General features: G+C 41.9%; 116 protein-coding genes, 4 tRNA genes, 3 rRNA genes and 7 pseudogenes. 70 read left to right on the top strand and 60 right to left on the bottom strand.

Annotated features, from left to right (window positions below; all coding sequences use genetic code 11):
* Positions 1-610: 610 nt before the first annotated feature.
* Positions 611-1297: a polysaccharide deacetylase family protein gene (locus SYN7509_RS0209980; RefSeq protein ID WP_009630126.1), complete on the bottom strand. Its 687-nt coding sequence runs from the start codon at positions 1295-1297 to the stop codon at positions 611-613.
* Positions 1298-1356: 59 nt separating this feature from the next.
* Between SYN7509_RS0209980 and SYN7509_RS0209985 the strand changes: the two genes are divergently transcribed.
* Together SYN7509_RS0209985 and SYN7509_RS0209990 are read left to right on the top strand one after the other, a co-directional pair.
* Complete coding sequence (locus tag SYN7509_RS0209985) at positions 1357-1884, top strand: hypothetical protein (RefSeq protein WP_009630127.1); 528 nt, start codon at positions 1357-1359, stop codon at positions 1882-1884.
* Positions 1885-1908: 24 nt separating this feature from the next.
* On the top strand, positions 1909-2799 hold the full coding sequence (locus SYN7509_RS0209990) for an alpha/beta fold hydrolase (protein WP_009630128.1): 891 nt from the start codon (positions 1909-1911) through the stop codon (positions 2797-2799).
* Between the two features lie 3 nt (positions 2800-2802).
* Here SYN7509_RS0209990 and SYN7509_RS0209995 read toward each other — a convergent pair whose 3' ends face one another.
* A complete protein-coding gene (locus tag SYN7509_RS0209995) occupies positions 2803-3342 on the bottom strand; it encodes a DUF4330 domain-containing protein (protein WP_009630129.1) in 540 nt (179 codons plus the stop codon).
* 230 nt (positions 3343-3572) lie between these two features.
* Between SYN7509_RS0209995 and SYN7509_RS0210000 the strand changes: the two genes are divergently transcribed.
* Complete coding sequence (locus tag SYN7509_RS0210000) at positions 3573-4361, top strand: M48 family metallopeptidase (RefSeq protein WP_227501489.1); 789 nt, start codon at positions 3573-3575, stop codon at positions 4359-4361.
* 283 nt (positions 4362-4644) lie between these two features.
* On the opposite strand, the gene SYN7509_RS30450 is transcribed toward SYN7509_RS0210000, so the two are convergent.
* Positions 4645-5055, bottom strand: coding sequence for a COG3415 family protein (locus SYN7509_RS30450; RefSeq protein ID WP_192819855.1), 411 nt, complete (start codon positions 5053-5055; stop codon positions 4645-4647).
* A complete protein-coding gene (locus SYN7509_RS31695) occupies positions 5003-5113 on the bottom strand; it encodes a hypothetical protein (RefSeq protein WP_148297968.1) in 111 nt (36 codons plus the stop codon). The genes SYN7509_RS30450 and SYN7509_RS31695 overlap by 53 nt, the downstream gene beginning before the upstream one ends.
* A gap of 526 nt (positions 5114-5639) precedes the next feature.
* On the opposite strand from SYN7509_RS31695, the gene SYN7509_RS0210010 reads away from it, so the two are divergent.
* Entirely contained in the window at positions 5640-6983 is a 1344-nt protein-coding gene (locus tag SYN7509_RS0210010) for a ferredoxin reductase family protein (RefSeq protein WP_028954229.1), read from the top strand.
* A 13-nt stretch (positions 6984-6996) separates the two neighbouring features.
* Positions 6997-7140 (top strand): hypothetical protein, encoded by a 144-nt coding sequence (locus tag SYN7509_RS30455; RefSeq protein WP_009631803.1) that lies wholly within the window; start codon positions 6997-6999, stop codon positions 7138-7140.
* 108 nt (positions 7141-7248) lie between these two features.
* On the opposite strand, the gene SYN7509_RS0210015 is transcribed toward SYN7509_RS30455, so the two are convergent.
* From SYN7509_RS0210015 to SYN7509_RS0210025, 3 genes are all read right to left on the bottom strand, one after another.
* Positions 7249-7677: an NUDIX hydrolase gene (locus SYN7509_RS0210015; RefSeq protein ID WP_009631802.1), complete on the bottom strand. Its 429-nt coding sequence runs from the start codon at positions 7675-7677 to the stop codon at positions 7249-7251.
* A gap of 2 nt (positions 7678-7679) precedes the next feature.
* A complete protein-coding gene (locus SYN7509_RS0210020) occupies positions 7680-8138 on the bottom strand; it encodes a DUF3531 family protein (protein WP_009631801.1) in 459 nt (152 codons plus the stop codon).
* 74 nt (positions 8139-8212) lie between these two features.
* Positions 8213-9115 carry a Sll0314/Alr1548 family TPR repeat-containing protein gene (locus tag SYN7509_RS0210025; RefSeq protein WP_009631800.1) on the bottom strand — a complete coding sequence of 301 codons (903 nt, stop codon included), beginning with the start codon at positions 9113-9115 and terminating at the stop codon, positions 8213-8215.
* Between the two features lie 126 nt (positions 9116-9241).
* Here SYN7509_RS0210025 and SYN7509_RS0210030 point away from each other — a divergent pair, with 126 nt between their 5' ends.
* On the top strand, positions 9242-9895 hold the full coding sequence (locus SYN7509_RS0210030) for an ABC transporter ATP-binding protein (protein WP_009631799.1): 654 nt from the start codon (positions 9242-9244) through the stop codon (positions 9893-9895).
* Positions 9888-10556, top strand: a complete 669-nt coding sequence (gene rsmG / locus SYN7509_RS0210035; RefSeq protein WP_009631798.1) for a 16S rRNA (guanine(527)-N(7))-methyltransferase RsmG — start codon at positions 9888-9890, stop codon at positions 10554-10556. The genes SYN7509_RS0210030 and rsmG overlap by 8 nt, the downstream gene beginning before the upstream one ends.
* Here the strand turns inward: rsmG and SYN7509_RS0210040 are convergent.
* Positions 10548-11522 carry a GntR family transcriptional regulator gene (locus SYN7509_RS0210040; protein WP_009631797.1) on the bottom strand — a complete coding sequence of 325 codons (975 nt, stop codon included), beginning with the start codon at positions 11520-11522 and terminating at the stop codon, positions 10548-10550. The two genes, rsmG and SYN7509_RS0210040, sit on opposite strands and share 9 nt — an antisense overlap.
* Before the next feature lie 346 nt (positions 11523-11868).
* Here SYN7509_RS0210040 and SYN7509_RS0210050 point away from each other — a divergent pair, with 346 nt between their 5' ends.
* Complete coding sequence (locus SYN7509_RS0210050) at positions 11869-12768, top strand: S1 RNA-binding domain-containing protein (RefSeq protein WP_009631796.1); 900 nt, start codon at positions 11869-11871, stop codon at positions 12766-12768.
* A 39-nt stretch (positions 12769-12807) separates the two neighbouring features.
* Here the strand turns inward: SYN7509_RS0210050 and SYN7509_RS0210055 are convergent, their stop codons facing one another.
* Entirely contained in the window at positions 12808-14148 is a 1341-nt protein-coding gene (locus SYN7509_RS0210055; protein WP_009631795.1) for a Mur ligase family protein, read from the bottom strand.
* Between the two features lie 114 nt (positions 14149-14262).
* Here SYN7509_RS0210055 and SYN7509_RS0210060 point away from each other — a divergent pair, with 114 nt between their 5' ends.
* The 4 genes from SYN7509_RS0210060 (at position 14263) to SYN7509_RS0210075 (ending at position 18691) form a co-directional block, all read left to right on the top strand.
* Positions 14263-15267 carry an alpha/beta hydrolase gene (locus SYN7509_RS0210060; RefSeq protein ID WP_009631794.1) on the top strand — a complete coding sequence of 335 codons (1005 nt, stop codon included), beginning with the start codon at positions 14263-14265 and terminating at the stop codon, positions 15265-15267.
* 23 nt (positions 15268-15290) lie between these two features.
* Complete coding sequence (locus SYN7509_RS0210065; RefSeq protein WP_009631793.1) at positions 15291-16289, top strand: zinc-dependent alcohol dehydrogenase family protein; 999 nt, start codon at positions 15291-15293, stop codon at positions 16287-16289.
* Entirely contained in the window at positions 16280-18436 is a 2157-nt protein-coding gene (locus SYN7509_RS0210070) for a helix-hairpin-helix domain-containing protein (protein WP_009631792.1), read from the top strand. Before SYN7509_RS0210065 ends, SYN7509_RS0210070 begins: the two co-directional genes overlap by 10 nt.
* Before the next feature lie 75 nt (positions 18437-18511).
* A complete protein-coding gene (locus SYN7509_RS0210075; protein ID WP_009631791.1) occupies positions 18512-18691 on the top strand; it encodes a hypothetical protein in 180 nt (59 codons plus the stop codon).
* A 252-nt stretch (positions 18692-18943) separates the two neighbouring features.
* On the opposite strand, the gene SYN7509_RS0210085 is transcribed toward SYN7509_RS0210075, so the two are convergent.
* The 3 genes from SYN7509_RS0210085 to ilvN all read right to left on the bottom strand — a co-directional run bounded on the left by SYN7509_RS0210085 (position 18944) and on the right by ilvN (position 20466).
* Positions 18944-19213 carry a hypothetical protein gene (locus tag SYN7509_RS0210085; protein ID WP_009631790.1) on the bottom strand — a complete coding sequence of 90 codons (270 nt, stop codon included), beginning with the start codon at positions 19211-19213 and terminating at the stop codon, positions 18944-18946.
* 112 nt (positions 19214-19325) lie between these two features.
* Positions 19326-19910 (bottom strand): Uma2 family endonuclease, encoded by a 585-nt coding sequence (locus tag SYN7509_RS0210090; protein ID WP_009631789.1) that lies wholly within the window; start codon positions 19908-19910, stop codon positions 19326-19328.
* A 37-nt stretch (positions 19911-19947) separates the two neighbouring features.
* Entirely contained in the window at positions 19948-20466 is a 519-nt protein-coding gene (ilvN, locus tag SYN7509_RS0210095) for an acetolactate synthase small subunit (protein ID WP_009631788.1), read from the bottom strand.
* A 195-nt stretch (positions 20467-20661) separates the two neighbouring features.
* Here ilvN and SYN7509_RS0210100 point away from each other — a divergent pair, with 195 nt between their 5' ends.
* The 9 genes from SYN7509_RS0210100 to SYN7509_RS0210140 all read left to right on the top strand — a co-directional run bounded on the left by SYN7509_RS0210100 (position 20662) and on the right by SYN7509_RS0210140 (position 30643).
* Positions 20662-21018, top strand: a complete 357-nt coding sequence (locus SYN7509_RS0210100; RefSeq protein ID WP_009631787.1) for a BON domain-containing protein — start codon at positions 20662-20664, stop codon at positions 21016-21018.
* A gap of 298 nt (positions 21019-21316) precedes the next feature.
* A complete protein-coding gene (locus SYN7509_RS0210105; protein ID WP_009631786.1) occupies positions 21317-27010 on the top strand; it encodes an alpha-2-macroglobulin family protein in 5694 nt (1897 codons plus the stop codon).
* 1 nt (position 27011) lies between these two features.
* Positions 27012-27212 (top strand): hypothetical protein, encoded by a 201-nt coding sequence (locus SYN7509_RS0210110; RefSeq protein ID WP_009631785.1) that lies wholly within the window; start codon positions 27012-27014, stop codon positions 27210-27212.
* Positions 27209-27775: a Uma2 family endonuclease gene (locus SYN7509_RS0210115; RefSeq protein WP_009631784.1), complete on the top strand. Its 567-nt coding sequence runs from the start codon at positions 27209-27211 to the stop codon at positions 27773-27775. The genes SYN7509_RS0210110 and SYN7509_RS0210115 overlap by 4 nt, the downstream gene beginning before the upstream one ends.
* 143 nt (positions 27776-27918) lie before the next feature.
* Positions 27919-28212 carry a contact-dependent growth inhibition system immunity protein gene (locus SYN7509_RS0210120; RefSeq protein WP_009631783.1) on the top strand — a complete coding sequence of 98 codons (294 nt, stop codon included), beginning with the start codon at positions 27919-27921 and terminating at the stop codon, positions 28210-28212.
* A gap of 150 nt (positions 28213-28362) precedes the next feature.
* Positions 28363-28647 (top strand): hypothetical protein, encoded by a 285-nt coding sequence (locus SYN7509_RS0210125; RefSeq protein WP_009631782.1) that lies wholly within the window; start codon positions 28363-28365, stop codon positions 28645-28647.
* Between the two features lie 6 nt (positions 28648-28653).
* Entirely contained in the window at positions 28654-28950 is a 297-nt protein-coding gene (locus SYN7509_RS0210130) for a type II toxin-antitoxin system RelE/ParE family toxin (protein WP_009631781.1), read from the top strand.
* Positions 28951-29239: 289 nt separating this feature from the next.
* Positions 29240-29833, top strand: coding sequence for a MarC family protein (locus SYN7509_RS0210135; protein WP_009631780.1), 594 nt, complete (start codon positions 29240-29242; stop codon positions 29831-29833).
* A gap of 84 nt (positions 29834-29917) precedes the next feature.
* Positions 29918-30643 carry a hypothetical protein gene (locus SYN7509_RS0210140; RefSeq protein WP_009631779.1) on the top strand — a complete coding sequence of 242 codons (726 nt, stop codon included), beginning with the start codon at positions 29918-29920 and terminating at the stop codon, positions 30641-30643.
* Positions 30644-30694: 51 nt separating this feature from the next.
* On the opposite strand, the gene SYN7509_RS0210145 is transcribed toward SYN7509_RS0210140, so the two are convergent.
* Positions 30695-32953, bottom strand: a complete 2259-nt coding sequence (locus tag SYN7509_RS0210145; RefSeq protein WP_009631778.1) for a transglutaminase TgpA family protein — start codon at positions 32951-32953, stop codon at positions 30695-30697.
* An 84-nt stretch (positions 32954-33037) separates the two neighbouring features.
* Between SYN7509_RS0210145 and SYN7509_RS0210150 the strand changes: the two genes are divergently transcribed.
* Complete coding sequence (locus SYN7509_RS0210150) at positions 33038-33484, top strand: hypothetical protein (protein ID WP_009631777.1); 447 nt, start codon at positions 33038-33040, stop codon at positions 33482-33484.
* An 18-nt stretch (positions 33485-33502) separates the two neighbouring features.
* Here the strand turns inward: SYN7509_RS0210150 and sds are convergent, their stop codons facing one another.
* The 4 genes from sds to SYN7509_RS0210175 form a co-directional block, all read right to left on the bottom strand.
* Positions 33503-34474, bottom strand: a complete 972-nt coding sequence (sds, locus tag SYN7509_RS0210155; protein WP_009631776.1) for a solanesyl diphosphate synthase — start codon at positions 34472-34474, stop codon at positions 33503-33505.
* A gap of 1025 nt (positions 34475-35499) precedes the next feature.
* On the bottom strand, positions 35500-36342 hold the full coding sequence (gene murI, locus SYN7509_RS0210165; RefSeq protein WP_009631775.1) for a glutamate racemase: 843 nt from the start codon (positions 36340-36342) through the stop codon (positions 35500-35502).
* A gap of 26 nt (positions 36343-36368) precedes the next feature.
* Positions 36369-38270 carry an N-acetylmuramoyl-L-alanine amidase gene (locus SYN7509_RS0210170; protein ID WP_009631774.1) on the bottom strand — a complete coding sequence of 634 codons (1902 nt, stop codon included), beginning with the start codon at positions 38268-38270 and terminating at the stop codon, positions 36369-36371.
* A 310-nt stretch (positions 38271-38580) separates the two neighbouring features.
* Positions 38581-40029 carry a cation:proton antiporter gene (locus tag SYN7509_RS0210175; RefSeq protein ID WP_009631773.1) on the bottom strand — a complete coding sequence of 483 codons (1449 nt, stop codon included), beginning with the start codon at positions 40027-40029 and terminating at the stop codon, positions 38581-38583.
* Between the two features lie 144 nt (positions 40030-40173).
* On the opposite strand from SYN7509_RS0210175, the gene SYN7509_RS0210180 reads away from it, so the two are divergent.
* Positions 40174-40959, top strand: a complete 786-nt coding sequence (locus tag SYN7509_RS0210180; RefSeq protein WP_009631772.1) for an SIMPL domain-containing protein — start codon at positions 40174-40176, stop codon at positions 40957-40959.
* Positions 40960-40996: 37 nt separating this feature from the next.
* Here SYN7509_RS0210180 and SYN7509_RS0210185 read toward each other — a convergent pair whose 3' ends face one another.
* From SYN7509_RS0210185 to atpD, 3 genes are all read right to left on the bottom strand, one after another.
* Positions 40997-41359 carry a single-stranded DNA-binding protein gene (locus SYN7509_RS0210185; protein WP_009631771.1) on the bottom strand — a complete coding sequence of 121 codons (363 nt, stop codon included), beginning with the start codon at positions 41357-41359 and terminating at the stop codon, positions 40997-40999.
* A 217-nt stretch (positions 41360-41576) separates the two neighbouring features.
* Positions 41577-41990 (bottom strand): ATP synthase F1 subunit epsilon, encoded by a 414-nt coding sequence (gene atpC / locus SYN7509_RS0210190; RefSeq protein ID WP_009631770.1) that lies wholly within the window; start codon positions 41988-41990, stop codon positions 41577-41579.
* A 72-nt stretch (positions 41991-42062) separates the two neighbouring features.
* A complete protein-coding gene (gene atpD / locus SYN7509_RS0210195) occupies positions 42063-43511 on the bottom strand; it encodes a F0F1 ATP synthase subunit beta (RefSeq protein ID WP_009631769.1) in 1449 nt (482 codons plus the stop codon).
* Positions 43512-43747: 236 nt separating this feature from the next.
* On the opposite strand from atpD, the gene SYN7509_RS0210200 reads away from it, so the two are divergent.
* Positions 43748-44386 (top strand): DUF3318 domain-containing protein, encoded by a 639-nt coding sequence (locus SYN7509_RS0210200; protein WP_009631768.1) that lies wholly within the window; start codon positions 43748-43750, stop codon positions 44384-44386.
* Positions 44387-44530: 144 nt separating this feature from the next.
* Here the strand turns inward: SYN7509_RS0210200 and SYN7509_RS31700 are convergent.
* The 4 genes and pseudogenes from SYN7509_RS31700 to SYN7509_RS31705 form a co-directional block, all read right to left on the bottom strand.
* Positions 44531-44659, bottom strand: a pseudogene (locus SYN7509_RS31700) (hypothetical protein); the annotation flags it as partial.
* 18 nt (positions 44660-44677) lie between these two features.
* Positions 44678-46153 carry an ankyrin repeat domain-containing protein gene (locus tag SYN7509_RS25580; RefSeq protein ID WP_028954231.1) on the bottom strand — a complete coding sequence of 492 codons (1476 nt, stop codon included), beginning with the start codon at positions 46151-46153 and terminating at the stop codon, positions 44678-44680.
* A gap of 34 nt (positions 46154-46187) precedes the next feature.
* The gene (locus tag SYN7509_RS0210210; RefSeq protein WP_028954232.1) at positions 46188-46412 is read right to left on the bottom strand and encodes a WD40 repeat domain-containing protein; all 225 of its coding nucleotides are present in this window, start codon (positions 46410-46412) and stop codon (positions 46188-46190) included.
* Positions 46413-46418: 6 nt separating this feature from the next.
* A pseudogene (locus SYN7509_RS31705) lies at positions 46419-46493 on the bottom strand (hypothetical protein); the annotation flags it as partial.
* Positions 46494-46752: 259 nt separating this feature from the next.
* Here SYN7509_RS31705 and SYN7509_RS30975 point away from each other — a divergent pair.
* From SYN7509_RS30975 to SYN7509_RS29645, 3 genes and pseudogenes are all read left to right on the top strand, one after another.
* Positions 46753-47064: a Protein tyrosine kinase gene (locus SYN7509_RS30975; protein ID WP_009631766.1), complete on the top strand. Its 312-nt coding sequence runs from the start codon at positions 46753-46755 to the stop codon at positions 47062-47064.
* Positions 47065-47079: 15 nt separating this feature from the next.
* Positions 47080-47472 (top strand): annotated as a pseudogene (locus tag SYN7509_RS30980) (serine/threonine protein kinase); the annotation flags it as partial.
* Between the two features lie 9 nt (positions 47473-47481).
* Positions 47482-47889, top strand: coding sequence for a hypothetical protein (locus tag SYN7509_RS29645; protein ID WP_009631764.1), 408 nt, complete (start codon positions 47482-47484; stop codon positions 47887-47889).
* A 147-nt stretch (positions 47890-48036) separates the two neighbouring features.
* On the opposite strand, the gene SYN7509_RS0210230 is transcribed toward SYN7509_RS29645, so the two are convergent.
* A complete protein-coding gene (locus tag SYN7509_RS0210230) occupies positions 48037-50196 on the bottom strand; it encodes a hypothetical protein (protein WP_009631763.1) in 2160 nt (719 codons plus the stop codon).
* An 85-nt stretch (positions 50197-50281) separates the two neighbouring features.
* Here SYN7509_RS0210230 and SYN7509_RS0210235 point away from each other — a divergent pair, with 85 nt between their 5' ends.
* Positions 50282-51625, top strand: coding sequence for a proton extrusion protein PcxA (locus SYN7509_RS0210235; protein WP_009631762.1), 1344 nt, complete (start codon positions 50282-50284; stop codon positions 51623-51625).
* A gap of 10 nt (positions 51626-51635) precedes the next feature.
* Here the strand turns inward: SYN7509_RS0210235 and SYN7509_RS27570 are convergent, their stop codons facing one another.
* Positions 51636-52268, bottom strand: coding sequence for a hypothetical protein (locus tag SYN7509_RS27570; protein ID WP_009631761.1), 633 nt, complete (start codon positions 52266-52268; stop codon positions 51636-51638).
* Positions 52269-52440: 172 nt separating this feature from the next.
* On the opposite strand from SYN7509_RS27570, the gene cobU reads away from it, so the two are divergent.
* A complete protein-coding gene (cobU, locus tag SYN7509_RS0210245) occupies positions 52441-52980 on the top strand; it encodes a bifunctional adenosylcobinamide kinase/adenosylcobinamide-phosphate guanylyltransferase (protein WP_009631760.1) in 540 nt (179 codons plus the stop codon).
* Positions 52981-52990: 10 nt separating this feature from the next.
* Here the strand turns inward: cobU and SYN7509_RS0210250 are convergent, their stop codons facing one another.
* Positions 52991-53917 carry a cobalamin-binding protein gene (locus SYN7509_RS0210250; protein WP_009631759.1) on the bottom strand — a complete coding sequence of 309 codons (927 nt, stop codon included), beginning with the start codon at positions 53915-53917 and terminating at the stop codon, positions 52991-52993.
* A 516-nt stretch (positions 53918-54433) separates the two neighbouring features.
* Between SYN7509_RS0210250 and SYN7509_RS29160 the strand changes: the two genes are divergently transcribed.
* Complete coding sequence (locus SYN7509_RS29160; RefSeq protein WP_009631758.1) at positions 54434-57253, top strand: PAS domain S-box protein; 2820 nt, start codon at positions 54434-54436, stop codon at positions 57251-57253.
* Here SYN7509_RS29160 and SYN7509_RS0210260 read toward each other — a convergent pair.
* Positions 57228-59675 (bottom strand): glycosyltransferase family 39 protein, encoded by a 2448-nt coding sequence (locus SYN7509_RS0210260; RefSeq protein ID WP_009631757.1) that lies wholly within the window; start codon positions 59673-59675, stop codon positions 57228-57230. The two genes, SYN7509_RS29160 and SYN7509_RS0210260, sit on opposite strands and share 26 nt — an antisense overlap.
* A complete protein-coding gene (locus SYN7509_RS30985; RefSeq protein ID WP_084610651.1) occupies positions 59665-59880 on the bottom strand; it encodes a PDDEXK-like family protein in 216 nt (71 codons plus the stop codon). The genes SYN7509_RS0210260 and SYN7509_RS30985 overlap by 11 nt, the downstream gene beginning before the upstream one ends.
* Positions 59881-59913: 33 nt before the next feature.
* Here SYN7509_RS30985 and SYN7509_RS0210265 point away from each other — a divergent pair, with 33 nt between their 5' ends.
* From SYN7509_RS0210265 to SYN7509_RS25615, 6 genes are read left to right on the top strand one after another with little or no spacing between them, the layout of a single operon-like run.
* Complete coding sequence (locus SYN7509_RS0210265; protein ID WP_009631756.1) at positions 59914-60615, top strand: DUF433 domain-containing protein; 702 nt, start codon at positions 59914-59916, stop codon at positions 60613-60615.
* Positions 60602-60838 (top strand): PIN-like domain-containing protein, encoded by a 237-nt coding sequence (locus tag SYN7509_RS25600; RefSeq protein ID WP_051482568.1) that lies wholly within the window; start codon positions 60602-60604, stop codon positions 60836-60838. The genes SYN7509_RS0210265 and SYN7509_RS25600 overlap by 14 nt, the downstream gene beginning before the upstream one ends.
* 50 nt (positions 60839-60888) lie before the next feature.
* On the top strand, positions 60889-61239 hold the full coding sequence (locus SYN7509_RS25605; protein ID WP_009630203.1) for a transposase: 351 nt from the start codon (positions 60889-60891) through the stop codon (positions 61237-61239).
* Positions 61193-61393 carry a hypothetical protein gene (locus tag SYN7509_RS30665; protein ID WP_009630204.1) on the top strand — a complete coding sequence of 67 codons (201 nt, stop codon included), beginning with the start codon at positions 61193-61195 and terminating at the stop codon, positions 61391-61393. Before SYN7509_RS25605 ends, SYN7509_RS30665 begins: the two co-directional genes overlap by 47 nt.
* Positions 61368-61712 (top strand): transposase, encoded by a 345-nt coding sequence (locus tag SYN7509_RS25610; protein ID WP_038020903.1) that lies wholly within the window; start codon positions 61368-61370, stop codon positions 61710-61712. Before SYN7509_RS30665 ends, SYN7509_RS25610 begins: the two co-directional genes overlap by 26 nt.
* Before the next feature lie 41 nt (positions 61713-61753).
* Positions 61754-61948 carry a hypothetical protein gene (locus tag SYN7509_RS25615; RefSeq protein ID WP_051482569.1) on the top strand — a complete coding sequence of 65 codons (195 nt, stop codon included), beginning with the start codon at positions 61754-61756 and terminating at the stop codon, positions 61946-61948.
* Between the two features lie 124 nt (positions 61949-62072).
* Here the strand turns inward: SYN7509_RS25615 and SYN7509_RS0210290 are convergent.
* The 5 genes from SYN7509_RS0210290 to yqeK form a co-directional block, all read right to left on the bottom strand.
* Positions 62073-62146 (bottom strand) — tRNA-Met (locus SYN7509_RS0210290).
* Positions 62147-62185: 39 nt separating this feature from the next.
* On the bottom strand, positions 62186-63139 hold the full coding sequence (locus tag SYN7509_RS0210295) for an asparaginase (protein ID WP_009630607.1): 954 nt from the start codon (positions 63137-63139) through the stop codon (positions 62186-62188).
* A 42-nt stretch (positions 63140-63181) separates the two neighbouring features.
* Complete coding sequence (locus SYN7509_RS0210300; protein ID WP_009630608.1) at positions 63182-63682, bottom strand: CGLD27 family protein; 501 nt, start codon at positions 63680-63682, stop codon at positions 63182-63184.
* Positions 63679-64140 (bottom strand): ribosome silencing factor, encoded by a 462-nt coding sequence (rsfS, locus tag SYN7509_RS0210305; RefSeq protein WP_009630609.1) that lies wholly within the window; start codon positions 64138-64140, stop codon positions 63679-63681. The genes SYN7509_RS0210300 and rsfS overlap by 4 nt, the downstream gene beginning before the upstream one ends.
* 75 nt (positions 64141-64215) lie before the next feature.
* Positions 64216-64854, bottom strand: coding sequence for a bis(5'-nucleosyl)-tetraphosphatase (symmetrical) YqeK (yqeK, locus tag SYN7509_RS0210310; protein WP_009630610.1), 639 nt, complete (start codon positions 64852-64854; stop codon positions 64216-64218).
* Between the two features lie 35 nt (positions 64855-64889).
* Here yqeK and SYN7509_RS0210315 point away from each other — a divergent pair, with 35 nt between their 5' ends.
* The 6 genes from SYN7509_RS0210315 to coaE all read left to right on the top strand — a co-directional run bounded on the left by SYN7509_RS0210315 (position 64890) and on the right by coaE (position 69529).
* A complete protein-coding gene (locus tag SYN7509_RS0210315) occupies positions 64890-65660 on the top strand; it encodes a 7-carboxy-7-deazaguanine synthase QueE (RefSeq protein ID WP_009630611.1) in 771 nt (256 codons plus the stop codon).
* Between the two features lie 190 nt (positions 65661-65850).
* Positions 65851-66129: a hypothetical protein gene (locus SYN7509_RS27580; protein ID WP_148297970.1), complete on the top strand. Its 279-nt coding sequence runs from the start codon at positions 65851-65853 to the stop codon at positions 66127-66129.
* Entirely contained in the window at positions 66110-66244 is a 135-nt protein-coding gene (locus tag SYN7509_RS31290) for a hypothetical protein (protein WP_255327298.1), read from the top strand. The genes SYN7509_RS27580 and SYN7509_RS31290 overlap by 20 nt, the downstream gene beginning before the upstream one ends.
* 82 nt (positions 66245-66326) lie before the next feature.
* Positions 66327-67418: a threonine synthase gene (gene thrC, locus SYN7509_RS0210325; protein WP_038020906.1), complete on the top strand. Its 1092-nt coding sequence runs from the start codon at positions 66327-66329 to the stop codon at positions 67416-67418.
* A 10-nt stretch (positions 67419-67428) separates the two neighbouring features.
* The gene (gene cobA / locus SYN7509_RS0210330) at positions 67429-68925 is read left to right on the top strand and encodes a uroporphyrinogen-III C-methyltransferase (protein WP_009630614.1); all 1497 of its coding nucleotides are present in this window, start codon (positions 67429-67431) and stop codon (positions 68923-68925) included.
* The gene (gene coaE, locus SYN7509_RS0210335; protein WP_009630615.1) at positions 68915-69529 is read left to right on the top strand and encodes a dephospho-CoA kinase; all 615 of its coding nucleotides are present in this window, start codon (positions 68915-68917) and stop codon (positions 69527-69529) included. The genes cobA and coaE overlap by 11 nt, the downstream gene beginning before the upstream one ends.
* Here coaE and SYN7509_RS0210340 read toward each other — a convergent pair.
* The gene (locus tag SYN7509_RS0210340) at positions 69501-70901 is read right to left on the bottom strand and encodes a TldD/PmbA family protein (protein ID WP_009630616.1); all 1401 of its coding nucleotides are present in this window, start codon (positions 70899-70901) and stop codon (positions 69501-69503) included. The two genes, coaE and SYN7509_RS0210340, sit on opposite strands and share 29 nt — an antisense overlap.
* A gap of 145 nt (positions 70902-71046) precedes the next feature.
* Between SYN7509_RS0210340 and SYN7509_RS0210345 the strand changes: the two genes are divergently transcribed.
* Together SYN7509_RS0210345 and SYN7509_RS0210350 are read left to right on the top strand one after the other, a co-directional pair.
* Positions 71047-72663 (top strand): DUF2079 domain-containing protein, encoded by a 1617-nt coding sequence (locus SYN7509_RS0210345; RefSeq protein WP_009630617.1) that lies wholly within the window; start codon positions 71047-71049, stop codon positions 72661-72663.
* A gap of 113 nt (positions 72664-72776) precedes the next feature.
* Entirely contained in the window at positions 72777-73964 is a 1188-nt protein-coding gene (locus tag SYN7509_RS0210350; RefSeq protein WP_009630618.1) for a glycosyltransferase family 4 protein, read from the top strand.
* A 3-nt stretch (positions 73965-73967) separates the two neighbouring features.
* Here SYN7509_RS0210350 and SYN7509_RS0210355 read toward each other — a convergent pair whose 3' ends face one another.
* The gene (locus SYN7509_RS0210355; protein ID WP_009630619.1) at positions 73968-75134 is read right to left on the bottom strand and encodes a cysteine desulfurase family protein; all 1167 of its coding nucleotides are present in this window, start codon (positions 75132-75134) and stop codon (positions 73968-73970) included.
* Positions 75135-75328: 194 nt separating this feature from the next.
* Here SYN7509_RS0210355 and SYN7509_RS0210360 point away from each other — a divergent pair, with 194 nt between their 5' ends.
* On the top strand, positions 75329-75733 hold the full coding sequence (locus SYN7509_RS0210360) for a response regulator (RefSeq protein WP_009630620.1): 405 nt from the start codon (positions 75329-75331) through the stop codon (positions 75731-75733).
* An 87-nt stretch (positions 75734-75820) separates the two neighbouring features.
* On the opposite strand, the gene SYN7509_RS0210365 is transcribed toward SYN7509_RS0210360, so the two are convergent.
* Together SYN7509_RS0210365 and SYN7509_RS0210370 are read right to left on the bottom strand one after the other, a co-directional pair.
* Complete coding sequence (locus SYN7509_RS0210365) at positions 75821-76000, bottom strand: hypothetical protein (RefSeq protein ID WP_009630621.1); 180 nt, start codon at positions 75998-76000, stop codon at positions 75821-75823.
* Between the two features lie 113 nt (positions 76001-76113).
* Positions 76114-77331 (bottom strand): CCA tRNA nucleotidyltransferase, encoded by a 1218-nt coding sequence (locus SYN7509_RS0210370; protein ID WP_009630622.1) that lies wholly within the window; start codon positions 77329-77331, stop codon positions 76114-76116.
* A gap of 144 nt (positions 77332-77475) precedes the next feature.
* Here SYN7509_RS0210370 and SYN7509_RS0210375 point away from each other — a divergent pair, with 144 nt between their 5' ends.
* The 3 genes from SYN7509_RS0210375 (at position 77476) to SYN7509_RS29650 (ending at position 78787) form a co-directional block, all read left to right on the top strand.
* On the top strand, positions 77476-77724 hold the full coding sequence (locus SYN7509_RS0210375) for a Ycf34 family protein (RefSeq protein ID WP_009630623.1): 249 nt from the start codon (positions 77476-77478) through the stop codon (positions 77722-77724).
* Complete coding sequence (tsaB, locus tag SYN7509_RS0210380) at positions 77721-78311, top strand: tRNA (adenosine(37)-N6)-threonylcarbamoyltransferase complex dimerization subunit type 1 TsaB (RefSeq protein ID WP_009630624.1); 591 nt, start codon at positions 77721-77723, stop codon at positions 78309-78311. The genes SYN7509_RS0210375 and tsaB overlap by 4 nt, the downstream gene beginning before the upstream one ends.
* Before the next feature lie 275 nt (positions 78312-78586).
* Positions 78587-78787: a hypothetical protein gene (locus SYN7509_RS29650; RefSeq protein ID WP_148297974.1), complete on the top strand. Its 201-nt coding sequence runs from the start codon at positions 78587-78589 to the stop codon at positions 78785-78787.
* Between the two features lie 156 nt (positions 78788-78943).
* Here the strand turns inward: SYN7509_RS29650 and SYN7509_RS0210385 are convergent, their stop codons facing one another.
* The 6 genes and pseudogenes from SYN7509_RS0210385 to SYN7509_RS0210415 all read right to left on the bottom strand — a co-directional run bounded on the left by SYN7509_RS0210385 (position 78944) and on the right by SYN7509_RS0210415 (position 81351).
* The gene (locus SYN7509_RS0210385; protein ID WP_009630432.1) at positions 78944-79195 is read right to left on the bottom strand and encodes a BrnA antitoxin family protein; all 252 of its coding nucleotides are present in this window, start codon (positions 79193-79195) and stop codon (positions 78944-78946) included.
* Positions 79179-79424: pseudogene (locus SYN7509_RS31710) on the bottom strand (BrnT family toxin); the annotation flags it as partial. The gene SYN7509_RS0210385 and the pseudogene SYN7509_RS31710, both read right to left, overlap by 17 nt.
* A gap of 338 nt (positions 79425-79762) precedes the next feature.
* Positions 79763-80095, bottom strand: a complete 333-nt coding sequence (locus SYN7509_RS0210395; RefSeq protein WP_009630430.1) for a DUF5615 family PIN-like protein — start codon at positions 80093-80095, stop codon at positions 79763-79765.
* A complete protein-coding gene (locus SYN7509_RS0210400; RefSeq protein WP_009630429.1) occupies positions 80092-80316 on the bottom strand; it encodes a DUF433 domain-containing protein in 225 nt (74 codons plus the stop codon). Before SYN7509_RS0210400 ends, SYN7509_RS0210395 begins: the two co-directional genes overlap by 4 nt.
* A 460-nt stretch (positions 80317-80776) precedes the next feature.
* Positions 80777-81106 carry a type II toxin-antitoxin system PemK/MazF family toxin gene (locus SYN7509_RS0210410; RefSeq protein WP_009630428.1) on the bottom strand — a complete coding sequence of 110 codons (330 nt, stop codon included), beginning with the start codon at positions 81104-81106 and terminating at the stop codon, positions 80777-80779.
* Positions 81094-81351 (bottom strand): AbrB/MazE/SpoVT family DNA-binding domain-containing protein, encoded by a 258-nt coding sequence (locus tag SYN7509_RS0210415; protein ID WP_009630427.1) that lies wholly within the window; start codon positions 81349-81351, stop codon positions 81094-81096. Before SYN7509_RS0210415 ends, SYN7509_RS0210410 begins: the two co-directional genes overlap by 13 nt.
* A 121-nt stretch (positions 81352-81472) precedes the next feature.
* Between SYN7509_RS0210415 and SYN7509_RS29655 the strand changes: the two genes are divergently transcribed.
* The gene (locus SYN7509_RS29655) at positions 81473-81691 is read left to right on the top strand and encodes a hypothetical protein (protein WP_148297976.1); all 219 of its coding nucleotides are present in this window, start codon (positions 81473-81475) and stop codon (positions 81689-81691) included.
* A gap of 127 nt (positions 81692-81818) precedes the next feature.
* Here the strand turns inward: SYN7509_RS29655 and SYN7509_RS0210425 are convergent, their stop codons facing one another.
* The 3 genes from SYN7509_RS0210425 to SYN7509_RS0210435 all read right to left on the bottom strand — a co-directional run bounded on the left by SYN7509_RS0210425 (position 81819) and on the right by SYN7509_RS0210435 (position 83585).
* Entirely contained in the window at positions 81819-82313 is a 495-nt protein-coding gene (locus SYN7509_RS0210425; RefSeq protein ID WP_009630426.1) for a GNAT family N-acetyltransferase, read from the bottom strand.
* 138 nt (positions 82314-82451) lie between these two features.
* Complete coding sequence (locus SYN7509_RS0210430; RefSeq protein WP_009630425.1) at positions 82452-83060, bottom strand: HAD family hydrolase; 609 nt, start codon at positions 83058-83060, stop codon at positions 82452-82454.
* A gap of 111 nt (positions 83061-83171) precedes the next feature.
* Positions 83172-83585 carry a YybH family protein gene (locus SYN7509_RS0210435; protein ID WP_009630424.1) on the bottom strand — a complete coding sequence of 138 codons (414 nt, stop codon included), beginning with the start codon at positions 83583-83585 and terminating at the stop codon, positions 83172-83174.
* Between the two features lie 355 nt (positions 83586-83940).
* On the opposite strand from SYN7509_RS0210435, the gene SYN7509_RS0210440 reads away from it, so the two are divergent.
* From SYN7509_RS0210440 to SYN7509_RS0210450, 3 genes are all read left to right on the top strand, one after another.
* Positions 83941-86697 (top strand): M16 family metallopeptidase, encoded by a 2757-nt coding sequence (locus tag SYN7509_RS0210440; protein ID WP_028954235.1) that lies wholly within the window; start codon positions 83941-83943, stop codon positions 86695-86697.
* A 128-nt stretch (positions 86698-86825) separates the two neighbouring features.
* On the top strand, positions 86826-87653 hold the full coding sequence (map, locus tag SYN7509_RS0210445) for a type I methionyl aminopeptidase (protein WP_009630422.1): 828 nt from the start codon (positions 86826-86828) through the stop codon (positions 87651-87653).
* Between the two features lie 186 nt (positions 87654-87839).
* On the top strand, positions 87840-88613 hold the full coding sequence (locus SYN7509_RS0210450) for a pentapeptide repeat-containing protein (RefSeq protein ID WP_009630421.1): 774 nt from the start codon (positions 87840-87842) through the stop codon (positions 88611-88613).
* 124 nt (positions 88614-88737) lie between these two features.
* Here SYN7509_RS0210450 and SYN7509_RS0210455 read toward each other — a convergent pair whose 3' ends face one another.
* Positions 88738-89262, bottom strand: coding sequence for an FKBP-type peptidyl-prolyl cis-trans isomerase (locus SYN7509_RS0210455; protein ID WP_009630420.1), 525 nt, complete (start codon positions 89260-89262; stop codon positions 88738-88740).
* Between the two features lie 84 nt (positions 89263-89346).
* A complete protein-coding gene (locus SYN7509_RS0210460; protein ID WP_009630419.1) occupies positions 89347-89670 on the bottom strand; it encodes a phasin family protein in 324 nt (107 codons plus the stop codon).
* A 181-nt stretch (positions 89671-89851) separates the two neighbouring features.
* Here SYN7509_RS0210460 and cpdA point away from each other — a divergent pair, with 181 nt between their 5' ends.
* Entirely contained in the window at positions 89852-90619 is a 768-nt protein-coding gene (gene cpdA, locus SYN7509_RS0210465; protein ID WP_009630418.1) for a 3',5'-cyclic-AMP phosphodiesterase, read from the top strand.
* A gap of 143 nt (positions 90620-90762) precedes the next feature.
* A complete protein-coding gene (locus SYN7509_RS31715; RefSeq protein WP_369792309.1) occupies positions 90763-90933 on the top strand; it encodes a hypothetical protein in 171 nt (56 codons plus the stop codon).
* Positions 90934-91013: 80 nt separating this feature from the next.
* Here SYN7509_RS31715 and SYN7509_RS0210470 read toward each other — a convergent pair whose 3' ends face one another.
* Positions 91014-91397 carry a hypothetical protein gene (locus SYN7509_RS0210470; protein ID WP_009630416.1) on the bottom strand — a complete coding sequence of 128 codons (384 nt, stop codon included), beginning with the start codon at positions 91395-91397 and terminating at the stop codon, positions 91014-91016.
* A gap of 124 nt (positions 91398-91521) precedes the next feature.
* Positions 91522-91899, bottom strand: a complete 378-nt coding sequence (locus SYN7509_RS0210475) for a hypothetical protein (RefSeq protein WP_192819836.1) — start codon at positions 91897-91899, stop codon at positions 91522-91524.
* A gap of 107 nt (positions 91900-92006) precedes the next feature.
* On the opposite strand from SYN7509_RS0210475, the gene SYN7509_RS0210480 reads away from it, so the two are divergent.
* Positions 92007-93191 (top strand): RNA-guided endonuclease InsQ/TnpB family protein, encoded by a 1185-nt coding sequence (locus tag SYN7509_RS0210480; protein ID WP_028954175.1) that lies wholly within the window; start codon positions 92007-92009, stop codon positions 93189-93191.
* Between the two features lie 83 nt (positions 93192-93274).
* Here the strand turns inward: SYN7509_RS0210480 and SYN7509_RS0210485 are convergent, their stop codons facing one another.
* Positions 93275-93526, bottom strand: a complete 252-nt coding sequence (locus tag SYN7509_RS0210485; RefSeq protein ID WP_009630256.1) for a hypothetical protein — start codon at positions 93524-93526, stop codon at positions 93275-93277.
* Positions 93527-93644: 118 nt separating this feature from the next.
* Positions 93645-95261 carry a mechanosensitive ion channel family protein gene (locus SYN7509_RS0210490; RefSeq protein WP_009630255.1) on the bottom strand — a complete coding sequence of 539 codons (1617 nt, stop codon included), beginning with the start codon at positions 95259-95261 and terminating at the stop codon, positions 93645-93647.
* A gap of 111 nt (positions 95262-95372) precedes the next feature.
* Here SYN7509_RS0210490 and ahcY point away from each other — a divergent pair, with 111 nt between their 5' ends.
* From ahcY to SYN7509_RS0210510, 4 genes are all read left to right on the top strand, one after another.
* Positions 95373-96650 carry an adenosylhomocysteinase gene (gene ahcY / locus SYN7509_RS0210495; protein WP_009630254.1) on the top strand — a complete coding sequence of 426 codons (1278 nt, stop codon included), beginning with the start codon at positions 95373-95375 and terminating at the stop codon, positions 96648-96650.
* 40 nt (positions 96651-96690) lie between these two features.
* Positions 96691-97335: a DedA family protein gene (locus tag SYN7509_RS0210500; RefSeq protein WP_009630253.1), complete on the top strand. Its 645-nt coding sequence runs from the start codon at positions 96691-96693 to the stop codon at positions 97333-97335.
* Positions 97336-97412: 77 nt separating this feature from the next.
* The gene (locus SYN7509_RS0210505) at positions 97413-99140 is read left to right on the top strand and encodes an ABC transporter ATP-binding protein (protein ID WP_009630252.1); all 1728 of its coding nucleotides are present in this window, start codon (positions 97413-97415) and stop codon (positions 99138-99140) included.
* 140 nt (positions 99141-99280) lie between these two features.
* On the top strand, positions 99281-99643 hold the full coding sequence (locus tag SYN7509_RS0210510; protein WP_009630251.1) for a hypothetical protein: 363 nt from the start codon (positions 99281-99283) through the stop codon (positions 99641-99643).
* A 36-nt stretch (positions 99644-99679) separates the two neighbouring features.
* On the opposite strand, the gene SYN7509_RS0210515 is transcribed toward SYN7509_RS0210510, so the two are convergent.
* The 5 genes from SYN7509_RS0210515 to glyQ form a co-directional block, all read right to left on the bottom strand.
* Positions 99680-99766: transfer RNA gene (locus tag SYN7509_RS0210515), tRNA-Ser, on the bottom strand.
* A 41-nt stretch (positions 99767-99807) separates the two neighbouring features.
* Positions 99808-102039 carry a ComEC/Rec2 family competence protein gene (locus tag SYN7509_RS0210520; protein ID WP_009630250.1) on the bottom strand — a complete coding sequence of 744 codons (2232 nt, stop codon included), beginning with the start codon at positions 102037-102039 and terminating at the stop codon, positions 99808-99810.
* Between the two features lie 13 nt (positions 102040-102052).
* Entirely contained in the window at positions 102053-102286 is a 234-nt protein-coding gene (locus SYN7509_RS25630; protein ID WP_009630249.1) for an OST-HTH/LOTUS domain-containing protein, read from the bottom strand.
* Positions 102287-102451: 165 nt separating this feature from the next.
* Positions 102452-103042 carry an NYN domain-containing protein gene (locus SYN7509_RS25635; protein WP_009629878.1) on the bottom strand — a complete coding sequence of 197 codons (591 nt, stop codon included), beginning with the start codon at positions 103040-103042 and terminating at the stop codon, positions 102452-102454.
* 51 nt (positions 103043-103093) lie between these two features.
* A complete protein-coding gene (gene glyQ / locus SYN7509_RS0210530) occupies positions 103094-103966 on the bottom strand; it encodes a glycine--tRNA ligase subunit alpha (protein ID WP_009629877.1) in 873 nt (290 codons plus the stop codon).
* Positions 103967-104277: 311 nt separating this feature from the next.
* On the opposite strand from glyQ, the gene SYN7509_RS0210535 reads away from it, so the two are divergent.
* From SYN7509_RS0210535 to rrf, 5 genes are all read left to right on the top strand, one after another.
* A 16S ribosomal RNA gene (locus SYN7509_RS0210535) occupies positions 104278-105767 on the top strand.
* A 106-nt stretch (positions 105768-105873) separates the two neighbouring features.
* Positions 105874-105947: transfer RNA gene (locus tag SYN7509_RS0210540), tRNA-Ile, on the top strand.
* Between the two features lie 43 nt (positions 105948-105990).
* A tRNA-Ala gene (locus SYN7509_RS0210545) sits at positions 105991-106063 on the top strand.
* 162 nt (positions 106064-106225) lie between these two features.
* Positions 106226-109116, top strand: a 23S ribosomal RNA gene (locus tag SYN7509_RS0210550).
* A 73-nt stretch (positions 109117-109189) separates the two neighbouring features.
* Positions 109190-109307, top strand: a 5S ribosomal RNA gene (gene rrf / locus SYN7509_RS0210555).
* The 16S, 23S and 5S rRNA genes sit together here with 2 tRNA genes alongside, the layout of an rRNA operon.
* Positions 109308-109415: 108 nt before the next feature.
* Here the strand turns inward: rrf and SYN7509_RS0210560 are convergent.
* A complete protein-coding gene (locus tag SYN7509_RS0210560) occupies positions 109416-109694 on the bottom strand; it encodes a hypothetical protein (protein ID WP_028954237.1) in 279 nt (92 codons plus the stop codon).
* Positions 109695-109718: 24 nt separating this feature from the next.
* Here SYN7509_RS0210560 and SYN7509_RS31905 point away from each other — a divergent pair.
* The 4 genes and pseudogenes from SYN7509_RS31905 to SYN7509_RS25645 all read left to right on the top strand — a co-directional run.
* A pseudogene (locus tag SYN7509_RS31905) lies at positions 109719-110546 on the top strand (IS982 family transposase); the annotation flags it as partial.
* A 71-nt stretch (positions 110547-110617) separates the two neighbouring features.
* Positions 110618-110971, top strand: a complete 354-nt coding sequence (locus SYN7509_RS0210570) for a helix-turn-helix domain-containing protein (protein ID WP_009631412.1) — start codon at positions 110618-110620, stop codon at positions 110969-110971.
* 60 nt (positions 110972-111031) lie between these two features.
* Positions 111032-111118, top strand: a pseudogene (locus SYN7509_RS31720) (hypothetical protein); the annotation flags it as partial.
* Between the two features lie 173 nt (positions 111119-111291).
* A pseudogene (locus SYN7509_RS25645) lies at positions 111292-111690 on the top strand (transposase); the annotation flags it as partial.
* On the opposite strand, the gene SYN7509_RS28445 reads toward SYN7509_RS25645, so the two are convergent.
* Positions 111687-111956, bottom strand: a complete 270-nt coding sequence (locus SYN7509_RS28445) for a hypothetical protein (RefSeq protein ID WP_009631340.1) — start codon at positions 111954-111956, stop codon at positions 111687-111689. The pseudogene SYN7509_RS25645 and the gene SYN7509_RS28445 sit on opposite strands and share 4 nt — an antisense overlap.
* 164 nt (positions 111957-112120) lie before the next feature.
* Between SYN7509_RS28445 and SYN7509_RS29670 the strand changes: the two genes are divergently transcribed.
* Both SYN7509_RS29670 and SYN7509_RS27595 read left to right on the top strand, forming a co-directional pair.
* Positions 112121-112345, top strand: a complete 225-nt coding sequence (locus SYN7509_RS29670; RefSeq protein ID WP_227501551.1) for a site-specific integrase — start codon at positions 112121-112123, stop codon at positions 112343-112345.
* A 90-nt stretch (positions 112346-112435) separates the two neighbouring features.
* Complete coding sequence (locus SYN7509_RS27595) at positions 112436-112858, top strand: tyrosine-type recombinase/integrase (protein WP_051482573.1); 423 nt, start codon at positions 112436-112438, stop codon at positions 112856-112858.
* The last annotated feature ends 100 nt before the right edge of the window (positions 112859-112958 follow it).

The following is a 112958-nucleotide window of genomic DNA, read 5'->3' on the forward strand; positions in this document are numbered from 1 at the left end:
ATTAGTGCTGGGAGTTGCTAAGACCCCTCCGATTGTAGCCTGTTTCACAGAAATTGCCTGCCTTTAATGTTTGAATTGTAAAATCTACAGTGGTGATTAGTTAAATTGTTGGTTTTGAGCGCAAGGTAATACCTGGAGGCAATTAAATAAATAGCTCCAAATGTTTTAGTTGCTCCCCCACTTTCCCCTACTTGTTTAATATTTTAAACTTGCTTGGCTTAATTGCCATCAATTCCCGGTTTTTGAGTGGAATAGTTAGCATTTGTTGTTCGCTCAGGCATAGATTTTTTCAGTCATCAAGCTTGATATTTTCTACCTTAATTGGGTTTCAGATAATTTGCCAGTGAGCAAAAAGCGCCGTAAACAGTGGTATAAATTACCTCAAATTCAAGGTCAGAGGTTTTGTACCATTGCTCCTTAACACTAACTTTGGGGTTAACCTAAACTTAAAACTTTTGGTCTTTGTCTAAGTTAACTGACGCTTGCTCAAATTTCAACCTCAGAGAACTTGACAAATCGCCGAAGTTCTCTCGCTATTGTAGTGAATAAATATCTAGAATTACAAACCAAATAAAAATAATTTGTATCTTTGAACGTCAAGGGCAACAAATTATGGTTGTAGATAGCTGGGGTGGGAATGCCAAAAGTTATCAATATTAACAAACTTATAGCCGAGTTGTAGAAGTTGTGGAATCAAAATTTGGGTAATTTCTGCCACATCAGAGCCGCCACAAGCGCCATCATGTAAAACAATAGTAGAACCGTTCTGTACTTGTTCCAGAACTCTTTGTACGACAAGATTAATTCCCGGTCGTACCCAATCTTCAGGGACTACACTCCACATTACCGAACGGTATTGCCATTGAGTTAATAATTCTAGAGTTTGGGGAGTAAATAAACCGTTGGGAGGGCGAACATTGCGGAGCTTTGTGCCATTTATACCGCAAGCTGCTGAAATCGCACTTTGAGTTGATTCTAAGCTTTGTCGCAACTGCGTAGTGGTAAGAAGCGGAAAAGAGCGATGATCGTAGCCATGCAAACCAATCGAATGTCCGAAGTCGCAAACTGATTTGGCAACCGTGGGGTAACGATGGACGCAAGCACCCAACAAAAAAAAACTAGCTGGGATAGCGTAATCATCCAAAACCTTGAGCAATTGGGGCGTATAAACTGGATGAGGTCCATCGTCAAACGTTAAAGCAATTTCTTTTGTATGAGCATTCCCCGACCAAAGACAGTCAGGGAAAGTAGGTTGTAAAATGCGGTAAAGAACAGGAAAAAATGGAGCCAGTTGCATTTTGATATTTTTTACAGACAGAAATTAACTACAAATTTTAACTTTAGCAATTATTTTAGATGAGTTACGAAGTCGCCAAAAGGGGAAAATCAATAGTTTTTTGCAGTTGGTTGAGTACAATTTTCCTCGTCAGTTGCTCTACAGTAACTACTACCGAATACGAAGCCACAGCCCGGACTACTTATACTTGGCAAGTTGAGTATTTTGTCAACCAAAGTAACGATAATTTAACACGGTTTGAACCTTTTGCTTCTACATCTTTGGTCAATCGCAACGGGATCAAGCCAGAAAATGCTGTAACAGGCCCTGACGATAAAGGCTTGTGGTGGGCGGCTTTACCGCCAAGACCTACGGTAGACGAAATTGAGCAACGGCAAAAACCATCTCAAAAACCTAGCAGTCCGCAACTGATTAGGTCTGTAGATTATCGGCTAAGTTATACCGTAGGAAACAAAGTGCAAATCTTGCCTACAAATTATCAAGTTTACCGCCAAGTAGTTAAGGCTTACCCGCAAAAATCACCTTTACAATTAACTTTAGGAGTGAACGATAACACTGTAGAAAAAGCTCAATTAAGCTCTGAGTAATTAGTTTAATATTAAGGTGCGTCAATGTTTCAGCCGCTAGGATTTGAGCAAAATTCTGTACTAACTTCTTTAGGCAGAATGGCATACTATGCCAACACTGGGATACCTTGGATCTGTCACCCATCGGCGGAAACTTTAGTATTTTTGCACGGCTTTGGTGGTGGATCTTCGGCTTACGAATGGTCTAAAGTTTATCCAGCTTTTGCCAGTGAGTACAAAATTATCGCGCCGGATTTGATTGGTTGGGGCAATTCCGAGCATCCTGAACGCAATTATCAAATTGACGATTATCTAACTACCATTGGCGAATTTTTAGCCCAAGTTTCGAGCATTCCTGTAACCGTAGTAGCTTCATCGTTGACCGCAGCTTTGACAATTAGAGTTGCGATCGCCCGTCCTGAGTTATTTAAGTCATTAATTCTGACTACTCCGGCGGGACTTTCGGACTTTGGCGCTGATTACTCGCGCAGTTTCTTTGCTCAGTTAATTAGTACGCCAATTCTCGACCGCCTACTTTATAGCGCGGGTGTTGCTACAAGTAACGGCATCCGTAGCTTTTTAGAACAACGGCAATTTGCTTGTTCTAACCGAGTTTACGAGGAAATTGTCGATGCTTACCTAGAATCAGCCAAACAACCCAACGCCGAATATGCGGCGCTGTCTTTTGTGCGCGGCGACTTGTGTTTCGATTTATCTACTTATATTTCACAGCTAACTATTCCTACAGCCATTATTTGGGGGAAAAAGTCTCAATTTACAGAATCCCAAATAGGTGAGCGTTTTGCTACCATCAATCCCCAAGCAATTAAAATTTTTCAGCAAATAGAGGATGTAGGGCTTACACCTCAACTTGAATTACCCGCCGTTACAATTGGTTTAATCCGCCGATTTTTAACTTTATTAGCAGAGAGCTAGTTATTAAACTTTGCCGTCTATGATGCGGACATCGATGACCGTAGCATTGAAGTTGTAATTAAAACCTTCAAGTTCAATGGGATTACCAATTTTTATCTTACTATTACTGATTACCGGCCCATCGGGTCTAATTGTTGCCTTACCTTTTAAGGTTAAAAGCATATCGGTACTATATTGATTTGGTCTAGGATCTGTGTACTCTTTCAAAGAGCCATCAGGTTGAGCTACTAATATCGTTCTGGGTAACTCCTGAATAGACTTAATTTCTAGGTTTCCATGGGGTTGATTGCGGATAACAATGTTGGTTTTGCCGCCTTTAGTAAATCCATTGGTAAATAGTTGTTCTGGATCTTTGATATTCAACCCCCGCACTACTAAATCTACTTCGACAGGTTTAGTAGATTCGTTCACTTGAGCCACCGAACCCGAAGTGCCAGGATATAAAAAGATACCGATTAAAACTAAGACAATTACTAAAACAGCACCCAAATCGAGCAAATTTATTTTGCCAAATAAACGACCTTGAGAATCCAAAATAGCCATGTAAATTTTTTTAAATAACAGCAACAACGATTCGATCTGGTGTCAGCTTATCATAGCTGGGACAAGGAGAAAACGTCGGTTGAAGGTGGAGCTTTGGCTAAAAAACTATGATTAATTGCAACAAATACCTGTTCGTACCGTCTATTTATAGATATGTCCTCCTTTCATAATTCTGTTGTATGTTGAAGTTTTTTTCTTTATCTGGTCGTTCGCGACGCTGGTTTTACCCAATGGTATCTGTGTTTATTGCCTTGGGTATTACTGTAAGCTCAGTTTTGCCATCTCAAGCCATTTCTGTATTCGATTTGCTGCGCCAGGGAGTGCAGATATTTCAGTTATCAAACATTTCCGATCGCCAAGAGGTGCAACTTGGTACGCAAATTGACCAGCAGCTAAAGCGCGAGGTGCGGATTTATCGAAATCAAGACATAACTTCTTATGTAGAGCAAATTGGTAGACGACTAGCGAGGGCAAGCGATCGCCCCAATCTACCCTATACTTTCCAAGTAGTAGACGATAAGGGCGTTAATGCTTTTGCAACGGCGGGTGGTTTTGTTTATGTCAATACAGGTTTGCTAAGAATGGCAGACAATGAAGCAGAACTTGCTAGTGTAATGGCGCACGAAATCGGGCATATCACAGGTAAGCATTTAGTCGAGCAAATGCGGGAAAGTGCTTTAGCTCAAGGTGTCTCGCAAGCGGCGGGTTTAGATCGTAACGCGGCGGTGCAAATTGGGGTAGATTTGGCGCTGCGTCGTCCTAATAGTCGTAAAGATGAATTAGAAGCCGATCAAGTAGGACTAAGAAATTTAAGACGAGCGGGTTATGCTGAGTCGGGGATGGTTTCGTTTATGAAAAAGCTGCTCCGCTCTGGTTCTACGCCTACGTTTTTGAGTACACACCCAGCCACGCGCGATCGCATTGCGGCTTTAGAACGCGCGATTGATCCCCAAAGAGCAAATGTAGGTATTGGTTTAAATAGCAATGCTTACAAGTCTCAAATTCGCGCTCTAAGTTAAGGTGATTTTTATAGGTGCAAGCTAGATAAGCCTGCACCATTTTTTTTGTTCTGTTGTCAAACTTTTTACCTAATATTAGAGGTTGGGTTTTCGCCTTTGTAAGAGTTTGGTGGTGGAAATTTAATCTTAGAATCGCTGCTGATCTAGGACTGAACGCGTTGCCTAAACAGTAATATGTAAAGTATCAGACTGTAATTAGCCTACTTTGATTTTAGCGATGCAGATTGAAAATTTTGCCATGGCGATCGCACTTTACCTCATACCAATTCTTTATAAAGCTGCGCTAAATAAAGCTTCGAGAATGAAGTCGTAAGAAGTTAGAGAAGCAATAGTTTCTGGTGTAATTGTTCCTAACACCTGAGTCAACTTCTGCCGCAGTTGAGTTAGATTCTGGGTGTTGTTTTAAACTTCGAGGGCGAGGAACTTTGAGTTTGGCTCTTAGGGAGTAACAAACAAGTTGATAGACTGTTTTATATGCAATGACTAATCCTAACTCCTTTTGAATCCATTGTTGGATTTGACCATAGCTCTCAAACCCTTCCACCTCCTGCAATCGTTGTTTGAGACGTTCCCAGGCTAACCCGCGAACGATTCCCACTTTCCCCGGTGGCGACAAGACTTCCAACAAACTTTTTAGCCCATCATCTTTGTATTTTCGAGCGCCATCGAGTAATCGTTGCTTGATCTCTCCCAAGCAATGAAGCTAGTTCTTTTCTACTGCTTACTTGTCCGCTTTTGAGCAAGTAGAGCATTTGTAATCTGTCCTTACTACTTGCTGTCCGAACCTATTTGAGATTTTTCTCTAACTTTTCTCGGCTTTCAGCTATCTCTACTTGGAATGGACGACCCATAACTTTTATCCTTCTCCACCTACTTATTCCCTTTTAGCGCATCTTTATACAGAATTCGTATAAGTAATTGGTAGATATCTAGAGTTATACGTGCAAAGTTAAAATTTTATAAAAAATACAAGTTAAATTTACTAATAATTCAGTATTTTCACTGATACAACCTATGTTTTATTGTCTTATATAACTAAATTTCAGTAGTTGACTGGTGGCAAAATCGAGCTTGCCAACATATTATGATGTTACAAATTTTGCCAACAACCCTCTGTAGAACTACAGATACAAGAAATTAAATGACCGAATAACTTTACAATCGCAAGCATTTTAGAGCGAGTCAAAAAGTTAAGCTTGCTAAACCAAGAAAGGACTCAGGAAAGAAGATTCTTTGCTAGAGATCCTATTAGTGAGTGCATCAACCATTAAAGAAAAAATGAGAAGCTTATTAGTAAGAAATCCTATTGCCATAGGAGTATTCTGGGTAATTGTATATTTGGTAATTGTTCTGTTACCACTATTGATTTTACTTTTATACCCCCCCGCAGCTAACGTAGGACGGGGTTTTTGGCTAGACTTTTCTGTTGCTCTCGGTTTCATCGGCTTGGCAATGATGGCAATGCAATTTGCTTTGACGGCTAGAATTCGCCTCATTGAAGCTTCCTATGGGATTGACTTGATTTTACAGTTTCACCGCTATACCTCAGTAGTTGCCTTTTTATTTATCTTGGTTCACCCAATAATTTTATTTATTGATAATCCAAAAACTTTGCAACTATTAAATTTTTTTCACGCTCCTTGGCGAGCTAGAGCGGCAGTTATTGCTACTTTGGCACTGATATTAATGGTAGTGACTTCCATCGGACGCAAACGCCTGAAAATTCCCTACGAGCCTTGGTGCATGGCTCATGGCATCTTAGCGACGGTTTCTGTGGGCTTTGGTTTAAGTCATGCCCTGGGTGTGGGTCACTATTTAGGACTATTTTGGGAGCGAACTGTATGGATTGGGATAGTTCTCATCACCTTGTGGCTGCTGGTGTACGTCAGGCTGGTTAAGCCCTTGTTTATGCTCAGAAAACCTTACTTAGTAGAAGCCGTAATTCCCCAACGAGGCGATGTTTGGAATTTAGTTTTACAACCTAGAGGTCATGTTGGGATACATTTCCAACCCGGTCAATTTGCTTGGATTACACTGCAAATTTCTCCATTCCGCATGAGAGAACATCCTTTTTCCATAGTTTCTAGTGCGGAACGACCCGAACGAATAGAATTTGGGATTAAAGCTGTAGGAGATTTCACCAAAACAATCAAAGATGTTGCACCAGGTACTAAAGCCTTCGTAGACGGGCCTTATGGAGTTTTTATGACAGACCGCTATGAAGATTCAGCAGGATTTGTTTTTATTGCTGGAGGTATTGGTATTACGCCAATTTTGAGTATGTTGGTTACTTTGGCGGATCGTCATGACGAACGCCCGCTCCACTTAATTTATGGGAGTAAAACATGGGGAAACATCACCTATCGACAAGAATTATCAGCGCTCACCGATAAATTAGACCTAACAATTGTCTATGTTTTGCGAAATCCACCCAAGGATTGGTCGGGAGAGACTGGCTACATCGATAAGCAGCTACTGCAAAGATATTTACCTAAACGTCCAGCAACCCGTAATTATTTTATTTGCGCTGTCCCTAAAATGATGGATCAAATAGAACTCGCTTTACATGAGTCGGGAGTACCCGTTACTCACGTCCACTTAGAACACTTCAATCTTGTATAACCAGGTTAATATTATGCGATACAGTATTATGCTTCAGTCAGTAGTAACAATTACCTTGATTTTTCTAAGTAGTGCGGCGATGTTTGCTTGGTTGCAATGTCGTCCAGGAACAGAGGGAATAGTGATGAATAAAGTTTCTTTTCGATCTAACTATTAATTAGTTGGATTAACTTTGTCAAACCCATTACAGCGTCTAATTACAAAAAACTTGCGCTTTATAATAAACAGTAGTTGCGATCGCCATAAAGTGCGATCGCATTTATTTTTAGATAAACTCTAAAAATGGTTCTGGGACTAATAATAGTTCCCCCAATTTAAACCGAGAAACATCTACCCATAGAGCGGTTTTTTGCCGCTTACCTTCGGCAAAAACTAAGCTTTCCAACTCGTAAAACTTAGAATCAACAAAATCGCCCTGATAAACCTGTAGTAGTTCGTGACCTTGTTTACCATTAAAAGTAAATAGGTTTTCTAAGCATCCTAAGTAAGAAATATTGGTTAATTGCGCTTGAATTTCCTCTTGAAATTCTCGCTTTAGAGCTTCAAGACTGGTTTCGCCAAAATCTACCCCACCACCCATGGCGCGGTAAAAAGTTTGCTGTTTGACTGGATCGTAGCCTTGGGAAATAAAAATGCGATTGTCTTTTTTAATCAATCCCAAAGCCAAAACTCGAATTTGTCCTTCAACGTGCATACTTAGTTGTTGTAATCGTAAATAGATTCTGGGCGGCTTTCGCTATCTTCTACCGTCCAATCAGCATTTTCACCGCCAATATACAATTGCTCCATCGGTAGATATTCTCGATCTAGTTGAGTTAGGCAATTAATCAAAATATCGAGAGCGATCGCGTCACTTGTCCCCAAATCAAACCAGCACCGCGCCCAAGTCCCTTGATACTCAAAAGCTCCCATATTGTGCATCAATGACATTAAGCTATCATCCGCCCGACGATCGTCATAGTTCATGTAGCTAATATCTAGTCCTTCATCTTGAACTTGGAGATTTTCAGCGTTAAATGCTCCGAGTTTGCCAAGATAAAACCAAGAATTAAAGGCTTCTTCTAAATATTTTTTTTCCATTTCCGAGGGAACGGTACTAAATTCTACCCAGATCCACAAGTCAAAAGGATTAAATTCTCGAAACTGTATTTGCATTTTGGGGAATGGGTAATTGGTAAGAAAATTATCACACTACTTTCAGTAATGCCGAAAAATTTTAGTTGTTCTACTTATCTAGGGTTAGTTAGGCGACTAACAGCTTTGCCGCGTTCGCGTTCAATTTGTTTAACTAAGTTAGGGAGAAGTTGAGCTTTTTTAGCGATCACTTTATCAAAGTTTTGCAATGACTCTTTCAGTATTGATACATTATTTTGTGCTTTGCTTTGCTCGGCAAGAATTTGGGCTTTGAGATAAAACAATTCTGGGTTATTGGGCGTTGCTTCTATGGCTCGATTTACTGCTGCTAATGCGTCGCTGTACTGCTCCAAATCTCGGTAGCCAATTGCTAAACCGCGATCGGCTAAATACTTAGGTGCAGCTAATTTTTCTAAGCGCTCTATTGCTTGATCGGGACTAGAAAAAGGCAAGTTGACCGCTAACATTAAATCCATATAACCGCGTATCAAATTGATCTCAGGATCGTTCGCCGAAACTGATTGTGCTTTGTCTAAGTATTCGTACACTAAGCGCAATTTGGTTAAGGCTTCGGGAGCGCCCTTAACTGTACCATCACGAGCTAAAACCGATGCGCCTTGAAAAAAATAACCTACCGCCGTATACAAGTTTCCCCGCAAGGGATCAGTACTAATTAATTGTTTAGCCGTTTCTAAGGTTTTATTACCGTACAAATTAAACGAAGTTAAATCTTTATTTGAACCATAAGCTAAAGATGCTTGCATGGCGTAGGCTAAAGGCTCGTTTGGTTCGCTGGTTTCAGCTTGTTTAAGATAATCTTGGGCGGCGGTGTAATTACCATCTTGAAATACAGCTTTAAAAGCCGCTTCAGTGCGATCGCCGATCGGATGGCGGTTTGCTGTCCGAAAAGGATCGGCAGCCCAAGTGGGGTTACTTAGGAGGCTAAGGGTGAGTGCGGCGGTGGGCGCGATCGCTGCCAAAAATTGATACTTTTTCATCTGCAAAATTTTTTTTAAGGTCACTGTCTACTAATTTAAGAGGTCTAGGACAACAAAACTGCGACTAGAAAGCGCGGAAGTAGCGTTTATTCGCCACAATTGATTTATAGCTAATTTTTTATCTAAATGCTTTATCTCAAAAATTTGACCTATCACCCACCAGCTAGTCCTACAGCTATTTTAAAAGCGGTTAACTTGGAACTTGCACCAAAACAACTAGGATTAGTCGTAGGGGCGAGTGGTTCGGGCAAAAGTACCTTACTAGAAATTTTGGCGGGGCTAGTTGAAACTACATCAGGTAATATTTTGTGGCGCGAACAAGAATTAATTGCCGAACAGTTGCAACAGTTGGCTGGCTTGGTATTTCAGTTTCCCGAACGCCATTTTTGCGGGAGTACAATTTTAGAGGAGTTGCGTTTAGGACATCCAGAATTAGGAACTGAGCGAGTCCAGCAGGCTTTACAAGCAGTGGGGTTAGAGGCATTGTCTATTCATACCTCACCCCAGGCTTTGAGCGGCGGTCAGCAGCGCCGTTTAGCTTTGGCTGTACAATTAATCCGTCAGCCCCCTTTGTTACTGTTAGATGAGCCGACAGCAGGCTTAGATTGGTCGATGCGTCGGCAATTGGTGGGTTTGCTGGCAAAACTCAAACAAGATTGGACGTTATTAATTGTGACTCACGATGCTGGGGATTTATTGGCAATTAGCGATCGCACTTGGAACTTAGATCACGGTGAGTTGCGTACTCTATCTGCCGTTGGCGGCAAGCAAAATGTCTAGTTTATTACCAGAAATGAGCGATTTATGGCTTAAAACCATAAATTGGCAACCAAACGAGCTACAGCAATCCCAGTTTCAACAGCTTTACGAACTGGTAATTGAAGGCAACAGTCAATTTAACTTAACGCGAATTACCGAGCCAACAGAATTTTGGGAAAAACACTTATGGGATTCGTTGCGGGGAGTTGTGCCATTTCTGACGCTTGAAAAGCAAAAAATAATTGATATTGGTACGGGTGCAGGGTTTCCCGGCTTGCCAATGGCGATTTCTTTTCCAGAAACTGCGATAACTTTAGTTGATTCTACCCGTAAAAAAATTACTTTTATAGATGGGTTGCTGGAGGAATTAAATATTTCCAATGCTTTAGCAGTCACTTCTAGAGCCGAAGCTTTGAACAAACTTCCCCAGTATAAAAACGTTTACGATTTGGCTACAGTTCGGGCTGTTGGTTCGGCGGCCATTTGTGCGGAATATGCTTTACCCTTGGTTAAACCGGGAGGAATGGCGGTACTTTATCGGGGGAATTGGACGGAAGCAGAGCAAGAGGATTTAGTTAAGGCGATCGCACTTTTAAATGGAGAAATTGCGACGATAGAGAGTTTTACAACGCCCATTAGTCAAAGCATCCGCCACTGCATTTATTTAAAGAAGCTATCCTAAACCAAGTTCGCGTTTGAGCAAATCAATGGACTTTGTACCGACAAAGTTTTCGCAACAAATTAGCTGGGGGGGACGAATGATGTCTTCTCTAACAGCTTGGACTGCGGACTTGAGCGTGGCGAAACTAGGGCGATCGCAAATAATGACTTGAGCGCTTTTGACAATCGCATTTAGCTTGTAAGCGTCGCCTACTTGGGCTGTAAGTACCAGCAATTCACTCCCGCGCAAACTATGAATAATCACCTCCGCCGAGCGTAGCAATCCCGAACTAAGGCTAACAACGCCTACACAGCTATCTTTGGCAAGTTTTTTGAGAAGTTTGATTTCTTGTTCGTAGTCATAAATATCAATGGGAATAACGCGCACAGATTTCAGCGCCGCGATTTCTTCAGCTTGTCCGATAAAATACCTAGTCGTTACAACTGTACCTGCAAGCTCTACTAAATTAGTTAGTTCTTCTAAAGATACTAACTGTACGGGTATTTTTAAAGATTGTTCCAATTCTTCCACAATCAATTTACCTGCACCAATATCATCGCTTGGCACTGTAACTATAACCTGGGCAATCGATCTCAATCGCCAATCAATTTCGGCGGAAAATAGTTCCCGTGCTTGGTTTAGAGAACAACCTTGCTGCAAGAGTTGGTCTAAACACAGTTGCACAATTTTATCGGCTTGGGGATATTGCTCAAGGAGAGGAATTAGGGAGGGGTTGCGCTGGATAGTTTGAGCGCGGACGTAAATACCTGAACCAGCGACACTTTCAACTAACCCATCTTCTTCAAGATGGCGATACACCTTGCTGATTGTATTGCGATGTAGACCTGTTTGCATTGCCAAAGCTCTTGTACTAGGTAAGCGATGACCAGGGGAAAATTGCCTTGAAGCGATCGCATAGCGAATTTGATTCAACAATTGAGTTGAGGAGGGAATTTCGCTATCGGGCTGAATCTGAAATTGAACCATGTTTTGATCGAGGTATAAACCGATTGCACAATCGGGATAAATCAGTAGGGAACAAGAAATTTTTACAGCTTTTGTTAACGTTTTAGAACAACTTGCGGATTGAGGCTGATGTTGCTTATCTTACAGGCGATCGCTCTCACCGGTGAAAGTGCATTGGATTATTTCGCGCGCGATCGCCTTTGCTACAGTTTTTTTGGGCGACCCACAGGTTAGTTATACTAAAAGCGGATGCTTGACAGCACTTGTCAAAGAGTTGTTTCAACAGCATTTGCCCTACTAAGTTTTTGCGCTTAAATATAAGATCGGCAAATCAATTTCTGCCCTTACTGCCCCACGAGCTAATGTTATGAATTCTAAATCAAAATCTACGACCGCCAACGAATCAGCATTTTCAATGGATGATTTTGCTAAAGCCCTGGAACAACAGGATTTTCAGTTTCAAAATGGGCAAACTATTAAGGGCAAAGTGTTTCAGTATGAAAATAATGGCGCTTATGTAGATATTGGGGGTAAGTCGGCGGCTTTTATTCCTACAGAAGAAGTTTCTTTGCGCCCGGTAACAGATTTGAGTGAATCTTTGCCATTGCAGGAAGAATTAGAGTTTGTAATTATCAAGGAGCAAGACGCGGACGGTCAAGTTACTGTTTCTCGCCGCCAGCTAGAAGTTCAGCAAATTTGGCAACGTTTAACAGATATGCAAGAAAATAGCCAAACTTTGCAAGTGCGGGTAACCGGCGTAAATAAAGGCGGCGTGACGGTGGATGTGCAGGGAGTGCGGGGGTTTATTCCGCGATCGCACCTTTTGGAGCGCGATAATTTAGACAGCTTAAAAGGTCAAACTTTGAGCGCTAGTTTTTTAGAAGTCGATCTTAGTAACAACAAACTTGTACTTTCTAATCGCTTGGCTACTCGTTCTGCTAGTTTCAGTCAGCTAGAAATTGGTCAATTGGTAGAAGGGAAAATTACTGGCATTAAACCTTTTGGAATGTTTGTCGATTTGCAAGGGGTAAGCGGTTTGTTGCATATCAAGCAAATTAGCCAGAAATTTATTGAGTCTTTGACAACATTGTTTCAACCAGGACAAATAATTAAAGCCGTAATTATCGATCTTGACGAAGCCAAAGGGCGAATTTCTTTATCTACTAGAGTATTAGAAAGTTATCCCGGCGAGATGGTAGAAAAAATGGATGAAGTAATGGCAAAGGCGGAAGAACGCGCAAGTAAAGCCACCCCTGTAGCTGAATAGATTTAACGGAGTCATCGCTAAACTTTTAGCGATGATGTGTTAAAGAATTTTTCGTCCAGTCAATACTTCTCGCACTTCTAACATGGCGGAATAAGTAGGTAATATGTGCAAAGTTTCGTCGGCGGGAGTGTTTTCTAAAGCGATCGCAATTGCAGCTTTTAAATCTTCCTCAATAATTAGCTGTACGTTACCGTTCTCAATTTCTGGCTGACTGTAGCGTAAACGCAATGCCATATCGTAAACGCGATCGCCACTAATTACCAAAATACCGCCTTTTTCAACCAATGTTTCGGTGTCTACATCCCAAATCCAAGATACGTCTGTACCATCGGGAGTGCGATCGTTTAGGACTAATAGCTTAGTTTTTCCCCCAGCTTGGATGACGGCGCGGATAGTTTCATTCATCCCTACGGGGTTTTTGGATAACAAAATTAATACCCGCTTACCCTCAACTTCTAACACCTCAGCGCGTCCAAAAGCGGCTTGAAAGTTAGTAATACTCTCCGCGATCGTTGCCTCCTCTACCCCTAATTCCTGGGCGGCGAGAACAGCAGCAACGGTATTGTATTTGTTATATACGCCAATCAATATTTGCTGCCATTGGCTACTATCTATATCTAATTTTGGTTTGATAAAGTCGCAACTAGGGCATTGATAATCGCCTAAGTGAGACAAATAAACTCCAGCATAGTTGAGTAAATGACCGCATTTAGGGCAGTATATAGAGTCTACAGCGTGGGGAATTTCGTCTAAATACTCTTTTGGTTCATTTAAGCCAAAATATCGTACTTTCTGGGGCAATTGTTGACCCATAGAGGCAAGAGTAGGATCGTCTGCATTGGCAATTATTACGGTTTGTGAAGGTAAAAGTGCGATCGCCTCTCCCCATCGTTTGCTAATTGTATCTACTTCTCCGTACCGATCTAGCTGATCTCGAAATAGATTCAAACACATAATTAGACGCGGTTGAATTGGCTGCAATACTCGACGCAATATGTTTTCGTCTACTTCCAAAATTGCGAAGTCTGCGTTTAAAGTCCCTAGGAGGTTGGTATCTTCTAGTAGCGCCGTCATTAGACCATTTTCTAGGTTTGCACCCGCCGTATTGTGGGTAACTTTCCAGCCTTGGCGCTCTAACATAGTCTTTAGCAGCAAAGATGTGGTAGTTTTGCCGTTTGTACCTGCAACTAAAATTACGCCTTGTTTTACCTGACAACTTAGAAGCTGTAAAAGCCTGGGTTGTATGCGCCGCGAGATTTCCCCTGGTAATACACTAGCCGCGCCTAAACGGAAAAGTCGCACGCCAAAGGTTACGGTTTTGGCTATGGATACTGCAAGCCCTAGTTTTAGCCTATCTACCAGTTTAATTTTTTTGCCCACTACTCATACCTTTACTTTTGGCTTGCACTCATATATACCGCAAAGTTTCTAGTCTCGCAAAACTTCCGCTTCGTCAAAGTGTTATTTTATTGCACGTAGGTACTAATTTAATTTATGCAAGCATTACAATCTTGGACAAACCATTATCAAGACTTATTTGATAATGACGCAATTCGAGCCGGGAATTATCCCGAAATTATGTATCATGGGAAACCTAAGCAAAATGCGATCGTTTTGGTGCATGGTTTAACCGATTCGCCTTATTTTATGAAAGCGATCGCCAAAAGGTTTTATGCTATGGGCTTTAATGTTCTGTTACCTTTGCTACCTGGGCATGGTTTAAAAATTCCCGATAGTCAAATAGATACAGTAACATTTTCCCAATGGCTTGACGAAGTAAATTTTGCCATTGATTGTGCTACAGGTTTGGGTGAGCAAATTTCTATTGGTGGTTTGTCGGCGGGAGCAAATCTTGCTACTTATAAAGCTATTACAGATTCACAACATATAAACGGCGCATTGTTTTTGTTTGCGGGCGCTTTAGATATTCACGATCCGATTGAAAATGTTTTAAGATTTGATGGGTTTTTAAAGGTTGCTTCTTATATTCAAGTCAATAGAAATAGAGATGTAATCGATTTGCTTAAAGATGCTTTTAATAAAGAAGATGCTATTAAAAAAGAGCATAAAAAAGTCAAAGTTCCTCCAAACTTACAAAGGCAATCTAAAGATATTTGGGCAATTGGCGATAATCCTTATCGTTATGTAGAAATGACGTTAAATGGTGCGGGACAATTAGCCGATTTAATTAAACAAACTGAGGATTTGTATAAAGATAAAGCCAAGTACAGCGATATTATTCAGCCTGTGTTTGCGGCTCATTCGGAGGCAGATATAGCCGCAGGTATAGCAGAAATTGAACTATTAATTAAAAATCATCCTTGTACGGGTGAAAAAACAGAATTTTTCCGCATTGAAAAAAACTTAAATGTTTCTCATCCAAGTATTGTGTTAGAAAAAGACATTGAAGCTGATAATAAGGTTTTAGAAAAAAGTAATCCCGTTTTCAACGAAATGATGGATTGTGTAGAAGCTTTTGTAAATAAGCATTTGAAATAAATATTACCAAAACTAGAAAACAAATGAAAGTAATTTTAATGACCGCAACAGGAAACCCGGAAGTTTTAAAAGTTGGAGAATTACCAGAACCAGTTATAGAAAAACCTACAGAAATGTTAGTGCGTCTTAAAGCGGCGGGGGTAAATCCTGTAGATACAAAATTGCGGAGTAAAGGAACTTTTTATCCAGAAAATCAGCAGGCTATTTTAGGTTGCGATGGTGCGGGAATAATCGAAGCTATTGGTACAAATGTCACCAAGTTTAAAGTAGGAGATGAAGTTTATTTTTGTGATGGTGGATTGGGAGGTAAACGCGGCAATTATGCTCAAAAAACGGTAGTAGATGAAAAGTTTGTAGCACGTAAACCTAAGTCAATTTCTTTCACTGAAGCGGCGGCGGCTCCTTTAGTATTAATTACAGCCTGGGAAGCTTTGTGCGATCGCGCTTTATTGCAATTAGACCAAAAAGTATTAATCCATGCTGGTGCGGGGGGTGTTGGTCATGTAGCGATTCAATTGGCCAAGCTACATAAAGCTAAAGTATGTACGACGGTGGGAGATGAAGAAAAAGCTAGTTTTACTCAGCAATTGGGCGCAGATAAGACTATTTTGTACAAAGAAACCGATTTTATCCAAGCTACTCTAGATTGGACAGACGGATTGGGGGTAGATATTGGGTTTGATACGGTGGGAGGAGAAATTTTTGGACGTACTTTCGCCGCTACAAAAATCTATGGGGATGTGGTGACAATATTAGACGCTGATGCTAGTACCGATTGGAAAACAGCGCGATCGCGCAACCTGAGAATTAGCTACGAATTGATGCTAATACCAATGTTACAAGGGCTAGTAGCGGCGCAACAACACCAAGCAGATATTTTGAGTCAGTGTGCAGATTTGATGGATGCAGGAAAGCTCAAAATCCATGTAAGCAAGGTGTTTCCGCTATCCCAAGCCGTTGCAGCGCATCGGTTGTTAGAAACGGGATCTGTTACTGGAAAAATTGTCTTGCAATGCGATTAATCAAGCAAGTAGCGATCGCACTATTAATCCTATTACTAATATTACCTCAACCAGTATGGGCAGCTTTGGCGCAATTAGATAGAACAGTTTTAACTTTAGAATTGCTAAGTGCGCGAGTAAAAACCCCTGTATTAAGCGGTGGTATCCTCACCATTGATTTACAGCACTTTATTATCGATTTACGCCCGGAAAATGCTGGTTTTCGCGCCAATTTTGAGCAAATTTTACAAGCAGGGTTGCAAAGAGCGGGATCTAGTCCTTTGGGTTTAGATTTGAGTTATTCTCTGATTCAAGGGGATTTTGTGGGGACTAATTTGGGATTAAAGTCGCCCTTATACGGACAAGCTTTAGCGCCAATATTTACACCTATTGAACAAACACAATTGCAACGCGATCGCCGTCGTTACGCTCAATTAAGTCAACTCTCTATGTCTTTATTGGGTTCAAAAACCGCTACACCTGCCCAAATTAGCGTATTTCGTGGCGGTTTGAAGCTAGTACAAACTCGTTTTAGTGGTGAGGCAAATTTTACTAATACCTTTTTTCTTCAACCAGTGGATGCTTCGGGAGCGATATTTGCCCAAAACGCCAATTGGACGGAAACGCGATTTAGTCGCAATGTCAGCTTTGCAGGGGCGAGTTTTCGCAAACAAGGAATTTTTCGGGGGAGTATTTTCTTTGCTGCGGCGGGTTTTAATCAAGCTCAATTTCAAGAAACGGCGATTTTTAGCGGTGCTACTTTTGAAGATACGGGCAATTTCAATCAAGCAAGTTTTAATGGACAGGCTAGATTTAACCGGATGCAGTGGCGGGGAAATGCCGATTTTTCTCAAGTTAGCTTTGCAAATCGAGCCTTATTTACAAAAAATCGCTTCTATAAATCTTTGTTTCTTACTGAAGCAACTTTTAATCAAGCTGTCTCTTTTCGAGAAACGCAATTTGATCGCGCGGTAAACTTACGCGGTGCGAGTATCCTTAATCAAGCAGATTTTAGCGATGCAGCTTTTGCCAATTCTTCTGCTTATTTAAACGTATCCGATCTTAGTTTTGACGCAGAAGCCGCCAAAATCCTCGGAAATCCGGGACAAATTGGCAGCGCGATTCAAGTACCAATATTGCAAGGTAACGAAAATGTATTGCGAAATCTAATTCAAAACTTTCGGCAATTGCAGCAAATAGGCGATGCTAATCAGTTAGATTACACCACTCAAAAACTGCGCCGCGATGAATTATTGCAGAGATTGTCGGGGATTAATATTAATACAGCAAGTTCTGACACCTTGATAAAACTAGGGTTTTCGCCTGTTCAAGTACAGGCAATTTCTCAATATCGTTTAAGTCAACCTTTCCGCAATCTAAGCGAAGTTTTGAGCTTAGACCAAATTGATCTCAATACTTATATTAAAGTACGCGATCGCCTGGTAGCAACTTCTCCCATTTCCTCGGCGGAATGGATATTATTAGCTTGGCAATGGTTGGCTTTAGGTTTATTGCTGCTACTTAGCCGTTATGGTACGAGTTTTTGGTTAGTGTTTGGGGTGGGAACAATTGCGATCGCGCAATTTGGGTTAATATTTTGGCTAATTGATCGTTGGCGACGACTGCAACCCCAAAAGATTTTACCCACAGTTTACGAAACTAGCTGCGTACTCAGCAGTTTTTGCTTATTAGTGCTGTTTGGATTAATTGCTATTTTTCGCACCTCCACCCAACCATTTTTAACTTTAGCCTGTGTAGAAGCGATCGTTCTACCAATTCCGTTAGTTTTAGTTGCTAGACTCTACCAAAAAGGACGCTATCACGACTTGATGAATAGCAGTTATTTTGTCGAAGATGGCAGTATGCGGCAATTAAGATTATTAATTGGTAGATTGCCAGTAATGCCGCGCTTTCCGCTATTTCGAGAACGTTATATGCCTGTATTGTGGGAAAATCGCTGGAATTGGTTAAATTACTACGATTTTAGTTTAAATAACTTGCTGAAATTAGGTTTTAATGATATCCGTTTGCGAGATGAACATTTACCAGGAATTGTCACGACTCTTGCTTGGTATCAATGGGTGATTGGTTTGCTTTATTTAACGTTGCTGCTATGGACTTTATCGCGCACAATTCCAGGGTTAAATTTGCTGATTTATCTTAAATAAGTTGATGCAACATACAAGTTGCCTGGAGACACGGGATAATAATAGTACGTAAGTTTAAAAGAGATTAGCTGAGAAATGGAATTAACAGAAATTGAAACCAGTTTGAGATTAATCTTACAAATATGCGAGAAAAATACTACAGACATTTCTAAGCTAATTCGCACTATAGACAGAATTGCTCAAATTCAACTAGCGCAGTCGAGAGATATCGCGCACCTTACAGATTACATTGAGCGCGAAAGTAATGAAGGTTAGTTAGCATGGATTATTGAATTGAAGCCAGAAATAAAAGCCTGATTGCTGACTTTGGCGATCGCTCAAAGCGTTTCTGTAGAAAATTTGCCAGAAATGCTAATTGAAAACTGCCTTGTGTGGTTGAACCAACAACAAGCGCGATCGCCTACCAGATCCCAAAAATAAACTAGCTGTAATTGAAGCATTGGGAAAAAGCCCTTCATTAGCTCAAGCGCCTTCCCTGTCAGAAAATGCGATCGCGCGTGAAAGCATTTACAGCCGATACACTTTTTTATCTACAAATTCAACACACAAAACTAATTCACCTTCTAGCGCCTGAATGAGAGTTTTAAGCGTGTGATTCTTGCAGGTTTCGGGATGCTCTATAGCCTTATTAACGGTACTAAGATACCTATTACCAATGTCTCGCTCAGTCTTTCTATTATCAGGATCAATAATTTTTCCGTAGGCGATCGCTAGATGATAGGGCGATATTTCTAATTCTTCCATTCGCCCCTTAATAATTTCTTTCAGCTCCTTCATAATTGTTACCGTTACTCTGTATCTTCATTATGCTACAGATTGCCCAATGAATTATTTGATACTAACAGAGAGATTTTAAAAATACTCTCTTAGCTTTTTCTCCTAAGCCTTTCTATGCTGACAAAACCTGCGCTGCTGTCAAGGTAAGCACTGAGAAAGCCCGTGAGATAATCCGTTCGCTACTTCTATATTCAGTTAAGTTATAACGTCCATCATTTAATAATAAAACTGAAACTAATTTATCGCGTCCGTCTACAATCCAATACTCAGGAATACCTAGACGCTGGTACTCATCCACCTTAGTTACATAGTCATCTTCACTGTTGGTTGATACCACTTCTACTACTAAAATAGGTGGGATAAGTAGCACTGCTGCGGTTGTTCTATTCGCTTTAAGGGATAACCAAGCTTCGGATGTTGTCACGCAAATATCAGGAGTACGCGAATAGTCTCTACCTGTTACCGACGATTTGCCGATGTAGACTCCAACTTTATCTGATGCTTTCATCGAGAGATTATTTCTATAGATTTCGGCTCTAAATATCTCTAAAAGCAAATCAATTTTATCGGCGTGGTCAGCACTTGGCAATGGAACCACTACAATAGCCCCATCAACAAGCTCGTAACGGTTATCTGTCCCGTCATCATAGGTAAGGTAATTTTCTATAGTTAAGTTGACAGTAGAAGTTTGGGGCATTTCTATAGCTCCATTAAAGCGATCGCACTTTCTATATTTACACCTTAGCTTGCAAAGACTTCAGCAACTCTGTATTTACTCCCGATTCGCGGGTAAGAGCAATTTTTCCAGTCCGGGCAATTTCTTGTAACCCAAACTTTTCTAGTACTTGCACGATCGCTACCATTTTACCGGGATCGCCCACTACTTCCAATGTTAGCGAGTCTTCGGCTACATCTACTACTCGCGCCCGAAATATTTGCGCTAATCCCACAATTTCCGAACGGTTGGCGCTACTGGCGTTTACTTTCAATAGCATCAATTCTCGCTCTACACAAGGAATCTCGGTAATATCTTGGACTTTTATCACGTTTACGAGCTTGTATAGTTGTTTTGTCAACTGCTCAATAATCTGCTCGTCACCGGGTACAACCATTGTAATTCGAGACATTCCCCCTTGTTCGGCGGCTCCTACGGCTAGGCTTTCGATATTGAAACCACGACGGGCAAATAAACCAGCAATGCGGGAAAGAACCCCGGATTCATCTTCTACTAAAACTGATAATGTGTGTTTCACGGCTATTAAGGCTTGATGGATGGGCGAGCGCGTACCGCTAACTTCTGTTCAAGCAGCACCGTTTTAGCACTTTATTCTAGCTCGATTGCGCCACAAACAGCAGAAAAAATAAAGCTTATCTCTTGATAGATAGATGTAGAAACAGCATAAATTATGCTTATTTAAAGTTGTGTATATAAAAGAGAACAAATAACTATGGGTTGGTTAAAACGCTTGTTTGGCATGGAAAAGCCGCAAAATGCTCCGTCTTATGCTCCACAACAACAATCTGCGCCTCAAGCTCAAGCTGCGCCTACAGAATCTATTCCTCCTGAACGCATGGGACTTAGCGGGGAATATGACCAAAGTGGACTAGCCAAGCGTGTAGCTTTGGAGTTTGATGAGGAGCCAGATTTAGACGATATTGATACTATCTATGTTGCTCAAACTGGCAGTGTTGTTGTTTTGAAAGGTAAAGCACCCAATCAACAAATTCTCAATAAAATGGTTTCTGTGGCTCAAAGGGTTAATGGTGCAACAGAAGTAAATAGCGAGCAAGTAGAAATAGCTTAACTTCTGCACCAGAAGTCCTGCTTACAACGTTACTGCACATTTTTGGTATAGCCATCCTGTTTGAGTTATGAACTATGGATAGCTCCCAACCCCCAATTGGAGGTGACGCAGAAGTATTGTCCCCAAAAAATGGGGGTTAGGGAGCAAAACTGTCTCGTTTTCAAGGGCTGATTTAGGATTACTTTGTACTCCCAGAATTTCATTTTATTCTCATGCTTAATTAAGGAACTTTGCGATCGCACCAATTAGTCTATTTGTAGGCTTTAATCGATTAGGTGTGTGGTAACAGAGAAGAATTATGCGAGCTATTTTTAAACGTGGGATACAGGTCTTATTAGCGGTTTTTATCCTGCTAGGAGTAGCAAGCTGTAATGTTGCTAATCTCTCTGGAAACGAGCCTTTACCAATGGTTTCGGCTTTACCATCGCCTCAATTACCAGACTGGATTGAACAAATTAGTCCGGTGGGAGAAAGTGAAGTGCGAAGTCAAATTCGCATTAGATTTAAAGATGCTTTAATTCCTGTTGAAAGTATTGATAGTCCCAATCAGCAGCAAATTTTAGAGAAAATCGCAATTTTTCCACCTTTAAAGGGGCAATTTCGTTTTCTTACTCCTCGGCTGGTTGGTTTTCAATCCGAATCGGCGCTTCCCAAAGCTACGCGAGTACAGGTAACTCTTAAAGCGGGACTTGCAGACTTAAAAAATCACCGTTTAGAACAAGATTTAGCCTGGACTTTTAATACAGAAGCAATTAAATTAACTAATTTACCGGGAATGACGGAAAGTGGCGAAGTTGAACCCATTGATATCAAACCCAATCTAAAACTTACCTCAAATGTAGAATTAGATATTAATAGTCTCAAAGAGCGTCTAAAGCTGATTAATGAAGGGGGAAAAGAAAATATTTCCTTTGACGTTACTTTGGATGAGCAGGATAAATCTGCATATATCGAACCAGAAAATAAATTTGATCCCTCTACTCGCAATTGGATTTATAGCTTAAAACCTCGCCAAACTCTCACTAAAGCGACGACTTATCGCTGGGAAGCAGCTTCGGGTTTGCGTCCGTTAAATGGCAATTTACCTAGTACAATGCCTTTTACAAGTAAGGTTGTAACCTACGCACCGCTTACTTTTGAGAAGCTTAATTTTATTGGACAACCGGATTCTGGCGGTACTTCTGGACGTTTTACGACGGGTAGCGCTCAGTTGCAATTTAATAATCCTTTAGTAGCATCATCTAGTGAAGATATTAGCGTTACTCCCGCACCGAAGAAAACTCCGCGATTAGTACAAGTTTATGAAAACGATCGGATTGTCAACCTTAATCCTTATGCAATAGAACCTGAAACTACTTATACAATTACTCTTGGCGCTAATGTTAAAGATACTTTTGGGCAAACTTTAGGTAAACCCGTAACAGTAAAATATCAAACGGGAGATTTAGCAGGAGATATCTGGATTCCCTCCGACTTAAATATTTTTCCCTCTGGTAAGGATTTACAACTAAATATCTCGACAATCAATCTGCCAGAATCAAGATACAAAGCGGCTTATCAAGTAGTGCAACCTACGGATTTAGTTTATGCTGATTCTGCTTACCCACAAGGGGAAGGTAAGGATTTACTCCCAACTCCTGATAATTGGCAGAGTTTTAAAGTATCTGGTAAGAAAAATCAATATAAGGACATTGCTGTACCTTTAAAAGAAAAACTCAGCGCAGCTACGGGAATGTTGGCTTATGGAGTGCAAGCACGAACTAATAGCTATCAGGATGTTGGTAAGCAAAAATGGCGTGACTCTACTAATTATGGATTGGTACAGTTAACTAATTTAGGAGTTTTTGCCCAGTGGTTTCCCGATTCTGGGATAGTACGAGTACATCACCTTAGCGATGGTGCGGTAGTTAGCGATGCAAGTGTAGAGATTTATCAATCTAAGTTAGAAGCAAAATCTAGAACTTTACCTCAACCTTGTGCGATCGCTCAAACCGACATAACAGGTACAGTATTATTCAATCGCCAAGCTTTACAGCAATGTTACACCAGTTCTGAAGACGCGCCCAAGTTACTAGCGATCATACGGGAATCAAATGACTGGGCTTTTGCTCGTTCTTCTGAGTATAGCGGTGCTTACGACTTTGGTATAGATGCAGGTTGGGATAGTGGTAAACCCCAATCTAGAGGGATAGTTTTTTCTGATAGACAGTTGTACCAACCCGGCGAAAAAGCTTGGTTTACGGGGATGGCGTACCATTTACAAAATGGCGCACTAAGACAAGATAAAAATACTGTTTATAAAGTAACGCTAGAAGATCCTGAAGGTAAGAAGACAGATTTGGGTAGTCAGACAACTAACGAATTTGGGACATTTTCTTTAGAATATGCGATCGCACCTAACAAAGCTTTGGGTTACTATAATATTCAAGCAAAATCCAGCAACGGAGCGGAAATAACCGGAGATTTTCGGATTGCTCAGTTTAAACCGCCGAATTTTAAAGTTGATCTCACTCTAGATAAAGATTTCGTTGCTATTGGCGAAAAAGTAACCGCAAATGCTAGTAGTAGTTACTTATTTGGTTCTCCCGTAGAAGGAGGAAAAGTTCAATATTACGTCACTCGTCAGCAAACAGATTTTACACCCCAAAAGTGGGATAAATTCTCTTTTGGGCGCAAGTGGTTTTGGCCCGAAGAAGCGCCAGAAATTACAACTGATGTATTGCAATCAGAGCAAATACTTGATAACGCAGGTAAAAGCAGCCAAATTGTCCCCGTCGCTAAAGATGTACCTTATCCGATGAGTTACAGGGTAGACGCGCAAGTTACAGATGTTTCTAATCTATCGGTAGCTAATTCAAAGACTTTTACTGTATTACCGAGCGAAGCCTTGATTGGTTTGCAGAGTAATTTTGTCACTGATGCGGGTAAAACATTACCTGTACAAGTAATTGTCACCGATAACGCCGGAAATGCGATCGCTGGAAAATCTGTAAGTTTGGAATTGCAACAAATTATCTATAGCAGCGTGACTCAAGTTATAGAAGGCAGCCAAACCCCTAAAAATCAAGTAGAGTACAAAACTGTAGAAAAAACCAAAATAACCTCAGCACAGACCCCGCAAACCGTCTCTCTAACGCCTTCTGAATCTGGCTCTTATCGTATTCAAGCTAATTTTGCGGATGCCAAAAATGATGTCACTGCAACAGATACGCAGATATGGGCGGCGGGAAATAGTCCGGTAGACTGGGGGAATAAATATCGCAATAATCGCTTAGAACTGCGTTTAGATAAGGAAACCTACAAACCTGGAGAAACTGCAACAGTTTTAATCCAATCTCCTTACCCAGAAGGAGAGTTGCATTTTGCCATTATTCGCCACAATTTTATTGAGCGTCGTATAGTTCCTGTTATTGGCGCTGCACCACAAATTCAGTTTCAAGTTACCGCAGATATGCTCCCTAATGCAGCAGTGGAGGCGGTTTTAGTCCGTCAAGGCGAACCGTTGGCGCAAGTAGAACCAGGGAAATTAGATAAATTAGTTAGAGTTGGGTTTGCACCGTTTAAAACTAATTTGGATGATAAATATTTAAACGTGCAAGCAAAGGCTACTAATCAAAGCTTACAACCAGGCGCAGAACAAACCCTACAGTTAGAAATGATGGATAGGGAAAATAAACCTATCCAAGGACAATTTACTGTCATGGTGGTAAACGAAGCTGTATTGCAACTAAGCGGCTATAGAGTACCCGATTTAGTATCAACAGTATATGCAGAGCAACCAATTTCTACCAGATTTGCCGATAATCGCCCAGATGTAGTCTTACAACCGCTTTCTTCACCCTTACAAAAAGGTTGGGGTTATGGCGGTGGTTTATCGAATAGTGCTGCAAGCACACGCATTAGAGAGAATTTTCAAGCTTTAGCTTACTACAACGGCTCAGTTTTAACCGATGCAGAAGGAAAAGCTAATATAACTTTTAAATTGCCAGATAATTTGACCACTTGGCGAGTAATGGTAGTTGCTACCGATGGAAATCTGAATTTTGGCAACGGTGAGACAACATTTATAACTACCAAACCTTTGCTAACTAATCCAGTATTACCGCAATTTGTGCGCCCAGGAGATCGCTTTGAGGGTGGTTTATCAGTTACAAACAATACAGGACAATCTGCAAACCTAGCTATAAAAGGCAATCTTTCCGGGGGAGTTGGATTTGCAAACAATTCTGGTAGCCAAAATATTGCATCAGAAACAGGTACTCGCGCTTACCGTTTCCCAATGGTGGCAAATACCACAGGTAATACTCAAGTCCAATTTACAACGCAACTAAATAATGAAACTGATGCTTTTAACGTTCCTTTAGATGTCAGACAGCTAAAAGTAACAGAACAAGTTGTAGAAACTGGAGTAACCGATAAACAAGTCAAGATTCCGCTAAACATAGCCAAAAATGTTGTCAACGACACGGGAGGCTTAGAAATTTCGGTTGCAAGTACGCTAATTGCTCAAATAACCGCTCCCGCAAAACAAGTTTTAGGTGATGACGAGTTACCATTTTTAGAACCTGCGGCAAGTAAACTTGCGATCGCATCTAACTTGACATACTTAAGCCAAACTTACAACCAAAAACTTGCAGACTTCAATCCCCAACAGCAAGCAAGCCAAGCATTAGCAAGATTACAAACTCTCCAAAAACCCGACGGTGGTTTTGCTTCTTTTCCCAATCAAGAACTTTCCGATCCTTTTGTTTCAGCTTACGCGGCGCAAAGTTTGGCGCAAGCTATAGAAGTTGGAATACCAGTAAATTCAGCAATGGTTAGCCGTTTAGAGAGTTATTTAGCTAAACTCCTCGCTAATCCTAGTCAATACGATTATTGCAAACAACAATTATGTAAAAATCAGTTGCGTCTAGAAGCCTTGATAGCTTTAGGAAACAAACGCACAGACTTTTTAGCAGATATCTACGAATATAGAAGCAATTTTGATTATGTTACCCAAATCAAACTAGCACGTTATCTTTCGCAGTTTCCCCAATGGCAAGAAGAATTTAAAGTATTCTTTGACCAACTCCAAGAAACTGTTTCCCAAACCGGACGCAACGCCACCGTTAATTTACCGCCTAATTGGAAGTGGCTAAATTCGCCTACCACCGCTCAAGCTCAAGTATTACGCCTATTTGTTGCTCAAAAAAGCTCTCCAGAGGTGCTAGATCGAGTATTACAGGGACTTTTGAGCCTGCGACGAGGGGGAACTTGGTCAACGACTTACGACAACGCCGAGGCTCTAACAGCACTGGTAGAATACAGCCAAATTCAACCCCAACCCCAAAACTTGAAAGCTACGGTACAACTAGCAAACAAGCAATTAGGACAAGCGCAACTCACAAAAGATCGCCTTAGCTTAAACGTGCAAGTCCCAATAGCTAAATTACCGCGCGGAAAACAAGACCTAATTCTCAAAAAATCCGGTAAAGGCTTATTACATTACTTAGTTGCTTACCGCTATCGCCTCCAAGGAAATCAAAGCGGCGCTTTAAATGGTTTGCGCGTAGTGCGAGAAATACGCGCCGCTAATAATAACCAAATACTACGCCGCTTTGGACTATACGATACTAAAGAGCCGCTAAAAGTCAGCACCGGACAAGTGTTTGATATTGGCTTAGAAATTACTACCGACCATCCGGTAAATAATATAGTGATAACTGACCCCATTCCCGCAGGATTTGAGGCGGTAGATACAAGCTTTCAAACAGCAACTCCTTACTTTCAAGCGGGACAAGATAGTTGGGAAATTGACTATAAAAATATTTATAGCGATCGCATTGTGGCTTATAGCAACTCTTACAACGCTGGAGTGTATACCCTGCATTACTTAGTCCGCTCGGTTACTCCTGGTACATTCCTTTATCCCGGCGCAGAAGTACATTTACAATACGCACCAGAAGAATTTGGGCGATCGGCTGATTCTACCTTACAAATAGTGAGTAATTAATATGACAAAACCATTAATGCCAAGTCCATCTGTCGATCCACGCCTTTTAAGTAACTTGCGTCGCGCACGTTTAGAATTTGAGGAGTTAGGATTGCAACTAGAGAAAGTGATAGCTAGATTTGATGAGGAGATTCGTAAGCAAAAGTTAAAACGAATCCAAAAATCTTTAAGTCTTCTTGACGAAAAACGCGATCGCCTATGACTACTGCAATAGATCGATTACTTACTTTAGACGAGTTTTTAGAATTGCCTGAAACTAAGCCAGAGTTCGAGTTTATTGCCGGACGCATTTACCAAAAACCTATGCCTCAAGGCAAACATTCAAGGCTGCAACTCAAACTTTGCACTGCTATAAATCAAGTAACGGAAGAACAGCAAATTGCTCTAGCTTTTCCCAAATTGCGGTGTACTTTTGCAAGTCGCTCTATTGTACCCGATGTAACCGTATTTTCTCGGCAACGAATACCCTTTGACGCTGATGGAGAAATTGGAAATGTGTTTAAAATCTATCCAGATTGGACGATAGAAATTCTTTCACCCGACCAAAACGCCACTAAAGTTATTGGTAATATACTGCACTGTCTAAAACATGGCACTCAATTAGGATGGTTTATAGATCCTAGTGCAAAAATTGTCATAGTATTTCTCCCTAATCAGCAGCCTGTAGAGCTTACAGGACAAGATATACTACCTGTACCAAAGTTTCTAGACTTGCAATTAACTGTTGCTCAAATATTTGGTTGGCTTAAAGTTGGAAAGAATTAAAACGGCAGGTTGGGCTTTTATTTTGAATGCTCTACTTGTATCAGAATTTTCGTGAATTTGTATCAGCCTGAAAATAGAGTGCCGGAAATTATATTACTCTGCAACAATCTCCTTCTGCCTATCCCACACTGTAATACGTGAGTATGAATATTAAAGATCAGTATCCTAATTTAACAAACTTCTTTGAAGCTTACATCCACGAAGCTGATCTTGATGGCTTTGCTAGTGATGAGGAGGTAGCACAACAATATGCTGTTACAGAGTCTTCATTCGCACGTTCTAGGGTTATTGAACAAGGGCGAGCTTTATTACTAGAGTCTTCATTTCCATGGGAACAGATTGGTGACAAAACAAATCGGGACTTTCAGGATGAACAAAATACTCGACAGTGGCTTCAGAAACTGATAGAGATAATTGTATCTGGAGCGGCGATCTGAGCCTGGTAGGTGTTCAATTAGTTAAATTAGTAAGATTACCCATTGCTCTAGGCTGGATTGAAGGACCAAACCGCAGTCTTGATTGAGTTATAAAACTAAGTACAACTTACTCTTCGTCTACAATAATAGAATCCGTTAAAAATTTTTATTGTGGGCCAAACTACTGCTCCAATCAACACCAGATTGATTGACTCCCTTGCTCAGATCATTCTTTCTCTTACCGACGATGAAAGGCAAGTCTTAGTACAAAAAATTCAATCTCCATTGTTGTCCTGTGAGGAAATACAAAGAAAACGGGAAGCTTTACAAAAAGATATTGTTATAGGAGTAGAACAACTCAAAAATGGCGAATATGTTGAGTATAATGACTCATCACTGCCCAGTTTGCTTGAAACTATTAAAATGCGTGGTAAGCAAAGACTTCAGTTAGAGTAATCAAGAGTGAATCACTTTCGTTTATCGCGACAGGCAGAGCGAGACTTAGAAGATATTTGGGTTTACTTAACACAGCAAGACGAAATATTAGTAGACAAGCAAATTGCCCAGATTTTGGATAAATTGCCTATGCTATCTCAATTTCCGAATATGGGCAAGCAGCGCGAAGATATACTGGTAGGACTTAGGAGTTTTCCTGTTAAGCCATACGTTATTTTCTATAAAAAAATTTCGGATGGCATTGAAGTTGTTAGAGTTCTACACCAAGCTAGAGATATTATTGACGCTAATTTTTCACAGTAATGGGCTAAGAACATCACTGTGAAGTTATCTGTTTAATAGCTTACTTATGACTAAAATACGCTTCAGTTAACTAATAAGTCTTTTGTACTTAGGTCTAATAGCGCGATCGCTTTTCTCCCCAGTCAGCAGCCTGTAGAGCTTACAGGACAAGATATACTACCTGTACCAAAGTTTCTAGACTTGCAATTAACTGTTGCTCAAATATTTGGCTGGCTTAAACCTGTAAAAAACTAAAAGTTCAAATAAAATTCACGCTAAGGTTATTACAGACCTTTTTCCCCGCAGCCTAGTGAATTTTACTGTCTTATTCAAAGCGTTTATTGCTGTATTTGTGATTGCTGATGCCTTGGGAAATGCACCCCTATTTCTTGTACTTACTAAAGGTATGGAAATAGAACAAAGAAATAAAGTAGTTGATAAAGCTAGTGTAGTTGCAACGGCGGTATTACTTGCATTTGCCTTTGCTGGACAAGCTATCTTAGATTACTTGAATATCAGCATCGGATCGCTAGAAGTGGCTGGAGGCTTGCTGTTGCTGTTAATTGCTTTGCAAATGCTCAATGGAGAAATAGATACTCCCATTGTCGAGAAAGAGCGCGATGTCGCCATTACTCCCCTGGCTTTTCCGTTACTAGCTGGGCCAGGTACACTAACTACTGTTATGCTGCTGATGTCGCGATCGCCTGAAGCGCGTCTGAGTGTAGTAATTGGGATTGTCGCGGCGATGGTAGTAACATGGTTTATTGTCCGCCAAGCAAGCCGCATTGATAGATTTATTGGTGCAGAAGGCGCAGTAATCATTACTCAACTACTAGGTTTCTTATTAGCGGCTTTGGCGGTGGAAATTGGTAGCTCTGGGATAAAAGAACTATTTTCGCTATGAACCAGTGGATATTTACCTTAAGGATGAGGAAGGCAACAATTAGGCTTTCTATGCTGATTAATGTAATAAATCTATTAACTGAAAATGGCTGGCAAAGCAGACTCTAAGCAAGATACATCTAAAACCAAGTCTCAAGAGACGACAGATACTCCAAACCTAGATTCGCTGCTTGAACTATTACAAGGCGATTTAAGCTCTATAGACGCGACGGCGGGTTTAGAGGCGGTGGACGAGTGGTATAGCCTTTTACACAAGTCTAAAGATAAAGACAGTAAAGAGCTTGCTGATAGTCTTAAAGAATTGAAGCAATTACTTAAAGGTGGTAAAGCATCAGGACATGAAATTGGGGAAGCCTTAATTCATGTAGGCGATCGCACAATGGATATTGCCTCTGATAGTGACAACGAAGTAAAAGCAATTTTGCAAAAACTTGGCAAACACCTAACCAAAGTTGGCAACTCTTTAGGCAAAGCTGAAGACCAAGAAAACATCGACAGCATCAATACTTTAACAGAGTCTCTAGACGAATTGAAATCGGTCGAGATGGACGCAGCAACCGCCGCCATCGATCATTGGTACGGCATTTTGCACAAATCCGACGATAAGCATTCTCAAAAAATTGCCGACAATCTCAAAAAACTTAAGCAATCGCTCAAGCCTAGCAAAGGCAAGAAGACCGATTTAGGTGAAGTTTTGGCTGAACTAGGCGAACAAACTATAGAAGCGGCTGCCGAAGCTCCTAGAGGCATTAAAGGCGCGGTACAACGTTTAGGTAAGCGGTTAAATAAAATTAGCAAGGCGATCGAGTAACTCTATTATCTAAAACGATGATCTCTGTAGGGAGCGCAATGCTTTGCGCCCCTACTTACGTTTACCTCGAAATTCTTTGGCTTTAACAGTTTGCCATCTCTGCAATAAGTAAGCCAAATTCGGCGCTTGACTACCATAACGCCAACCACTGTAAGCTTGACAAATCTCCTCAATTACTTGCGCTGTACTAGAAGCATGACGCTGATAAGAGCTTTGAGCGTATTCTAACGGTGTTTGCGATGAGTGCTTAAAGTCTCCTTTATTAGCCGTCCAAGCCAGCATTTGTTGATAAAGTCTTTCCATTGGTGGCAATTTAGCCAACTTACGATGGTTAAGCCACTTTTTTAGCTGTCCAAACATCAGCCAACCAATAAAACCTAATCCTGTAGCAATAATTAACCCCGTTAACGTCCCTAGCCAACCTTGAGCAAATAATCCAATAAACCAGGCGATCGCATTTCCCAACCATAAAAATACATTATTTAGCAATCCGGTAACAGGAGAAGGCAACCATCCCGCTATCCACTGCCAAAATTTGCGTAAAACCCCAAAAGTCTGCGACTCTTCAACAGATGGGGGAATCAAAGGATGACCGGGAATTGGATCGAAAGTAAACCAACCATAACCAGGGAAATAAACCTCGCTCATTGCGTAAGCGTCGGTATTGTGAACTACATACAATCCTGTAAACGGGTTGAATTGTCCCGGACTAAAGCCTACTACCAGCCGGGATGGAATACCAATCGATCGCAACATCATCGTTAAAGTTGTCGAAAACTGATCGGGATAGCCACCAAGATTTTTAAATAAAAATGCTTCTACTAAGTCCTCATCTTTAGCTAATAAAGGCAAACCAAAAGGATTATTGGGAATGGTGTAGCGTTGCTTGAGATACTGGGCTAGATAAAGAGTTTTTTCGTAAGCAGACGTTAAAGGCTTGTTTGATTTAGCTACTCTTTCTTGATTATATTTACTTAAAATTTCTTCCGTGCGATCGCGCACTTTAACCTTAATTTCTGGGGGAATTTGCAGATAATAATCTTGAATATTTCGCGGATACTTGTCGCCAGCAAGTTGTAAAGCAGCGCGATCACGGTAAGGTACTTCAGAAATGACCGTATAACTCATATCTTCCCCCAACCCGACAGGACTTCGCAAACCCCCTTCTAAATCCACAGCAATTTCCGTCGTCGGAAAGTAAACCTGTTTGGGATAAGCCATTGCTGGGATTAAATTCGGCAATTGTGAGACTACGGTGTAAGTCTGCACCACTTCTTGAGTTTTGCCAAGGATTCGAGGTAAAGGTATAGATAATTGGTAAGACCAATTAGAGCGTAAAATCTTTTGTACTTGATCGTTACGGGAAATTTCCCAACCTTTCCCCGTATATTTGTCAAAAGCCAGCACTCGCCAAAACCCTTCCGCTTGACTTCGCACCCGCATTACTATTTTGGATTTTAGTTCTCCGCGCAAATTCTGGTCAATCGTACTATTGAAGCCATAATAAAAAGTAGAATCTGCTTTTCCTCCTGACTTCTGCGTTCCTCCAGTCCCCGTCCCCCCGCTTTCTTTTCCCTGCTTCACGTAGCCAGGATTGACAATATTGCGACCGTCAAATTGCCCTTTAAAATTAATAGTTTGACTAACAGGAAACGATCGCAACTGATAGCCGGGAAATCTGGGTAAAAAAGCAAATATTAATAGTCCCAAGCTGAGAATAACTAAAAATAACTTGCCACTACTTTTAATATTAGTTAGTGCTACAGGCTTAATTTTTTGTCTTTCCTCTTTTATTCCCAACCGCGAACGGTAATCTAAAACTAAAGTCGGTAAAGCGATCGCTAAAAATAATCCTAAAATTGGCGCAAAAGCTAAGGTTTGACTAACTGTACCCGCTACACCTAATAAAATTAGTCCAATCACCACAGAGTAACCCAAGTCCTTGCGGCGGGGGACATCAAAGCTATGAAATACTTGAATTTGAATTAAAAATTCTGCTAAAACTAACCGTGTATCGTTGAGTTGACCCAAAAGTTTGCCAAAAAATACCGCCATTGCTACTAACATGGCGATCGCTATACAAAACTTTAGTCCAATATTGCGACTTCGACGACGATACCAACTCCAGGTTGCCCCCACAATACTTAGAGGTATAGCCCATAAACTACTTTGAGTTCCCCCAGCAATATCAACGGCGACAATTCCGACTATTACCAAGGCTTGGACTAATACCCGCAATAATATTGATTCCTCTACCTCTATAGGTTTGGCGGTAAGTGGTGGAAATTTCCTATTAACAAGCGATCGCATTTTTTAGGACTTAGCTGTGCGCTTTGATGATGGCATACAATTAATGATTTGCCACTAACACCGCTTTTACACCATTGACAGGTTATGAACTTAGACCAACAAATTCAATTACTAATAGATGATGCCCCCAATGATGGCACTATGCCGCGCCTAATTAAAGAAATTGCCCCAGGATTAAAGCAGTTAGCCGCAAAGTTACGTCACGAGCAATACTATATTATTCAAAGCTTAAACTCTGAGTGGTTAGTAACAACTATTACTAATCGCACACTTGAAAAGCGGGTAATCTACGCCTTTCCTACTCTCCAAGATAGTTTCGCCCCCAATAGCGCCGAATTAATTGCTGCACCCATCCCCGTCACGCATATTTTGTTTCAGCTAGTCGCTTTAGAAACTGTTGATAGTATTATCTTTTTAGAAACTCCAGGGGAAGCAAGTACAGGTTATGAAGTTAAGCGTCAAGATATCCAAAAATTAATTCAAGTCCAAATTAAACCAAGTTTTAACCAAATACCCCCCGATATTGCCTAAATTGGTAATACCCTGAGATTAGTACATCCGACTTAAAACATAGTCCGCCATATCGATTAAGGCTTGCTTTGACTGGGATGCAGGTAAATCGGTTAAATGTTCTACTGCCAAATGGGCGTGATGGGCGGCTAAAGTCCGCGCTCTTTCTATCCCATTACTATCACTAATTAAGGCGATCGCATTTTCTAAGTCTCCCGGTTTAGAAAACTGACGCTCAATTAATTCTTCTAAATAAGGCTTTTCTTCTAAAGCGTACAAAGTGGGGGCGGTCAAATTACCACTGCTAATATCGGCTAAAGCAGGTTTACCCAAGGTGCTAGTTGAGCCTGTAAAATCCAAAATATCATCAACTATTTGAAACGCCAGCCCCCAATGACGACCATAACCGTACAAATGCTCGGCGGTTTCTCTTGATACATCGCTCAGTAAACCCGCCGCTTTAGAACTATTGGCAATTAAAGACGCGGTTTTGTAATAACTTTTTTCTAAATAAGCTTCAATAGTTACTCCACAGTCAAACTGCGACATTCCTTGCTGAATTTCCCCGGTGGCAAAATTCATAATGACTTCCGATAGTAGTTTTACTACTTCTAAGTTGTCCAAATTCGCCAAATACCAAGACGATTGAGCAAACAAAAAGTCTCCCGCTAACAAAGCTACACCATTGCCAAACAAGCTATTAATGGTCGGTACGCCGCGCCGCATCTCCGATTCATCTACAACATCATCGTGGACTAAGCTTGCTGTATGAATCATCTCTGTAATCTCAGCTAATCGGCGGTGACGCTCGGTAATTTCGTCGTCTAGCATGGTTGCCCGCGATACCAATAATACAATTGCTGGGCGTACCCGCTTGCCTCCAGCAGCAAATAAGTGTTGCGCGGCTTCAAAAAAAACTGGGTGATGAGTACCGACTAACTTAATTAAATTCTCTGATAGCAAACGCAGGTCTGCTTCCACTGGAGAAAAAAGAGAAGTTGCTGAGGTCATAGATGAGCCGACTCTGAGTTTAGTTACGAAAATTTACATAATTCTATACTTATTTTAAGCTAACCTTCGGCAACGAGACGTTAGATTTAGTACCAATTTTTAGTTAAGGCATAGTCTTGCCCAAGGATCAAGGAAAATTGGCTTAATTTGCGCTTTTTAGGTAAAACAGGCTTTGGGTTTAAAAGAGCGATCGCCTTGGTAATACTTTTAGCTATCCCTCTTCTGTCAGTTTCCAAATAAACCCTTACAGAGAGGTAGTTTCAGCTTTTGAGCTAGAGCTTTTAATTTTATTATTAAAAAATTGACATAACGCTCTCTAGGCAAAGATTTGGTAATTCAGAAATGATTAAAGTTTTCGGAGTCTGACAAAAGAGGGCTATAGTGATCCTTTTTGAGTTATGAAATATGTATAGCCCCCAACCCCCAATTGGAGGTGGCTAAGAGTCTTGTTCCCCCAATTCTGGGGGCTAGGGGGCGAAACCCTCAAAGCTATTTACAACTGATTTAGGATTGCTATATAAAACTCATAATATTTCTGCCTTTTGACAAACAAATTCCCTAAAAAGTTATAATTTTTTATACTAGGCTAAATGAGAAAAATTTAAACATTTACGTCTATCATTTGCTCGAATTACTAAGTTTTTATACTTGCCAAATCACAGTTGTTTACGTTTTAAATTTAAGCTGAAATAACCCAACCAAAAGTTAAATTGTACGGTGATTAAGTACAGTTTACTTAAGATTTCTACTTGTGACTAAAATCAGTTTAGTTGAAAATATTAAGACTTTTTTGCACTGGTACTATTTTTTAACGCTTGCGTTTAAAGTGCTACCTATTTTTGCTTGTTTGGGACTATATGAATTAGGGGAATACACTAATACTAATTCCTTTTTTGGCAACAGGATATTTACTAAGTATCTGTTTATTATTAAGCTTGCTACAACAAGTAAGAAAGTCAGAAGGTAGTAATAGAGGGCAAACAGAAATTTAGAACTTACTTTTACTCTAAAATCGCTGCTTTTAATTAAGTTAAAGATATATTTTCCACAATAGGCATAAAACCCAATAATAACTGAGCAGATTGAGCAAAATTTTGGGGACAACCACTAACATAAAAACGAGTGGGAAGTGTTGGCATATTAGTATTTGTCAAGCCTAATAAATCGAGTTGTTGCGTTGCTGTCGCTACAACCTGAATAGCTGGATCGAGTAACTTAACCGTGGGAGGTAATAGCAAGCGCAGGACAGGCTCTAAATGAGGGTAATGAGTACAGCCGTAAACTAGAGTATCAATTTTTTGCGTTAATAATGGGGCTAAATACTGTTGAGCAATTTGTGCAGTATAAGGATCGAAAACGCGGTTTTGTTCAATTAAAGGCACAAATTCAGGACAAGCAACTTGCCAAACTTGGACGGTAGGATCGATAGCTAGAATTGCTTGCTTATAGGCATTACTAGCAACAGTAGCGGGAGTAGCAATTACCCCAATTCGGCGACCGAGTTTTGCTGCTGCCATTGAACCAGGTAAAATCGTGCCAACAATTGGAATCGGAAACTCTGTTTGCACAGCCCTTAATACTAAAGCAGAACTGGTGTTACACGCCATAATCACCATTTTGGCTTGCTGTTGTAACATCCAACTGATAATTTCCCGCACAAATTGTAAAATTTCATCGCTGGAGCGCGTACCATAAGGCACTCGCGCCGTATCGCCAAAATAAACAATAGATTCATTGGGCAACTGACGCGCGACTTGATTTAGTACCGTTAAACCGCCAACGCCACTGTCAAAGATACCGATACAAGCAGATTGCGCGCCGCCAGGAGTTGCGGTCAAAATGCTAGAAGCAGGAGAAAGTTGAGACACAGGCTAAAAAATTAACTAAGCTGTAATTACGGGTTTTGCTGAACATACTGAAGTATGCCACGAGCGATCGCTTCTGCCATTTGATTTTGATAAGCCGTTGTTCCCAAGCGGGGAGAATCCACTACACCCGTTACAAACCCAACCTCTACTAACACCGATGGCATGGAGCTTTTGCGCAAAACATAGAATCTGGCTTTGCGGACACCGCGATCGCGTACATTGATACTTTTAAGAATACTATTATGAATTGTCCGCGCCAAACGCTGACCGCTATCGTAGTAATAAGTTTCCAAACCATTGATATCCGTGCGATTAGCAGGCATAGAGTTAGCATGAATGCTGACAAATACCGTAGCATTTGCCCGGTCGGCAATGACTGGTCGTGGACCCAAACCGACAAAGTAGTCGCTATCTCGTGTCATTACTACTTGGATGCCTTGCTGCTCCAAAATTGCCGCTATTTTCTTTGATATAGGCAAAATTACATTTTTTTCTTGCAAACCTCTTAGACCAATTGCCCCAGGATCTTTACCTCCATGACCTGGATCGATAACTACAACTATCCGTTTTTGCCCCACACGGCGAGGAGGAGTAGAGCGCGGGGGTGTATTTGGCGGGGGCGTAGTCGGAATAGAAATTACTTCCGATTGGGTTGGCGTTGAGGGGGGAAATAATGCCCCAGTAGAGCGTTGCAATTGCAATGCTAATAACTCTGGAGAAGGTTGATTTAGCTCTCCGACGCGCACTCCTGCGGCTGGCAATACCGAAATTAATACCGTCCGAGGCGTAGGTTGCTGCAAGCGCACTCTTAGCAAAGGACTATTGGTAGTTAAGTTGGGTCCTTTTACCTCCCGCGCCAATTGAGTATCGGCAAGAGTAATGCGATATAGTCCCGAAGAACGATCCCAGCCACTGGTATAGGTCAGGCTTTGATTGGTTTTAATTAATAGTTGGCTGCCATCGCCATTAAATTCTACCGATTCAATAGTTGTTAATCCCGGCGCTGGCTGGGCTGAGGAATTAGTGGTTGCCACCACAACCGGACTATTTCTAACGGCACTAATACCACCCACGGGCAGCACTGTTACACCGCCAAACCGACTAACCGCCGCTTGCCAATCGGGGGCAGATTGATTTACCTGCATCGTCATTCGGACGACTGGAGGAGAAGATTGGACTTGAGAGAGCTTAATATTGCCAATCCCAAACCGATTTATTTTGGTATTGGTAGCCGCTAGGGGAGACAAAGCCGCCCCTTTCAAGTCGAAATCAATTTGGGAGCGATCGCGGCTGCGGCTAACATTAATTGTAGGAGTGCCACCGCCACGAGTACGGACAAATAGACCATCGGCAGTTACTTGAATGTTATGAATTTGAACAATAGCCGTAGAATTAATCGCCGTCCTCCTGCTAGAGGAATTTTTATTTGATTGCGGGTCAGTGGTAACAACTGTAAATATTTTTCTAGAGTTGGAAGTATTTTGTCTAACCGATGGCGGCAATGCTAATGGGCGGGGATTGGGTAACGAAGAAGCAGCTATTTTTTGCGGTGTGGGCAATTGGACTGTCCACTGGCTAGGAGATGAGCCGCGAACTTTGACTTGATTTGGATCTAATTTGTATCCTGGACTTAGTTCTATAGCAATTCGAGTTGTATTTTCGTCAAATTGACCGACTCGAACGCTGCGAACTGCCCCTCGGTATTCTTGTTTGTCCGTAGAACGTTGTAAGGTTGTTCCTGGCAAATCGATTACTAAGCGGGTGGGATTAAAAATTAGCTTGGCTTTAGGTTGAACTCCTCCATCGGTTTTGAAGTGCAACCGATTTTGGTTAGTATCAAAACGCCAAGAACGTAGCTTTGCTGCCTCTGCGCTAGAGGATAATACAAAGACACTTAAAATACTGGGTAGTAGCCAGTGAAATCTCACAGTTGTTTTCTCCTAATTCTCATTCGTTCTAGCCATTTACGCCCTGTAACACCTTGAGTATTGGCTATGTTTTTACATCACCATTTGTTGCAATTTTGGATTAGATGCCGATGATTGAGTATAGCTGAGTATCAGTAGTAAATATCGGCACAGCTACCATAGGGACTTTATAAATGGGTCAATGTACACTAACGTGAGCGATCGCGTATCAAATAAATCCTATCAGCCTCTATTGTGAGCAATTCAAGCTCTCGACTTTTTTAAGCGGACGCAAATCAACCAGTGCTTGTTTCCTGAAAATACTATCAATCTACTCGATTTTTGTCCCAAAAGTTTTGGTGGCAGGATCGGGAGGTGTTTTTAAGCTAGAAATTTCCTCATCTAAGGGATTGGAAGGAAAAACCACTCGCAACAAAGGCGGTGCTAAAAAAGTGGTCAAAATTACCATAACAATAATTGCGGCTTCTAAAGGTTTAGAAAGAGCGCCACTAGCTGAACCTACCCCAGCAAATACTAGCCCTACTTCACCTCTAGGAATCATACCTACACCGATCGCTAAACGATTAATTTGCGGTTTACCAAATACGGCTAATCCCGTAACTAATTTACCAACTATAGCGATCGCCATTAAAAAACTAGCAATAATTAAACCCTCGCGGTTACTGGGTTCAAAGGGATTAAGTACGCTTAAATCAGTTTTAGCGCCGACACTAACAAAGAAAATTGGCACAAATAAGTCAGCAATCGGACGTACTTGATGTTCGAGTTCTTCGCGTTCATCGGTTTCATCAAGGACTAAACCCGCCGCAAAAGCGCCTAAAATTGCTTCTAAATGAATTGCTGCGGCTAAGTAAGACAACAAAAAAGCAAAGATAAAGGCAGGTATAGTTAATCTACCGCGAGTTTTGAGACGCTCGGAAATAGCCACAAAGGACTTATTAAATACTTTTCCTAGCAAAATTGCCCCAAGCAAGAAGCTAGTAGCACTAATAATCAAATAAATGACATTGCTAACATCAACTTCCCCAGTTTTTGCCAAACTAGCCACCACAGCTAAAACAATAATCCCTAGCACATCGTCAATTACCGCCGCTCCTAAAATAATTTGCCCTTCCGTTGAAGTCAGCTTGCCTAATTCTGATAAAACTTTAGAGGTAATACCAATACTTGTAGCCGTCAAAGCCGCGCCCGCAAAAATCGCTGGTATAGCTGCAACGTGAAATAAAGTCATTAAACCGATAGTTCCTGCCGCAAACGGCACAATTACACCCACAAAGGCTACTACTACCGCTTGATAACCAACCGCTAATAGTTCCTTTAAGTTTGATTCCAAGCCAATTTCAAATAGGAGGATAATTACTCCTAACTCTGCCAAAACTGAAATCACCTCACTTTGCCCCTTAAAAGTGGCGGCTACTGCGCTTGGCTCTAAGCCTGCGGTAGTTTGTAGTAAGGTCATAATCAGCGAACTAGAACTATCGCCGCCGCCTTCAGGGAACACCAAAATATCTAAAGCCGAAACACCGATGACCACGCCGCCGACTAATTCTCCGAGGACTGGTGGCAAGCCAAAGCGATTAGATATTTCTCCGCCAATTTTGCTAGCAAGGTAAACGGCAACTAAACTTAGCAATACTCCTGCAAGAATAAGGGGACTACTTTCAGTTTCTGTGGTGGTGGTAAGTACAATCGTCTTGCTCCAAGTGGGAACAAGCGTTAATAGTGGCAAGTCAAACCCAGTAATTGCTTCTATTTCCATTAGCTATCTAAAAATCATCTTTTTTACTGTACAAGAAGATTGCAAGTAAGCCGTATCATCAAGATTAATTGGTGCTACGAGCGATCGCGCGGATTAGAGACAATATTTGGAATGATTGAGAATATTTTGGTAAACTAACAATCCATGAAACTTAAGTTGATAAATAACTCGTCCGTAAAAAAACAAAGCATCAGCAAAAATTTACGCCAAGGTGTTGTATTAATATTTTTAGCTTTTGGTCTACTCAGCGTAACCACCTATAGCTCTTTTGCTCAAGACCGAGGACAAGTACAAAATATGTTAATGCGAACTTTAACCGTTAACGGTCGCGGCACTGAATCAATTCCCACGACCTTGTCAGAGGTACGTTTGGGCGTAGAAGTCCAGGGAAAAACTGCGGCGGCGGCTCAACAGGAAGCAGCTAAACGTTCTAACGCGGTAGTAACTTTACTCAAATCTCGGCAACAAGTTGAGAAGTTAGAAACTGCGGGTATTAGCCTTAATCCCGTTTACAGTTACAACAACAATACGCAAAAATTGACGGGTTATACGGCAACTAATACTGTAAGTTTTCGGATTCCTACCGAAAGTATTGGTAATTTATTAGATGAATCCGTCCAAGCGGGGGCGACTAAAATTGATGGCATTAGTTTTACTGCTACCGATAGCGCCATTTTAGCTGCCGAACAAGCAGCATTGAGAAAAGCTACTCAAAACGCCCAACAGCAAGCTAATTCTGTTTTAGGTGCGCTAAGTTTTACGGCTAAAGAGATTGTCAGCATTCAAATTAATAATGCTTCTCCCCCTCAACCCCAACCTCTAGTGCAGTACGAAGGTGCCGACCGTCTTGCCACTGCTAAGGTTTCTACTCCGGTCATCGGCGGCGAACAAAAGGTAGAAGCTGCCGTTACATTGCAAATTAGTTATTAATTCAGAAGGCAGAAAACTTTGATTTTCTGCCTTTTGTTTACATTGCGCTGCTACTACCGCTAAACGAGTTACCCTCATCTTCGCGTTTAGAACCTAATAGTTCTAGTCTTTCTACTAAAATGACTGGTGAAGAACGATTTGTTCCTGTAGTGCGATCGCTCCAAGTGTCAAACTTTAAAGAACCTTTTACCCCAATTTGCTTACCTTTACGGACATAGTTAGCCGCGACTTCCGCCGTTTTATCCCACATTTCTAAGGTAAACCAGTCGGGTTCGTCGCTATTGCGCGATTGACGATTGACTGCCAGCGTCAATTTACAAACTACTTTACCACTCGTTAAATATTTAACATCTGGATCTTTGCCGACGCGCCCCACCAGATGTACAACGTTAAGACTCATAATTAATTTACAGTACAGGTGTACTCTACAATCGTGCCTCTAATCGCCAAAAATTGCAAATCAAACTTTAAGCAGTTTAAAAATTAACGTGTAGTTTGTTCTTTTTACTTAGGCAACAAAGGATTTTTATGGCGACTAGCATTGCCAAGTTTTACTTATTTAATAAAAAAACCTCTAACAATAGATAGTTAGAGGTTTTTACTTAGACAAACTAATTTTAAACCATGCCACCCGCCGCTTGAAACCGAGCGCGGGCGCGTTTATAAGCTTGATTTGCTTGAATTTGCTCTTGGCGATTAGCATTGGTTGATTGATTCAACTTAGCCTCAGCTTGAGTATAAGCAGTCCGGGCAGTTTCTAAATTAATAGTATCGCCGCGTTCTGCCCCGTTGACGAGAATTGTGACTTCATTATTTTCAACTTCGGCAAAACCACCCATTAAAGCGATCGCAATCCATTCACGATTAGAGTTAGGACGAACCCGCATTACTGCTGTATCTAAGGCAGTTAATAGCGGCGCGTGTCCGCTCAAAATACCCAATTGACCAGTGGTACTAGGCAAAATTACTTCTTCAGCCGTAGCGTCCCAGACGGTCTTATCTGGAGCAACTACACGAACAGTTAATGTCATAAAAAATAGGTTGTTGTAAGGGAGACAAAAAAAGGGAGCTAAGAAAGAATATTTCTCTCTTAGCTGTTACCTTTAGCCTTTAAGTTTTTCAGCTTTAGCGATCGCTTCGTCGATACCGCCGACCATGTAAAAAGCTTGCTCTGGCAGGTCATCTAATTGACCGGATAAAATCATCTCAAAACCTTTAATCGTGTCTTCTAGCTTCACGTACTTGCCGGGAGAACCTGTAAATACTTCAGCTACAAAGAACGGCTGCGATAAGAAACGCTCAATGCGACGCGCTCTACCGACAATTAGGCGATCGTCTTCCGACAATTCATCTAAGCCCAAAATTGCAATAATGTCTTGCAATTCCTTGTAACGCTGTAAAGTTGATTGCACTTTCCGCGCCAAGTTGTAGTGCCTCTCGCCTACTACACTAGCTTGCAACATATTAGACGTAGAATCTAGAGGATCTACGGCGGGGTAGATCCCTTTAGAAGCCAAACCGCGAGAAAGTGCCGTTGTGCCGTCTAAGTGAGCAAAGGTCGTAGCCGGAGCGGGGTCTGTGAAGTCGTCGGCGGGAACGTATACCGCTTGAATTGAAGTAATCGAACCTTCTTTAGTAGAAGTAATCCGCTCTTGCAAGTCACCCATATCTTTAGCCAAAGTTGGCTGGTATCCTACTGCCGAAGGCATACGACCGAGTAGCGCCGATACTTCTGAACCTGCTTGTACAAACCGGAAGATGTTATCAATAAATAGCAATACGTCTTGCTTATTTACATCGCGGAAGTATTCAGCCATTGTTAGACCAGTCAAACCAACCCGCATTCTTGCTCCGGGTGGCTCGTTCATTTGACCGTAAACTAGGGCAATTTTTGACTCGCCGATATTTTTCTCATTAATAACCCCAGACTCTTTCATTTCGTTGTAGAGGTCATTTCCTTCGCGGGTGCGTTCGCCCACACCAGCAAATACCGACACGCCACCATGATTGATAGCGATGTTGTTGATTAATTCCATCATAATGACAGTTTTACCAACACCCGCACCGCCAAATAGACCAATTTTGCCACCGCGACGATAGGGCGCTAGTAAATCTAGTACCTTAATTCCGGTTTCAAAAACTGAAGGCTTGGTTTCTAAATCTGTAAACTTTGGTGCTGGGCGGTGAATAGGAAAAGTAGCTTCATTATTAACTGGGCCCATATTATCTACGGGTTCGCCCAAAACGTTGAAAATTCTGCCTAGAGTAGCCGCACCCACTGGTACAGTAATAGCTGCTCCGGTGTCTTTTACTTCCATCCCGCGAACTAAGCCATCGGTGGTACTCATAGAAACCGCTCGGACTTGGGTATCGCCTAGAAGTTGCTGTACTTCGCAGGTAACAGAAACCTCTTGTCCAGCTTCGTTTTTGCCTTTAATAGTTAAGGCATTATAAATCTGTGGCATTTGACCGTTAGGAAATTTTACATCCACAACGGGTCCGATGATTTGGGTAATGTAGCCGATGTTTGCCTTTTCTGCTGTAGTAACCATGCTTTCGTCTATTTATTAATTTAGCTGTTTCGGCGTTGAAAAATTAAAATTGCCATTGTTCAGATTATCACCCAAAGGGTAACGATTCTAATAGTTTATTATCGCGCGAAGCTGCTCCGCCTTATATATTTTTTCACTGATGATCTAACTTTTGCCCTTTACCATAAAACGAACAGCACGATATACTCCAAAATAAGATATGTAAGCTTATTTGAAATTTTCAGAGAAACGGGTCTATGACATCTTATGCTACCTCGTCAGCCAAGGCTGAAATGAGCGAACTTAGGCGATTGAAGACAATTATGCCGCCAGAATTGCAAAGTTGGGTGAGCGTTGAAGGTACAACAGAAGTAAATCCTCCGCTAATCCGTTCTGAAGAAGTTGGTAGCGACCAAGTAGAAATTCAGATTGACTTGGTAAAATGGGATGCTTTGGCAATGGATCAGCGCAATTTATTATTTTGGCACGAAATATCTCGTGTTCAGAACGACACTATCCCCAAAGACGGCTGGGAAATGGCAGCGTTAGCCATTGGTTTAGGCGGTGCAGTGGGCGAATTATGGGTACAAGACATATTATTGCTAATCCTGGCACTTAGCTTGTGCGGAGTCTCCGGTTATCGTTTGTACGTGAAGAATAACGGCGAAAAGCAGCTAAAAGTAATGACCGATGCGGATGAAAAAGCGATCGCACTTGCTACTCGTTTTGGTTATACTCTCCCCAATGCCTACAAAAGCCTTGGTAGTGCCTTAAAAACTCTCATCGATCAAACTTCTAGTAAAAGCCAACGCACTAAGTACGAGCGCCGCTTGCAAGCATTGAAACGCAGCGCCAACAAAGCTAAAGCTAAAGTCCAATCTGCTCAGGTAGAGTAGATTTAAAAAGTAGAAACGAGGCAAGCAGAAATAAACCTGTAGCCTCTTAAAAACTAATAACGTGAAGTAGCTCCAGCTTGCTTTAAAAGAGCAATAACTTCGTCAAAGGGTTTATTTGGTTCATGCTCTGAGTGTTTGCCCAGTTCAGCATATTCCAGAGGATTGCTTTAATGCAGTATTTCCGTCCCAATGAGCTAAATTTAGGTTTGCACCGCCTTCGATTAGTGCTTGGATAACATCAACACTTGAGCATCTTACCGCATACGTTAAAGCAGTTCTACCTTTAGCATCTTATTTGTCTGCATCTGCTCCTCTTTGAAGCAACAGATGAATCATCGCCGCCCGATTGGTAGCAAAGAACGTACTAGCAGCTTGCATTAGCGGAGATGTATCAGGTAAGCCGTCGTCTGTTTCATCTGGTAAATTGGGATCTGCTCCCGCATCTAATAAAGCCTCGATTACTGGTATGTATCCCCCCTGAATCGCCACCGAAAGCGCTGTGCGACCGCAAGCACTAATGGCATTGACATCTACACCCCCGGCAATTAATTCTTGCACTTGTCTCAACTTCCCGTATAGAGCAGCATCAACAAGTTTTTCAACTGACTTGTTCTGTTCCCTAGCTCTTGTTCTAATTGCGTTTGCTATTTCTTGTTCCCCATCGTGATCGCCAATGGCACGAATTTTATTATTAACTAGAGGATAAAGAAACTCATAAACTTCACGATGACCCGCTTGTGCAGCACGCATTAACGGCGTGTCACCCTGACTCCAAGCACTTGCATTTGCTCCTCGTTCTATAAGAAGTTTTACAATTTCCAAGTGTCCCTCATTGCAAGCATCTATTAGAGCAGTTTGTTTGTCTTCTTCGTGTCCTTCAACTTCAGCACCCGCATCCAGCAGTAGGCGGACAACTTCTAAATGTCCCTTTTCCGCCGCCGTATGCAATGGTAACTCGTCAAATCCTCTATTAACATTTGCTCCGACGGCAATTAGTTGTCTAACAATTTCTACGTTACCTTTACGAGCCGCCATAACTAATACTGGTGTTTCGTGCCAAACGGACGGATTTGGACTTGCACCCGCTTGAAGTAAAGCTTTAACCGTGTTAACATCGCCTGCTAAAACTGCCGCTCCGAGTGGGGTGCTTGCGGAGTCTTCCTCATAGTCTTCATCTTCCTCCTCGTCTTCGTCTTCATCTAATACTGCTTCCTCTGGTTTAGTGTTAGAAAAAGCATCCACTACTGATATCAAGCCGCTATAAAAGTTTTTGGCTTCTTCCGGCGCATCTTCCGTTGCTTGGGCAATAAGTTCGCCCAGATTATTTCCACTAGGTAATCGACTACTGTTAATTTGGGGATTAAAAACCAATGGTTCTTTGTCAGGATTGACTTTACTTCCGGCGGCAATCAATAGGTGAATAATCTCTGAGTTACCGATACTAGAGGCTAAAGTTAGGGGGGTTTGCCCGTCAGAGTTTTTTTGTTCGAGGGAAATTTCTGAGGTTAGCCGTTGCTTCACTTGCTCAACATCAGAGCGCCCAATTGCTGTAAACAGTTCAGATAAGCGATCGCTATTATTCACAATTCTCTCTTTTTTAGCTACTTGTGCCTCAAATAGTATGCCCAAGTTGCGGAGAACCATAACAAGCGATCGCTGCCAAATTTTAATTGTCTTATCTTTACTGCTATTAACTAAAGTATCTCCTGATCGACTGCTAGCAATTGACAGCACCCAATCAGTATGACTAGAAAGTTTGTGTAACAATAAACCTGTTTCTAAAGACCAAATATTGATACATTTACTCCCGCACTAGCAATTTTTTGTCTAAGGTAAAAGCAACCGCTACTACTCTGCCTTTATGTCCTTGGAGAGTATGAATTATTTTGCCCGTTTGTATCTGCCAAACTTTAAATATTTTGTCCCAACTACTACTGGCAATTTGCTTGCCATCTTGACTAAAAACTACAAACCGTACCGAGTCAGAGTGTCTCTTTAAAGTGCGGAGTAATTCACCATTGTGCAAATTACAAATCTTGATTGTGCGATCGCTTCCAGCAGTAGCAAAAGTTTTTTCATCAGGACTTAGCGCCTTTGTAATAGAGATTGGTTTTTAAATTAAATTAAATGTGCTATTTTATACAAAGCTCTATTATTACTTTCAAATTAAGTTAGAGACTTTTAGGAATTGTGGCAAATATTGCCAGCAAAATATATTCTAGTAAATTAATCTATTTGGGTGAAATTTTGATACTTTCTAATTTATGTTGATTCCAACTTAAGGAAACATAATATAGTTTGCAGGAATTTAATAAACAAATAATATATTTGGGTTATTTAACTCTTTTATCAAAGGGAATTGGCAGATGCTAGAAGCAGAAACAGTATTACAAAATCGCTATCAACTCAAACAAAAGTTAGGTGATAATCCTGCTCGTCAAACTTGGTTAGCCCTAGATTCAGAATCACCAGATAATCCCCAAGTTGTAATTAAACTATTAGCTTTTGGCGGACAAATTCAATGGGAAAACCTCAAATTATTTGAACGCGAAGCGCAGGTACTCAAACAACTAAATCATCCTCATATTCCTAAATACAGAAATTACTTTTGCCTAGAGGATCGCGCCTTATGGTTTGCGCTAGTAGAAGACTATATTTCTGGCTCTTCCTTAAAATAACTACTAAATCAAAAGTACAGATTTACAGAAAAACAAGTAACTAAAATAGCCGTCAATATCTTAAATATTTTGGGTTACTTACATCAACTCAACCCGCCAGTATTGCATAGAGATATTAAGCCTAGTAATTTAATTTTGGGTGAAGATGAGCAAGTTTATTTAGTAGATTTTGGTGCAGTACAGGATAGCGCTGTCAAAGAAGGAGGAACGTTTACAGTAGTTGGAACTTATGGCTATACAGCAATTGAACAGTTTGGCGGTAGAGCGGTTACCGCTTCAGATTTATACGCATTGGGAGCAACTTTAATTCATTTATTAACAGGTATTGCTCCGGCGGATTTACCACAAAAAGATTTACGGATTCACTTTAGTGACAAAGTAAGTATTAGCGCCAGTTTCGTATCTTGAATTGAACAATTGACAGAGCCAAGTTTAGAAAGAAGATTTACTGATGTTAACAAAACACTAGATGCTTTGCATAACTATAATAATGAAATTAAAAAAATATTATTAACTAACAAATTTAGATTGGTAGACAACTTTTCTCAAATTAATCGTATTAAATTAACAAAGTCTCCTAACAGACTATCAACCACAATTAAACCCCTTGTAACTGTTCATAATTTTGATAAAAAAATATTTTACAGTTTTATTGTTGCAACCATTATTATCAGATTTAATCCATCATTTGCTTTTGTTTTAGTGATGATATTTTTGTTTTTTACCATAACAGGTCAGATCGACAAGTGGATAGATAGTTCGATGGAACTAAAGATTAATATTGAAAATAGTATTCTGGAAATAGAAAGAAAAATATTTGAATAAATTTACCTAGCCAAACAATACTTGTATCACATATTCAAAAAGTTTCTTTTGTACCTGAAGTAGATGACAAAGTCCACATAAATTTAGCTGATTCTCAACTTAGAATTGCTCAATATTCCTTTGGTGGGACATTGAGCAATTCTGAACTTATTTGGTTAGCTCAAGAGATTCAGGATTGGTTAACGCTTCAGAAACAATGGGAAGGGACGCATTAACCAAGTTTAATAACGGCCCTAATTGCTCTTGTCCGTTTACAGCTAATTCGCTGTGACACAAGTAAACTCGCTCCTCCACGCGCCCTAATAAATCGCGGATAATTCTTTGCAAACGCTCATCGTCAGCCTGTTTTGCTTCCTCTGCTGTCCAAGGACGGGCAAACCGATGTTGTAAAAATAAATTAGCACCAAATAAAGTCGCCGCTCCACCACTCAACCATAAAGGCGAACCCGCATCTAACCAAAATTGCCAACGATGACACTGACGACTAGAACGATATTGAAAGATAGTTGCTAAAGTAATTGCGCGACTTGCTGCACCAATCGGACGCACGGGGTAAGGATTGGCGGTAATAGTTCCCCGCCGGAGCAAGCTAATAAATTGAGCTATGGTGGCATTTGCCGGCGCGTCCCCCGCGTCAATTTGCCTCAACCTCATGTCAACTTCCCAATAGTGTTGCGCCGTCTCTAATAGTTCTCTAAGCGCTGCTACCAGATCGTAAGGAAGATTGCTACCCAGCCATAAAAAGTCTTGAATTGCTCTATCTAATAAAGAAATTGGACTAGGCAAAAGCCGCAGTTCGTACTGAGAGCGTTGTTTTTCTATCCACTCCAATAGCTGCTCGTAGGCATTAGTTGCAGTGTAGCCCAATCTATCCCAGCGATCGTAGGCTGAATGAGGCAGCAAGTTAGGGCGATCGGGGTGGGGTTCAAAACAGGCATCGGCAATTAACCCAGCCCTTACAGGGTCTATTTTGTAGGTGTTTTGAATGGTTAAATCGGGACTAAGAACAACTAACATTTCGGCGATCGCATCTCTATCTACCAATCGCCCTAAACCTGGATAGATTAAGGTTAGTAAGGTTAATAAGCCGCGAATTGCTGGGTAACTGTTTAAAGGACGCTGATCGTTAGTGGGTGCTACCGCAATGCCTTTTTTGCGCAGAATTTCAACTAAACTATAACGGGCGATCGCATCCAATCCAGGAGCAATTATTGCTATTTCTTGCGGCTGTACTGCTCCCGATTCTAAGGCAAGAGCGACTTTTTCTCCCGTTTCTCTAAGCAATTCGGCGCGGGAAGTAGTCGCAATGGTTTGTACTGTACTAGGTACGCTAACAAGCGTTAGTGGTTGGCTAACTGATTGCGTCATCATTGCTGCAACTTCTGTTAGAGTCTTCACTGGTGTTGTGGTTAAGGTTTCTATTTTTTTGCAACGCGAAGCTAAACCCACCAAATACTCTGGATCTGAACCTAAACCTAACCTAATTGCCCCGTCAGGATTATAGCTAAAAGCGCCTACAACTCCTCGATCTAGCAAAAAGTCAAATAAATGCCGCGCAACTCCTGGATAATCATCAACATCATCGGCTAATACATAGCGATAGCGCCGTAATAAGTGCTGTTGGTAATTTGGATCGGGCAATAAGTGTTGGTAATACAATTCTGTAATTATGCCGTAGGTTAATAAACCCCTTTCCCAGCACCAACTACGCCAATTTAGCAAGAATTGAACATAGTCTATTTTTACATCTTCATCTTCTAAACCTTGGGCTAAAACTGTACCAATTTCTTCCGTTGGCGTACCGCTATAAGCTGCTAATTGCAGTAAGTCCAGAATCCGCCGCACCAATCGATACTCGTTTACTCCCGCCGCGCTGATAATTTCTGCTGATAATTTCCATAGTCTAGTTGCTAATTCTTGCTCGGTTTCTGGGCGCAGCCTTACGGGAAATTGCGCTTTAAGATTCAACAACCCAATTAGCAAGGGCCAATATAAAATTACCTCATCTTGAAAAAATCCCAATGGTGTCTTGGCGCGAATAGGATACTTACCTCCAGTAGCGGCGACAATACGCTCTACTAAATCCTGTCGATTGTCGTTATTTGCCGCAAAAACTAATACGGTGGATGTTTGTTGCGGGTTTAACTTTGAAGGAATTTTTAGCTCTTTTGGCTTCTGTCTGCGGTTAGAACCTTGATGAGATTTTTCGCCATCCGCCTCCATCCATAGACAGAATTGCTCCACTAAGCGCGTAGTTTTACCTGTATTACTCGAACCTGCTACCCAAACAGAATCTAATCGTACCAATTCTTACCTCGTAGATTTGCTAAGATCCCTCGTACATTAATGTAATCCTAAAAATTGCCCAAATAAGGCTGGATAATTTTCTGCGATGAAAAAGTCTAGTTTGCTTTCCCATATATCTACCTACTTGCACGCTGCTTATCAACGTTACTTACAGACTACCGAGCGCAGTCTTAACAGAGCTTATGAAGCTGCTTGCTTGATTAAAGCTATAGAAGACGAGTATTTTGACGGCGAGCCAATCCCCGCTCAACACGACTTGTATGGCAGCAGTGTAATGAACTATCTCCACTCTGAACTTAACGAGTTTTTAAAAACTGTTCGCATGAGTCTAACAGAATTTAATGTTAGCCGTTCGTGGTTTAGTAATTTTAGCCAAAAAACCCTAAAATTAGCAAAAAACAATGGTGTGGTTGCAGTCAATAATACTTTTGACATCCCATCTAAAAACTATGCTAACGATGTGTTGGAAAAGCTAAAATTTATTGACCAAATAGTAGGAAAATATTTAGAAGATGAGGTTAAACAACCTATAAATGTCCCTCCTCAGCTTACGAGAATCGAACGAGTCAGCCCTAACAAAATTGCCCAAAAATTACCATTTGTTAAGTTAAATAAGCCCCCAGAAAGCAAGGCGGAAGAAATGAGTGTTTTGCCCCGCTCTATCTTAAGCACTCTCAACCGCCTAAAAGTTGAATTAGATCCAAAATCTGAAGATGAAGTTGTCCAAAAATTTCGCTATTCACAAAAAAGAACTTTTGTATCTATAAGATTAGTTTTACTATTAGTAATAGTTCCTTTCTTAACCTTCCAATTATCAAAACATATAATTGTGAGTCCTATAGTTGCACAGATAAGAAATAGCTCCCAGTCGGAGATATTTATTAATTATGAGATGGAAGAAAGAGCTTTAGAAGAAATGCACAAGTTTGAGGAAAAGCTCAAATTTGAACAACTATTAACTGGTACAGCCGAAGTTTCGCCGCTAGTTTTAGAAGAAAAAATCAAAACAAAAGTAGGTGAGATTGCCCAAATGTACCGCCACGAAAGCACCGATGCCATAGAAAATGTGTTTGCAGATTTGTGTGCTTTAGGAGCTTTTACTTGGCTAATTATTGCCAGTAAACGCGAGATTGCAATTCTTAAAGATTTTATCGATCAAGTAGTATATGGCTTAAGCGATAGTGCTAAAGCATTTATTATTATTTTATTTACGGATATGTTTGTTGGTTTCCATTCACCTCACGGCTGGGAAGTAATTTTATCCGGGGTTTCTCATCATTTAGGGCTACCAGAAAATCATGGTTTTATCTTTTTATTTATTGCTACCTTTCCGGTAATTTTGGACACTATATTTAAGTATTGGATCTTCCGATATTTAAACAGAATTTCTCCTTCCGCCGTCGCCACTTATCGCAATATGAACGAATAGATATTTATAGTTATTTAAGGTGGGTTTCTAAGGCTTGTTTGCGACCGATTAGTTGCAGTAGCTTTTCGTAACGGGCGATCGCAACACTGACACTAGGCAACTGTTCAATAGGACAAGGATAAGACCACTGTTGACCCTTACTTACACCATTTAAACGATAGCAAGAGCGGGGAGCTTCACAAATTACTTTGTCTTTTTCCAAGCTACCCGCCGCTTTTACATACTCTAAAGAAGTTGCAGCGTCATTAATTGGGTACTCATCGTTACTTGGTGTCGAGTCACACGGGTAGGACTCTAGCCAACCATCAACAATTGGCCCTTCGCGATAAAGATTTTCAATTTGCTGAACAACTTGCTGCAACTCCTGCATTAATGTAGGCGGCAAAGATATCTCTAAACTAGGTACTTTTTCTACAGCCTTTTCTTCGCTACTAGAATTAAATGTAGGCAAAGTGGGAGCTTTACGATTGGGTTGTAGAGGTGGAATTGGCTTTGAAATATCTGGTGCAGCTTCGCAAGTCGGCTCTAAAGGGCTTGCAGTGGTATCTTGATTTGAGGTGGTTAAGGTGGGACTTTTAGAAATGTTGGGATTTTGTTCCAATTGTTGCAAAGCTGCCTTAATTTTGTTTAAATCTGCTTTCATAATTTAATCTAGCGATCGCTAAAGCTGACAATTGAGCAGCTATTCATGTTAAGGTCTTGGCTGAATGTCTGCGTTTTAGTTATTCTACTGTGCGGAGTTGGTGCTAATTTTAGCTAAAATCAGCGCATAATTCAAAAATATTGGTAGATTTTGAACTGGCAATAGCAATTCTATGGGCATTGTTCTAGTTACAGGGCCTGCGCGATCGGGAAAAAGTGAATGGGCGGAATCTTTAGCTCTTAACTCCAGCAATTGTGTTATCTATATCGCCACAGCTTTAGTTGATCCGTGCGATCGCGAATGGGTAGAGCGCCTTAGCAAACACCGTCACCGTCGCCCGGAACATTGGTTAACGTGGGAAGCCGAAGGATTGCAACTAATCGATGCGATCGCCCGTTCCCCCGCTTCTAGCTGCCTATTAATTGATTCTATGGGTACGTGGGTAGCTTCTTTGTTAGAAAAAGACGCTGTTCAATGGGAGAAAATTGTGCAAAAGCTACTTATCACTTTGCAGCAATGTCCGCAAGAAATAATTATTGTCGCTGAAGAAACAGGTTGGGGTGTAGTCCCAGCTTATCCTAGCGGCAGAATATTTCGCGATCGCCTAGGTAATTTAGTCAGGCGCACAGGCTCAGTTTCTGAAGTTGTTTACTTAGTCACGGGCGGCTATGCACTCAATCTCACGCTGCTTGGTTCTCCTCTGCCAAAGTAGTCCCCTGTCGCTACATTACATCCCATCCTGAACTTTTATAACCATATTCAAAAATTTCTGGGTGTAAAATTTCTGCCAAAATTTCCACCGAATCTACTAATCTTGGCCCAGGACGGTTAAAGTAAGCATTACCATCAGTAACGTACACTCTCCCACTTTGTACCGCATGAAGATTTTGCCATTCGGGGCGATTTTTTAATAGCATCGCTTCTGCTCTAGTCCGCTCTAAATCAAACCCACAAGGCATAAATATAAATACATCTGGATTTGTTGCGACCAAAGTTTCCCACGTTACCTGGGGTGCATTTTTACCAGCAACACTAAATAAACATTGTCCTCCAGCAAACGTTACTAATTCAGGAACCCAGTTAGCCGCAATCATTAGCGGATCTATCCACTCAATACAAGCAACCGTGGGACGCTCCATTATTGAAAGTTGTTGCGTTTTTTGAGTGCAAATATTTACGCGGGCTTCCAAGTCTTCTACCAATCGCCGAGATTCAACTCCTAATTCATCTGCTACTCGCTCAATATCAGCCCAAAGATCGGTAATTATATTTGGTTGCAAAGAAATAACTTTCGGGTGATTGGCTGTTAAATTTGCCACAGCTTTTTCTACTTCTGCTAGGCTAACAGCACATACGTCGCATTGGTCTTGAGTTATTATGTGAGTTGGTTGCAATTGTTGCAACACGTCCATATTTATTTGATAAATGCTCAGAGCAGATTGCACGATATTTGTAACGTCTTCGTGAATTTTACCACTAGGTTTTTTTGAGTCCAAACGTGCTTTGGTACACACTGGTCGATTTTGAATTTCTGTAGGATAGTCACATTCGTGACTGCGTCCAACAATTGCCTCGGTTAATCCCAGTGCTGCCACAATCTCCGTAGCGCTGGGAAGTAGAGAAACAATTTTTAGGTGTTGGTTATGCATATTTTTTACCTTTTTCTTAGAAAACTTGCTTGAGCTTGCCTAATTAGTTTTTGTGATAGGATTAAATGTTAATTATCATATTAGTGAGTTTTTTAAATAATATTAATCACTCTTTAGTATTAACTTATCTATTTAGTTTGCTTTGTTTTTATTCTAAATAATTTTTCATAACTTTAAGAAAAATACATTATTGCTAATAAAATAATGCGATTTAGTAGACTGTTTTAGCAGACCAAAGTTTAGTAACTTCAAATAAAATATATCTATTGAAGAAAAGTTACTTAAGCATTGTTATTTTTAGTCAAGAGAATATAAAATTTTTGTTATAAATTTGATGTTTAATTAAAAAATACAGTAAAAGCTTAATAATAAAAAAGAGCCAAGAAGCTAGTTTTAGCTAAATTTCAAAAAACTTGAGCTAGATAATTTAAGGCTAATCTAAAAATATTGTGAAAACTAGCAAGTATATTGAACTCCAGCGCGAACTTTATTTAACAAAGGTGAAAGGTATAGAAAGTGACAATACAAGACATCGCCCTTCAACCGCAAATAGAAGAAAAGCTCAAGCTATACAAACAAATTATTACCAATGACGACGATGGAATTGCGATCGTCGATCCACAAGGGTATTACTTAGAACAAAATCCGGCTCATCGCTTACTGTTGGGTTATTCTGACGAAGAACTTAAAGGTAAAAACCCCATAATTCATTTAGGAGAAGTAGAGTTTACGCTGATAATGGCGGCGCTAGAAAAAGGCGATACCTATCGAGCCGAAACCTGTAGTATTGCCAAAAATGGGCTATTAGTAGACATTGATTTATCAGTTTTTTCCGTGCGTGATAGTACAAATCAACTATTGTGTCACGTAATAATTGTCAGAGATATAAGCGATCGCAAGCGCCCTGAAGCAATCCAGAGAAGTTGCGATCGCTTATTAGGGGGAGTAGCCGCAGCAACCAATCATTTACTGACGATTGCAGATTTTCCGACAGCTATTAACCAAGCTTTGGCAACTTTGGGTAAAGCTTGCGGTATCGATCGCGTGTATATTTTTGAGAGTGATGGCGATCGCCTTTCTAACCAAAACTCAATTAACCGAAGTTTTGAGTGGTGTCAGTTTTCGGTGGAATCGCAAATTAATCACATTGAAAGTAAAAACTTACCCCACGCCAGCTTATTTCCCCAGTGGTATGAAACTCTAGCAAGCGGTAAGCCGATTAATAGCTTAGTTCAAAACTTTTCGCCCTGCGTAAGCGAAATATTAGCAACACAAAATATTGTTTCTATACTACTAATCCCAATTTTGATTGCCGATGAATTGTGGGGATTTATTGGGTTTGACGACTGTCATAGAGAAAGATTGTGGACAGCAAACGAACAATCAATATTATCTACAGCCGCAGCTAGTATTGGCAATGTAATTGTTCGCCAACGGGCAATAGACGCATTACATCAAAGCGAACAAAATTATCGCTCCTTAGTAGATAACCTCAAAGAAGTAATTTTTACTACAGACGTAGCAGGTTGTTGGACATTTTTAAATCCAGCTTGGACAGCAATTACAGGTTTTGGAGTAGAAGAAAGTATTGGCAAAAACTTTGTTAGCTACGTTTATCCTAGCGATCGCCAAATTAGTTTAAATTTAATTAATTCGTTAATTGAACTCCAACAAAGTCATTGCCGTTGTCAACTTCGTTATTTAACTATTGATAGCAGTTATTGTTGGGTAGAAATTTATGCCCGCTCCATAATTGATATGGAAGGTAACATTATTGGGATCACAGGTACGCTGAATAATATTACCGAGCAAACATCCGCAGAAGTTGCTTTAAGCAAAAGTGAAGCAAAAAATCGCGCTTTATTAGATGCAATTCCTGACGTAATATTTAGGTTTAGCAGTGACGGTACGATAATAGATTTTAAAGCATCTAAAGATATGAATTTATATGCCCAAACTGGTGAATTTATCGGCAAGAATATTCGGTCAGTATTGCCTATACAATTAGCTCAAGAAACCATATTTTGTATAGAAACAGCTATCATTACCGGAGAAATCCAAGCGATTGAGTATCAATTACTAATTAAGGGTAAAACGTGCGATTATGAAGCCCGGATTGTTGCTATTGGCGATGAAGAAGTTATTAGCATTGTCCGAGATATTACCGACCGCAAACAAATAGAAAGCGCCTTGCTAGAAAGTAAAGAAGCAGCCGTTGCCGGAAGTCGTGCAAAAAGCGAATTTTTAGCAACGATGAGTCACGAATTGCGGACACCCCTCAATGCTATTTTGGGATTATCGCAACTACTACAGCAAGAAATTTTTGGGAAAGTCAATCCCAAACAAAAAGAATATATAGACTGTATACATAGCAGTGGCGAACACCTTTTAGCCTTAATTAATGATATCCTCGATTTATCTAAAGTAGAAGCAGGGAGAGAAGAATTAGCGCACCTACCATTAGATATTAAAGAGTTGAGTGAGGCTTGTTTGTCCTTAATTCGCGATCGCGCCACAGCTAAAGAACTACAAATAATTTATCAAATCGATCCCCAAATATCAAATTGGGTTGGTGACGAGCGGCGCATCAAACAAATGTTGCTAAATCTACTGTCTAATGCCGTTAAATTTACATCTATAGGTACAGTATCTCTACGAGTACAAAAAGTCCGCTCAGGTATAACTTTTACGATCGCAGATACAGGGATTGGAATTGATGAAGCCCAACTCAAGTTTTTGTTTGAACCATTTAAACAACTCGACAGCCGTTTGAATCGACAGTACGAAGGGACAGGTTTAGGGTTAGCATTGACCCGCAAATTAGCCCAGTTGCACGGTGGTGATGTAAAGGTACAGTCAACTTTAGGAAAAGGTAGTCAATTCACCTTATTTTTGCCGAATAAAGTTACAGATTCAGTATTACTTGTCAACGATTTATTTAAAGAACAACAGCAACCTCTAGTCCAAGAACCCAAGCGGATTTTAATTGTAGAAGACGACGAATGTACCGCAATGTTGCTGCAAGATTATCTGGAAGCAATTGGTTATGAAGTTGAGTACACCGCAGAAACCGCCAACTTTTTAGAGCGAGTTCAACACTTTCAACCTCATTTAATATTATTAGATGTCCAACTACGAGATGATGTGACAGGATTAGAATTGCTTAGTTATTTACGGAGTTCTTCAGCTTTGCAAGCAATACCTGTCGTAATGGTAACTGCAATGGCGATGGTAGGCGATCGCGATTTGTGTTTAGAAGCGGGCGCAAATGACTATCTTAGTAAGCCTTTTGGCATTCCTCAACTAGAATCTATTTTAATGCGCTACCTAAATTAGCAGTGTTGGCTTTGTATTGTTGAAAATAGTCCCAAGCGGGAAAAAGTTTTCCTTGCATCAGCGCCGCAATAGTATGAAGGGCATGAAGTTCGGGCAATTTGGAATTGAGAGAAATTGCTTTAAGTACAGCTTTTTCCGCTAAATAGGGTTGAAAGTTGTAGAGACGGACAAACGCCAGATAAGCGTAGGCGTAGGGATTTTGGGAGTCTAAATTTGTTACTTGCTCAAAAGCTGCAATTGCCCCATTTACATCTCTTTTCAAGGCTGCTGCTAAAGCTAAAGCATAAGCCCAATGGGGATCTTTCTGGGGTGATTTTAAGCGATATTGCATAGCTAATATTATTTGCTGCAAGTAGTCTTGAGTAGGATCGTACTGATTAATTCGCGCAACTTCTGCAAACAGATGTTCTAGCGCCGGAGTTCCTTGAGATAATGTCGCCGCCAAGACCTGTAATTGAGTAATTAAATCTAATTCTGGGGCTGCTGTAGGGGCGCTTAGGGGGTTGATTTCTAAGCTTACTGGTAAAGAAGGCAAAAGATAACTTTCGCCTGAATCCTTGTTTAAATAAGTGGCAGTTAAAGTATAGATTCCTGGGGGCGTATTTTTTGGCGGTAACATAGCGCTAGTTTCAGTTACTTTAAAACTGTTATCACTGTCGATCAGGCTATATAAGTTACCCAAACCAATGGCGCGATCATTTAGCCAGCTTATTTGATTAGTATTGATTTGATGCCAATTGAGCAATACTAGCCCCGATTTTAACTTTTTCCAGTCACCACTCCACTGATAAGTTACTGGAATCGTTACACCAGGCGGCGCACTACTAGGTACAGTGACTTGCAACTCTACTTTATCTATTTTTGCTCCCATCGGTTCTACTTTTACTTTTGGTAAGCGGCGATGATAAAGCTGCAAACTACTGTTATCAGGTAAACGCCAGCTTTTTTGTAATTGCAACTCTGGCGAAGTCTCCACTTCTTTTGCTATTAGGGTTTGAGTATCGGAAATTGAACCTTGATCGCCAGTTTTGGTCAAAAACCAGTCAATAGAGCGCCCATCTTGTCTAACTTGGTTTTTTCTAGTTCCTACTTGACGAGCGTAAACTTGAAAATGCTCTAAAGCCCCAAAATAATTAAAGTTATGTTGATTGATTTGGGCAGTAGAAGGCAAAACGCCCACTGTAGAGCGTAAATAAGGTTCTGTTTGCCTGATTTCAGCAATTACCTGACGATGAGGTAAATTAGTCTTAAAATCAGCGTAATGCTGCCCGTAGGGACTCAATACCTCTATCCATTTTCCCCCTAGCGGAAACAAATTAAAAATCATTAATAGCGCCGCCAAGCCCACTGTAACCACACGAATCGGCTTTTGCCAACGCCCGCGCCAGCTCGTCAATCCATAAGCCAAAAACAGCGCCACTACAGGCAAATAAGGCAAAACATAGCGACTATCTTTGTTTACATTTACTGACCACAGAAAATAAGCGCCTACCCAAAAAACCGCCAACCATTTAAAACTATCTTGGGGGGTTTTTCTAAATCGCCATCCCATCAGCAAACCCACTATTGGCACGATTAACAATAGCCACGAAACTTGAATGGGTAAAACTTGCCAGTAATAAGTCCATGCGCCAATTGTATTTAAAGCCGGGTCATTTTCGGCGATCGCACTATCAATTGTTGCCCGTTTACCTGTGGTCAGCACAAATAGCCAATTGACTCGATACCAAGCGCCACAAACTAGAAACGAAACTAGCAACGCTCCAACTAGCTGCAATAATCTACCCCAAAGGCGGCTTTTAATTGTCTCTACTCCCACCCAAATTATTGGGATCAGCAAAAAAAATATTGCTGTCTGTTTTACTAGCAGCGCCACACCCAAAGCAACCCCAAAAGCAGCCCACCACCAATTTTGAGTTTTTCTACCACGCCAAACTGTCAAACACCAATAGCTCAACGTCACCGCCGCCGTTAGCGGAAAATCAAGCAAAAAATCTAATCGCAGTTGATAAAAAGCCGGGAATATTTGACACAATAGCGCCGCCCCTAAGCCAACTTCCACCGAAAATAGCTCCACTCCTAACCCATACACCGCAACGATGAGAATGCCATTAAATAGCACGTTGACAAGCATAGCTTGGTCTTGCCCCGTACCAAAAATCTGTTGAATAGTTGCCGCCGCCATATAAGTAAAGGGGGGGATTTTACTTGAAAGCAGCCAAAAACTCCGCCACCACCGACTATCGAACCATTGAGGATTTTGTAAGGCTTGGTGATAGTTTAATGTTCCTGTTAAGTAATCTGCCTGATCCCAACTAGGGATAGAGCGATCGCATTTCAGCCATAATATATCTACAATGGCGATCACTAACCAAAGAAGCAAAAGTATTCCTAGATGATATTTTTTTATCTTAGTCACCATAAGTAGCATTCAATATACAGTTTCCTTTGCCTGAAAAGTGCGAGCGATCGCAATCTTTCTTTTGTATAGCCCACTGCAATATTAATTCCCAAGCATCACGATAATTTGCAGAACGAGGCTTTATTTGTCGCTTCTGAGCTTCTACCAAATGAATCTCGCTACCATACCCAATAAATATATCTAAATGTCCTGTGAATATAGTCAATAATGAAAATGACTATCTCTGGCAGGCACACTTATGGTCAAACTTTACGGAGAAACTGACCCTAGAAACATCCCCACCTACTCCTTTAGTGATGCTGCCCGTTATTTACGCATTCCAGCAGTCACAATTCGATCTTGGACAGTTGGACGGCGCTATCCAACTTCAAGCGGTTTCAATTTCTCCAAGCCAATAATCGCAATTAAAGAGCTTAAACCAAGTCTTCTTTCCTTTACCAACTTAATTGAAATTCATATTCTTAGAGGAATTCGCAAACACCATAAAATTCAATTAGACAAGGTACGAGCCGCCTTAGATTACATCGATGAGCAATTTCCAGTACCTCACCCTCTAGCTACTGAAAAGTTTCAGACTAATGGCGTTGACCTGTTTATTGAAAAATATGGTTCTCTTATCAACGCTTCTAAGCGCGGACAAACGGAGTTAAAAAATGTTCTTAATGCTCATTTGCAAAGAATTGAGTTAGATGATAGTGGGCTTGCCATTAGACTTTATCCCTTTACTCGCTCTCACGAAGAAGATAATCCTCGCATAGTCGCTATCGATCCCCGAATTGCCTTTGGTCGTCTTGTTATTGCTGGGACAGGAATTTCTACCAGTGTTTTAGCAGAGCGTCATCAAGCAGGAGAGTCAATAAACGAACTGTCTTATGACTACGACTGCGATAGCCTCAAAATTGAGGAAGCTATTCGCTGCGAACTGCGTGCTGCTGCATGACACAACCTCAGTCAATTACCTTTTTCATCGATCGCGATGTCTAGGTAAAAAATTCATTGTAGAAAGGCTCAAGAGTGCAGGCATCAGCATCGAAATTCATGATGACCACTTTGCCCCAGATGCTCAAGACGTAGACTGGATTCCAGAAGTGGGTAAAAAAGGTTGGGTTGTTTTGACGAAGGATGCGAGGATTGGAAGAAATTCATTGAACCTATCCCACTAAGGTTAAAAATGTGATAATGTAGTTCTCAGATTGATTAAGCTACATGGGATATGGCTGGAAAATTTGAGGGATTGAGCGATTTAGAATGGAAACTGTTTGAGGATGTGATGACAGAGAAAGGAGAAAAGCGGGAACGAGGAATGCCCCATGCGCCTTTTCGTCATGTACTGAACACCTTAATGTATGTATTGATTACGGGTTGCCGATGGTGTGATGTGCCGAAGGGAGAAATTTGGGCATCGAAAAGTTCAGCACATCGATGGCTAATGCGTTGGCAAACGGATGGAACGTTGGCACAATTACAAGCACGGATACTAGGAATCGCATCAGAGAAAGGATTAATTAACTGGAACTATGGCGCGGTGGACGGGTCTTTTTCCCCCTGGCAAAGGCGGTGGTGAGGATGTTGCTTATGGTTATAAGGGCAAAGGGATTTTAATTCATACTCTCACTGACGGTAACGGGATGCCGTTGTCTAATACGACTACACCAGCTAATGGTAGTGAACGCCAGCAAGTAATGACGCTAATTGACCGCAACGCCAGTCAAAAATAATCAACCTGGTAGACCCCGTAAACGAGTCAAAGTGCTGGCGGCGGACAAAGGCTATGATTCAAAAGATTTGAGAAAGGCTTTGCGTAAGCGTGGTATTAGACCACAGTTGCCAAAACGAACTCGCAAAACAAAGAAAAATCGGGGTAGACCAATTAAAATCTCAGTCCCTCGCTTTCAAATCGAGCGTTGTTTCGCATGGTTTCAACGGAAATACCGTAGGCTCGTTGTTCGATGGGAGAGAATCTCTGCCTGTTTCAATGCCTTTGTTACTCTTGCAACAATTCACATCTGGATTAACAGAATTCTGTTAGTGGGATAGGTTCATTAGAAAAAATTGCTGTTGTCCGCACTCAGATTAAGATGTTTACCCTTGCCTCCCAAAGCTTATCAGGACAGGACATGGCTGAAATTTTTCTCAAAGCGATTGTACCAATGCAAGAATTTGTTTGGGAGCATTCCGCTCCATTTATTGCCAAAGTCCATAGCGATAACCGCGTCACCCTTTGGAAGGACAATAAGGAGTTATTCGCAGAATTGCAGCGACTTTTAAGCTGACCGCCAAGATAACGGCAAAATGAGACACGTTGTAAAATCAACGTTTCAATCTTATTAATAATATTAATCTCCTTAAAACAAAACCCTGCAACTATAAATTAGTTGCAGGGTTTATTTGTTCTAATGGCGGGAAGTGGATTTGAACCACTGACCTTCGGGTTATGAGCCCGACGAGCTACCAGGCTGCTCTATCCCGCGTCGCCTTTCTTACTATAACACTATTTTTAATAATGGCAACTAAAGAATAGATAATTCGCCAATTACTTCCAAACGCTTGAATTTTCCCAGAGTCATAAAGCTTTCTGTCAAAATTTCTGCCACACTAGGATCGATCCAGCCCATTTGTTGTAATACATGAATAGCAACAGCGTACTTAGCCCGTTTTGCCCCATCCATGACTTTAATTGCTATTCCCATTCCTTCGCCAGTTCTACCAATACACTGCACTCCCTCGGCTCCAGCTTTACTGACAAGTTCTCCCTCCGTTAAACGCATCAGTTCGGTGTCAAATTCCCCTGTTCCCGCTACCATTGTTGGGTGATGAGTCATCGCGCGGACAATTCGCTCCATATCTAAATTTTGCCCCGAAGCCAATTGCGCGTACAAAGCTGCCATTTGCCCCAACTGCAACAAATAGGTTGGCGCTCCACAATCATCGTGAGCGTGAATAAACTCGGCGGCGGGCATTTTTAGTAACTCGGCAACTTTACCAAAAATTAGTTGCTGTACCGGATGATTGTGCTGTAAATAAGTATTTAAAGGCCAATGCCGTTGTTGACATACTGCCAGCATTCCGGCGTGTTTGCCAGAGCAGTTGTATTGTAAGCGGCTGCTTTTACCTTCGGGTATGGGACATTGCAGAATCGAAGCATCAATATCTGAGCGCCACAAAATATTAAAGACTTGGCGCACCTGCTCGATTGTACCTTGGTGGGAACTACAAATAATTGCTAAATCGCGATCGCTCAATTCGTATCGCTCCAAAGTTCCGGTTGCTATGACGCTTAAAGCCTGAAATGGTTTGAGCGCTGAACGCACAAAAGTAGCAGTTTCCGAATTTCCTGCTACTGACAAAACCCTTCCCCGGTCATCACAGACGACCGCTTGGACTTGATGCCTTGATTCAATAATGCCTTCGCGCAGTAACCTGACTTCAAGTTCCGCCGCTTGTGTTCTTTTTCCCCTTGTCATGGGTAAAATGTACCATTTACCAGAGACATTTGGGCTAAATTTTTATAAAAAATTCCAAACTACAGTTCCAACCAATAGCAATAAGACTAAACTTATAAAACTTTGCGCGATTCTTTGTAAAATTGGCTGAATTTGGTAAGTGGCAATTAATAAGTCACGGGATTTAACTTCTTCTGGTTTAGTCCAAGTTTGCCCATCGTACCAGCCGGATTCTTCATAAAATATTGTGGTGGTGGTAAGGCGACTTTTTATATACGACCATCCCAAATACATTCGCACCAATACAAGCAATACGCCTACGCTTGCCCCCGCACTACCGCACAGAATAAATTGTATTATCTGTTTGTGAGGGGCAAAGCTAGCCGCCGCCACTGGGCCGGCGATTATCCATGACAGACCCCAAATCCAAACAAGTTTTGTAATATACTGCTGCCAACTTAGAGTACAAGTTTTAAAAAAACCTGCCGCTTTCAATTCCTCGTACTCATTTAATGGCTGTTGTTCGGTAGGTACAGGGCAAATATAAGGCGAAGACTCAATCATTCTTCTAACTCCCTGGGAGGATTTTCAATGTTATCGGGCAAGTCAACTCTCCGTGCGTGACCCCAAAATGCTTCTAAATTGTAATATTCTCTTTCTTTGGGCATCATGATATGCACCATGACATCGCCGTAGTCTTTTAGTACCCAACTTCCCTCAGCTTGTCCTTCGGTGCGGATGGGGAGGCGGTTTAATTGTTCTTCTACTTGGTCTTCGATGGATTGGGATATCGCTCTTACTTGGGCTTTAGAATAGCCTGTAACTAAAACAAAATAATCAGCTAAAAAAGAGACTTCAGCGACCCCTAACACTATCATATCTGCCGCTTTGCGATCGGCGGCGGCGGCAGCAGCTATTAACGCTAATTCTCGGCTTTCTGCGGGGCTTTGGGCAGCAGGGCGGGTATTTGTAGCAACAAGTGTAGACTGAGATTGTAAATTAATTTGGGAATGATCTGTCATTAAACCTCAAAGGCTGATAGTTTTTAAGTCAAAATAACGAAAAGTTTTTTCTGCATCCTAACAAAAATTAGGCGTTTATGCAGTTGTTGGCGGTGTAGCCAGTTGCTTTTTTTGGGCTTTTTGCAAAAACCAATTACGAGTTGCAATGGTTCGGGGATGGATTAAACAATGAGTTTCAAGGAGAAATTTGAGCGAATAGTCGCAGGTTTGGAATAGCGCTTTATCTAAATTTTGGTAACAAATCTTTCGCAAATGCTCTAATTCTGGAGTGTTACCGCGACCTGGTTCTAAGGTATCTGCCAAAAATACAATACAACTAAGTTCGTTCATCCCAGGTTGACCTAAAGTATGATTTACGATCGCATTTAACACATCGTTATCAGTTACTTTAAAGGTATCTCTAGCCACAATTGCGCTGACATCTGCGTGTAGTAAGTGAGGAGTAGCAGCGCTTACAGGGTCGATTTCTAATCCGGCTATTTGAGCTATTTCTAAAAGCTTTCGCGGCTTAAAGTATTTAGCCAAGTCGTGCAGCAAGCCAGCTAGGGCAGCTTTTTGTTTATCTACTTGGTAATAAGTTGCCAAGTCAATAGCCATTTGTTCTACGGCTAAAATATGCTTGATGCGTGACGGGGGAACGTTATCGGCTAACCAATTTAAAACTTGTTCGCGGTCAATGGTACTAGACTCCAAGCTATGGTTGAGAGGTAACACTATAAAAGTTTTTGTAAGATTTATTTTTATTCTAAATGAGTAATAAAACAGCTAGACTAATCGAAGTTTTTTCCGCTATTCAAGGGGAAGGACTAAATGTTGGTACTCGTCAGATATTTATCAGGTTCGCAATTTGTGATTTGCGATGCAATTACTGCGATAGCGCCCATACTTGGGTAGCACCTTCAGAGTATCGAATAGAGGCGCATCCTGGATTGCGAGACTTTGAAGTATATTCCAATCCTGTACAACTAACGACTTTGCTAGAGTTTGTTAAACGGCAAAATGTTCCACTATTGCACGATAGCATTAGTTTGACTGGGGGCGAACCACTTTTACACGCACCGTTTTTGAAAGAGTTTCTACCAGAAGTGCGAAGCCTAACTAATTTACCAATTTACTTAGAAACTGGCGGACACCGCCCAGAACAACTATTAACAATCTTGCCTTACTTGGATGCGGTGGGGATGGATTTAAAATTGCCTAGTGTAAGCGGTGAAAGTCATTGGCAATCACACGCCCAATTCTTGCAGTATTGTTATGACTCACAAACTGAGGTGTTTGTCAAGATAATTATTTCAAGTCAAACGCAGGTAGAGGAGTTAGAAAAAGCGGCAAATTTAGTCGTGGAAGTTAACCCAGAAATAATTATATATCTGCAACCAGTAACGCCTTTAGAAGTGAGTAAAAAACAGATGTTTGCGCCAACTCCTGAGCAAGTTTTGAGTTGGCAAGCCTTAATGAAAAAGTTGATAAAGCAAGTCCGGGTTGTACCGCAAACTCATAAGATGTTGCAGCAGCTTTAAAAGGGCGATCTCATTTCCTCAAGGGAAATGAGATCGCCGTCCAGGAATGCTTGAGTATCAAGGCTGATAGTATTTGTGGCGTGCAAACAATACTAACGTTTCATGCTTTTTCTTAAAAGCATGATTAAACGATCTCAATAGTTGCTTAGAGCAATTTCATATCAACACGCTGCCAAGTATGCGCCATTTTATGGCTCGAATTGCTCACGAAAGCGGCGGGCTGAAGTATTTAAAAGAGTTTGCCTCTGACGACCAGTACGAAGGAAGACTTGACTTGGGGAATATAAAAACTGGGGATGGTAGGCGCTACAAAGGCGGTGGGGCGCGGCAAGTAACTGGGAGACACAACTATCAAGCATTGTGCAACTACTTAAACAATCCGCGCGTTATGGAGGGTTGTTTAAGTAGTTGCAGCCGTTTTACCCTTCACAGCTTCGGGTTATTGGTGGATGCGAAACTCTATAAATAGCTTGTGCGCTCTTGTCGCAAAAGTTGAGAAAGTAACTCGTCGCGTCAACGGTGGCTATAACGGACTTGCCGATCGCAAAAACTATTATGCGATCGCATCCTCGGTAATCGGCTAATTTCCCTGGGGATTCGCTGTACACTAAAAACAGTAAAAGACATTAGGCTTTTGCCCTATTGCTTATCAATTCCCCCGATCGAATGACGACTTTGAGCCTGCCCCTAACATCTTCTCCTCAATCCTGGTCTGGACTGATTGAAACTTACCGTCCATACCTACCCGTAACCGATAAAACCCCTGTTATTACCTTATTAGAAGGAAACACGCCCTTAATTCCCCTTCCCGCCCTCCAAGATCGCATCGGTAGACAGGTGCGAGTTTGGGCAAAGTATGATGGTTTGAACCCGACCGGAAGCTTCAAAGATCGGGGCATGACTATGGCAATTTCCAAAGCAAAAGAAGCTGGAGCCACTGCCGTAATTTGTGCGAGTACCGGAAACACCTCCGCCGCCGCCGCCGCCTATGCCAAACGAGGGGGAATGCGGGCTTTTGTGCTGATTCCTGAAGGTTATGTTGCTTTGGGGAAGTTGGCGCAAGCATTGCTATACGGAGCAGAAGTATTGGCAATTAAAGGAAACTTTGATCGAGCGCTAGAAATAGTCCGAGATATGGCAACCAATTACCCGGTAACGCTAGTAAATTCGGTTAATCCTTACCGCTTGGAAGGGCAAAAAACCGCCGCTTTTGAGGTGGTGGAAGTTCTAGGGGATGCTCCCGATTGGCTGTGTATTCCGGTGGGAAATGCCGGAAATATTACTGCCTACTGGATGGGATTTTGTGAATATCATTCAGTGGGAAAATCTACTCGCTTACCTCGTATGATGGGCTTTCAAGCGGCGGGCGCATCGCCATTAATTACCGGAAAACCTGTAGCAAATCCCGATACCTTAGCCACAGCAATTAGAATTGGTAATCCCGCTAATTGGCAAAAAGCGATCGCAGTTAAGGAAGCAAGTCAAGGAGAATTTAACGCAGTTACAGACGAGGAGATTTTAGACGCTTACAGGTTATTGGCTTCGGAAGAAGGCATATTTTGCGAACCCGCCAGCGCCGCATCGGTAGCAGGATTGTTGAAGGTTAAGGGCAAAATTCCTACCGGAGCAAAGGTTGTCTGCGTGTTGACGGGAAATGGCTTAAAAGATCCCGATACAGCAATTAAACACAGTCAAAACTCTTTTCAGCAAGGGATTGAGCCAGAAATTCACACCGTTGCTAAAGCGATGGGATTTTAGGTTATTGGCTATGACGGAGGGTAAAGTTTATTTAGTTGGTGCGGGGCCTGGAAATGTTGATTATCTGACAGTGCGATCGCACCAGCTATTGCAACAAGCTCAAGTGCTAATCTACGATGCCTTAGTGGATAGTCAATTGTTGCAACTTGTACCGCCAGAATGTCACAAAATTGATGTCGGTAAACGTGGTGGGAAAAGTAGTACGCCGCAAATAGAGATTAATCAGTTATTGGTAGAGCATTGTCAGCTAGGCAAACAGGTAGTCCGGCTCAAAAGTGGCGATCCATTTATTTTTGGTCGTTGCACTGCCGAAATAACCGCGCTGAAAGCCGCTAATTGCAATTTTGAAGTAGTACCAGGGATATCCTCGGCTTTGGCTGCTCCTTTATTATTAGGCATTCCGCTAACCGATCCGGTTTTGAGTCGCTGTTTTGCGGTATTTACGGCACACGAACCCGACGAATTAGACTGGGAATCCTTGGCACGAATTGATACTTTGGTAGTGTTAATGGGAGGGCAACATTTAGCAGAAATTGTCGCTCAATTAGAACGCCACGGAAAATCGTTGAATACACCAATTGCGATCGCTAGGTGGGTAAGTTCTCCCAAGCAAAGAGTATGGACAAGCGATTTAGCCCATATAGTCGCCCAAACTAAAGAAATTTCTTTAACTCCTGTGGTGATGATTATTGGGGAAGTAGTTAAGTTACGCACCTATCTCCAACCTTCACCGCTTCCCTTAGCTGGAAAAACAATTTTAATCACCCGCGCGATGGGACAATCAAGCGGCTTTAGCAACTTATTACAGCAACAAGGCGCAACGGTAATTGAAATGCCAGCAATAGCAATTGTTCCGCCAACAAATTGGGAAGCTTTAGATCGGGCGATCGCCAATTTGCTAGAATACGATTGGCTGATTCTCACTTCGGCTAATGCTGTGGAGTATTTTTTCGAGCGGTTAGCAAATCAAAATAAAGATGCGCGAGCAATAGCTGGGGTAAAAATTGCTGTAGTTGGCGAAAAAACTGCCCAAAGTTTAAAGCAATACGGTTTAAAACCTGACTTTATCCCACCGGAATTTGTCGCCGATGCGATCGCACGTCATTTCCCAGAATCCCTAAAAGCTAAAAAAGTGCTGTTTCCCAGGGTAGAAAGTGGGGGACGGGAAGTGTTAGTTCAACAATTGAGCGCCAAGGGTGCGGAAGTCGTCGAAGTAGCGGCTTATCAATCAAAGTGTCCAGAAAACTTCGATCCTATTGCGTTAGAAGCCTTGCAAAAGGGCGCGGTAGATGTAATAACCTTTGCTAGTTCAAAAACTGTCAAATACTTTCATCAACTCTTAACGGCGGCTGGAGGGGCTAATTTAGACAGAGTTTGTATTGCGTCTATTGGACCCCAAACTTCAAAAACCTGTCAGCAATTGCTAGAAAAAGTAGATATAGAAGCGACAGAATATACGCTAGAAGGATTAACTAAGGCAATTGTCTACTGGGCAGATGAACAGTAAAAATAATCGCCGTTTAATTGGCTTAACTGGGGGCATTAGCACGGGTAAAAGCACCGTCAGTAAGTATTTAGAGACAAAGTACAAATTACAGATTTTGGATGCGGATATATACGCTAGAGACGCGGTTAAAATTGGCTCTCCGGCAATAAAGGCGATCGCCTCTCGTTATGGTGAAAGTATATTGTTAGCCGATGGTAGTTTAAATCGGCAGCAGTTGGGAAGTATTCTTTTCAAAGATGCTTCCGAGCGTCAGTGGTTGGAAAAACAAATTCATCCTTACGTGCGTAATGCTTTTGAAAAGGAAATCGATAATTCTAACCCAGACATTGTAATCGTTGTACCGTTACTCTTTGAGGCGGGGATGACCGATTTGGTTACAGAAATTTGGGTAGTGTATTGCAACCCCCATCAACAACTAGCAAGATTAATGGAGCGCGAAAGTTTAACGCCAGAAGCCGCTCAATCTAGGATTAACAGCCAAATGCCCCTAAAGGAAAAATGCGATCGCGCTGACCTAATTTTAGACAACTCCTCTAGCCTCGAATCTCTATTTAAGCAAGTAGACATAGCAATGCTTAATCCTCCTCCGCTTCCCCGCCAATGACTACATCCCGAATCCGCAAACTAGGGCTGCCACAACCTACCGGAAGCCCATTTTGTCCGCCTTTGCCACAGCCGCCGGATTCATCCCAATAAAAATCATCTCCTATGTCTTCAATATCTGCCAGCGTTTGAAATACATTCCCCGACAAAGTAACGTCTCTTACAGGCTCTGCTATCTGTCCGTTGCGGATCATCCAAGCTTCCCCAGCGCTGAAGGTAAACATTTCACCATTAGTCATCCCTCCTAACCAATTACTGGCATAAACTCCTTCTTCAATATCACTAAATAAGTCAACAACAGGAGTTTTGCCCCGCTCAATCCAAGTATTGGTCATGCGGACAATGGGCGCATAGTGGTAATTGAGACACCGAGCATTCCCTGTAGGTGCTTCTCCCAACTTCCCCGCCGTCTCCCGCGAATGCAGTCTACCAACTAATACACCGTCTTTGATTAATTGCGTTGTAGTTGCAGGCGTACCTTCATCATCATAATAATAACTACCGCGATGCCCTGGAGGAGCCGCGCCATCAAATATTTGCAGTTCTTTAGGCCCAAAGCGCCGCCCTAAGCTCATAACTTCGAGCAAATCGGGGTTTTCGTAAGCCATATCAGCCTCCGAAAGATGACCAAAAGCCTCATGGACAAATAAGCCCGACAAAATTGGATCGATAACTACAGTATAGGTATTGCCTTTAACCGGAGGCAAAGATAGTGCTGCTACGGCTCTAGTTGCCGCACTCAAAACTTGCGATTCTAAATTAGTCAAGTCTTCGTAAGCCTTGCGAGAACCAATAGTTTCCCGCCCCGTTTGGACGGTATCGCCATTTCGAGCGGTAGCTGCAAAACGCATCTCCATATCTACCCACGATTGCTCGATTAATGTGCCTTCGGAAGTGGCTAAAACGACTCTTTGCACGGTGTCGCCATAGCGGACAGAAGTAGTAGTAATTAAACCGCAACTTTTGAGAATTTCACTATAGAAGTCGCATAGTTGTTTTTTTGCCGCCAAAGAAACATGGCGCGGATCGGTTCCTGTTAACGGGACAAAACAAATATCTTGACAGGGTTCAATTTGGGCAAGTATTGTTTCCGTATCTCCAACAATTCGAGCAGCAGTGACAGCTTCCTCAATTCGAGATTCTATGGTGGATAGTTCATTAAAACTACTCAAACCCCAGCCGCCTTTATAGCAAGCTCGAATTTGTCCGCCAATAGATAAACCTTCGCTGAGGGTTTCTATTTTGTCGCCACGCCGTAAAATATCTATTCCCTCGGCTTCCTCTAAACGAATAGCTAAATAATCTACTTTAGAGCGATAGCGGGCGATTAAGTCGGCAAGCAAGTTTTGGGCATCAACAACCGCGTTCGGCATATAAAAACTGATAAACTGCCTCTATTTTGCAATGAATCTGGTCGCAGTTACTATTAAAAATTCAGGTGTTGTAATTTTCGGCTCATTCTCCTAGGCTGATAAAATTAAACTTGCTTTCTACTTTCATCGGGGCTAGGAGTAATTAATGTTAGGGAAATTGCGGCAACAGCCGAGTTTATGGCTAGTTACCAAAGTAGCAAGTATTTTTTTTGTCTTTTGTCTAATATTTATTCTGCATCGCTACTACACTTTTTACGCTTCTTTCGATCAAGGCATTTTTAATCAAGTATTTTGGAACGGCACTCACGGGCGAATGTTTCAAAGTTCGCTTTCTTCTAGCCTTTCTACCAATGTCGTCCATAATAGCGAAGTTCCAGAGGTGTTTTATCACCGTTTGGGGCAACACTTTACCCCCGCTTTGTTGCTTTGGCTACCGCTTTACGCCTTAATTCCTTCTCCTGCTACTTTATCAGTTTTGCAAGTAATTTTAATTACGGCGGCGGGTTTTGTTCTCTATGCTTTGGCAAGACACTATTTAGAACCGCCGCTTGCGGCGATGATTGCTATTAGCTTTTATGGAGCTAATGCGGTAATTGGGCCTACACTGTCCAATTTTCACGACCTAAGTCAAATTCCCTTATTTGTGTTTAGCTTGCTTTGGGCAATGGAAAAACGCAAGTGGTGGCTATTTTGGCTGCTCATAGTCTTAACCTTAGCCGTGCGTGAAGATAGCGGTGTAGTGCTATTTAGCCTTGGTTTTTACTTAATTGTCAGCAAACGCTATCCCCAAATTGGGTTAATGGTTTGTACTCTCAGTTTGAGTTATATGTTGGTATTGACTAATGCGATCATGCCGTTATTCTCTGATGATATTTCGCGGCGGTTTATGATCGAACGCTTTGGACACTTTACCGACCAAGAGGAAGCCACTACTTTAGATATTATTTGGGCAATTGTCAGTAAACCGTGGCAATTGTTGATGCAGTTATTTTCCCCTTGGGACGACAAAATAAAGTATTTACTCGGTCATTGGTTGCCTTTAGCTTTTATCCCAGCTATTTCGGGCGCAGCTTGGGTAGTGACAGGGTTTCCTTTACTGCAAATATTTTTACAGCAAGGCGAATCAAGGTTAGCCATTACAATTCGCTATGCTTTAACGGTAGTTCCGGGGTTATTTTATGGTGCAATACTTTGGTACGCTCATCACCCTAAACAGTTTAAGCCATCCTTTCAACGCTTTTGGTGTGCTTGCATTTGTTTATCGTTAGTATTTACGCTGACTTCAAACCCTAGTCGGACTTTTTATTTTCTGATTCCCGACTCAATTCAACCTTGGGTACATATTTCCTTACCGCAACAATGGCATCATGTTCGCCAAGCACGGAAACTCCTAGCGCAAATTCCCTCTGGTGCTAGTGTATCTGCAACTACCTATCTTGTCCCTCCGCTTTCTAGCCGCCGCGAAATTGTCAGATTTCCGATGTTGCAATTGCGTAATGATGCCAGGGAAGTTGTAAGTTGTGAGTATGCGATCGCCGACTTGTGGCAATTGCAACAGTATCAAGCAGCTTTTAAGGGCGATCGCCAGTTACTGATAGACAGTGTTAAGCTAATTAATCAAATCGTGGGCGATCGCCAGTACGGGATTATCGATTATACCGAGGGTATAGTATTGCTCCAAAAAGCTGCTTTATCCTCCAATCAAGCAACGGCGGCATGGTTTGCTTATCAAAACCAACTCAAAAAACTTGCCCGATTCTAATCCTAAGTATTAATTAAATCCAAAAAAAAGTTCAGTAATTACACTTGCCGTATTCGCTGTTCGTATAGCTTTAAATCAATATATATTTAGAAATATTTACAGGTTTGTGGTCGATGAAGATTTTGGTACTGACGTGGGAGTTTCCACCGCGAATTGTAGGCGGAATTGCTCGCCACGTAGCCGAGTTATACCCAGAAATTGTTAAATTAGGGCATGAAGTTCACCTCATTACCGTAGAATTTGGCTCTGCGCCAATGTACGAAGTAGTAGACGGCGTGAAGGTGCATCGCGTTGATGTTGCTTTCAGTAATGATTTTTTCCACTGGATAGTCAATTTAAACGACAGCATGGGCAGTCATGGCGCTAAATTGATGTTAGAAGAGGGCGGTTTTGATTTAATCCACGCTCACGACTGGCTAGTGGGAGATGCGGCAATTTCTCTCAAGCAAAACTTTAAAGTTCCTCTAATTGCCACTATTCACGCTACAGAATTTGGTCGCTATAATGGGCTGTACAATGCCGACCATTATTATATTTGTGGCAAAGAAAGGTTACTGGCTTACAATGCTTGGCGGGTAATTGTGTGTACTGACTATATGCGCCGGGAAGTAGAAAGAGCGCTTCACAGTCCTTGGGATAAAGTAGATGTGATTTACAACGGCATTAGAGCCGAGAAGAAACACCATCAAACAGATTTTGACTTCTGGAATTTTCGTCGCCACTTTGCCAACGATCGCGAAAAAATAGTTTACTATGTCGGGCGCATGAGCCATGAAAAAGGTGTTTCAGTCTTAATTAATGCCACCCCCAAAGTTGCCGCCGCTATGGGTGGCTATGTCAAATTTGTCATTATTGGTGGTGGCAATACGGACAACTTAAAACGTCAAGCTTGGGATTTAGGGATTTGGGAGAAGTTTTATTTCACAGGCTTCATGTCTGACGAAACGCTAGACAAGTTTCAAACTGTAGCCGATTGCGCAGTTTTCCCTAGTTTGTACGAACCTTTTGGGATTGTAGCTCTAGAAAGTTTTGCCGCCCGCGTCCCGGTAGTGGTTTCTGATACGGGAGGTTTACCGGAGGTTGTACAGCATACAAAAACAGGTGTAGTCACTTATACAGGCAATGCGGACTCTTTGGCTTGGGGAATTTTGGAAGTATTAAAAAATCCCGGTTACAGGCAATGGTTAGTGGATAACGCCTACCAAGATTTGGCGCGGCGTTTTAGGTGGGAAGACTTGGCACAGCAAACCGTTAGCGTTTACGATCGCGTAGTACAAGAAAAAGCTCAAACTGTTTGGTAACAGCTAGACAAAGGAAGTTTGCCGCCGCAAACTAGCAATAGTAGAGGTGGCGCAAAGTGCTACAAGTTCAATTTCTGAAGCTGTATTAAATCGCCCAATCCCAAACCTCACCGAAGCATAAGCTAGTTTTTCCGAGTGTCCCAAAGCTGTCAAAACATGAGACGGAGCAATAGTTGCACTGGAACACGCAGAACCCGAAGAAACAGCTACAATCGGCTGCAACCCCAACAGCAAAGCTGCTCCATCTACACCTTCTACACTAATATTTAAGTTGCCTGGTAATCGCTTGGTAGGATGACCGTTAAGATGTATTCCCTCTAATTTACTTAGCTGTTGCCATAATTGTTGGCGCAAATTAATTAAACGTTGTGCCTCCATTTCCATTTCTGCTAAAGCAATTTCTACAGCTTTGGCAAAACCAACAATCTGCGGTGGATACAAAGTCCCCGAACGCCTAGAACGCTCGTGTCCGCCTCCGTGTAACTGCGCCGATAGTTGAACTCTAGGGTTGCGCCTACGGACGTACAAAGCACCTATACCTTTAGCACCATAAACCTTATGCGCCGTCATTGATAGCAAGTCAATGTTCATTTCCTCTACATTCAAAGGAATTTTACCAATCGCTTGCGCGGCATCGGTATGAAACAAAACCCCCGCCGCGCGACAGATTGCACCAATTTCTGCCAACGGCTGCAAAACCCCAATCTCATTATTAGCCGCCATTACCGATACTAAAATCGTTTCTGGACGCAAAGCTTGCTGCAAAATATTTAAGTCGATTAATCCGTCTGGCTGGACAGGCAAAATAGTAATTTCAAACCCAAGACTTCGCAAATAATTACAAGGATCTAAAACGGCGCTATGCTCGGTTTGGAGGGTAATAATATGCCGCCCTTTACTAAAATAAGCTTCGGCAATTCCCTTAATTGCTAAATTATTTGCTTCGGTTGCTCCACTTGTAAATACTATTTCTTCTGGAGACGCGCCAATAGCTTCAGCTAAAGTATTTCTTGCCTGTTTGACACCAGCTTCCGCTTCCCAACCGTAAATGTGACCGCTACTTGATGGATTGCCAAAATATTCTGTAAAGTAAGGCAGCATTGCGGCTAATACCCGTTCGTCAACAGGGGTCGTAGCGTGACAATCTAGATAAATAGGACGATTATTCAAAGTTTTTGCTTTATATTAATAAAGTGCGATCGCTTCAAAGCTGTTTAAATTAATTTTTCTTAAGTTATATAACCTAAAGTACATAATTTTAAATGACAGCTAGAGTTTGTTCAACCACTGGATAGATACGATTGAGCCAAGAGTGATTTAGACTATGGAAATAATAAGTAATTAATCAATTTTGACTTATCTGGATGTTAATATTGTCTTGTCGCCCCCGTACCTTGCGCGTTCTTGTAGTTGACGATCATGAGCTAACCCGTTTTAGCCTGAAGCTCGCCCTGAGCGGACAGAAAGATATTGAATTAGTAGGTGTTGCCAGTAACGGACAAGAGGCAATAGAAATGGTAGAACGCTACCACCCTAACGTAATTGTTCTCGATCTACAAATGCCCGTGATGGATGGATGGAGCGCATCTAGTCGAATCAAAATCATAGATCCATCTGCTCAAATTATTGCTTATTCCTCTCTAGAAAATCCTAAGTTTTTAGAAACAACTAACATCAACTGTTTGGATGCTTTTTGTAAAAAAGACACTCCTACTAATGAGCTAATTAAGCTAGTTAGAGAGCTAGGCGAAAAAATAGTAAATTTTTAATAAAGTGCAGCAACCAAAGAATTCACGCTGATAGTTAATCCTTTTAGCCATCAGCGTGCAACTCAACAGGTGAAAAATAAAACTAATTTAATTAGCTTCTTTAGGAAAAGTCCGCTTAAATTCATCAAGCAGATCGTCCATTTCTTCTAAAGCTTGATTAACATCAATTCTTAGGCTGCCCAAATTTGGCTGTTCTAATAAAGTTAGCAATTGTTCGCGCTTAGTTTTAACTAAAGCAACTCTTTCAATCAGGGTTTGGGTATCCATGGTGGTTATTTCCAGTAATTAGTATTCTTATTTTATAAGCTGTTAGCTATTTGCGGTCTACTTAAATAGTATTAGCTAGTCAAATTCGATTTAACCAAGGTTTAAGACAAAATCTATAAATGGGTAAGTAAAATTGCCGCTAACTCTATAGCTTGGGCGGGGGTGGAGATTTGGCCCTCAATTTGGGCGATCGCAATTTCATTTAATAACTCCCCAATAATCGGACTTGGCGGTATGTCTAAAGCTTGCATTAAATCTTTGCCATTAATCAATAATTGTGGATGAGCAACCGGATCGTTGGGCGTAAGATAGCGATTAATTAAAGAGGCAAGGGTGTCTTTTTGCGTCCCCTTTGCCATCGCCAGAACCGCTAAGACTGGAAAAACTACTCCCGCCTGACGAAACAATAAATACTGCTCTTTTAAGCTGAGAGTGTCGGTTTTTGCTGGCAATTGTGGCAATACTTTAAGTGCTGTTGTTACTGCGCGAATTTCTGCACGACTATAAGTTAATTGTTGAAGTTCATTTTCTGCGGATTCAAGACTACTAACTAAACAAGCTAATTTTGCAATTCCCAACCAATTCGTTTTAACTGTATCGCTTAAAGCTTGAAATAAAGGGAGTTGCGGGAAATAGAAAGCGGCGGAATCTACTAGCGCTAGAGTTTCATAACTTTTTTGAGTAGTGTGAGGAAACCAAAGACTAATTAATCCATCTTCCCAAGCACTTTTTAGCCAGGGAGTACCCAGAGAATTATTTAGAAGATAGTTTAGTTCTACTCGTACTCTCTCTGGAGCAATTCTACTTAGTAGCGGCGATAGAGTGCGAATAGCTACTTGAGTTTCCGGTGCGATCGCAAAACCTAGTTGAGCAGCTTGGCGGTATGCTCGTAATAGTCGTAATGGATCGTCTTGTAAATTAGCTATTGATACCATCCGCATGACGCGGTTTTGCAAATCTTTGTAGCCATTTAAAGGATCGATGATTTCTTGAGTATAGGGATTATAAGCGATCGCATTTACCGTAAAATCACGCCGATATAAGTCTTCTTCTAGCGTCTCTCCTTGTTGCTGGGCAAAGTCTACAGTAGCTTGAGTAAATACAACTCTAGCAATTTGGCGATCTCCGTCAAGTAACACAAACCCAGCTTTGTAGTGACTCGCCATTTTTCGCGCTATTTTTACTGCGTCTAGCAGGACAAAATCTAAATCTAGATATTCAGATTCTCTTTTTAGTAAAGCATCTCGTACCGCACCGCCTACTAAATAAGCATTTTGAGGTATCCATGCTAAGTCAAAACACCAAGATTCGGGAGACAATGCAGAAGACATGGGTAATTGGGAATTAGGAATTTTATAAAATCCAACACTCTACAACTGAAATGCTAAGATCCAAGTCAAGCGGGGTTTTGGTTACGTTAAAATCTCGGTTAGGGCTGGAAACAGATTAACAGAAAAATCCTCTGGAGTTGGATTATGTGTATTTGTATAAATTGCCATTATGTAGATCGTTGCATTACCTATAATGCTGTAGAACATCAACACCAACAGCCGCATTTAACAGAATTCCCCGATTTTGAACCAAATGAACCCTCTATAAATGTGAACATTCGCACTACTGACGAGGAAATTCAAATGGAGTGGGATGTTGTCGGTTGCTTAAGCTTTAAGCAAGAAACGGGCAAATGGGCTAAATTACGACCAGGCGAATTAGTACCAACGTGAAATACGGTTTAGCAATTCATACTACAAGTTCAGAACTTGGATTAGCTCTAAGTAACTTTAAAGGTGACTCGCGCTCTTATGTGTGGGCTTTAGGGCGGAATCTTTCTACTCATTTACATTATCATTTAGCGGAATATATCAAGCCGCAAACTTGGACGGATTTAGGATTTATCGCCGTCGCTAAAGGGCCAGGGAGCTTCACTAGCACTCGAATTGGGGTAGTTACAGCGCGGACAATTGCCCAACAGTTAGATATACCTTTGTTTGCCATATCTAGTTTAGAAGCGATCGCACAGGCAGAAAAAGGGATGAAGGCGATCGCCGTTCAAATCCCCGCCCAAACAAATCTTGTATATACAGCTATTTATTCAGGTGCAACAACGCTATTACCGGATAGTTTAATGACGGTGGAAGCTTGGGCAAATACTTTAGAAACTTGGCAAACTCCGTATCAACTAATTAAAGCAGAAGATGGTTTAGGAGCAACAGTTATAAGTGTTTTAGAAATTGCTAATCTAGAATGGCTTAAAGGTGAGCGTCCACATTGGATAGATGCGTTGCCTTTTTATGGACAGTCGCCAGTATAAGAAAACATGAAAGCACCCAAAAACCTTTACATGGGCAGATGTTTGCGGCAAACTGTGTTTTGTTTGATTAATAACCGCTTTCTCTCGGTACAATGCGATCGCGCCCTAACTTTTTGAACTTTGGCGTAGTGCGATGCTCTGCGAGCGCGCTTGCGCTATCGCCATTAACTTCTTTGACATCCTCCCCGGCTTGAAAGCACGGGGATTCCTAAGACTCACGACTTAGGTTTCTGTTTCATAGCAACTGCCTCCACTCCCAAAGGAGATTTGGTCTTATGTTCGCTCCACAGACTTTACGACTGCGTGTCCCGCAGCAACTTGAGAACAAACAAATGTTTATTTACTTCCGTAAGTTTAGGGTTGAACTAACATTGCCCTATCCTCTTTTCCCGGTCTACCGATTTTTCTGCGCCGCCAGTTGTACTGGACTTCGCTCGTTAGGCTGTCTGATCCATGCGTCGCGGGTGGGTCAATGACCATGTATATTCTAGCACATAGATTGGTGATTCGTCATCCATCCCTTCTCCCGTTGTACTACGTCCAACATCATCAGAGATGGAATCCTCGTCACCCTCCTATCCCTCCCATGACTAAAAGTCACGGGTGTCTCGGAGAATGCAATGAAAACTCACTTATCTCGCTGCGCGCAGTTCCTCTTGAATAACTCGGCGTAGTGTTTCTTCGTCTAGGGGCTGTTTTACTTTTTCTAGATACTGCCGCAAAGCCTCATTCATCATAGTTTGATAGCCTTTACCAGCAGAGTCACTCCGTTCTCGGAAAGTTTCTAACACATCGTCATCAATATAAATTGTGATGCGAGTTTTACCTGTTTGGGGAATGATAGCACCCCGTTTGGCTTGGTTAAAATCATATTCCGCTTTCATACTTCTGTCTCTCCAAACGTGTTGCTGAACGGGCCCAAATCAGGCGAACTCGATTCCCTCGATCTGTATAAACCACGACTAGCAAGCGCCAGAGATGATCCATTCCAATCACAACAAATCTTTGTTCTCCTTGAGCCGTTGTATCTTCAAAAGAAAGTGCATTCGGGTCAAATAAAATCGCCTCAGCGTCAGAAAAGCGCACACCGTGCTTTTGCAGATTAACAGCCGCTTTGTTCGGATTCTATTAAACTTCCATACATATATTATATGTACAAAAACAATCTCTGTACTAGATGATTGAGTTTGGTTAGGTGTAACGTTTAAATTGAGTGGTATGTGATACACAGTGCGATAGCGAAGCGCTGCTGCAAGCAGATCGCGCAATAACTTTTTGAAACTTAACCCAGTGCGATCGCGCCCTAAACTTCTCTAAACTCTGGCGAAGTGCGATGCTCTGCGAGCGCGCTTGCGCTATCGCCCGCCAACTGAACCTATAAATATTACAATAGTCTTAATTGTTATTTTGGGATGTGATGTTCATTAGGTTTGTTCTATGGCAACTCCACACTAGGTCAAAACCAAAATACTTTCCGTTTCACTACTTTCAAATTGAGAGATTGTGTCAAAGGTATCTCTCAAAATCTGAACAATTTTTGATGTTGGATTGTTGCCGATGCCAAGATAAATAAACTTAGGTGGATAGCCGTAGAGTAAACTGCGCTGATGAAAGTCAGAATCTTTGGAAACAATCACAAAACCATTCGCCTTTGCATATTCCCAAATCAGTGCATCGTCAGTATTGGTCAGAGCTAACGTTTTGACATGATCGGAATCAGGATACAAATCGACAATCTTGTGAATAATTCGGTCTGACAAGTTTTCATCCAATAGAAGCTTCACAGTGATGCCACAAATAACTTTTTCTCACGGTCAGCCGCAAAAGCAAGACAAGCCTTGATGTCTTCTGAAGTGAGTTCCGAAAAATCTTCCAGAATTTCTGCTTCGGTCATGCCACCTGCTAAATATTCTAAGATGTCATACACAGTAATTCTCATTCCCCGAATACACGGCTTGCCACTGCGCTTTCCAGGCTCAATTGTAATGATGTGTTGGTAGTTCATAAAGTGGCAGGAGGAAGAAATATCTGACTATATTTTACCGGGAAATCTTGCTACCTACAGATACTACTCGGTCATCAGTGCGCAGGAGTTAGCAGCACCTGAAATAGTCTAAAGCTACCCAATCGTCCACCTATTCAAGACCAAGAGACGATCGCCAATAACTTCTTAGGGCTTAACACAGTGCGATAGCGAAGCGCTGCTGCAAGCAGATCGCCTATAACTTTTTGAACTTTGGCGTAGTGCGATGCTCTGCGAGCGCGCTTGCGCTATCGCCCAATAACTTCTCAGGGCTAACAACCAAGCCAACCATCTTTACTTGCCTAATCTCGTCCAAAAGCAGATAATCTCAACGGCGCGATCAGTTTAGTCTGACGAATTGGGCTTCAACAGTTAGTGATACGCTTTGCATCACTGACGATAATATATGCCTTCGTTTCGCTGCAAGCCTTTGTAAGGTAGCTTACTCAGCAAATATCTCAGCCAAGGTGTCAAGAACCGCTTTTTGCTCCTCTTGACTAATCTGTCCGAGCTTTTCAATCAGTCGGGTTTTATCTATTGTGCGGATTTGATCTAGAACAATTTGCCCATCCTTACCCTGAAACTGACAAACAACACGAGTAGGGTATATCTTTCCTTTTGTCGTCATTGGAGCAATTATCACCGTCCCAATATAACGGTTCATCTCGTCTGGTGAAATCACAACCCAGGGTCGTGTCTTCTGAATTTCACTGCCAACAGTGGGGTCAAGATTAACTAGAAAAACATCGAAACGATTGACTACCATTCCCATTCAACTCGATCCCAATCGGTGGTGTTAACTTCATCTAGAAGAACATCATCCTGTTTGTTAGCCATCGCAGCAAAGGCTTCTTCCCATCCAGTTCGTGGCGAAGCTGTGCGAATAGTTAAAAAGTCGCCCTGCACTTCGATTTCAACTTCTGTATGAATACCGCTTTGTTCCAAGAGGAGCTTAGGAATACGAACACCTTGAGAGTTGCCAATTTTAACAATTCGGGTTCTAATAGATGCGCCCATAGTTGGATGATTTTAAAAGCAAAAAGTAATTACATTGTAACTACTGGCAATAAGTTCTTCAAGGGAAGCAGTGCTACAACTTTTATAAACTATGGCATAGTGCGATCGCGCAATTAACTTTTTGAACTTAATACAGTGCGATAGCGAAGCGCTGATGCAAGCAGATCGCGCCTTAACTTCTCTGGACTTTGACACAGTGCGATCGCGCTTTAGCTTTTCTGAACTTAATACAGTGCGATCGCGCAATAACTTCTCTAGACTTTGGCGAAGTGCGATCGTCCCTAACATCTCTGGACTTACCAACGCCGCCAACTATTTTTACTTGCCTAATCTCAGCTAAAAACAGACAATCTTAATGGACTGTTTGATTTATGTATAACGGCATAGTTGAGCGGCAGCAGATAACACTAAACGAAGCGTAAATCTTTTGTTTGTCCGCTCCAACACAGTGTTGGGCGGCTTGGCTGCTACTCTTGCACAGACTCTAAAAACTTCTCCATAAAAATATTGCATGGACTATCGTTGTACCTCTCAATCGGATAAAAACTAAGCCTTCTGTAAAGTTTGAGTGCTTGGGGTTGCCGCTCCTCATTTACGAGGTCAAGCCTCACTTTTTGATAACCGACCTGTCTTGCAAAATCGAAGAGCATTTGAGCCATTTTCCAGCCCCAGCCCTGTCCTCGATACGCTTTGAGAAACCACATCCGTTTAAGTTCACAGATTTCGTCATTGAGTTTTCGGATTCCCCCAGTACCAACAACCCGCTCGTTGTCCACTAGCACCAAAAACATCCCACCGTTGCCAAAATAGTGCGATCGCATCTGCTCAATATCAGACATTGAATCATAACACTTCACATCTTCTTCAGTCAGAATATCTTGCCAAACATCCAGACATACGGAGGTAACAACCTGCTTGGCTTGTTCAATCTGATGCTCTTGAATTGGTCTAATCTCAACCATTGGGATTTCTATAAGTGTCAATACTCCGCAGAATTCAACCTAGCACTCGTTTAATCTTTTTTTACTACCGGGAACTTTAAACCACCGCCCCACCGAAATATAGTGCAGCCCAACGTTGGCTTGCGCTTGAGCGATGGGTTAGGCAGCACTCGATTCATAGCTGGTAAGCCCATCGAGCTTTCTTCCAACGGGAACAAAATTCCAACCAAGTGATTTCGCAGCTACGGCATCCCAGTGTCCATCTCCATAGTAGGTAACTCTGTCATAGACACCATCCAGTTGTCGCAGCGCGTAAAGCATTATTTCCTGCCTCTCGAAATGGTCATCGGACGTAGATAGCGGGACACCTTGTACAGGAAAGCCAGAGATAGATAGTTTTAGTAGCGCCGATTCTTGCCAACCCCCTGTAGCGTAAGCGATTCGATGTCTAGCCGAGTTGTGCAGGCTCTGAACAAACTCCCGTGCGCCCGGTATCTCCGCGAAAGGGCCGTACTCAGAAACATGGAGACGAACACTGGCAACAAAGTGATCTCGCACCGCAGCTACTGTCTCTAGTGTTGCATCAATGGCATTGTCATTCAGTATCTCAGCCAAAATGCCAGTAGCGGTGAATTGGGTATACATCGCCCAGGACGGACGCAAGTTGACATTTCCAAGTACATCACGGACGGCTGCCAAGTACAACGCATCGTCATTCGCGTCGGATTGCAGAAGCGTACCGTCTATATCGAAAATAACAGCTTCCATTATTGTGCCTTTTAACGTTCGTGTTGAGCTATTGCCATTAACGTCTGAAACCACACCAAAAACTTTCTTCAATCCGCTTCAACATGGTTGTTATGCGTGGATTTTGTGCTGTTAGCCACTAGATTTTTGAATTGGCTTAGATATGTGCTGATGTAAAATTTTCCACATTCCGTCTATTTTCTTAAGACAGAAAGTAGCTCGCACCCAATCTTGAAAGGTGAGTCCATCTGGCATTGTGCCACCGCAATAAATAAAGCAATGTGCAAAAGCAAGATCGGTACTGGCTGTTATAGATAAATTCTCCAGATCAAACTGCCCTTCGCTCTGGGTTTCAGGCTGCCAATCATTCCAACTTCGGCGATAAGATTCAGCGCTTTCATATTTCATTGGTGGTAGAACGTCAAAGATCACAAGATCAGGGACATGATTTTTGAGAATTTCGTCTTTACGGTTCTGCTGCGTCGCATTAGCCCAGTCTTCGAGAACCGCGCGAACCTGAGTCTCTGCCGCAATCATTTCACTCATTTCCGTTCATCCTCCATTAATATGGGCTTACCTTAAAGACGCATAACTATTTAGTGTACTGAAATTTTCCGTATAATCTTCTACTTTTAACAACATACATAAGCATTGCGTTCATTTTTGAGTGTGATATACGGAATTTTTCTGTATATCACCCAATAGGGGTGATTAAATAGAATTTTTCCGTATATCTAGCTTAAATGGGGGTATTACACGGAATTTCTCTGTATATTATTTTGGACAATTCACTCAGATATTCAACAGGATTTGTCGCCGCTTTGGGTCGAAACTCCCTGCTTATAGCTAAGATCGGCTTAAGCCCACTGCTAAAGTACCGAAATTTAAAAAGCATTAGTGTATGTTATTTCCATCCAGGCGACATCGTTTGTTATTTATCCTATTTAGCGCTTGCTTGAGTGCAACGCTGTTGTTTAATAACTCTTTTGCTATATCTGCACCATTAACTACTAAAAAACCAATGTCGCTTTCTGTAACTGAAAATGTCCGCAAAACTGTCCTCGAAAATGGGCTTACTGTCCTGACTAAACAAGTTAAAACTGCTCCCGTTGTTAGCGTTCAAGTATGGTATCAAATTGGTTCGCGCGATGAAGCTCCCGGTGTAAACGGCATTGCTCACCAATTAGAACATATGTTGTTTAAAGGTACGAGTAGCCGCCCGATTCAGTTTGGACGCTTGTTTAGTGCTTTGGGTAGCGATTCTAATGCTTTTACTAGCTACGATCAAACCGCTTATTTTGGTACAGTCGAGCGCGGCTTAATGGATAGTCTTTTAGAGCTAGAAGCTGACAGAATGCAGAATGCTCTAATAAATGCCGAGCAATTGACCAGCGAAAAGCGGGTAGTAATTTCTGAGTTGCAGGGATACGAAAATAGCCCCGACTATCGTTTGGGTAGAGCCGTTATGCGTGCCGCCTTACCAAATAGTCCCTATGGATTGACTATCGGCGGCACTAAGGCAGATGTAGAAAAGTTTACGGTTGAACAAGTCAAAAGCTATTACCGCAACTACTACAGCCCTAAAAATGCCACTTTAATTGTTGTGGGAGATTTTGAGCCAGAGGCTACTTTGGCAAAGGTTAAAGAGATTTTTGGCAAAGTACCTAATGCTCAAGAAGAAGTTGTTAAACCCCAAGCTACTGCAACTAAGCCGCAAACCCCGACTAAACAGCCAATTATTTTAAAAGAGCCTGGTGCAGCTTCACTGTTGCAATCTGTATATCCTTTAGTTGATATCAATCATCCCGATGCGCCGGTTTTGGATGTGCTAAATGGGATTTTGACCGAAGGTCGCAATTCTAGACTTTATCAAGCTTTGATTGAGTCGGGTTTAGCTAGTGGTATGAATGGCTACGCGGCTACTTTGGCTGGTGGTGGATGGTACAACTTGGAAATAACCGCCGCACCGGGACAAGAATTAGCAAAAATTGATTCGGTTTTGTTAAATGCGATCGCCCTCCTCACCGAAAAAGGCGTAACCACTGACGAACTAAACCGCGCCAAAACTCAATTACAAGCCTCGGTATTACTCAACAACCGCGATATTGTTTCCCAAGCAATGCAAATTGGCTACGACCAAACAACCGCCGGAGATTATCGTTTTACAGACCGTTACTTAGCCGCCATTGATAAAGTTAGCGTTGAAGATGTGCAGCGAGTAGCCGCAAATTACCTCGCACCCGCTAAACGGACAGTAGGATTATTTGAACCAACTAAGCAGGACGGAGAAGCCAGCACCGGGGGAAATCCTACCCAAATGACCGAAAACTTTAGTCCTGGCGCGCCTGTAGACCCCGCCGAAGTAGCGAAATATTTACCAACAGTAGATCCAGCAACACCCACTCCTAAAGCTTTACCAGAGGAATTTACGCTAACTAATGGTGTAAAAGTGTTGTTGCTCCCAGATGCTAGTACGCCAACGGTGACTTTAAGCGGTTTTATCAAGGCTGGCGCAGAATTTGACACGCAACCAAAAGCAGGACTTGCGGCTTTGACGGCGGAAAACTTACTAAGTGGAACGAAAACTAAAGACGATCTCGCTCTTGCTAAAGCTTTAGAAGATCGCGGTGCAAGTTTGAATTTTAGAGCGAATCGTGAAGGTGTAGACATTAACGGCTACAGCTTAAAGACCGATTTACCCGTTGTTTTGGAAACCTTAGCGGATGTAGTGCAAAACTCTACATTTCCTAGCGATGAAATTGAACTTAGTCGCCAAAGAGCTTTAACTAGCCTCGATTTGGAATTAGACGATCCTGCTCGTGTAGCACGACGAGTATTTCAGCAAGCGATTTATCCCGCTAATCATCCTTTCCATACTTTCCCCACCGCAGAAACTCTAAAAAGCCTAAGCCGTGAAGATGTTGCTAGTTTCTACCAAAAACAATATCGTCCTGACCAAATGGTATTAACTTTAGTGGGAGATTTTGACCCCAAACAAGTGCGGAGTTTATTGGAAACATCCCTAAATGACTGGAAAGCAGAAGGGAAAGCGCCTGTAGTTAATTATCCTAATGTGCCTAACTCCGAAAAAGTAGTGCAACTTAACCCATCATTACCCGGAAAAACTCAAGCTGTTACCTATATAGGCGATCGCGGAATTAATCGCAAAGATCCCCGTTATTACGCAGCTTTGGTACTAAATCAGATTGTTGGCGGTGATACTTTATCTAGTAGATTAGGTACAGAATTGCGCGATCGCCAAGGTTTGACTTACGGCATTTATAGCTACTTTAGCGCCGGAAGACAAGCAGGACCCTTTGTTGTCTCCATGCAAACCGACCCCGAAGATGCTAATAAAGCTATTTCTAGCGTCCGCGCCCTTTTAAGCCAAATTCACGACAAGGGTGTCACTAAGGAGGAAGTAACCGCCGCTAAACGCTCTCTAACTCGTGGTTACAATGTTGGTTTGGCAAATCCTGACGAACTAGCCAACACCATTAGACTCAATGAAGTTTATGGTTTAGGACAGGACGAATTAAGTTCTTTTTCTACCAAAATCGAAGCTGTGAGCTTAGAAGACGTAAATAAAGCCGCTAAAGAATTACTCCAAAGTGATAAATTTGCGATTGTAACGGCGGGAGGAAATTCCGCTAAATAACCGCTTTTTTGGTGTGGTATGGGTAAAAACGCCTGTATCACACTAAAGAAATAATAATAGGCGAAGTTTGTTATCAAAGAGCGATCGCTAAGTACGATATATTTATGCGCTTTTATACGATTTAATCGATGAATATTTTTAGCAACTTGCTTTCTCAAACTGTTCAAACTCCCCGTCCTAAAAAACAAGTTAAAGGAATTGAGATAAAATCCGAGCGGGAAATTGAAATTATGCGCCAGTCAGCCAAGATTGTCGCCACTGTATTAAAAGAAATATCCCAACTGGTAGAACCCGGAATGACTACCCTAGACTTAGACGCTCATGCCGAAAAGCGTATTCGGGAAATGGGCGCAACTCCTAGCTTTAAAGGCTATCATGGCTTCCCCGCTTCTATTTGTGCCAGTATTAATAACGAAGTCGTACACGGCATTCCCAACCCTAAAAAAGTTATTCGCGCTGGAGATGTTTTAAAGGTAGATACCGGAGCATTTTATCAAGGCTTTCATGGCGACTCTTGTATTACGATCGCCGTGGGCGCAGTAACTCCCGAAGCTGCGAGATTAATTAAAGTAGCCGAAGAAGCCCTTTATAAAGGTATTGAGCAAGTAAAAGCCGGAAACTATCTAATGGATATCGCGGGAGCAATTGAAGACCATGTTAAAGCAAACAAATTTAAAATAGTTGAAAGCTTTACTGGGCATGGTGTCGGGCGCAACTTACACGAAGAACCATCCGTATTTAACTATCGCACTCGTGAAATGCCCAATGTCAAGCTCAAAAAAGGCATGACTTTAGCTATTGAACCAATTTTAAATGCTGGTTCAAAATTAACACGCATACTATCCGATCGCTGGACAGCAGTTACTGTTGATAATTCTTTATCAGCACAGTTTGAGCATACTGTTTTAGTCACCGATGACGGCTACGAGATTTTAACTTGTCGTTCTTTAGTCTAAACAAAAAGTAACGCTCGTTTTCTATAGACCTCTCAAAAGTAGGAGAGGTTTTTTAGTGTCAACATTTTTTAAAAAAATTTAGCGATCGCCTTTTTATGGCGGAAAAACTCAAAAATCCTCTATGTTGAAATATTAAATGTTAATCTACAAAAATTAGCGCCTTGTACTTTGCCAAGTCTCCCGTTTATGAAACTTTTTATTTTAGCTACTACGGTACTTACAACTTTTAGCCTTGCTTATCCAGCTTTTTCAGAAAACATCGCTCATACCAGACAATTGCTCTCGACTAAACAATGTCAAAGTTGCGATTTAAGTGGTGCAGGCTTGGTTTTGACGAATTTATCGGGAGCTAATTTATCGGGAGCCAACTTAAGCGGGGCAAATTTGAGCCGTGCAAACTTGAGTGGAGCCGATTTGACGGGAGCAAATTTAATTGGCGCTTCTTTATTTGGAGCCAATTTAACAGGGGTAAAGTTACAGGGAGCGCAAATAGCTGGAGCAGATTTTAGAGATGCCTATTTGTACAATGTCAGCTTTGGGGATGCTGATGTCAATGTCGCTCACTTGCAAGGTGCGATCGGTATACCCACAGAGGCAGCTAAGGCTGGAGATTTTTATAGATGGGGAATGTTGCAAGGTCAAAAAGGGGACTCCCAAGGGGCAATTGATTATTTTAACCAAGCTTTAACTATTGACCCAGAGTTTGCTTTGGCTTATATGGGACGTAGTGTTGCTCGTTACCAATTATTAGACCGTAAAGGAGCTATGGAAGATGCGGTAGTTGCAGACCAATTGTTTTTAGCTCAAGGAAACATTACCGGAACCCAAACAGCGCAGGCATTTATTACAGAGTTAGGAGCGCCACCACCAAGCGCATCAAAGCCAAAAAGTAAAGGAAACTTTATGAATATATTGGGACTATTAGGCTCGGCGGCGGTTAAGTTATTTTTGCCGTTTTAATTGGTATGTAGCGATCCGTTTTGAGCCAATAAAATTTTTACCCGCCTGTAAATCCCGCTTTGAAGATGGCTAAGAGCCTTAAAAAAGTTAGGGCGCATATCTAAATGCGCCCAGGGAGTAGTTACTAACTAATTTTTAGTAATTCTACGTCAAAAATTAGCGTTGCATTGGGGGGAATTACGCCCCCCGCACCACGAGCGCCATAACCTAATTCTGGGGGAATAGTAAGCTGACGGCGATCGCCTACTTTCATTGTGCTAAGTCCTTCATCCCAGCCTTTAATCACTTGTCCTACGCCTAATTTAAAAGAAAAAGGCTGACCGCGATCGCGGGAACTATCAAATTTTGTCCCATCTTCTAGAGTTCCGGTGTAATGCACCACAACGGTTTGACCAGTTTTAGGAGTCGCGCCAGTTCCTTCATTGAGTACAACGTACTTCAATCCTGAAGCCGTACTTACAACTTTGTTATCGTCGTCAGACATAGTATTACTAGGAGTTGGTTGTTTATTTTCGGTTACTTGAGCAATCTGGGGTTGGTTTGATGTAAGTCTATCTGCACTAGCATTAGGCTGGTTTGTAAACTGACTAACAACCAAAACTACAACACAAACTACTATGACACCAAAACTGATGATAATTTCTCTCAAAATTCTTCCTCCTTAAAACCAAGGAATAGTAGAAAGTGTTACAAACACAACAGATTTTAGTTCAATTGGCTGGAGAAATGCAAATTAACGCCAGAGTTTATTTTCCAAATCTCGCACTTGACGCTCCAACCTGTCAATTCTTCCCCGCAATTCATCGGTTTCTGACTGACGAGGTACGCCCAAATCCTGCATCACATTTTTTACTTGCTTTTGCATTTGGGTTTCCCAGTTTCCCTGTTCCGATTTTAATTTGTGCATCATATCATCGACAAAAACCTTAGCTTGCTCTGGGTTTAGTTTGCCATCTTTGACTAATTCGTCGCTTGCTTCGCGTAATTTTTCCGCGACTAAAGACGTTGTCCCTACACCAAGCATTACCAATTGCTGAAGCCAGTTATTATTTTCCACTTTTTTGTACCTTTTTTAATAAACTTTGCAATTAAACTGTTACAGTTATGTGCGATCGCGCCTTGCTACAATTCTATCAAGGGAAAACATTACCAGAAGGGGCGTATTTCCCCCAAATTTTTCTAAACCTCGTTATTAATACCTGTTTATAATAATTGACTCAAAAACTAAACCTTTTGCTATGAATAACTTGTCTTCGTTGCTAGTGGCTCAAATCACCGACACTCATTTATTTGCAGAAGTTGAGCCGAAGGTTTTTGGCGTAGCAACTCATAACTCATTGCAAGCAGTTATAGAGCGATTGAGAGCATTGCAATCGCCTCCAGATATTTTGTTACTAACAGGCGATATTTCTCAAGATGAAAGCCGCCAATCTTACGATCGCTTATATAATTTTATCGCCCCGCTAAATATTCCTACTTACTGGCTTCCCGGAAATCATGACAATTTGCCAATTATGGAGCAAGTATTACAACAGTCTCCAATTGATGCAACCAAGGCTTTCCAGTCTGGCGGCTGGAACTTTGTACTTTTAAGCTCTTTAATCCCAGGGTGCGTACAGGGAGAGATTTCTAAGCAAAGTTTGGATTGGCTAGAATCGCAACTTAAAAAATGTACGCTTCCTACTTTGGTTGCTATACATCATCCACCTTGCTTAATTAACTCTGAGTGGATGGATAACATTAACTTACGCAATTATCAGGAGTTTTTGGCGCTAATCGATCACTATTTACAGATAAAACTGGTTATATTCGGTCACATTCACCAAGAGTTTGATAGTCAGCGTCAGGGAGTACGTTATCTAGGTTCTCCCTCTACCTGCGTGCAGTTTCAACCCCAAAGTAAAGAGTTTACTATCGATAAGCAAGCTCAACCAGGATTTAGATTGATAAACCTTTTTTCTGATGGTACTTACGATACAGAAGTTGTCCGGGCGCACGGCGCTTAATAATTGTGGTTATTGAGTTACTCATCGTTGAAGTTGGGGCGGAAGATCGGGACAAATATCTACACCTAGATCGGCAAATTTGAACAAAGGCGATCGCGCAGTTTTCTGGGTTTATAAATAAGGAAGTTTGGCTTAATCCTTATATACCTACAGAAGTTATTTTAGTTATTCGTTGGCGTAGCCGCCAAGAATGGAAATCAATCTCCCCGCAGCTATTAGAGGACATTGAATGCCAGTTTGGCTCACAAATGGGTAATACTCACTATAAAATCGTTGAATCGCTGGAGTATCAGGTTTTAGAGACATTGCCATAAAATGTTTGTCAGGCGATGATCGCCCTAAATTAATTGCCAATTGTTAATGTAAAGAGCATTACTAGCTGGTGCTTGGTTACTTAAATTACCGATACTGCGTCTAATGGTTCGCAAAAAATATTAATCCCATCTTGCACCGCATACATCAAAACTGGAGTCACTAATAGCGCTGGACAAAGTTTCGTTGCCGCCAAGTGTCCGGCGACGATCGCAAAATCTTCAGCGATTAAACTGCTTCTAAATTCTTCCTTGCAAATAACCGCGCGGCATTTTTTGGCTAAACTATCTAACCAATCAAAGTTAGCTATCTCTGGTTGCTGTCCGGCTCGAATTGCTAGTACCATTGCCGCATCTTCCAAATTGCCCTCGCAGTCCTCTATTACTTGTAGTGCATTTATAGCATCGGGGTAATCTGCTAATTGAGTACGAAATTTAGCAATTTCTGCGCTTGTAACTTGAGTCATTACAACTATTTTAGATAAACAACAATTGGGCTTTTCTAATTTTGACGGACGCGAGCAGTTATTGCCAAATAAAAAAGCAGTGAAGTAAACCCACTGCTTGGCTGTTATTAATAAGTTACGTAAATTACACTCCTACTAATTCGCGCGATTCAAAATCTGTCAGTTGTTGGGCGATCGCGTATCTTGTCTCTAACTTGGCTACGCTAAACTGGTTGCGCAGGCATTCTAAATGAGCTAAAGCGTTGGCTTTTTCTGCCGATAGCCGCATTAACGTATTTGTAGCGGTTTGATATTCTTTGTCTATCAGCAGAACTTCAAACCTCCGCGCCTTGCGTTGAGTATCATTTTTCAAATCCATGTCAAAAGCCGAACGAGTATCCGCGTGACCTTCTACTCGATAGAGAAGTTGCTGTACTGCCATAATTTCTGCATCAAGTTCATTTACCCGTTGAGCAGCTTTGGCGATCGCTTCTGGATAATGACTTAGTTCCATGGTCATCATAATTCTCCGGGAAACCCCGTTGCTTCAGCACGGGGAGGGATAGGAGGGGAATCGATGGGGTTCAACACCCCGGAGATTCCCACATATTTTGTGTTATAATGTGAGGTATGCAAAAAGCTTACCGTTACCGCGTTTACCCAACTTCCGAACAAGAAACCTTGTTGCGGAGAACTATGGGTTGTGCGCGTTTGGTTTACAACCGAGCGTTGGCTTCCCGGACGGAAGGTTGGTACGAAAGGCAAGAAAAGGTTGACTACATCAAAACTTCTGCCATGCTTACCCAATGGAAAAAGCAAGAAGACTTGCAATTTCTGAACGAGGTTAGCTGCGTACCTTTGCAGCAAGGACTTAGACACTTGCAAAAAGCCTTTGCAAACTTTTGGGCGGGACACGCTAAGTATCCCAACTTTAAAAAGAAGCATAATGGTGGCTCTGCTGAGTTCACTAAGTCCGCTTTTAAGTGGAAGGATGGGCAAGTATGGCTTGCCAAGTGTACTGAAGCGCTGCCGATTCGTTGGAGTAGGCAACTGCCCAAGGGATGCGAACCGTCTACCATCACGGTCAAGTTGGATGCGAGTGGGCGATTCCACGTTTCTTTGCTCGTAGACACAGTGATTGAACCATTGCCAAAATCCAATAAATCTATTGGTTTGGATATGGGGATAACTAGCTTGATTGCTACCAGTAATGGGGACAAAATCGCTAATCCCAAGCACTTTAAACGCAGAATCGCAAAGCTTAGACGAGTCCAGAAATCTTTGTCTCGTAAGCAGAAGGGGTCGAACAATCGACATAAGCAAAGGCTCAAAGTAGCCAAAGTACATGGACAAATAACTGATAGTCGCAAAGACTTTTTGCATAAGCTAACTACTCAACTGGTGAACGAAAACCAAACCATCGTGGTTGAGGATTTGGCAATCAAAAACATGGTCAAAAACCATAAATTGGCGCTCTCGATTAGCGATGCTAGTTGGGGTGAATTTGTCCGCCAGCTTGCTTACAAGTGCGAGTGGCACGGGCGAGAACTGATTAAAATTGACCGATGGTTTCCTTCCTCCAAAAGGTGCGGAAACTGTGGGCATATAGTAGACAAAATGCCGTTGAATGTACGTGAGTGGGATTGTCCTAAGTGTCAAACTAACCATGACCGTGATATCAACGCGAGTAGGAATATACTTGCCGCAGGGCTTGCGGTGTCAGTCTGTGGAGCGAACATAAGACCCGATAGGCAAGAGTCTAAAAGGCAGTTGCAAAAAACCCGAAAGGGAAAGAAACAGAAACCTAAGTCGTGAGTCTTAGGAATCCCCGTACCTTAAGGTCGGGGAGGAGGTCAACATAATTCTCTTACTGGCAAGCTAAAATGGAATTATTGGTTTTACGCCACCAATTCTTGGAATTGATGCACTGTTGTTAAAGGCAACTGCTCGGTTTGCGGCATTCCTACTTGTTCTAATACTTTGACTTCGATATTTACAGACACTAAGTAGCTACCAGGTTCTGCGCCAATAGCTTCGGCGATTAATTTTGCAAGTTCTGGGCGCTTGGCGGTGATTGGATCTCTTAAACTACAACGATCCCAATCGTGTTTTGCCGTTGGATTTAGGTTGAGAATATAGTGCTTAGTCATAGGTTAAAGTCTCGAATAACAACCTGATAGAGCTATTAGCTGGATAACTCTACTCTTTTCTATTATAGTACGTATGTACTAAAAATGTGGGAAAACAGCGATCGCCTTAGCAGCTATATTAAGAATCCTGCGATCGCGGACTTTTACCGTCATAGTCGGCTTTAGAGGGTGGGACAATTTCATTTAGCCAAACAGCCTGTTGAGGTAAGGGGATAGCAATACCAGCTTGATCGAAAGCAATTTTGACTCGACGACGATACTCTCTTGCTACCTCCCACTGTTTGAGGGGTTGGGTTTTGATCCAAACACGAATCATCACACCGCGATCGCCAAAATTTTCAACTCCTAGCACTTGTGGCGTTTCGATAATTTGCTCGATCCATTTAGGATCTTCATCCATTTGTATACCCACATTATTAATCAGTTCTAAAGCATGATCGATGTCTGCGTGATAAGCAACAGGAATACTAAGATCGGCTCTTGACCAGCGACTGGAGAGATTAGCAACAATTTTGATTTCACTATTGGGGATCGTAATCAAGCGTCCTTCAGAGTCTCTTAGTTGAGTGATGCGGAGATTGAGATTTTCCACCAAACCGCCAACATTTCCCACATTGATTACATCACCTAGCGCATACTGGTCTTCCAAAATAATAAAAAAACCATTGATCGCATCTTTAATAATATTTTGAGAAGCCAAAGAAATGACAACCCCCAATAAACCAGCCCCAGCAAGTAAAGGCGCGATATTTACTCCCACCGTAGTTAGAGCGATCAGAGTACCGATTGCTACCCCGCTTAAAGTAGCGAGGCTTTTGGTAACACCAGAAATAGTCGAAACCCTTAAATGTAGGCGCAAAGAATCTTCTGGGGTAAGTAAAGTATTAATCGCTAGTGCGGAAGTGAAGCGATCGATTAATACATAACTCAAACGCACCGTTACATAAGTTGCTAAAGCCACAATGCCAAGAGTAAAAGGAATCCTTAGCACCGTCAAAATCCAAGATGGAATCACCCGCGTATAGGGAAACAAACTTAAAATTAGTAGCGCTCCACTACCCCAAATCAAACTGTGTGCTAACTGAAATAATCTCCGCCTCACTTCTTGAATGTTATTATGCTGCTGTTTGCTAAGTTGAGTTGTAACAGGATCGCTTGTGGGCGTAGCCTTTGGGCGCTGAGTTATTTGCCATTGCCAGCACCGGATTCCCCAGCTAATTAAAACTATACTGAGAAATATTCCGGATGCGATCGCCCCCGAACGAGTCAAAAATTCTGGTTGTCGCTCAAGTTTTGCTCGTCTTAAGTCTTGCTCTAAAGATAATCTCAGTTTGTCAGCTAGACTAAAGGGTTCTTCTGCTTGTAGTTTGGCATCTGCGCCAGTAATGGTAAATAAATATTCACCATTAACGTAGATTACAGGTAAATTATTTTCTTTCCTAATTTGTACTTGGAGTTCGGTAGAGTTGCTTTGAAAGTAATTTTGGCTAATACTGTGCAAGCGTTGCTGAATGTCATCAACCCGCTTGGCTAAATTGCTTCTAGTTTCAGCGATTTGAAATAGACGGCGACCATCTAAGGAAACCCAAGTAGTAACTACTTCTTGTTGCGATCTTACCTGCCCGGAAGAAGTTGGCAAAAGTAAGTTAGGTAAAGGAAACTGGGCAATAGCTGGAAAAACCACTGTAACTATTAGGATAATTGACAGCGCGATCGCCCAAAATTTAGATCGCATTTTTTACTCCTCTATAACTAACTCTTAATTAAAGCTAAATATTCACAATTGAGAAAAATGCGGTTAAGCTAGGTGAGACTACTTAGTGCAAATATTTAAGGAATATTCTTAATGACCGCAACTACTGCTCGTATAAAGTACGAAATCAAAGATATTAATCTAGCCGCTTCTGGTAGACAAAGGATCGAATGGGCGGGGCGAGAAATGCCCGTTCTTAAGCAAATACGCGATCGCTTTGCAACGGAAAAGCCTTTTGCTGGTATTCGTTTGATTGCTTGCTGTCACGTTACTACAGAAACGGCTCATTTGGCGATCGCTCTCAAAGCTGGCGGTGCAGACGCAATTCTAATTGCTAGTAATCCTCTTTCTACTCAAGATGACGTAGCAGCTAGTTTAGTTGCCGATCACGAAATTCCTGTTTACGCCATGAAGGGCGAAGATAACGACACTTATCACCGCCACGTGCAAATTGCTCTAGATCACCGTCCCAATATCATTATTGATGATGGTAGCGATGTCGTTGCAACTCTAATTCAAGAGCGTCAACACCAAGTAGCGGATTTAATCGGTACAACCGAAGAAACTACTACAGGAATTGTACGCCTCAAAGCCATGTTTAAAGACGGTGTATTGACATTTCCAGCAATGAATGTTAATGACGCTGATACTAAGCATTTCTTTGATAATCGTTACGGTACAGGACAATCAACTCTAGACGGAATTATTCGCGCTACCAATGTTTTACTAGCAGGTAAAAATATTGTAGTCGCTGGTTACGGCTGGTGCGGTAAAGGTACAGCACTGCGGGCGCGGGGACTTGGTGGCAATATAATTGTTACTGAGATCGATCCAATCCGGGCAATTGAGGCGGTTATGGATGGTTTTAGAGTGCTACCAATGGCAGAAGCGGCTACTCAAGGCGATATTTTTATCACTGTTACAGGCAACAAGCACGTAATTCGCGCCGAGCATTTTGAAGTCATGAAAGACGGTGCGATCGTTTGTAATTCCGGTCACTTTGATATTGAAATTGACCTCAAATCTTTGGGCGCTAAAGCCACACAAGTTAAGGAAGTACGTAACTTCACTCAAGAGTACCAAATGCCCAATGGTAAAGCTGTTGTCGTCCTAGGTGAAGGTAGATTGATTAATCTAGCCGCCGCCGAAGGACACCCCAGCGCCGTAATGGATATGAGTTTTGCTAACCAAGCTTTGGCTTGCGAATATTTAGTCAAAAACAAAGGCAAATTAGAACCAGGTTTGCACTCTATCCCTGTAGAAGTTGATGCAAATATTGCCAAGTTAAAGTTGCAAGCAATGGGTATCAACATTGATACTCTCACCGCAGAACAAACCGAATATATCAATTCCTGGACTGCGGGAACTTAAAACGGTGTAAATTGGTTAAAAAAAGGAGGCATAGTTATCTATGTCTCCTTTTGCTTATAAGTTGGTAGGAAATCAGTTAATGGTTGAATGGATTACTGAAACTATGAATTCCCTGGGATACTGGGGAATTGGACTATTGATGTTTTTAGAAAATCTATTTCCCCCCATTCCTTCAGAGTTAATTATGCCTCTGGCGGGTTTTACTGTAGCTCAAGGAAAATTAGAATTTGCCCCGGTAGTATTTGCAGGGGTTTTTGGTACAGTAATCGGGGCGTTACCTTGGTACTACGCAGGTAAAATACTTGGAGAACAACGCTTAAAAAGTCTAGCCGATCGCTATGGCAAATGGTTGACAGTTTCAAGTAAAGATATTACAAAGGCTACGGGATGGTTTGATAATCATGGCGGTAAAGCAGTATTTTTGTGTCGTCTCGTCCCTGGAGTCCGCACCCTAATTTCCTTACCCGCAGGTATTAGTAATATGCCTCTAATACCATTTTTACTTTATTCAACCCTTGGTACTATCTTATGGGTAGGTTTGCTAACTTACGCAGGTTATGCTTTGGGCAATAACTACCAACTGGTAGAAGACTATCTTGGTCCCGTCTCCAAAATCGTTTTAGCTATTATCCTTGCAGCCTTTGCTATTTGGGTAATTAGAAGAATTATGCGTCGTACTACTTAATAATTGTTTTGTACTTGTACAGTCCAAAACTGATAGCCTCAAAATCGAGGCACTAAATACTTTATCAATATTGCAGCTTGAAAAATCGCTCTAATTACTGGCAGTTACAACCTTATATTCGATCGCAGTGGAAACCTATTGCTAAAGGATTTATCTGCATCCTCGGCTATGTAATTTCTACTTTACTCCTGATTTATTTAGCAGGAAAATTGCCTGCACCCTTTGCAGAGGGTAACGTCCAAGAAATTGCTAAAATATCTGCGATCGCACTAGGTATATTTTTAGTACGGGGAATCTCTCAGTCTGGTCAAGATATATTTATGGCTAAAGCAGCTTTAAAAGTTGCCTTAAATTTGCGTAAGCAAGTTTATACCCATATGCACAAACTTAACCTCAGTTACTTTGAAACAACTCAAGCCGGAGACTTATCTTATCGCCTTACCGAAGATGTAGACAGAGTTGGGGAAGTAGTTAACAAGCTATTTCATGATTTTGTACCTTGTGTTTTCCAACTGGTAGCAATTCCCATTTACATGATTTATCTCAATTGGCAATTAACCCTAGCCACGTTGATAGTTGCGCCATTAATGGGAATATTGATAGGTTGGTTTGGCGAAAGACTAAGCAAATTTTCCCGTAAAAGCCAAAACCGTGTCTCCAATTTATCGGCAATTCTCACTGAAGTTTTTAGTGGAATACGATTAGTACAGGCTTTTGCAGCCGAAGACTATGAAATTGCCAGGTTTACTCACGAAGCCGAAGCCAGCCGTCAAGCAAAGTATTCAACGGAGCGATTGAAAGCGATTCAAATCCCCATTATCGGGTTTTTAGAAGCTTTGAGTATACTTTTATTGTTGTGTATTGGTGGTTGGCAAATTTCCCAAAGGAATTTGAATGTAGCTGAGTTTTTGAGCTTCTTGACGGCAGGAGTAACCCTACTCGATCCCATTAGTCATGTTACGAGCAACTATAACGAATTCAAGCAGGGAGAGGCATCGGTTGACAGAGTTTTTGAGATTCTGGCAATTCAGCCAACAGTAGTTGAAAAACCAAATGCGATCGCATTGCCAAAAGTTACAGGTAAAGTAGAATATCGTCGCGTTAGCTTTGCCTATAAGCGTGACCAAAGCGTACTAAACAACTTAAGCTTACTAGCTTTGCCGGGAGAAACCATCGCTCTTGTAGGGGCTTCAGGGGCAGGAAAAACAACTTTAGTTAACTTACTTCCTCGCTTCTACAATCCTTTGTCTGGGGATATTCTCATTGATGGCATCAATATTCAAGACGTGACAATTAACAGCTTGCGACAGCAAATTGGAATTGTTCCTCAAGAAACTATATTATTTTCCGGGACAATTGCCCAAAATATTGCTTTTGGTCAAACAAGTTTTGATATGGAAGCCGTGCAAACCGCCGCCAAAGTAGCCAATGCTCACCAATTTATTAGTCAATTACCCGACGGATATTATACTTGGGTGGGAGAAAGGGGTGTCAATTTATCTGGTGGACAAAGACAGAGAATTGCGATCGCACGGGCGGTATTGCTCAATCCTCGCATCTTAATTTTAGATGAAGCGACATCGGCATTAGATTCGGAATCTGAAGCTTTAGTACAAGAAGCCTTAGAGCGAATTATGCAGCATCGGACAGTGTTTATTATTGCTCACCGTTTAACTACAGTACGCAGATGCGATCGCATTTTAGTAATTGAAAAAGGAGTAGTTGTCGAATCTGGTACTCATGAGGAGTTATTAACCCTATCTCGCCAATACGCTCATTATTACAGCCAACAATTTAGTGCATAGCTTGAGCGACTTTCAGTGATTTTCTATCGCCCTCGTAGAGCGCTAAAAATCTAACCAAGGTATGCTAAAGGTATTACTCGCTTGTCAAGACGTTAAAGTTCTTGGCACAGTGCTGAAATCAAAGAGTTAGAAATATAACAATGACAATATCAGGTTTTGACAAATCTTCACCTCGCATGGATATCAAAGTAACCGTAGCTAAGTTGCGAAATGACACTTTCTACAAAACGGCTGATGGGCGTACTATGATTTTGTCACCAAGCAATTGCGGTGGTATGAAATGGACTCATGATAAAAGCCATGTACTATCCAAAGGAGCAACTGAAGGCTATTACCTGAGAGAAACTAACAATGTAGAATTTAATAATATTGGGATTGAATGGAAACAAGCTGCACTTAATTTAGCTCAATCCGGTTACTTATCACTTTCCCGCAAAGAATTAGTTGCTGATACTTTACCCGTTCAACCAGTTGAGGACATTTTATCAACCGTCATTCGTTGATAAAATTTACTGTTTTAGTTTTTGCTTAATATTCAACGGAGAGGAGAGGATTCGAACCTCCGTTGGGTTTGACCCCAAAACTGATTTCGAGTCAGTCGCATTCAACCACTCTGCCACCTCTCCACAAGACAACAAAACTGTTGCAGCTAATTAGTATAGCATTTCTACAGTAAAGAAGCATTATTTTCGGCAGTTTCTATAATTGACTCAAATTTATGATTGGGTGTCCATTGAATAGCGCCGTCACGCCCAGTTAAAAATATTTTTGTTTTGATTTTTTTTAAGTTATCCGCTCTCAGTACAATATTTTGAGTATAAGCGATCGCATTTTCTGGCTTAATTGCCTCAACTAAATCTGCATCAAAGGCTTTGGCAAACAATATTAGTTGAATAGAAGATGTATTTTTGCTCAAAGCCTGAATCTCCTGTTTATTTGGCTTTGTATTTCCTACCAGCAGCCATTTTTGATTTTGAACTTGCAATTGCCATACAGGTATGCGATCGCTAACTATCTTAATTTGTGTACTACCTGCTACTACTGATTCTCCAGCAACTAATAACTTGTAGCTTCCACGCACTTGCTCTTTAATCTTCTTATCTTCGATAAGGCTATAAAAACTTTTAACAGGTAGTCGCGCCAAAATCTCCATCCAACCATTTTGATCATTAAGGGGATTTGTAGAAATCGCCCAATCAATCTGATTAATGCCTTGCTGCTGCAAAAAAGGTAAAACTGTAAAACGGGCGCTGGTAGAGTTTCCACTATTAACTAGCAAAACCTTACCCCGATCTTGAATGACTATAATAGGCTCTACCTTGTCTGCTAGGATCGTTACGCGAAAATCTGTAGATGAATGCCAAATTGGAACTAATACCAAACTAACTACTATCACCCCAACTAGCCACCAGCGTTTATGCAACCAAGGTAGAAACCAAATTAAACTCATTAATCCATATACCGCCAGTAGTTGCCAAAGAGCTATTTTGCCTACTGCTATAGAGTTTCCTGGCAACTGAGAAAAAAATTGTACTAGCCAAATTAAAATATGAGTAGGGTAATACAATAGCCATGCGATCGCACTTCCCGCCGTAGACCAAATCAAAGCCGCGATCGCACTAAAAATTCCGCCAATACTAATAATTGATATCAAAGGTATTGTCAGAACATTTACTACCAAGCTATAAGGCGGTATGACACCAAAAATATAAAGTTGCAGTGGTAAAGTCCACAATGTTGCTGCTAGAGGGACAGCAATTAACGTTGCGATCGCACTTGGCATCCAATCTAACTTAGCAACGAGTGGAGGTACAGTAACAACTAATCCTAAAGTTGCCAAAAAGCTTAATTCAAACCCCAAATCCCAAATCCATACCGGATTCCATAATAGTAAAAGAGTCGCAGCTACCAATAACGAGCCTAAAGTCTTGATTTTTCTACTTGTAGCTATACCAATCAACGCCCCAAAACCCATAATTACTGCTCTTAGTACCGAAGGTTGCAAACCAGTCAACCCAACGAAACCTATCAACGCTACTGCACCACAGCCAAATTGCCATCTTGGAGACAACCCTTTACTTAAAGACATAACCAAGCCCAGAATTAAAGCAGTTTGGAACCCTGAAGCCGCCAAAGCATGAGCTAATCCAACTTGAACAAATAAGTCGCGGATATCATAAGGTAAATCAACAGCTTTGCTACCTAAAACCATTGAACTAACAAGTTGTCCTTCTGGACTTCCTAGCCAACGAACTTGCGATCGCACAATGCGCTTGCTAACTTGCCACAATCCCCATACAGGCTGCTCTCTATCATTAAAACTTACTTGCATTCCATTCATACCAGCAAAGGTATTTTGTTGCTGCAAAAATCTTTTAAAATCAAAACCACCTGGATTAGTTGCAGGTTTTGGTTTATATAAAATTCCCTTAATTGCGATCGCTTGTCCTGGATATAAACCCGTAGATTGCAACAAAGGTACAGTTACATACAAATTACCTGTAACTTCAACTACCTTCCCTGTTTGATTAATTTCCTTTGCTGTTAACCAAAATTGTCCCTTTTGACTCCGAGTTAAACGCGGTAAACTATCAACTTCGCCTTGAACTGTAACAACTTGCTTATTATTGATAAATTGGCTAACATCATTAACCCTTGGTTGTGGTGTTCTTATCTGAAAATATAGCGTTGCTAAAAATCCTACTAACCCGGCTGCTAGAAACAGTTTTGGTTTAACGTCTCTCCATTTATTAAACAAACCCTTTCCGTAGTTTTTATTTACTGCATAGGTTAGTAAAATTCCTAGCGCAATTATCCCATAACCGCCCCAGCTAACAGATGTAGATAGCAGACCTATAATATAAGCAAGACATAAAACTACAGCGTTTATCTGACGCATCAAAGTTTAAGCATTAATTTTTTAACTTGATATATAAGACTTTAGTAGCTTGATTTTTTTCATGTGGTATAGCTTTAATCTCAAATATATCAATAGCTTTAATCAATTCTCCTAATTTTTTATAGCCATAGGTTCTGGAATCAAAAGACGAAGATAGCTTATTAATTTGACCTCCTAACTCGCCCAGACTAGCCCAACCATCTTCTTCGGCGATCGCTTCGTAGGCATTTTTAACAAGTTTAATCAATTTTAACCCTCTTCTGTCACTCTCCGAAAAGATTTATTATTTTTAAATTCTAAAGTTCTTATATAGTAAGCGATAGCAGCTTTTTTTCTTAATACCAATTCATGAAAGCGTGGAACTTACTAAAATTATATTAGCAAACGCCGTATTGCCTAGTATACCTTGTGTTCAGAAAGTATTAATAAGAGAAGAAACCGGAGTCTGACAAAAGAGGGTTAAGTTTGCTTTTAGTTCAGAGCTACTTTTTGAATTATTATTTTGAGGGTCTTTTTTAGCTTTGGCTACTTCTACACCCCCTTGCTCTTCCGTTTCCTCTAAATTTTCTGTATAAGTAAACTTATCACAGGCTTTTTGGAAAGGTTCGGGAGTTTTTTTCTCACCAAATCCATACACAATCAATCCAGACTCTCGGATTCTACACGCCAATCTAGTAAAGTCACTGTCACTGGAAACAATACAAAAACCATTAAAATTGTTCGTGTACAGCAAATCCATCGCATCAATAATTAAAGCGCTATCAGTAGAATTTTTACCAGAAGTGTAACTAAACTGTTGAATTGGTTGGATGGCAAATCTATTTAACTTATCTTTCCAGCTACTTAGGTGGGTACTTGTCCAATCGCCATAAACTCGTTTGACATGAGCAGTACCATATTTAGCAACCTCTTTGAGTAAAGGCTCAATCATAGTTGCAGTAGCATTATCAGCATCAATTAAAACCGCAAGTCTATCTGATTTTAATTGAGTATCGCTTTTCATACTTCTACTGCATCTTTATTTAACTTATAACCTCATAAAAACATACAGCAGCTATAGGTTTTTTAAAAGAGGAAACCCTAACTTTTCTCGTTGCTGCAAATACAGATTAGCTATTTTCCTTGCTAAATTACGAATTCTACCTATATAGCGAGTTCGTTCTGTTACAGCAATAACTCCTCTAGCATCCAAAAGATTAAACGTATGAGAACACTTCAAAACATAGTCCAAGCTTGGTAAAACAAGCCCTCTTTGAGTAAGTTGCTCTGCTTCTTGCTCATACAAACCAAATAGCTTTATCAGCATCTCTGGATTAGCAGCCTCAAAATTGTACACACACTGCTCTATCTCACCTTGCAAGTAAATATCTCCATAAGTAAGGCTATCCGTCCATTGAATTTTAGAAATCGCCTCTACCCCTTGGAGATACATAGCCAATCTTTCTAAACCATAGGTAATCTCAATAGAAACAGGACGACAATCAATACCACCGCATTGTTGAAAGTAAGTAAATTGAGTAACTTCCATCCCATCAAGCCAAACTTCCCAGCCTGTACCCCAAGCTCCCACAGTCGCATCTTCCCAATTATCTTCTACAAACCGCACATCATGTTCTTCCGGCGCAATACCCAAAGCCCGTAAAGAATCAAGATAAATTCCTTGAATATTCTCCGGCGACGGCTTAATCAAAACTTGATACTGATAATAGTATTGAAAGCGATTAGGATTTTCCCCATAACGCCCATCAGTAGGGCGACGACAAGGTTCAACATAGGCAACCGACCAAGGCTCTGGGCCCAACGCTCTTAAAAAAGTCTGAGGGTTTTTTGTACCAGCCCCCTTTTCTATATCGTAAGACTGGGCAATTAAACAACCGCGATCGCCCCAAAATCTGTGCAGTGCTGCAATTACCGATTGAAAATTCATAACTTCCTTTACTCGTCAGGACAATGTTATCAATCATTGTTGCCTAAAACCACTGCTAAATCTAGCCTTGAGGCTTTCTCCAAAATTCTTTTATAAAAACCCTTGACAACTACCGATGTAGTTGATAGATTAATAAAGCGCTGGAGAGGGAAGCGAAAGCGGAGCGAACCAGAAGGCACGCCGAACCATGAAAAAATTATAATTGAAAAGCCAAAAAAAAGCACTATAGTCTTCGTCAGAAAAACTATAAGAAAAGAGACTCACTTCGGGTGAGTCAAAAAAGAGCTAACAAATAGCCTCCTTTTTTAAACAAAACGGAGAGTTTGATCCTGGCTCAGGATGAACGCTGGCGGTATGCTTAACACATGCAAGTCGAACGGATGTTTTCGGACATTAGTGGCGGACGGGTGAGTAACGCGTGAGAATCTAGCTTCAGGTTGGGGACAACAGTTGGAAACGACTGCTAATACCGAATGTGCCGAAAGGTGAAAGATTTATTGCCTGAAGAAGAGCTCGCGTCTGATTAGCTAGTTGGTGGGGTAAAAGCTTACCAAGGCGACGATCGGTAGCTGGTCTGAGAGGACGATCAGCCACACTGGGACTGAGACACGGCCCAGACTCCTACGGGAGGCAGCAGTGGGGAATTTTCCGCAATGGGCGAAAGCCTGACGGAGCAATACCGCGTGAGGGAAGAAGGCTCTTGGGTTGTAAACCTCTTTTCTGAGGGAAGAAAAAAATGACGGTACCTCAGGAATCAGCATCGGCTAACTCCGTGCCAGCAGCCGCGGTAATACGGAGGATGCAAGCGTTATCCGGAATGATTGGGCGTAAAGCGTCCGCAGGTGGCAATTCAAGTTTGCGGTTAAAGGTTCTGGCTCAACCAGAGACAGGCCGTGAAAACTGAATAGCTAGAGTATGGTAGGGGCAGAGGGAATTCCCAGTGTAGCGGTGAAATGCGTAGAGATTGGGAAGAACACCGGTGGCGAAAGCGCTCTGCTAGGCCAAAACTGACACTGAGGGACGAAAGCTAGGGGAGCGAATGGGATTAGATACCCCAGTAGTCCTAGCCGTAAACGATGGATACTAGGTGTAGCTTGTATCGACCCAAGCTGTGCCGTAGCTAACGCGTTAAGTATCCCGCCTGGGGAGTACGCGCGCAAGCGTGAAACTCAAAGGAATTGACGGGGGCCCGCACAAGCGGTGGAGTATGTGGTTTAATTCGATGCAACGCGAAGAACCTTACCAGGACTTGACATGTCGCGAATCTTACTGAAAGGTAGGAGTGCCTTAGGGAGCGCGAACACAGGTGGTGCATGGCTGTCGTCAGCTCGTGTCGTGAGATGTTGGGTTAAGTCCCGCAACGAGCGCAACCCTCGTTTTTAGTTGCCATCATTAAGTTGGGCACTCTAGAGAGACTGCCGGTGACAAACCGGAGGAAGGTGGGGATGACGTCAAGTCAGCATGCCCCTTACGTTCTGGGCTACACACGTACTACAATGCTACGGACAAAGGGTAGCAAGCATGCGAATGCAAGCCAATCCCATAAACCGTGGCTCAGTTCAGATTGCAGGCTGCAACTCGCCTGCATGAAGGCGGAATCGCTAGTAATCGCAGGTCAGCACTACTGCGGTGAATACGTTCCCGGGCCTTGTACACACCGCCCGTCACACCATGGAAGCTGGCTTAGCCCGAAGTCGTTACCCTAACCGTAAGGAGGGGGATGCCGAAGGCAGGGCTGGTGACTGGGGTGAAGTCGTAACAAGGTAGCCGTACCGGAAGGTGTGGCTGGATCACCTCCTTTAAGGGAGACCAAACCCATTGACACCGAAAATCAAAATAGGTTTAGATGAGGTCAACCTAGGTCGTGGCGAAGAAAGTGGGTCTTTTCAATTATAATTAAGGTTTGGGGGCTATTAGCTCAGGTGGTTAGAGCGCACCCCTGATAAGGGTGAGGTCCCTGGTTCGAGTCCAGGATGGCCCACCTTGAAAAAGCAACAAGACATAAAACTTGTAGCCAATCATTGGGGGGTTTAGCTCAGTTGGTAGAGCGCCTGCTTTGCAAGCAGGATGTCAGCGGTTCGAGTCCGCTAACCTCCACCTGAAGCCAAGCAACCAAAAGTTTATTCAGCACCGTGACTATTAGTAGTAGTTAGAATGCTGAGTCTCAACTCAGTCAGAACCTTGAAAACTGCATAGAGAAAGCAAATAGCAGGCAGATCCAAAAGGGTAAAACCTAATGTATCTGACAAATAGAAAACTGGTCAAGCTACAAAGGGCTAATGGTGGATACCTAGGCACGCAGAGGCGAAGAAGGACGTGGCGACCGACGAAAAGCTCCGGGGAGCTGGAAGCAAGCATTGAGCCGGAGATATCCGAATGGGGCAACCCAGAAACAGCCTGTTGAATATATAGACAGGCATGAGCGAACCTAGCGAACTGAAACATCTTAGTAGCTAGAGGAAGAGAAAGAAAAATCGATTTCCCAAGTAGTGGTGAGCGAAAAGGAAAGAGCCTAAACCAGAAATTTTTATTTTTGGGGTAGTGGGAAAGCGACATGGAAGCTGGAAGCTAGACGAAGCAGCCAAAAACTGCACCAAAGAAGGTGATAGTCCTGTAGTCGAAAGTGGAAAGATACTAGCTTAATCCCGAGTAGCACGGGGCACGAGAAATCCCGTGTGAATCAGCGAGGACCACCTCGTAAGGCTAAATACTACTGCGTGACCGATAGTGAAACAGTACCGCGAGGGAAAGGTGAAAAGAACCCCGGAAGGGGAGTGAAATAGAACATGAAACCATTAGCCTACAAGCAGTGGAAGGACGATTTAACGTCTGACCGCGTGCCTGTTGAAGAATGAGCCGGCGAGTTATAAGTAGTGGCAGGTTAAAGCAAGAATTGCTGAAGCCAAAGCGAAAGCGAGTCTGAATAGGGCGAAATAGATGTCACTGGTTATAGACCCGAACCCGGGTGATCTAACCATGTCCAGGATGAAGCTTGGGTAACACCAAGTGGAGGTCCGCACCGACTGATGTTGAAAAATCAGCGGATGAGGTGTGGTTAGGGGTGAAATACCAATCGAACCCGGAGCTAGCTGGTTCTCCCCGAAATGTGTTTAGGCGCAGCGGTTGTGATTATAGTCTGGGGGTAAAGCACTGTTTCGGTGCGGGCGGCGAAAGCTGTACCAAATCGAGACAAACTCAGAATACCAGATGCACACACAACCAGATAGACGGTGGGGGATAAGCTTCATCGTCAAGAGGGAAACAGCCCAGACCACCAGCTAAGGTCCCCAAATTGTCACTAAGTGATAAAGGAGGTGGGAGTGCAAAGACAACCAGGAGGTTTGCCTAGAAGCAGCCATCCTTAAAAGAGTGCGTAATAGCTCACTGGTCAAGCGCTCCTGCGCCGAAAATGAACGGGGCTAAGTGACATACCGAAGCTGTGGGATAGGTTAAATCTATCGGTAGGGGAGCGTTCTGCTTTGGGTGAAGCACTAGCGGCAAGCAGGTGTGGACGAAGCAGAAGTGAGAATGTCGGCTTGAGTAGCGAAAACATTGGTGAGAATCCAATGCCCCGAAACCCTAAGGGTTCCTCCGGCAGGTTCGTCCGCGGAGGGTTAGTCAGGACCTAAGGCGAGGCCAAACGGCGTAGTCGATGGACAACGGGTAATTAATCCCGTACTGATATGGATTTGTGCAGAGGGACGGAGAAGGCATGAGCCAGCCGGATGTTGGTTACCGGTGCAAGCGTTCAAGGCGTTGAGGAGTGGAGAAAACATTCTGAGCTAAGGCGTGAGTCCGAGGTGATACGTCACTGAAGTGGTAGCAGTCAAGCTTCCAAGAAAAGCTCCAAGCACGTTAAGTCCATATTACCTGTACCCGAAACCGACACAGGTAGGGAGGTTGAGAATACCAAGGGGCGCGAGATAACTCTCTCTAAGGAACTCGGCAAAATGGCCCCGTAACTTCGGGAGAAGGGGTGCCCACCTAAGACGTGGGTCGCAGTGAAGAGATCCAGGCGACTGTTTACCAAAAACACAGGTCTCCGCTAAGTCAAATGACGACGTATGGGGGCTGACGCCTGCCCAGTGCCGGAAGGTTAAGGAAGTCGGTCAGGGCGCAAGCTTAAAGCTGGCGACTGAAGCCCCGGTGAACGGCGGCCGTAACTATAACGGTCCTAAGGTAGCGAAATTCCTTGTCGGGTAAGTTCCGACCCGCACGAAAGGCGTAACGATCTGGATGGTGTCTCAGAGAGAGACTCGGCGAAATAGGAATGTCTGTGAAGATACGGACTGCCTGCACCTGGACAGAAAGACCCTATGAAGCTTTACTGTAGCCTGTAATTGAATCCGGGCTGAGCTTGCGCAGGATAGGTGGGAGGCGTTGAAGTTGCCCTTGTGGGGGTAATGGAGCCAACGGTGAGATACCACTCTGGCGCAGCTAGGATTCTAACTTGGAGCCGTTAGCCGGCACAAGAACCGTTGCAGGTGGGCAGTTTGACTGGGGCGGTCGCCTCCTAAATGGTAACGGAGGCGCGCAAAGGTTCCCTCAGCACGCTTGGAAACCGTGCATAGAGTGTAAAGGCATAAAGGGAGCTTGACTGCAAGAGTTACAACTCAAGCAGGGACGAAAGTCGGCCTTAGTGATCCGACGGCACTGAGTGGAAGGGCCGTCGCTCAACGGATAAAAGTTACTCTAGGGATAACAGGCTGATCTCCCCCAAGAGTTCACATCGACGGGGAGGTTTGGCACCTCGATGTCGGCTCATCGCAACCTGGGGCGGAAGTACGTCCCAAGGGTTGGGCTGTTCGCCCATTAAAGCGGTACGTGAGCTGGGTTCAGAACGTCGTGAGACAGTTCGGTCCATATCCGGTGCAGGCGTAAGAGCATTGAGAGGATCCCTCCTTAGTACGAGAGGACCGGGAGGGACGCACCGCTGGTGTACCAGTTATCGTGCCAACGGTAAACGCTGGGTAGCCAAGTGCGGCGCGGATAACCGCTGAAAGCATCTAAGTGGGAAGCCCACCTCAAGATGAGTGCTCTCACTACATAAGTAGGTAAGGTCACAGGAAGATTACCTGTTAATAGGCGCAAGGTGGAAGTTCAGCAATGAATGTAGCCGAAGTGTACTAATAGACCGAGGGCTTGACCTAATAAATCAATAAAACTATTTGCTTCTCTATGCAGTCTTCAGGGTGCTGTGACCATTACACACTCAACAAGTTTCCTGGTGCTTATGGCGCGGTGGAACCACTCCGACTCCATCCCGAACTCGGAAGTGAAACGCTGCTGCGGCGACGATACTTTGGGGGTTGCCCCACGGGACAATAGCTCAGTGCCAGGTCTATCATTTAACATAAACAAAGCAGCCTCAGTTTATTGAGGCTGCTTTGTTTATGTTAAATGATTAAAATTTGTTTATGTTAAATGATTAAAATACGAGGACTGCTTACTAAAATATTCGTGTCTGCCACCAGGAAGTATTTTTGATTTCATCCCGAATATTTTTGATCTCTGCTTTCAGCTCTCTGATTTCATTTAACATATATTCTTTATACAAAAGACTTATTGCTTTTTGTAAGTCCGTAATTGCTTCTTTTTTTTCTCCTTTGTCATTGCGAATATATCCTCTCTCTATATACGCACTGATGTATTGAGGATCTAATTTAACGTCAGTTCGGGATAAGGAAAAAGCAAAAAAGGGGCAAAACAGGTAGTCTGAAAGTACCAACTAATCAATCCACCTGGCTGCCTTATGCTCAGTTTAGAAGAACTATTCTGCTCCGTCGATGATTTTTGCCAAATCTTTGAACCATTGTGGGAAAATCAATTGCTTGGTCACAATTTACAACGGCGCAAACGTAGGCGCACTTTATGTTTGAGCGAAATCATGACGATTATGATTGGCTTTCATCAGTCTTGTTACCGGAATTTTAAAACCTATTACGAGCGAAAAAGTGCAAGAAGATTGGCAGGCTTATTTTCCCAGACTTGTGAGCTATAACCGTTTTTTAGAGTGGATACCTAGCACTTTAATACCCTTGTGCGCCTATGTACGTTCTCGTTTTGGCTCTTGTAGTGGCATTAGTTTCATGGACTCCACTAGCCTCCGGGTCTGTCACAATAAGCGTATCAGTCAGCATAAAGTATTTAAGAATCTAGCGGCTCGTGGTAAGACTTCGGTAGATTGGTTTTTTGGTTTTAAACTCCATCTGGTTGTCAATGACAAAGGTAAGGCGGCTTAACTTTCAGGTGACTCCAGGCAATATTGATGATCGTAAACCTGTTCCTAGATTACTACAATACCTTTTCGGTAAAGTGTTTGCAGACAAGGGTTACATTTCTCTAAAACTTACAAAAGATTTATTGGACAGTGTTGGCGTACAACTTATAACTAAGCTCAAGCGCAACATGAAGCAGCGTTTGATGCCCCAGGTTGATCGATTGCTATTACGTAAAGTCTTCCGGGGGAAGATTCCCCCGGAGAGCTTTACGTAAACGTGCTGTGATCGAAACTATTATTGACCAATTGAAGAATATTTCCCAGATAGAGCATTCAAGGCATCGTTCGCCAGTCAATTGCTTTGATACTAAGTTGCGATCAGAGGTAGTAGAGTAGTAAAACAGAGAAACTTGGAAAAGGGAAATGGATATGTGGGTCAAGTAACGAAAGCCTGTTCTCACTTAGAAAAGGAGACAATCAAGCAAAAAATAAAGTTAGCGTCCTCTCATTGGGATAGACAAAAATGGCTTGTGATCTACAATGCACTAGCAGACCCTAGACTATCGGCTCAGATTGCGCGTCATTGTGGGGTGTCCCAAGGATTTGTCAGAAAAGTAATTCAGCAATATAACCGCACTGGAGAAATTGGATTATCTACTCCAGGCAAAGGAGGTAGACGTAATTGCTATTTAAGTTGGGATGAGGAAAAACAACTAATAGATGGGTTTAAAGAAAAAGCCCGTCGTGGTCAAATAGCCACCGCAATTCAAATTAAACTTGCTTAGGAACTTAAGTGTGGTTTTCCAGTACCTAAGACGACAATTTATCGCTGATTAGAGAGGCATCAATGGCGCAAAATTGTGCCAAGGTCTTCTCATCCAAAAAAAGACCCTAGTGCCATTGATGAATTTAAAAAAACTTCTCGTCTTTAGTTAGGCAAATAAATCAAACCAGGAATCCATCTGATACTAGACCAATAGTATTAATNGCGGGAGATGAGGGTAGGTTTGGGCGTATAGGAGAAGTCAGAGCTTGCTGGTGTCCAAAAGGTATGCGTCCAATTGTACCTAAGCAACAAGTTAGACAATAGGTTTACGCTTATGCCGCCGTTGCACCCCAGTTAGGTTTAATGACTTGCTTAATTTTACCCTACGCTAATACTCAGATGATGAATTTATTTTTGGCGCAAGTTGCTCAAGAGTTTAGCGATTATTTTGTGATTTTACAATTAGACAAAGCCTCTTGGCATCGTTCTAGCTGTTTAACAATTCCAGAAAATATCCGGTTAATTTTTCAACCTGCCTATAGTCCAGAGTTAATGCCTGTAGAACATATCTGGGAGGCTGTGCGAGAAAACTACTTCTATAATCAGGTGTTTTCATCAATTGAACAAGTAGAAGATGTCCTGTGCCAAGGGTTGTTTGAACTTTCTTCTAACTGTGAGCGCCTACGTTCAATGACTTACTTTCCTCATCTTAAAGTACTACCTCTGACTGCAACTTAGTATGAACCTGGTTTAATTTGGCAATGAAGTATTTCTTGGATGAGAGGAAACCAGATTAAAACTACACTTATTGCCTTCAGAGTTAAAAATCGTTGTAAGTGTCGTCGGCAACTATTGTGTTGAATTGGTAATGGGAGAGTAGCAGCTAGTCTTTCTATTTTTACTTGTTTTTGATTCTGGAGTAACCATACCAACATTTTCAGAGTAATTTGTTGTGATGGAGTCAAGTATTTTTCGAGAAAAGTTTGATAGAATGATGGCAACATTTTTGACTACGGTCTATCTTTATTGAGAAGACCGTTTATTTTTACCATAAATCCTGACTATTTTTCTTTGTGCAGAGACTGTTGTCAATAGTTCGGCGATTTGTCCAGAGAGTTTCAAGGCTATAAGCTTCTTACTGCATGGTTTCTGGAGCGCTTGTCGCCCCCTGAAGTCGATAACTTTAGCTGATGTCCAAGGATATGCAACTGCCCTCAATCAAAGCTCTTTGGCTGTTTCTTCTGTTGGTAGGGCGATCGCGGCCATCAAATCTCTGTTTACTTTCGCTCATCAAAAAACGGGACTGCTGAAAGCCAACCCAGCAGGAGCGGTAACTCTGCCCAAAGTGAAAGATTCTTTGGCAGAGCGGATTTTACCGGAATGGGTAGTTTAGACGATGATTGGGTTAGAACCACTTCAGCGCAACCGAGCGTTGCTGAAGCTGCTGTATGTTGCAGGTTTGCGGGTGTCAGAAGTGACGTAGTTGCAGTGGTTCTCGCTGCAACCAAGAGATGTCGGGGGACAGGTATTAGTCTACGGTAAAGGTGGTAAAACACGGGCAATTAAGCTGCCTGCTTCACTGTGGCAAGAATTGCAATTATTGCGGGGTGATGCGGCAATTAGGAAACCAGTATTTACCAGCCGTAAGAAAAAGGGGCATTTGAAGGAAATGCAGGTCAATCGCATTGTTAAAGCTGCGGCAAAAAGAGTTCCAGGATTAGAGGAGGCTGTAGCTGAGAATGTATCGCCGCACTGGCTGCGTCATGCTCCTGCGAGTCATGCAACGGATCGCGGCGCTCTTGTACATTTGGTCAAAGAAACTTTGGGTCATGCCAACATTGCCACTACTGGGCGCTATCTTCATGCACGACCAACCGATAGTTCTAGTCTGTACTTGGATTCATAGCAGTCTACAATCGAAATTTAAAAAGCCTGCGATCGTTCTAATCCCTTGACTAGAGTACGGTACGATAGATGGAGAGAAGCGGCTTGCAAGGCGGCGAGTC

It is taken from the genome of Synechocystis sp. PCC 7509, from assembly GCF_000332075.2.
Classification (GTDB): Bacteria; Cyanobacteriota; Cyanobacteriia; order Cyanobacteriales; family Chroococcidiopsidaceae; genus Aliterella.

Excerpts from the sequence above, each read along its gene's own strand:
- SYN7509_RS0210510 (WP_009630251.1), top strand. The coding sequence starts at position 99,281 with ATGACAATATCAGGTTTTGACAAATCTTCACCTCGCATGGATATCAAA.
- SYN7509_RS0210480 (WP_028954175.1), top strand. The coding sequence starts at position 92,007 with ATGCAAAAAGCTTACCGTTACCGCGTTTACCCAACTTCCGAACAAGAA.
- SYN7509_RS0210060 (WP_009631794.1), top strand. The coding sequence starts at position 14,263 with ATGCAAGCATTACAATCTTGGACAAACCATTATCAAGACTTATTTGAT.
- SYN7509_RS0210175 (WP_009631773.1), bottom strand. The coding sequence starts at position 40,029 with ATGGAAATAGAAGCAATTACTGGGTTTGACTTGCCACTATTAACGCTT.
- atpD (WP_009631769.1), bottom strand. The coding sequence starts at position 43,511 with ATGGTTACTACAGCAGAAAAGGCAAACATCGGCTACATTACCCAAATC.
- SYN7509_RS25605 (WP_009630203.1), top strand. The coding sequence starts at position 60,889 with ATGGCTGGAAAATTTGAGGGATTGAGCGATTTAGAATGGAAACTGTTT.
- SYN7509_RS27570 (WP_009631761.1), bottom strand. The coding sequence starts at position 52,268 with ATGAAAGCAGATTTAAACAAAATTAAGGCAGCTTTGCAACAATTGGAA.
- SYN7509_RS30975 (WP_009631766.1), top strand. The coding sequence starts at position 46,753 with ATGCTAGAAGCAGAAACAGTATTACAAAATCGCTATCAACTCAAACAA.
- SYN7509_RS0210185 (WP_009631771.1), bottom strand. The coding sequence starts at position 41,359 with ATGAGTCTTAACGTTGTACATCTGGTGGGGCGCGTCGGCAAAGATCCA.
- thrC (WP_038020906.1), top strand. The coding sequence starts at position 66,327 with ATGACGACTTTGAGCCTGCCCCTAACATCTTCTCCTCAATCCTGGTCT.
- SYN7509_RS0210025 (WP_009631800.1), bottom strand. The coding sequence starts at position 9,115 with ATGAAAAAGTATCAATTTTTGGCAGCGATCGCGCCCACCGCCGCACTC.
- ahcY (WP_009630254.1), top strand. The coding sequence starts at position 95,373 with ATGACCGCAACTACTGCTCGTATAAAGTACGAAATCAAAGATATTAAT.
- SYN7509_RS0210020 (WP_009631801.1), bottom strand. The coding sequence starts at position 8,138 with ATGCAAATACAGTTTCGAGAATTTAATCCTTTTGACTTGTGGATCTGG.
- SYN7509_RS0210385 (WP_009630432.1), bottom strand. The coding sequence starts at position 79,195 with ATGAAAGCGGAATATGATTTTAACCAAGCCAAACGGGGTGCTATCATT.
- SYN7509_RS0210040 (WP_009631797.1), bottom strand. The coding sequence starts at position 11,522 with ATGGTTCAATTTCAGATTCAGCCCGATAGCGAAATTCCCTCCTCAACT.
- SYN7509_RS0209980 (WP_009630126.1), bottom strand. The coding sequence starts at position 1,297 with ATGCAACTGGCTCCATTTTTTCCTGTTCTTTACCGCATTTTACAACCT.
- SYN7509_RS0210520 (WP_009630250.1), bottom strand. The coding sequence starts at position 102,039 with ATGCGTCAGATAAACGCTGTAGTTTTATGTCTTGCTTATATTATAGGT.
- SYN7509_RS0210070 (WP_009631792.1), top strand. The coding sequence starts at position 16,280 with ATGCGATTAATCAAGCAAGTAGCGATCGCACTATTAATCCTATTACTA.
- SYN7509_RS0210260 (WP_009631757.1), bottom strand. The coding sequence starts at position 59,675 with ATGGTGACTAAGATAAAAAAATATCATCTAGGAATACTTTTGCTTCTT.
- SYN7509_RS0210120 (WP_009631783.1), top strand. The coding sequence starts at position 27,919 with ATGAATATTAAAGATCAGTATCCTAATTTAACAAACTTCTTTGAAGCT.
- SYN7509_RS0210100 (WP_009631787.1), top strand. The coding sequence starts at position 20,662 with ATGGGTTGGTTAAAACGCTTGTTTGGCATGGAAAAGCCGCAAAATGCT.
- SYN7509_RS0210350 (WP_009630618.1), top strand. The coding sequence starts at position 72,777 with ATGAAGATTTTGGTACTGACGTGGGAGTTTCCACCGCGAATTGTAGGC.
- SYN7509_RS0210145 (WP_009631778.1), bottom strand. The coding sequence starts at position 32,953 with ATGCGATCGCTTGTTAATAGGAAATTTCCACCACTTACCGCCAAACCT.
- SYN7509_RS0210030 (WP_009631799.1), top strand. The coding sequence starts at position 9,242 with ATGCTTTATCTCAAAAATTTGACCTATCACCCACCAGCTAGTCCTACA.
- SYN7509_RS0210140 (WP_009631779.1), top strand. The coding sequence starts at position 29,918 with ATGGCTGGCAAAGCAGACTCTAAGCAAGATACATCTAAAACCAAGTCT.
- SYN7509_RS0210410 (WP_009630428.1), bottom strand. The coding sequence starts at position 81,106 with ATGGGAATGGTAGTCAATCGTTTCGATGTTTTTCTAGTTAATCTTGAC.
- SYN7509_RS0210115 (WP_009631784.1), top strand. The coding sequence starts at position 27,209 with ATGACTACTGCAATAGATCGATTACTTACTTTAGACGAGTTTTTAGAA.
- SYN7509_RS0210050 (WP_009631796.1), top strand. The coding sequence starts at position 11,869 with ATGAATTCTAAATCAAAATCTACGACCGCCAACGAATCAGCATTTTCA.
- cpdA (WP_009630418.1), top strand. The coding sequence starts at position 89,852 with ATGAATAACTTGTCTTCGTTGCTAGTGGCTCAAATCACCGACACTCAT.
- SYN7509_RS0210235 (WP_009631762.1), top strand. The coding sequence starts at position 50,282 with ATGAAAAAGTCTAGTTTGCTTTCCCATATATCTACCTACTTGCACGCT.
- SYN7509_RS0210075 (WP_009631791.1), top strand. The coding sequence starts at position 18,512 with ATGGAATTAACAGAAATTGAAACCAGTTTGAGATTAATCTTACAAATA.
- SYN7509_RS0210365 (WP_009630621.1), bottom strand. The coding sequence starts at position 76,000 with ATGGATACCCAAACCCTGATTGAAAGAGTTGCTTTAGTTAAAACTAAG.
- map (WP_009630422.1), top strand. The coding sequence starts at position 86,826 with ATGAATATTTTTAGCAACTTGCTTTCTCAAACTGTTCAAACTCCCCGT.
- atpC (WP_009631770.1), bottom strand. The coding sequence starts at position 41,990 with ATGACATTAACTGTTCGTGTAGTTGCTCCAGATAAGACCGTCTGGGAC.
- SYN7509_RS0210265 (WP_009631756.1), top strand. The coding sequence starts at position 59,914 with ATGGTCAAACTTTACGGAGAAACTGACCCTAGAAACATCCCCACCTAC.
- SYN7509_RS31290 (WP_255327298.1), top strand. The coding sequence starts at position 66,110 with ATGCGAAACTCTATAAATAGCTTGTGCGCTCTTGTCGCAAAAGTTGAG.
- SYN7509_RS0210450 (WP_009630421.1), top strand. The coding sequence starts at position 87,840 with ATGAAACTTTTTATTTTAGCTACTACGGTACTTACAACTTTTAGCCTT.
- SYN7509_RS0210105 (WP_009631786.1), top strand. The coding sequence starts at position 21,317 with ATGCGAGCTATTTTTAAACGTGGGATACAGGTCTTATTAGCGGTTTTT.
- SYN7509_RS0210370 (WP_009630622.1), bottom strand. The coding sequence starts at position 77,331 with ATGTCTTCTGCATTGTCTCCCGAATCTTGGTGTTTTGACTTAGCATGG.
- SYN7509_RS0210150 (WP_009631777.1), top strand. The coding sequence starts at position 33,038 with ATGAACTTAGACCAACAAATTCAATTACTAATAGATGATGCCCCCAAT.
- SYN7509_RS0210315 (WP_009630611.1), top strand. The coding sequence starts at position 64,890 with ATGAGTAATAAAACAGCTAGACTAATCGAAGTTTTTTCCGCTATTCAA.
- SYN7509_RS0210200 (WP_009631768.1), top strand. The coding sequence starts at position 43,748 with ATGACATCTTATGCTACCTCGTCAGCCAAGGCTGAAATGAGCGAACTT.
- SYN7509_RS0210470 (WP_009630416.1), bottom strand. The coding sequence starts at position 91,397 with ATGACTCAAGTTACAAGCGCAGAAATTGCTAAATTTCGTACTCAATTA.
- SYN7509_RS0210110 (WP_009631785.1), top strand. The coding sequence starts at position 27,012 with ATGACAAAACCATTAATGCCAAGTCCATCTGTCGATCCACGCCTTTTA.
- rsmG (WP_009631798.1), top strand. The coding sequence starts at position 9,888 with ATGTCTAGTTTATTACCAGAAATGAGCGATTTATGGCTTAAAACCATA.
- SYN7509_RS0210415 (WP_009630427.1), bottom strand. The coding sequence starts at position 81,351 with ATGGGCGCATCTATTAGAACCCGAATTGTTAAAATTGGCAACTCTCAA.
- SYN7509_RS0210250 (WP_009631759.1), bottom strand. The coding sequence starts at position 53,917 with ATGCATAACCAACACCTAAAAATTGTTTCTCTACTTCCCAGCGCTACG.
- SYN7509_RS0210000 (WP_227501489.1), top strand. The coding sequence starts at position 3,573 with ATGGTATCTGTGTTTATTGCCTTGGGTATTACTGTAAGCTCAGTTTTG.
- SYN7509_RS0210430 (WP_009630425.1), bottom strand. The coding sequence starts at position 83,060 with ATGGAAGCTGTTATTTTCGATATAGACGGTACGCTTCTGCAATCCGAC.
- SYN7509_RS25615 (WP_051482569.1), top strand. The coding sequence starts at position 61,754 with ATGTTTACCCTTGCCTCCCAAAGCTTATCAGGACAGGACATGGCTGAA.
- SYN7509_RS0209990 (WP_009630128.1), top strand. The coding sequence starts at position 1,909 with ATGTTTCAGCCGCTAGGATTTGAGCAAAATTCTGTACTAACTTCTTTA.
- SYN7509_RS31695 (WP_148297968.1), bottom strand. The coding sequence starts at position 5,113 with ATGCTCTACTTGCTCAAAAGCGGACAAGTAAGCAGTAGAAAAGAACTA.
- SYN7509_RS0210180 (WP_009631772.1), top strand. The coding sequence starts at position 40,174 with ATGAAACTTAAGTTGATAAATAACTCGTCCGTAAAAAAACAAAGCATC.
- SYN7509_RS0210085 (WP_009631790.1), bottom strand. The coding sequence starts at position 19,213 with ATGAAGGAGCTGAAAGAAATTATTAAGGGGCGAATGGAAGAATTAGAA.
- SYN7509_RS0210295 (WP_009630607.1), bottom strand. The coding sequence starts at position 63,139 with ATGACAAGGGGAAAAAGAACACAAGCGGCGGAACTTGAAGTCAGGTTA.
- SYN7509_RS28445 (WP_009631340.1), bottom strand. The coding sequence starts at position 111,956 with ATGTTGCCATCATTCTATCAAACTTTTCTCGAAAAATACTTGACTCCA.
- SYN7509_RS30455 (WP_009631803.1), top strand. The coding sequence starts at position 6,997 with ATGCGATACAGTATTATGCTTCAGTCAGTAGTAACAATTACCTTGATT.
- SYN7509_RS0210400 (WP_009630429.1), bottom strand. The coding sequence starts at position 80,316 with ATGAACTACCAACACATCATTACAATTGAGCCTGGAAAGCGCAGTGGC.
- SYN7509_RS0210500 (WP_009630253.1), top strand. The coding sequence starts at position 96,691 with ATGTCTCCTTTTGCTTATAAGTTGGTAGGAAATCAGTTAATGGTTGAA.
- SYN7509_RS25635 (WP_009629878.1), bottom strand. The coding sequence starts at position 103,042 with ATGAAAAGCGATACTCAATTAAAATCAGATAGACTTGCGGTTTTAATT.
- SYN7509_RS0210490 (WP_009630255.1), bottom strand. The coding sequence starts at position 95,261 with ATGCGATCTAAATTTTGGGCGATCGCGCTGTCAATTATCCTAATAGTT.
- SYN7509_RS0210010 (WP_028954229.1), top strand. The coding sequence starts at position 5,640 with ATGAGAAGCTTATTAGTAAGAAATCCTATTGCCATAGGAGTATTCTGG.
- SYN7509_RS0210300 (WP_009630608.1), bottom strand. The coding sequence starts at position 63,682 with ATGATTGAGTCTTCGCCTTATATTTGCCCTGTACCTACCGAACAACAG.
- cobU (WP_009631760.1), top strand. The coding sequence starts at position 52,441 with ATGGGCATTGTTCTAGTTACAGGGCCTGCGCGATCGGGAAAAAGTGAA.
- SYN7509_RS0210440 (WP_028954235.1), top strand. The coding sequence starts at position 83,941 with ATGTTATTTCCATCCAGGCGACATCGTTTGTTATTTATCCTATTTAGC.
- SYN7509_RS0210475 (WP_192819836.1), bottom strand. The coding sequence starts at position 91,899 with ATGATGACCATGGAACTAAGTCATTATCCAGAAGCGATCGCCAAAGCT.
- coaE (WP_009630615.1), top strand. The coding sequence starts at position 68,915 with ATGAACAGTAAAAATAATCGCCGTTTAATTGGCTTAACTGGGGGCATT.
- SYN7509_RS0209995 (WP_009630129.1), bottom strand. The coding sequence starts at position 3,342 with ATGGCTATTTTGGATTCTCAAGGTCGTTTATTTGGCAAAATAAATTTG.
- cobA (WP_009630614.1), top strand. The coding sequence starts at position 67,429 with ATGACGGAGGGTAAAGTTTATTTAGTTGGTGCGGGGCCTGGAAATGTT.
- SYN7509_RS0210090 (WP_009631789.1), bottom strand. The coding sequence starts at position 19,910 with ATGCCCCAAACTTCTACTGTCAACTTAACTATAGAAAATTACCTTACC.
- SYN7509_RS0210435 (WP_009630424.1), bottom strand. The coding sequence starts at position 83,585 with ATGAGTGAAATGATTGCGGCAGAGACTCAGGTTCGCGCGGTTCTCGAA.
- rsfS (WP_009630609.1), bottom strand. The coding sequence starts at position 64,140 with ATGACAGATCATTCCCAAATTAATTTACAATCTCAGTCTACACTTGTT.
- SYN7509_RS29650 (WP_148297974.1), top strand. The coding sequence starts at position 78,587 with ATGTTCGCTCCACAGACTTTACGACTGCGTGTCCCGCAGCAACTTGAG.
- SYN7509_RS27580 (WP_148297970.1), top strand. The coding sequence starts at position 65,851 with ATGGCTCGAATTGCTCACGAAAGCGGCGGGCTGAAGTATTTAAAAGAG.
- SYN7509_RS0210485 (WP_009630256.1), bottom strand. The coding sequence starts at position 93,526 with ATGACTAAGCACTATATTCTCAACCTAAATCCAACGGCAAAACACGAT.
- SYN7509_RS0210360 (WP_009630620.1), top strand. The coding sequence starts at position 75,329 with ATGTTAATATTGTCTTGTCGCCCCCGTACCTTGCGCGTTCTTGTAGTT.
- glyQ (WP_009629877.1), bottom strand. The coding sequence starts at position 103,966 with ATGAATTTTCAATCGGTAATTGCAGCACTGCACAGATTTTGGGGCGAT.
- SYN7509_RS30665 (WP_009630204.1), top strand. The coding sequence starts at position 61,193 with ATGGCGCGGTGGACGGGTCTTTTTCCCCCTGGCAAAGGCGGTGGTGAG.
- sds (WP_009631776.1), bottom strand. The coding sequence starts at position 34,474 with ATGACCTCAGCAACTTCTCTTTTTTCTCCAGTGGAAGCAGACCTGCGT.
- SYN7509_RS0210015 (WP_009631802.1), bottom strand. The coding sequence starts at position 7,677 with ATGCACGTTGAAGGACAAATTCGAGTTTTGGCTTTGGGATTGATTAAA.
- SYN7509_RS0209985 (WP_009630127.1), top strand. The coding sequence starts at position 1,357 with ATGAGTTACGAAGTCGCCAAAAGGGGAAAATCAATAGTTTTTTGCAGT.
- SYN7509_RS0210345 (WP_009630617.1), top strand. The coding sequence starts at position 71,047 with ATGTTAGGGAAATTGCGGCAACAGCCGAGTTTATGGCTAGTTACCAAA.
- SYN7509_RS0210065 (WP_009631793.1), top strand. The coding sequence starts at position 15,291 with ATGAAAGTAATTTTAATGACCGCAACAGGAAACCCGGAAGTTTTAAAA.
- SYN7509_RS0210425 (WP_009630426.1), bottom strand. The coding sequence starts at position 82,313 with ATGGTTGAGATTAGACCAATTCAAGAGCATCAGATTGAACAAGCCAAG.
- SYN7509_RS0210375 (WP_009630623.1), top strand. The coding sequence starts at position 77,476 with ATGTGTATTTGTATAAATTGCCATTATGTAGATCGTTGCATTACCTAT.
- SYN7509_RS0210340 (WP_009630616.1), bottom strand. The coding sequence starts at position 70,901 with ATGCCGAACGCGGTTGTTGATGCCCAAAACTTGCTTGCCGACTTAATC.